The organism is Streptomyces sp. NPDC046881 (assembly GCF_040645015.1).
Lineage (GTDB): Bacteria > Actinomycetota > Actinomycetes > Streptomycetales > Streptomycetaceae > Streptomyces.
The window spans coordinates 1-86,461 of sequence record NZ_JBEYXJ010000024.1; the positions used below are offsets into that span (position 1 = coordinate 1).

The window sequence follows — 86,461 nt, forward strand, 5'->3', positions numbered from 1 at the left end:
CCGGCGCGCCCGGGCGTGGCAGCGGCACCGCGCAGGGCCAGCACGTCCGCCCGGGGGGGGGGGGCCCGCCCCGGCAGGGGTCCGCCCCCCCTTCGCGTGCCGGCCGGCCCCTCGTCACAGCCCCGGCGGTGTGCCCGCGACGCCGGGGCCGACCGGGTACGGCGCCGGTTCCGTCACCCAGCCCGCCGCCAGCACCAGCCGGGACTCGCGGTCGACGGCGAGGAAGGCGAAGGGGCGGTCGAAGGTGACCCGGACGACCGTCGTCTCGTAGCGGTACTGCGGGACCGCGCCGGCCGCCACCGGCATCATCGCCGTCACCGCCGCCGCCCGGAAGCCGAGCGCGCCGAACTGGGCCACGGCCGACTGGCGGGCCTCCCCGACGGCCAGCGGGTAGGGGCTCACCCCCGGGAAGTGGCCGGCCTCGGTGTCCGCCGCCGCCGTGAGGCCGAAGAGGCCCGGCAGCGCGAGCAGGTCGTGGTCGGCCCGCACCTCGTACGCCACCGTCGTCACGTCCAGCGTCCTCGGCTCCGGCGCGGTGGCCGGCTGCTGCTCCACGTGCAGTCCGGGTCCCACGTGCCCGTGCGGCAGCGCGCCGCCCCCGGTCAGCGGCAGGCCGCGCTCCACGATCCCCACGCCGGCCGCCAGCACCTGACCCGGTGTCATGCGCTCCTCACCGAGCAGGAGGTGGACGTCGACGCCGTTGTCCCCGGGCACCGTCAGCGCGGTGACGAAGCCGTCCGGGGTGCCCGTCACCCCCACCCGGTCCGGCCGCACGCTGCGCCGGTGCAGGCCGCGCAGGGTGCGGCCCTGCCAGGGACCGGAACCGGGCCGCAGCGGCCGCTCGGTGAAGGGCTGCCGCCAGTCCGTGCGCAGCGCGAGGGCGGTGGCCAGCACCATCCGCGCGTCCCGGGTCAGCGTCACCGGCATGCGCTCGACCAGCCCGCCGGTCCGCTCGGCCGCCCAGGCGTCCAGCCGCTCCTGCGCGGTGACGAGGTCGTCCCCGAAGACCCCGTGGGTGCCGGCGGGCAGCCCGGCCCGCCACTCCTCCCGCAGGGCCAGCCCGTGGTACGTCCACACGCCGAGCGCCGTGTCCAGGCCGGACACCGACGCCAGCCCCGCCAGCAGCTCCCGTGCGGCACCGGCCGCCCGCTCGGCCGGCACGCCCAGGGCGCCGGCCAGTTCCGCGCGCGCGGGCCCGGCCGCTCCGTCGGCCAGGAAGGCCAGCAGGGGCCACACGCCCGGCGCCGAGAACACCGTGCCCTCACGCAGTGCCTGCGCCCACCGCGCGGTGAGTCCGTTCACCGCGCGGACGGCCGTATCGCCCACCCGGCCGTCCGGCCCGGTCTCCACCCGCATTCCGCCCCCCGTTCATGTGCCGCTCACGCTGCGGCCGGTCGTACGTCGGTCGAGTCGACGGTACCGGTGTGCGTCCCCCGCCTCCCGGCCCCCGCCCGTCACTCCTGCCAACGGCCGGGCGGCCCTCGGGAGTTCCCGGGGTACCGGCCTCCGAGGTGTGAGGACCCCTATAAGGGGAGAAAGTGCCTGGGTAAAGCCCTCCCCGGCCTTTTGTCATCACATCGAGTGATTCTCTGGCCTTTGCTTGCACGGTACAACCCACGGTTGCCAGGCTGTTGCTGTCTGTACAACCTGATGGGAGCGGCCAGTGACTTTCGGTGAGCAGCCGGCGTACCTGCGTGTCGCGGGTGATCTCCGCAAGAAGATCGTCGACGGTTCACTCCCGCCCCACACCCGCCTGCCCTCGCAGGCCCGCATCCGCGAGGAGTACGGCGTCTCGGACACGGTCGCCCTGGAGGCCCGCAAGGTGCTGATGGCCGAGGGACTGGTCGAGGGCCGCTCCGGCTCGGGGACCTATGTGCGCGAGCGGCCCGTGCCCCGCCGGGTCGCCCGCTCCGGGTACCGGCCGGCGGGCGGCGCCACCCCGTTCCGGCAGGAGCAGTCCGACGCCTCGGTGCGCGGCACCTGGGAGTCCAGCAGCGAACAGACCGAGGCCGGGGCGGCCATCGCCGAGCGGCTCGCGATCCAGACCGGCGACCGGGTCATGCGCACCAAGTACCTCTTCCGGGAGGGCGGCGAGCCGATGATGCTCTCCACCTCCTGGGAGCCCCTCGCCGTCACCGGCCGCACCCCCGTGATGCTGCCCGAGGAGGGGCCGCTCGGCGGGATGGGCGTGGTCGAGCGCATGCGGGCCATCGACGTCATCGTGGACAACGTCACCGAGGAGGTCGGCGCCCGCCCCGGCCTCGCCGAGGAGCTGCACCTGCTCGGCGGCGTCCCCGGGCACGTGGTCCTGGTCGTCCACCGCACCTACTTCGCCTCCGGCCGCCCGGTGGAGACCGCCGACGTCGTCATCCCGGCCGACCGCTACCAGGTCGCCTACCACCTGCCCGTGAGGTAACCGCCCCCGCCCGGGCGGCCGGTGCCTCGCGCGCCCCCGTGCGTGAGGTAGCGCACACCCTGATGCGCCACCCGCCGCCGCCCGGCCCTGTCCGCTTCCTCCCCGGCCGCAGCAATCCGGCCGTTTTCCCAGGTGGTCCCGGGTGGCTCCGGCATGCCCCCGACCCCAGGCAACGAAGTTCGCGACGGCGCATTCGGCCCCGTGCGCCCCCGGCGTTCTGGCTGGTTGCGTACCTCTTTGTGAAAAGTCGTATTCGCAGCGTGAAGGTTGGGCGTACGCTCGGGCATATGCGGATTGCGGTTTCCTTAGGCGGGGCGCGGCGGGGGCCCCGGAGTGGGGGAGGGCGGGGCGGTGCGAGAAGGAACACGGGCGGTGGGGGCCATGAGTGAGGGCACGGTCTCCCTCCCCTGGATCGTGATACGGCAGGACGACAACGGCAATCGCTACCGGGTCGGCCGCTACGCGACCCGCGCGGAGGCGCAGAAGATCGCCGACAGCCTCGACGACCGGGGGCACAAGCAGCTCTACTGGGTCGAGCGCATCGGCCAGAACGGGGACGGCACCCAGAACTGAGCGTGCCCGGGCTCCCGTAGGCTCCGCTCCATGACGCGCACGACTCCCGAAGCGGACCCGATCGTGGTGGTGGGAGCCGCCCTGCTCGACGGCGGCCGGCTGCTCGCCGCGCGCCGCAGCGCCCCCGCCGACCTGGCCGGGCGCTGGGAGCTGCCCGGCGGCAAGGTCGAGGCGGGGGAGCGGCCCGAGGACGCCCTGGTGCGCGAACTGCGCGAGGAGCTGGGCGTCGACGCCGAACCGGTCGGACGGGTGCCGGGACAGTGGCCGCTGCGGACGCCGTACGTCCTCCAGGTGTGGACCGCCCGCCTGCGCCCCGGCTCACCCGCGCCGAGCCCCCTCCAGGACCACGACGAACTGCGCTGGCTGACCCCGGACCGGATCTGGGAGGTCGACTGGCTCGACCAGGACGTCCCGGCCGTGCGGGAGGTGTCCGCCCGATGGGGAGCGGCGCGCAACCCCGCCGACCCCTAGGTGCGCGGCCCCCGGACGGAGCGCGCCCGTTCGTGCCACAGTGCGCCCTCTCGCGCGGTACTGCCACCCGGATATCGGGTATGTGCCCATTAACCCCATGAAACCGGACATGGGTGGGCTCGCTGGCCTGGGAAGTGATCGGCGTGATCGACACCGATGGCGACTGCGCCGAGTGGTCCTTCCCCGCGGAACCGGACGCCGTGCGCAGCGCCCGCGCGGCGGTCCGGGGCCAGTTGCACGGCTGGGGCCTGGACTGCCTCGCCGATCTCGCCGCCCTGCTGGTGAGCGAGCTGGTCACCAACTCGCTGCGGCACGCCACCGGTCCCATCGGCGTACGCCTGGTCCGCCCCGCCGAGCCCGCCGACACCCTGCGGGTGGAGGTCTCCGACCCGCTCCCCGAGCTGCCGCGGGAGCGTGTCGCACAGCCCGAGGACGAGAGCGGACGCGGTCTCCAGCTGGTCGCGGGCTCCTCGCGGCGCTGGGGCACCCGGCCCGGCGCGGGCGGAAAGACCGTCTGGTTCGAACTGGCGCTGCCCGGGTGACGCCGCGGCAGTCGCAGGGGCACGGGGGTGTACGGCAGTCGGCGTCCCGTCCCCCGTGCGCGCCGGGGGCGCACGCGGTCCGGCGATGGGTGGTTCGGCGGTGTGTTCCCTGGTTAGAAGAGTGGAAGTGTTGTCACGGACCGGTCCGAAAACCACCTGGACCGAGCTGTGATCGTGAACACCGTGTCGTGCGGCGCCGTAGTGCTGGATACTGCGGGCAGCCGCCCCCGGTGACCGGTGCCGGGCGCGGTGAGCTGGAGGGGACGGTTCGCGTGAGCGAGATACCAGCGAAGGCCACGGAGTCCGAGGACCCGTCGGACGGCGCGAGGAGCCAGGCCGCGGAGGCTTCCGTGGCGCCCGGTGACGCGATGTGGCAGAGCAGTCCGCCCGGTTCGATCTACGACTACATCAAGGTCGCGTCCTTCTCCATCGGTCCCGGCGGGCTGGTCGAGCAGTGGAGCCTGCGCGCCGAGCAACTCTTCGGCATCCCCGCCGAACGCGCCGTCGGCATGGACCCGATAGAGGCTTTCATCGACCCCGACCTGCGCGAGAGCGGCCAGCGGAAGATGGCCGAAATCCTCGACGGGCGGGAGTGGACCGGAGTAGTGCCCTTCCGGATGCCGGACGGCCCGGACGGCAATCGCGGCGAGGAGGGCCTGGCCGAGGTCTACGTCATGCCGACGCGCACCGCCGAGGGCGAGAAGGCCGCCGTCTGCATCGTGGTGGACGTCCGCACGCTGCGCAGCATCGAGACCGACCTCGCCGCCTCGCAGGCGATTTTCGGTCAATCCCCCTTCGGTTTCCTGCTGATCGACGTCGACCTGCGGGTCCGCCGGGCGAACATGCGGTTCGCCTCCGTCTTCGGCGGATCCCCGGACGACCACCGGGGCAAGGGAGTTCACGACTACCTGCCGCGCGGCGAGGCCGAGCGGGTCTCGGCCACGCTGCGGCGGGTGCTGGAGTCCGGCGAGTCCATCACCGACATGCACGTCACCGGCTTCGTCCCGGGCTCCGAGGAACGCCGGCACTGGTCCGTCAACCTCTACCGCGTGCACAGCGGCAGCGGCCGGCCCATCGGCATCGCCTGGCTCGGCACCGACATCACCGCCCGCCGCGCCGCCGCCCGCGAGGCCGCCGCCGCCCGGCGCAACCTCGCCCTGCTCAACGAGGCCGGCGCCCGGATAGGGAACTCCCTGGACCTGGAGACCACGGCCCGCGAACTCCTCGACGTGGTCGTCCCCGGCTTCTGCGACCTGGCCACCGTCGACCTCTACCAGGGCCTGCTGGCCGGCGACGAGGCCCCGCCCGGCCTCGCCGACGGCAGCGCCGAACTGCGCCGCGTCGCCTTCGCCAGCGCCGTCTCCGGCGCCCCCTTCAGCAGCGCCGGCAAGCCCGTCGAGGTCGGCGCGGTCCACCACTTCCCGTTCAACTCGCCCTGCGCGGACGCCCTGCGCACCGCGCGGCCGCAGTACGTGCCCGCCGAGGAGGGCGGGCTCGTGCAGTCCACGCTGGCCGTGCCGATGGTCGCCCACGACACGGTGGTGGGACTCGCGCAGTTCGCCCGGACGAAGGGCAGCGAGCCGTTCGGCGAACGCGACCGGGAACTCGCGGTCGAACTGGCCGCGCGGGCCGCCGTCTGCATCGACAACGCGCGCCTGTACCGCCGGGAACACGAACGCGCCCTGATACTGCAGCGGTCCCTGCTGCCGCCCGGCGACCCCGAGGCCTCCGGCCTCGACATCGCCTGCCGCTATCTGCCGGGCAACGCGGCCACGGAGGTGGGCGGCGACTGGTTCGACGTCATCGAACTCCCCGGCCACCGCACCGCCCTGGTCGTCGGGGACGTCATGGGCCGGGGTCTGCGGGCCGCGGTGGCGATGGGTGAACTGCGCACCGCCGTCCGCACGCTGGCCCTGCTCGACCTGGAACCGGCGGAGGTCCTCTCGGCGTTGGATGAGATCGCGCGCGGACTCGGCACGCCCGGCGGGGTCCAGCAGGCCACCCGTACGGCCCGCCAGCCCCGGGACGCCGACCTCTCCGAGGTGTACCTGGCGACCTGTGTGTACGCCGTGTACGACTCCGTCACCCGACGCTGTACGTTCGCCAACGCCGGCCATCTGCCACCGGTCCTGGTGGAGCCCGGCGAGGCGGCGCTGATGCTCGACGTGCCGCCCGGCATGCCGCTCGGCGTGGGGGGCGAGCCGTTCGAGGAGGTGGAGGTCGAACTCCCCGAGGGCGCGCTGCTCGCGCTCTACACGGACGGCCTCGTCGAGTCCCGCGACCACCCGCTGGACGAGGGCCTGCAGGCCTTCGTGGGCGCGCTCACCGACCCCAGCCGGCCCCTGGAGGACGTCTGCGACCACGTCCTCAACACCCTCGACACCCACCACGGCGAGGACGACATCGCCCTGCTCATGGCCCGGGTGCAGGGGCTGCCCGCCGATTCCGTCGGCGACTGGACGCTGCCGCGCGAGCCGCGCAGTGTCGGGCGGGCCCGTGAGTACGCCCGCGGGCAGCTGCTCTCCTGGGACCTGGAACCACTGGTCGACACCACGGAACTGCTGGTCAGCGAGCTGGTGACGAACGCGCTGCGGTACGGCGAGGGGGACATCCGGCTCCGGCTGCTGCTGGACCGCACCCTGGTCTGCGAGGTCTGGGACGCCGGCCTCGTCCAGCCCCGGCGCCGCCGGGCCCGGGACACCGACGAGGGCGGCCGGGGCCTGCAACTGGTCGGCCTCCTCAGCGCGGCCTGGGGCTCCCGGCGCACCCCCCGGGGCAAGACGGTCTGGTTCGAACTGCCCCTGCCGGGCGGCGACGGCACCCTCACCGACCCGGCGGAAGCCCTGCTGAGCCTGTTCTGACCTGCCCGAGCGCGCCGCAGAGCTCAGGCGTGGTGGCGGGAGCGGGTCCGGGGGCCGCCGTAGGCCACCGGGGGGCCGGCGTCCGGGGTCTCGGTGAGGAGGATGCCGCCGAGGACGGCGCCCGCCAGGCCGGCCGTGGCCGCCTCGGTGCCGACGGACGGGGTGCCGTACGCCCGTACGTCCCGCTCGGCCAGCTCGCGTGCCTCCCCGGCCGCCGCGTCGGCCCGGGCGGTGTTCCCCGCGGCCAGCTCCCGTACCGCCTCCGCCAGCCGGGCCCGGGCCTGCGCGCCCACGGCCCCCCGGTGCACGGCGACGAACTCCTCCGCCCCGGCCACGGAACTCCGCGCCACGAGCAGCGCGGCGGTGTCCAGCACCCCCGAGCGCGCCCCGTCCAGCCGCTCGACCGCCCGGGTGATCCGGCGCAGCGCGTCCAGCGGATCGTACGGTCCGCCCGTCAGCTCCTCGCGGACCGCCGCCAGCACCATGTCGGCGTGCGCCGGCCGCGCGCGCGGATCGGCCGTGGTGGTCCGCTCCGGCCCGCCCCGCACCGCCGCCAGCTCCGCCTCGGCGCCGGTCAGCGCCGCCGGCACCAGTGCGGCCGCCTCCCGCAGCCGTGCCGCGAGCCGCTCCACCCCGTCCACCAGCACCCCCGCCTGGACCACCGCCCCCTCACCGGCCCGCAACCGCCGCACCGCCCGCCCCACGTCGCCCGCGTCGGCGGCCTGGCGGGCCTCGTTGAGCCGCGCGGTGGCGAACAGCAGCCGGTCCTTGGCCTGTTCGACGTTCCCGGCGACGGGCCGGCCGGCCGAGTGCGCGTACCGCTCCCGGAGCGTCGCCAGCGTCTCCTGCGCGGGCACCACCCGTCCCGCCAGCTCCCGGAACCGCTCCTCCGCCACCGTCAGCGCCGCCCCCACCCCCCGGTCGCCGCCCTCCGCCTCGTCCAGCCCGCGCAACCGGTCCAGCGCCGCCGCCTCCGCGTCCAGCCGGCGCCCGGCCTCCGCACAGCGGCCGATCACCCCGACCAGCGCCTGGCGCCGGGCACTCGGCTCCTCCGGTACGCCCTCCTCGTACCGCCGCCAGATCGCGAACGCCGCCGACAGCTCGGTCTCCGCGGCCCGCAGGGCGTGGGTGAACGGCTCGGTCTGCTTCTCCCCGAACAGCTCCCGGACGAGGGTCAGTTCCTCCCTGCTGGCCCGTACGCAGTCGTCGGCCAGCCGCAGTGCCGCCCGCGCCTGACGCTCGGAGTCGGCCGGGGTGGGCACGGGCGGCTGCGCCGAGACGGTCCCCGGAGTCGTGCGGGTCCGGGCCCGGCGGGTGCGCCGCAGGTAGCCGTATCCGGCCAGGGCCACGGCCGTCACCCCGGCGACGAGCGGCAGCACCAGGTCGGCGGCCGACGTCCCGTCCTCCTGCGGGGCGGCCGCACCCGGCACCGCGCCGGCCGAGGCCACGGGAACCGGATCATGGGCCTCTGCCGTCATCACCGGCAACACCAGCCACCCGGCTCCCGCCAGGGCACCCAGCACGGCATGCGTCACCCGCACCCGTATGTGCGCGGTGGCACGCCGGGGCCGGCCCCGGATCAGGGAGGACGTCACATTTCGGAGCGTATGGGCAGGTAGGCGGCTCCGCGAGCGGGACGGAGACGGGTGGGGGACCAGACGGACAGGGGGGCGGGATGGACGAGAACCCGACGGGCGAGCAGCGGGCGGAGGGAAGCCCGCCGGACGAACAGCGGTCCGACGGGCACCCGTCGGACGAGCAGACGGCTGACGAAAAGCCGACGGTCGAGGCTGACGAGAAGCCGGCGGTCGAGGCTGACGAAAAGCCGACGGTCGAGCAGGCGGTCGAGGCTGACGGGAAGCCGCCTGCCGAGCGGCCCGAGCCGTCCTCCCCCCGAGCCCCCACCCGCAAGCGCCGTGTCCTCCGCGTCGCCGCGCTCCTCCTCGCCCTCCTGCTGCTCCCGCTCCTCACCGCCGAGACGGCCCTCCGGCTGAACTACACCGGCGACCCGGCGCCCGGCACCCGTACCCGGCACCAGGACGCCCTCTGGCTGGGGCATGCCTGGGTGGACGGGCGGAAGGGCGACCGGGACGTCGCGGCCCTCGCCGACCGGCTGCGCGGTACCGGCATCCGTGACCTGTACGTGCACTCCGGCCCCCTGGAACACGACGGCACCCTGCCCGCGTCGGCGTACCCGAAGGCCCGTTGGCTGACGGCCGCCGTCCACCGGGAGCTGCCCGGCGTCCGCGTCCAGGCCTGGCTCGGCGACAAGCTGGCCGGCGAGGGCCCCGACGGCCTGCGGCTCGACCGCCCGGCCACCCGCGCGGCGATCCTCGACTCCACCCGCGCCGTCCTCGCCGTCGGCTTCCAGGGCGCCCACTTCGACCTCGAACCGCTGCACTCCGGCGACCGCGACTACCTGGGTCTCCTCGACGACCTGCGCGCGCTCACCCACGCCCGGGGCGCCGTCCTCTCCGTCGCCGCCCACCAGATCGACCCGGTGCCCGCCTTCCACTCCTTCTGGGGTGCCACCACCGGACACCCCAAGTGGTGGTCGCAGGCGTACTTCGGGCAGGTGGCCCGCCGCGTGGACCAGATCGCCGTCATGTCGTACGACACCATGCAGCCGCTGCAGAGCCTGTACGGCGGCTATGTGGCGCAGCAGACCAGCCTCGCCCTGGAGGTCACCCCGGACGGCACCGACCTCCTGATGGGCCTGCCCTTCTACCACGAGAACCGGTTCGGGCACTGGGCGCACGCCGAGACCGTCCCGGCGGCGGTGCGGGGCGTACGGCTGGGCCTGTCCCGCACGGACGCGGACCGGCGCGCCTTCGGCGTCGCCCTGTACGTCGACTTCGCCGCCACCGAGGACGACTGGGCCGCCTACCGGGAGGACTGGGTCCGTACGCCATGACACCCCGCCGACGCCCACTGCACCCGCGACGAACTCGTCCAGGAGTTCAGTCCTCGGCGGGCGCCTGGTCTGCCGCGGACCGCCTCCTGATCTTCGAGCCCAGCCACACCAGCGGGTCGTACTTGCGGTCGACCGCCCGTTCCTTCAGCGGGATCAGGGCGTTGTCGGTGATCCGGATGCCCTCGGGGCAGACCTCCGTGCAGCACTTGGTGATGTTGCAGTAGCCGAGGCCGTGGTCGTCCTGGGCGGTGCGCCCGCGGTCCAGGCCGGTGTCGGCCGCCGCGTCCAGCGGGTGCATGTCGAGTTCGGCGACCCGCATCAGGTACCGCGGCCCGGCGAACGCCCGCTTGTTCTCCTCGTGGTCGCGCACCACGTGGCAGGTGTTCTGGCACAGGAAGCACTCGATGCACTTGCGGAACTCCTGCGGACGGTCCACGTCCTCCTGGAACATGCGGTACTCGCCGGGACCCAGGCCGGCGGGCGGCACGAACGCGGGGACCTCGCGGGCCTTCTCGTAGTTGAAGCCGACGTCCGTCACCAGGTCGCGGATCACGGGGAAGGCGCGCAGCGGGGTGATCGTGATCGTCTCCGCCCGGTCGAAGACCGACATGCGGGTCATGCACATCAGCCGCGGGCGGCCGTTGATCTCCGCCGAGCACGAACCGCACTTGCCCGCCTTGCAGTTCCAGCGCACGGCCAGGTCGGGCACCTGGGTGGCCTGGAGGCGGTGGACGATGTCCAGGACCACCTCGCCGTCGTTCACCTCGACCGTGAAGTCCTCGAGGCCGCCGCCCTGTTCGTCGCCCCGCCACACCTGGAAGCGGGCTTCGTAGCTGCTCACTCGTACAGCTCCTCTTCGGCGAGGTACTTGACCAGCTCCTCCTTCTCGAAGAGGGCGAGCAGGTCCGGGCGGATGGGGTCGGTGGTCTCGCGGGCGAGGCGGATCTGCCCCCGGGCGGGGTCCGTCGCGGCGAGGCCACCGGAGGGGTCGGCGAGGGTGCACAGCAGGTTCACGTTGCGCCAGGCCCGGTCCATCGCCGGGTGGTCCTCGCGGGTGTGGCCGCCGCGCGACTCGGTGCGCTCCAGCGCGGCCCGGGCCACGCACTCGCTGACCAGCAGCATGTTCCTGAGGTCGAGGGCGAGGTGCCAGCCGGGGTTGAACTGGCGGTGGCCCTCGACACCGGCCCGCCGGGCCCGGGCCCGCAGCTCGGCCAGCTTGTGCAGGGCCTGCTCCATCTCGCCCTCGCGGCGGATGATGCCGACCAGGTCGTTCATGGCCTGCTGGAGTTCCTGGTGCAGGGTGTACGGGTTCTCCGGCGGGCCCGCCGCGCCGTCGCCCTCCGCCTCCGCGGAGAAGGGCCGCAGGGCCTCCGCCGCGGCCGTGTCGACCTGGGCGTCGTCCACCGGCGGTCGCCGGCCCGCCAGCCCCTGCGCGTACTCGGCGGCGTGCCAGCCGGCACGGCGGCCGAAGACCAGCAGGTCGGACAGGGAATTGCCGCCGAGCCGGTTCGAGCCGTGCATGCCGCCGGCCACCTCGCCGGCCGCGTACAACCCCGGCACCCCGCGGGCCGCCGCCGTGTCGGAGTCGACCGCGATGCCGCCCATGACGTAGTGGCAGGTCGGCCCGACCTCCATCGCCTCGGCCGTGATGTCGACGTCCGCCAGCTCCTTGAACTGGTGGTACATCGACGGCAGCCGGCGCCGGATCACCTCGGCGGGCATCCGGGTCGACACGTCCAGGAACACCCCGCCGTGCGGCGAGCCCCGGCCCGCCTTGACCTCGGCGTTGATCGCGCGGGCCACCTCGTCGCGGGGGAGCAGCTCCGGCGGGCGCCGGTTGTGCTCCGGGTCCTCGTACCACCGGTCGGCCTCCTCCTCCGACTCGGCGTACTTCTCCTTGAAGACGTCCGGGACGTAGTCGAACATGAACCGCTTGCCCTCGGAGTTGCGCAGCACCCCGCCGTCCCCGCGCACCGACTCGGTGACGAGGATGCCCTTGACCGACGGCGGCCAGACCATGCCGGTCGGGTGGAACTGCACGAACTCCATGTTCAGCAGCGGCGCGCCGGCCAGGAGCGCCAGCGCGTGTCCGTCGCCCGTGTACTCCCACGAGTTCGACGTGACCTTGAAGGACTTGCCGATGCCGCCGGTCGCGACCACGACCGCGGGAGCCTCCAGGACGAAGAAGCGGCCGGTCTCCCGCTCGTAGGCGAAGACGCCCGAGACCCGGTCGCCGTCCTTGAGGACCCTGGTGACCGTGCACTCCTGGAAGACCTTCAGCCGGGACTCGTAGTCCCCGGTCTCCTTGAAGTCCTCCTGCTGGAGCGCGACGATCTTCTGCTGGAGCGTGCGGATCAGCTCCAGGCCGGTGCGGTCGCCCACGTGGGCCAGCCGCGGGTACTCGTGGCCGCCGAAGTTGCGCTGCGAGATCCGGCCGTCCTTCGTACGGTCGAACAGCGCGCCCCAGGTCTCCAGCTCCCACACCCGCTCGGGTGCCTCCTGGGCGTGCAGCTCGGCCATCCGCCACTGGTTGAGGAACTTGCCGCCGCGCATGGTGTCGCGGAAGTGCACCTGCCAGTTGTCGTGCTCGTTGGCGTTGGCCATCGCGGCCGCGATGCCGCCCTCGGCCATCACGGTGTGCGCCTTGCCGAACAGCGACTTGCAGATCACCGCCGTACGGGCGCCCCGCTCGCGCGCCTCGATCGCAGCCCGCAGCCCGGCGCCGCCGGCACCGACCACGACGACGTCCCACTCCTGCCGGTCGACCACGGACATCAGAAGGCCTCACTCATCAGAAGAATCTCGGATCGTCGAAGACCCCGGACGCGACGAGGTAGACGTAGAAGTCGGCGAGCGCCACGCTCAGCAGCGACGCCCACGCCAGCTGCATGTGGCGGGCGTTGAGCCGGCCCACGAACTGCCACGCCCGGTACCGCAGCGGGTGCTTCGAGAAGTGCTTGAGCTTGCCGCCGACGATGTGCCGGCAGGAGTGGCAGGAGAGGGTGTACGCCCAGATCAGCACGATGTTGGCCAGGAAGACCAGGGTGCCGAGGCCCATGTGGCCCCAGCGGTAGTGCGGGTCCCGGAAGGCCAGCACGGTGTCGTACGTCAGCACCCCGGCCACCAGCAGGGCGGCGTAGAAGAAGTACCGGTGGACGTTCTGCAGGATCAGCGGGAAACGGGTCTCGCCGCTGTAGCTGCGGTGCGGCTCGGCCACCGCGCAGGCGGGCGGCGAGGCCCAGAAGGCGCGGTAGTACGCCTTGCGGTAGTAGTAGCAGGTCAGCCGGAAGCCGAGCGGGAAGATCAGGATGATGACGGCGGGGGAGATGCCCCACCAGCCCCCGAAGAGGTCGGCGTTCGGTCCTGCGCGCATGGTCCGGCAGTTCTCCGCCAGGCACGGCGAGTAGAACGGCGAGACGTACGGCGCCGCGTAGTAGTGGGCGTTGGCGAAGGCCCGCCAGGTCGAGTAGACGACGAACGCGAACAGACCGGCCGCGGTGACGGCGGGCGCCAGCCACCAGCGGTCGGTCCGCAGGTGCGGGGCGGCGATCGCGGCGCGCGTGCGGGCGTGCACGCCACCGCTGTTCTGTTGGGGTTCCGTACCAGTGGCCAAGTCAGGACTCCGGTCGGTAGGGGTGGGTCAGGGGGCGCGGCGGTCGCGGGCGCCCAGTCCCTCGTCGTCCGTGTCCGTCCACAGGCTGATGTCGTAGGGCGCGTCGGAGATGGTGACGAGGTCGGGCCGGTGCGACGCGATCGGGGCGGCGGCTGCCTCCCGCAGCAGTGCCACGCTCTCGCGCAGATGGTCGGCGTCCACTCGGACCCGGCGTATCTCCAGACCCGAGCTGCCGAGCTGGTGTTCCAGGCGGCCCAGCGACCGGTGGAGGTCGTCGAGGCAGCGCTGTACGGCGTTGATGTCGTCGTGCACGGACATGACTTGCCCTCGCTTCCGCGGGTCCGGCGGGTCATGGGCGGCAACGTGCATGCGCCTTGGAGTGTTGCGCCTCTCGCCTGCCGGTGTGAAGGGATGTGCAGCGATTGGCCGGGGCGTACGGGTGCATCGCCCGGTGTGTTGCGCCGCACGGGTGGGCTTACCGGCCGTCGCCGCCGTGTCGCCCGCTGTTGCCGGATCCTTTCCTCTTCAGTGGCCGCATAGATCTGATCAGCTCCATATACCGCCGAACGTGATCAGCTCCATATACCGACAAATGTGAGCATAAGGCCCGTGGCTTCCCGGAGGTAGCAGAGATGTCCTACGACGGTGTTGGGCAGCGCCCCGAAGGGGTGCGCGGCCGGCGGCACGTGCAGCGCACCCTCGCCTTCCTGAGCGCCGGCGCGCTGGCCGTACCGCTGCTCGCCGGGTGCGCCGACGAGGACGTGACCAGCACCCCGCTCGCTCCGCAGGACATCGCCCCGGTCGCCCGGGACCTGGTCGCCGACGGCGGCACCCTGAAGTGGGCCGTGGACGCCGTACCGCAGACCCTGAACACCTTCCAGGCCGACGCCGACGCCGGCACCGGCCGGATCGCCCAGGCCGTGCTGCCGTCCATGTTCCGGCTGGACGCGACCGGCCGGCCGGTGGCCAATCCGGCCTACCTGGAGTCGGCCGAGGTCATCGAGACCGAGCCGCGCCAGGTGGTGCTGTACAAGCTGAACCAGCAGGCCGTCTGGAGCGACGGCCGGGAGATCGGCGCCGCCGACTTCGTCGCCCAGTGGCGGGCCCTGTCCGGAAAGAACAGCGCCTACTGGACGGCCCGCAACGCCGGCTACGACCGGATCGCCAAGATCGAGCGCGGCGCCAACGACCTCCAGGTCCGCGTCACCTTCTCCCGCCCCTACGCCGACTGGCGGTCGCTGTTCTCCCCGCTGTACCCGAAGGACGTCATGGGCACCCCGGACGCCTTCAACGACGGCGCCCGCCGGAAGCTGCAGGTCACCGCCGGGCCCTTCAAGGTCGAGAAGGTCGACACCGCCACGAAGGACGTCGTCCTCACCCGCAATCCGCGCTGGTGGGGCAAGCCCGCCAAGCTGAACGAGATCGTGCTGCACGCCGTGTCCCGCGACAAGCGGGCCGCCGCGCTCGCCGACGGCAGCGTGCAGCTCGCCGACATCGACTCCGCCGACGCGCAGCGGATCGCCCTCGCGAACCGGACGAAGGGCACCGGGACCCCGCTCCAGGGCGCCGGGGGCAAGACCTCCGTGAAGAAGCTGCGCGACTGGGCCCTCGCCCACGGCTTCGACTCCGACCAGGTGCACGCCGGCCAGAAGAAGCTCCGCAAGGCCATCACCCGCTACCTGGAGCAGCAGCAGGCGCTGCGGGACGTCGAGGTCCGCAAGTCCCTGGAGCCCGCCTACACCCAGCTCGCCCTCAACGGCGCCACCGGCCCGCTCACCGACGAACGGGTCCGCCGGGCCGTCGCCCGCGCGCTGGACCGGACCGAGCTGGCCCGGCTGGTGCTCACCCCGCTGGGGCTGCCCGCCGTCCCGGTCGGCAGCCACCTCGCCCTGTCCGGGCAGGCCGCCTACGCCGACGGCAGCGGCGCGATCGGCGGCCAGGACGCCGTGGAGGCGCAGGCGCTGCTCGCCGACGCCGGCTGGGTGCGCGGCGGCCCGCTCAAGGAGCAGAAGAAGGCCGAGAAGGCGGCCGGCCCCGAGCACGGCACCGGGCACGACGGCGAGGACGTCTCGAACGGCGGCAAGGACGGCGAGTACATCGTCGGGGAGGAGGAGGACGACGACAAGGGCCACGGCGAGGAGCCGGCCGGGGACCAGGGCGGCACGGACGGCGACGGCAAGGGCAGGCAACACGAGCCGGCCGGCGACCAGCGCGAGCACGGCGACCAGCACCTCGCACAGGAGGGCAAGCACGGCGGCGCGCCCGGTGCCTACGCCCCGAAGGGCACGGCCGCCCCGGCCGCCGCGCCGGCCGGACCGCTCGCCAAGGACGGCAAGCCGCTCGCGCTGCGCTTCGTCCTGCCCTCCGGGCCCGGCTCGGAGACCCTGAACTCGGTCGCCGAGCGGATCTCGGCGATGCTGGAGCAGGTCGGCATGCGGACCACGATCACCAAGGTCTCGGACGAGAGCTACTTCAAGGACCACATCGCCGCCGGCGACTACGACCTCGCCCTGTACTCCTGGCCGTCCTCGGCCTTCCCGGCGACCGACGCCCGGCCGATCTACGCCAAGCCGGTCCCGGCGGCGGACGGCTCGGTGAACGTCGAGCAGAACTACACCCGGGTCGGTACCGACCAGGTCGACCAGCTCTTCGACCAGGCCGCCACCACGCTGGACGAGGACGAGGCACGGGACCTGATCCGGAAGGCCGATTCCCGCATCTGGGCGGCGGCCGGCTCCATCCCGCTGTACCAGCGGCCGCAGCTGGTGGGAGCGCGGAAGAACCTGGTCAACGCGGGTGCGTTCGGGTTCCAGACACCGGTCTACGAGGACATGGGATTCCTGAAGAAGGGGGCGAAGGTCTCGCCCGCTCCGCACAAGGGCTAGCGGCCCGGCGAGCCCCGGCTGAAAAGGCCACGTACCATGGGGTGAGGCCGTGGCGTGTCCAGCCCGGCAGGGCCCGCGCGACACGGACGTACGCGCAGGGCGATCCTCACCACTCCGGGAGTACGGCAGCTTATGGCCACGCGCCACGACATCCGCAACGTCGCCATCGTCGCTCACGTCGACCACGGCAAGACCACCATCGTCGACGGCATGCTCAAGCAGGCCGGCGCGTTCGCCGCCCACCAGCTCGACTCGGTCGACGACCGCATGATGGACTCGAACGACCTGGAGCGTGAGAAGGGCATCACGATCCTCGCCAAGAACACGGCGGTGAAGTACCACCCCAAGGACGGCGGGGACCCGATCACCATCAACATCATCGACACCCCCGGCCACGCCGACTTCGGTGGCGAGGTCGAGCGCGGTCTGTCGATGGTCGACGGTGTCGTGCTGCTGGTGGACGCCTCCGAGGGCCCGCTGCCGCAGACCCGCTTCGTGCTGCGCAAGGCGCTCCAGGCCCGGCTGCCCGTCATCCTGTGCATCAACAAGACGGACCGTCCCGACGCCCGCATCGACGAGGTCGTCAACGAGACCTACGACCTCTTCCTCGACCTGGACGCGGACGAGGAGCAGATCGAGTTCCCGATCGTCTACGCCTGCGGCCGTGACGGCATCGCCTCGCTGACCAAGCCGGACAACGGCACGGTCCCGGCCGACAGCGACAGCCTGGAGCCGTTCTTCTCCACGATCCTGGAGCACATCCCGGCCCCGACCTACGACGAGGACGCGCCGCTCCAGGCCCACGTCACCAACCTGGACGCCGACAACTTCCTCGGCCGTATCGCGCTGCTCCGCGTCGAGCAGGGCGAGCTGCGCAAGGGCCAGACGGTGGCCTGGATCAAGCGCGACGGCTCCGTCAGCAACGTCCGCATCTCCGAGCTGATGATGACCGAGGCGCTCACCCGCAAGCCGGCCGAGAAGGCGGGCCCGGGTGACATCTGCGCGGTCGCCGGTATCCCGGACATCATGATCGGCGAGACCCTGGCCGACACCGAGAACCCGATCCCGCTGCCGCTGATCACGGTGGACGAGCCGGCGATCTCCATGGTGATCGGTACGAACACCTCGCCGCTGGTCGGCCGGGGCGGCACCGGCAAGGGTGCGGACGCGAAGGCGGCCGTGAAGGACCGCAAGGTCACCGCCCGCCAGGTCAAGGACCGCCTGGACCGCGAGCTGATCGGCAACGTCTCGCTGCGGGTCCTCGACACCGAGCGCCCGGACGCCTGGGAGGTGCAGGGCCGTGGTGAGCTGGCGCTGGCCATCCTGGTCGAGCAGATGCGCCGCGAGGGCTACGAGCTGACCGTCGGCAAGCCGCAGGTCGTCACCAAGGAGATCGACGGCAAGGTCCACGAGCCGGTCGAGCGCATGACGATCGACGTGCCCGAGGAGCACATGGGTGCCGTCACGCAGCTCATGGGCGTCCGCAAGGGCCGCATGGACAACATGTCGAACCACGGCTCCGGCTGGGTGCGCATGGAGTTCGTGGTGCCCTCGCGCGGTCTGATCGGCTTCCGTACCGAGTTCCTGACCCAGACCCGTGGCACGGGCATCGGCCACTCCATCCACGAGGGCTTCGAGCCCTGGTTCGGCAACCTGACGACCCGGAACAACGGCTCCCTCGTCGCCGACCGCTCCGGCGCCGTCACCGCGTTCGCGATGACGAACCTCCAGGAGCGCGGTGTGCTGTTCGTGGAGCCGGGCACCGAGGTGTACGAGGGCATGATCGTCGGTGAGAACTCCCGCTCCGACGACATGGACGTCAACATCACCAAGGAGAAGAAGCTCACGAACATGCGGTCGTCGTCGGCCGACTCGTTCGAGGCGATCGTGCCGCCGCGCAAGCTGTCGCTGGAGCAGTCGCTGGAGTTCTGCCGCGACGACGAGTGCGTCGAGGTGACCCCGGAGGCCGTTCGCATCCGCAAGGTCGTGCTCGACCAGCGGGAGCGGGCCCGCTCCGCGAGCCGCGCCAAGCACAGCTGATCTCCCGGCCCCTGAGCCCGGGTGTCCCCATGGTGGGGACACCCGGGCTTTTTGCAACCCGTTTTCGGCGGCGCCATGTCCGACATGCGGAGATCGCTGCCCGATAGCCATGTAACAAGTCCGTTTCGCGCCTTCTTCTGACGAACAGTTTGTCCAGATTTTGGAAGGCGTACGGGCGAGCTGTGACTGAATTGAGATCTACGGGCAGTGGTCGGTAGTCGACCCATGGCAGATAGTTAGCCGCGTAGCGCTCGGGTCAATGGGTCTCGCACTGTGGGGACAGTGCCGACTCACGAGCACCAGGGGGTGTCTGACCCTCCGTCAGGGGTGTCGGAGGGTGGACGGAAACCCCCTCTCATTGGTGAACACGTGGAGTCATGAGGAGGGAACCCCAGTAACTACGCGCGTCCGACTGCGGTCACGCGCGTCCTCGGAGTACGCGGGCACCTCTCACACTCATACCTGTGAAACGGACGAACCGTGACAAGTCCTATCGACATAGAGGGCGGCGGGGCTTCGGTTGTCGTCGACGGCGCACCAGGGCCGCAGACGAAGACCGAAACCGTCACGCTCACGGGCCGGTCCCCCGGCCAGCTGATGTGGCTGCGCTTCAAACGCGACCGCACGGGCGTCATCTGCGCCGTGGTGGTGATCGGCTACTTCGTCGTCGCCCTGCTCGCGCCGCTGCTCGCGAAGCTGCCGGGCACCGATCCGTACACCCTGTACGGCCAGGATCCCACCTATGCCGACAAGCCCGTCCTCGATGAATTCGGGCTCCCGCTCGGCTACTTGGGGGGCGTCTCGGGCGACCACTGGTTCGGCGTCGAACCGCAGTACGGCCGCGACCTCTACGCCATGCTGCTCTACGGCATGCGGACCTCGCTGTACATGGCGCTCGGCATCACCGTCCTCATCATGGTCAGCGGTGTCGTGATCGGCCTGATCGGGGGCTACTTCGGCGGTCGTACGGACTACTGGATCGGCCGGGGCACCGACTTCTTCCTCTCCTTTCCGCAGCAGCTGTTCTTCATCGCCTTCATGCCCGTCGTGACGTCGTTCTTCGTGGATCCCCGGGAGGAGACGCCGACCTACTTCCGCGCCCTGGCCATGCTCATCGTGCTGTGGCTGCTGGGCTGGATGGGCATGGCCCGGCTGGTGCGCTCGACCGTACTCTCCCTGCGCGAACGGGAGTTCGTGGAGGCGGCCAAGGTATCGGGCGCCTCCCCGTGGCGGATCGTGCGCAAGGAGATCCTGCCCAACGTCGTCACCCCGATCCTCGTGCAGTTCACGTACCAACTGCCCAGCACCATCCTCAGCATCGCCTTCCTGTCCTTCGCGGGCGTCGGGTTCGTCGAGCCGACACCCGACTGGGGACGCCTCTTCGCCGCCGGCGCCCGGTACGCCGAGCAGGACCCGGCGTTCATGTTCTTCCCCGGGGTGGCGCTGGTGATCTTCGTCCTGTGCTTCAACCTCCTCGGGGACTCCGTACGGGACGCGTTCGACCCCAAGTCCGGGCGATAGCAAGTCCGTTGGGTGGGGGGTGACTGCCGCCCCCGCCGGCCCGCGCGGTCGGCGCCCGGCAGATCTCACGGATAACAACCGACAGGTAGGTGGATTCGCCACATGATGTCTCATCGCGCCCGCGGAGCGCGTGCCGTCGTGATCGCCATCGCGGCCGGCTCCCTGGCTCTCACGGCCTGCTCCAAGAACGAGGGCGGCAAGTCCGGCAAGGACTCCAAGAAGGACCAGCAGGAAGCGGCGGTCCAGTCGAAGGCGGTCACCTATGCCGACGCCGTGGGATCGACCGGCCCCGCCAAGGACGTGCCCGGCGCCAAACCCGGCGGCACGATCACGGTGTACCAGGAGCCGGGCCTGTCGCACCTGGACCCCGGCCAGATCTACGTCTCCGACGCCGGCCAGGTCGCCAACCTGCTCTTCCGCCGCCTGACCCAGTTCCAGGAGGACGACAAGGGCAACGTGTCCGTCGCCGGTGACCTCGCCACCGACTCCGGCAAGTCCTCCGACGGCGGCAAGACCTGGACCTTCACACTGAAGGACGGGATCAAGGACGAGAACGGCAACCCCATCACCTCGTCGGACGTCCGGCACAGCGTCGAGCGCCTCTACGCGAAGTTCATCTTCGACGGCCCGACCTACCTCCAGACCTGGCTGAGCGGCGCCGACTACCGCAAGGCCCTGCCCGGCGGCGGCTTCGACGGCAAGCACCTGCCGGCCTCGGTGCTGGACACCCCGGACGACAAGACGGTGGTCTTCCACTTCGACCAGCCGCGCCCGGACCTGCCGCAGACCCTCGCCATGGCCGGCTACGCCGTCGTCCCGGCGAAGGGCGACACCAAGGAGCGGTACGAGAAGAAGCCGGTCGCCACCGGCCCGTACAAGATCGCCGAGAACAAGGCCGGCAAGACCCTGAAGCTGGTGAAGAACACCAACTGGGACCCGAAGACCGACTCCGTGCGCCACCAGTACGTCGACGGCTTCACCATCCAGTTCGGCGTCACCGAGTCCACCCAGACCAAGCGCCTGATCGCCGACGAGGGCGACAACAAGAACGCCATCCAGCTCACCAACGGCGTCGAGGCCACCCAGATCCAGGACGTCATCAACAACCCCGAGGCCAGCAAGCGCACGGTCAAGGGCTACCAGCCCTACGTCATGACGCTGACCTTCAACCTCGACCGGGTCAAGAACAAGAAGGTCCGCGAGGCCGTCACCTACGCGGTCAACTCCAAGTCCCTCATCGCCGGCGAGGGCGGCGCCTACGGCGGTGACGTCGCGCCGAACTACTTCGCGCCGACGCTCCCCGGCTACGAGGCGGGCTACGACCCCTACGGCCGGCTGAAGACACCGCAGGGCAACATCGCCAAGGCCAAGGAGATCCTCGGCGCCGTCCCGGCCGGCGAGAAGAAGCTCGTCTTCGCCTACCCCAACAGCGAGGCCGGCCAGAAGCGCAAGGTCGCCATCGAGGACGCGCTGACCAAGGTCGGCATCGACGTCGTCGCCAAGGAGGTCGACGCGGCGAGCTACTACGAGCAGATCGGCAAGCTGAAGAACCCGTACGACATCTACATCACCGGCTGGGGCCAGGACTGGCCGTCCCCGGGCACGGTCGTCACGCCGATCTACGACGGCTCGCAGGTCTTCGACGGCTCCTCGAACTACTCGCACGTCAAGGACCCGACGGTCGACGCCCTCATCAAGAAGGCGCTGACCCAGGAGCCGGCCGAGGCCGCCAAGACCTGGAAGGAAGCCCAGCACTACCTGCTGGAGAACGTGATCCCGGCGGCTCCGCTCTGGTACACGAAGCAGTTCCAGATCTCCGGCTCCCACGTGGGCGGTGCCCGCTACGGCTCGGTGTCCAGCCTCATCGACATCAACAGGCTGTTCCTGAAGTCGTCGTGATCCGCGGCTGACGACGGGGGTGCGCTCGAAAGCGGGCGCGCCCCCGCTCCGAGCGCACCCCACCCACCGTCTGTCGCAGAGAGCAGCCAGCCCGCCATGCTTCAGTTCATCATCCGGCGCACGGTCGGCGCCTTCGTCACGCTCTTCCTCATCGGGGCGGCGACCTTCTTCCTCTTCGTGGCCGCACCCTCCGACTACGCCTCCCTGGCCTGCGGCAAGGACTGTTCGCCCCAGCGGCTGGCGGACATCCGGGAGGCCCTGGGCCTCAACCTGCCCCTCGCCCAGCAGTTCTGGGACTTCATGACCGGCATCGTGACGGGCCGTGACTTCCCGGCCGGGCACTGCTCGGCCCCCTGCCTGGGCGTGTCGTTCTACTCGGGGGACATGGTCTGGAGCACCATCCTGGACCGGTTCCCGCTGACCCTCACCCTGACCGCCGGCGGTGCGGTCGTCTTCCTCCTCGTCGGCGTCGGCGCCGGCATGATCGCCGCCTACCGGCGCGGCACGATGGTCGACAAGGTCGCCACCGGCGCGTCCATGGTGCTCAGTTCCTTCCAGATCTACTTCCTCGGCCCCATCGTGCTGACGATCCTCGTCTACAGCACCGGCTGGATGGAGGACCCGAAGTACGTGCCCCTCACCCAGGACCCGTTCGGCTGGTTCGTCGGGATGTCGATCCCGGTGTGCGTGATGGCCACGATCTTCACCGCGCAGTACACCCGTATGGCGCGCTCGTCGATGATCGAGCAGCTCGCCGAGGACCATGTGCGCACCGCCCGGGCCAAGGGCATGTCACGCAAGTACGTCTTCCTGCGCTACGCCTGGCGCGGCTCGCTCATCCCGATCGTCACCGTGCTCGGCATCGACGTCAGCTCCATGCTGGGCGGTGCCGTCGTCACCGAACTGACCTTCTCCCTCCAGGGGATCGGGCGGCTCGCCGTGGACGGCGCGGTCAACAAGGACCTGCCGCTGACGATGGGGGTCATGCTGTTCGGCGCCTTCTTCATCCTGATCATCAACATCCTGACCGACATCACCTACGCGTGGATCGACCCCCGCATCCGGCTCTCCTAGGAAGAACCAGCCATCGTGACCACAGTGACCAAGGCCGAGGGCGCACCGGCCCCGACCGGGCCGGACGGATTCCTCTCGGTGCGCGATCTCCAGGTGACGTTCTCCACCGAGGACGGCCCGGTCAGGGCCGTCGACGGCCTCTCCTTCGATCTGCACCGCGGGAAGACCCTCGGCATCGTGGGCGAGTCGGGCTCGGGCAAGTCGGTCACCAACCTGACCATCCTCGGGCTGCACGACCCGCTGTTCACGACGATCGACGGGGAGATCGTCCTCGACGGCAAGGAACTCATCACCGCCACCGAGAAGGAGATGGAGAAGCTCCGCGGCAACCGGGTGGCGATGATCTTCCAGGACCCGCTCACCGCGCTGTCGCCCTTCTACACCATCGGCCGGCAGATCGCCGAGCCGTACATGAAGCACACCGGCGCCTCGAAGAAGGCGGCCTGGGAACGGGCCGTGGACATGCTCGCCAAGGTCGGCATCCCCAACCCCAGGGAGCGCGCCCGGGACTACCCGCACCAGTTCTCCGGCGGTATGCGCCAGCGCGCGATGATCGCCATGGCGCTGGTCTGCGACCCGGACCTGCTGATCGCCGACGAACCGACCACGGCCCTGGACGTGACCGTCCAGGCCCAGATCCTGGACCTGCTCAAGGACCTCCAGCGGGAGTTCGGCACGGCGATCGTCTTCATCACCCACGATCTCGGGGTCATCGCCGACATGGCCGACGACATCATGGTGATGTACGCGGGCCGGGCGGTGGAACGCGGCACCGTGGACGAGGTTCTCCGCTCCCCGCAGCACCCGTACACCTGGGGCCTGCTGAACTCCATGCCCCGGCTGGACTCCGACCTCGGCACCCCGCTCTCGCCCATCCCCGGCGCCCCGCCGAGTCTGCTCACCCCGCCGTCCGGCTGCCGTTTCCACCCCCGGTGCACCTTCCGGGACCGGGTCGGCGGCAACCGCTGCACCACCGAGCGCCCCCTGCTGGCGCCGGACCGCTCCTCGGCGTGCCACCTGAGCGCGGAGCAGAAGCGAACCATCTTCGTCGAAGAGATCAGGCCCTCACTGGGCTAGGAGGACCCGTCATGAAAGAGGACCTCGTCCTCCCCACCACCCACGAGGCCGGCACCGACGCGGCCGCGGAGCCGCTGCTCACGGTCTCGGGGCTGGTCAAGCACTTCCCGGTGAAGGGCGGCTTCCCCATCCGCCGCACGGTCGGCCAGGTCCAGGCCGTCGACGGCCTCGACCTGACCGTGCACGCGGGGGAGAGCTTCGGCCTGGTCGGCGAGTCGGGCTGCGGCAAGTCGACCACGGGCCGGCTGATCACCCGCCTGATGGAACCGACCAGCGGCACGATCACCTACCGCGGGCAGGACATCAGCCACGCCACCCGCAAGCAGCTCGCGCCGATCCGCTCCGAGATCCAGATGATCTTCCAGGACCCGTACTCGTCGCTGAACCCGCGGCAGACGGTCGGCAAGATCATCTCCGGTCCGATGGAGATCAACGGGATCAACCCGCCCGGCGGCCGGGAGAAGCGGGTCCGCGAACTCCTGGAGACCGTGGGCCTGAACCCGGAGCACTACAACCGCTTCCCGCACGAGTTCTCCGGCGGCCAGCGCCAGCGCATCGGCGTGGCCCGCGCCCTCGCTCTGGAGCCGAAGCTGATCGTCGCCGACGAGCCGGTCTCCGCCCTGGACGTCTCCATCCAGGCCCAGGTCGTCAACCTGCTCCAGCAGGTGCAGCGGGAACTGGGCATCGCGTTCGTCTTCATCGCCCACGACCTGGCCGTCGTACGGCACTTCTCCCAGCGCGTCGCCGTCATGTACCTCGGCAAGATCATCGAGGTGGGCGACCGCGACTCCATCTACATCCGCCCGCGCCACCCCTACACCCACGCCCTGCTGTCCGCCGTCCCCGAGGTGACCCTCACGGAGGAAGACGCGCCCCCACGCGAGCGCATCCGCCTCGCCGGTGACGTACCGTCCCCCATCTCCCCGCCGTCCGGCTGCCGCTTCCGCACCCGCTGCTGGAAGGCCCAGGACAGGTGCGCGGCCGAGGAACCCCCGCTGCTCAGGATCTCCGGCAACCGGGACGGCCACCTGACGGCCTGCCACTTCCCGGAGGACCCGACGACGGAGGCCCGGGAGGAGGACATCGTGCTGGATCCGGCGCTGTCGGCGCTGGAGGAGGACCAGGCGGGTTAGTACTCCGGTCGGGAGAAAGGCACCGGTTCCGCCGGTGTCCGGCGAAAGCCCTCAGGCATTCAGGAGGTTGCGTCCCAGATCTCGGCAGTGGCGGCAAAGGAGCCGGTCGCCTTGTTGAAAGCTCCGACCTCGATGAAGGCGGTGCGCCCTGCTGCCGTCCTGACGCAATAGCGGTCCCCGCGGGCCACCGGCAGGGTTTCCGTGGCCTGCGTGGAGATCCGCTCGGAACACTGCTGCTGGTTCGGCCTGGCCGAATCGGTCCACTGTGCAATGGTCGCCTGTGTCGTGAAGAGGCCTCCTCCGAGGCCGTACAGGGTTGCTCCTTCGCCTTGCGCGTCACCTTGCGAGTCGAGCTCGTAGTCGACCCAGATGGTTGCACCACCGTTGTTGGACAGTGTTTTGGGGGGACGCGAGTCGAGGTCGACGAAGCTCAGATTGATGCTCCCTCTCCACGGGGTGGAAGTCGCCCGTGGGGCGGGGCTGCTTTCCGTGCTGCGCGTAACCTCGCCGGACGGTGAGTCCGGGTCGGAGGGGAGCAGTGGTTCGGCGGATCTGCCGATGGCGTTGCCCTTGTTGCCGTCCCCGCAGACCGCCCCTGACGAGCAATTATTGACTTTACTGTCAGTACAGCCTGTGAGGGATATGGCGAGTGCGAGAGATGCGACCAGAGCCAATATGCGACCTGCTTGGGCGCGCGTGGAATCCCCCTCAGGTCCCCGTCTATGGATGTGCGGTTTCATTCTTGCCGCCATTGACGGTGTTTCCAGAGTTGTGGTCACCGCAGACCGCACCCTGGCTGCATTCGGTGCGCTTTCCGTCGTCGCTCTGCAAGAGGCCGAAGAAGCCGGTGATTATGGCTGCGATGATGACAGCGGCCGCACCGATCCCGGCAATGACATATTGGGTAGTCCTGTTCAACCTGGCCATATCACTCCAAGTGATCAACCGATTGCAAACAGTGCTCAAGGCGGGTTTCCGCGCACCTGACAGTGACTTAGGTACCCGGGATCGTAGCGCAAGAGTCCTCAATGCGACGTCGATCAAATGATGTGCAGCACCCGGCGAGACACAGTCAGTCCCGCCGGGCCACCGTGATGATCTCCGGGGAGCCGGGGGTCAGCGGGGACCGGTCCCAGTCGCCGTACTGCTCGGTCACGGTCAGGCCCGCCTGCGTGAGGAAGGACCCCAGGGTGTCGGTGTCCAGGAAGCGGAGGACGCTGTGGTGGACCTGGGGGGCGGGCCAGGCAGGGCCGGCGTAGGTCTCCGTGAAGTGGACCCGGCCGTGGATCAGACCCGTGCCCTGCACCTCGTGCCACACCTGCACCGGTCTGCCGTCGGCGTCGGCGACCTCGTGCACCCGGTCCGGGGTCCAGCGCTCCCAGGCGCGGGCGGAGGGGTTGCGGGTCTCGAAGGCGAAGCGGCCGCCGTCGCGGAGGGCCGAGCGGACGGCGTGCAGACAGGTCCGGATCTCCTCGTCCGTCACCAGTTCCTGGAAGGCGTGGCCGGTCATGACGACCAGGTCGAACTCCGGCCGCCAGCAGCGCACCCGCACATCGCCGAGCACCCACTCGACGTCCGGCCGGGCCCGCCGCGCCTGGACCAGCATGGCGGCGGCCGGATCGAGGCCCGTCAGCCGACCCCGGTGCCCCTCGGCCCGGGCCCGCCGCAGCAGCTGCCCGGTGCCGCACCCGATGTCCAGCACGGAGCCGGCCTGCCGCAGCAGTCCGAGGTAGAAGTCGTCACCCGGTCCCCAGGGGTTGAGGCGGTCGTACAGCGCGGCCAGCGAGAGATCGGCATAGACGTGATCCACCACCGCGGCAGTCTGTCACAGGATGCTGAACGGTGTGTCAGGAACCGGGCAGTTCTTGAACTCTCCTGAACAATAAGGGCGTTGAGCGATCCGGAATCCCGGTCCGGAACCGCGAAGAGGGCCCGTGCCTGGGAAGGCGCGGGCCCTCGTCCCCTGGACCGGACGTTCATGGGCTCGGGTCAATGGGCCGGTGAAAGTCCGCTCCGCAAGGGGGCGGCTGACGGAAAGGGGTGTGTCAGGCCGCCGCCTCGGGGTCCTTGGAGAGGCGCGGGGCGGGCACGGTGTCCGCCGTCTCCGGGTAGTGGCACGCCGTCAGGTGACCGGGCTTGTTGCCCGCCGCCTCCACCAGCGGCGGGGCCTCCGTCGCGCACTTCTCGGTCGCCTTCCAGCACCGGGTGCGGAAGCGGCAGCCGGACGGCGGGTTGATCGGCGACGGCACATCCCCGGTCAGGCGGATGCGCTCACGCGGCTCCTCGTCCACCGTGGCCTCGGGCACGGCGGACAGCAGGGCCCGCGTGTAGGGGTGCCGCGGGTTGTTGTACAGGTCGTCGCGGTCGGCGATCTCGACGATCTTACCCAGGTACATGACGGCCACGCGCTGGGAGAAGTGCCGCACGATCGCCAGGTCGTGCGCGATGAACACGAACGCGATGCCGAGGTCCTTCTGGACCTGCTGGAGCAGGTTGACGACCTGCGCCTGGATCGAGACGTCCAGCGCCGAGACCGGCTCGTCCGCCACGATCAGCTTCGGCTCCAGGGCGAGGGCGCGGGCGACGCCGATGCGCTGGCGCTGGCCGCCGGAGAACTCGTGCGGGAAGCGGTTGTAGTGCTCCGGGTTGAGACCGACGATCTCCAGCAGCTCGCGCACGCGCTTCTCGTGGCCGCCGGGCGGGTTGATGCCGTTGATCTCCATCGGGCCGGAGATGATCTTGCCGACCGTCTGCCGCGGGTTCAGCGAGGCGTACGGGTCCTGGAAGATCATCTGGATCTCGGAGCGGATCGGCGCCAACTGCTTGCGGCCGGCGTGCGTGATGTCCTGCCCGCGGTAGGTGATCCGGCCGCCGGTCGGCTCCAGCAGGCGCGTGATCAGCCGGCCCGTGGTCGACTTGCCACAGCCCGACTCGCCGACCAGGCCCAGGCTCTCGCCCTCGGCCACCTGGAAGTCCAGGCCGTCGACGGCCTGCACGGCGCCGACCGTCCGCTTGATGGGGAAGCCGCCCTTGATCGGGAAGTGCTTGGTGAGCCCGGAGACGTCCAGGAGGGGGGTGGTGCTGCTCATGGTGGTGAAGTCCCGTCTGAAATCCGTCAGTGGGTGCGGGCGGCGGCGTAGTCGGTGAACAACTCGCGCTTCTGCTCCGGCGTCAGGTGGCAGGCCGCACCGCGCCCGTCCACGACGTCCAGCGCCGGCCGCTCGCTGGAGCACCGCCCGCCGGCCACCTTGTCGGCGAACGCACAGCGGGGGTGGAAGCGGCAGCCGGACGGCGGGTTGAGCAGGGAGGGCGGCGAACCGGGGATCGGCGACAGGGGGACGTCGACCGGCCCGTCCAGCGCCGGCATCGAACCGAGCAGCCCCAGCGTGTACGGGTGCTGCGGGTCCCGCAGCACTTCCTTCTTCGTCCCGCGCTCCACGCACCGGCCGCCGTACATCACCAGCACGTCGTCCGCGATGTCGGCGATGACACCGAGGTCGTGCGTGATGAAGATGATCGCGGTGCCGAACTCCTGCTGGAGGTCCTTGAGCAGGTCCATGATCTGCGCCTGGACCGTCACGTCGAGGGCCGTGGTCGGCTCGTCGGCGATGAGCAGCTCGGGGTCGCAGACCAGCGCCATGGCGATCATCGCGCGCTGGCGCATACCGCCGGAGAACTGGTGCGGGTAGTCGTCCACCCGGACGTCCGGCTGCGGGATGCCGACCCGGCGCAGCATCTCGATCGCGCGGACCCGGGCCTCGCGCTTGGTGCAGCCGGTGTGCTTCCGGTAGGTCTCGGCGATCTGCGCGCCGATGGTGTGGTACGGCGACAGCGAGGCCAGCGCGTCCTGGAAGATCATCGACATCTTGTTGCCGCGGAGCTGCTCCAGCTCCTTCTCGGAGGCGGTGATCAGCTCCTTGTCGTCGAGCAGGATCTCGCCGTCGAGGGCGGTGTTGCGCGGGTCGTGCAGGCCCAGGATCGCCATGTTGGTGACGGACTTGCCGGAGCCGGACTCGCCGACGATGCCGAGGGTCTTGCCCTTCTCCAGGTCGAAGGAGAGCCCGTCGACGGCCTTGACGATGCCGTCCTCGGTGGAGAAGTGCACCTTGAGGTCGCGGACGGAGAGGAAGGGGGTGCTCATGGTCTCTCCTTAAGCGAGGCGCACGCGCGGGTCGATCAGGGCGTAGACGGCGTCCACGATGATGTTGAAGACGACGATCGCGCCGGCGGCCACCAGGATGACGCCGAGCAGCACCGGCAGGTCGTTGTTCTGGACCGCCTTCACCGAGAGCATGCCGAGGCCCTGGAGGCTGAAGGTCGACTCGGTGATGATCGCGCCGCCGAGCAGCACACCGAGGTCGAGGCCGAAGATGGTGATGATCGGGCCCATGGCGCCGCGCCAGGCGAACCGGAAGAACACCGTGCGGCGGGACAGGCCCTTGGCGCGGGCGGTGCGGACGTAGTCCTGGGTGAGCGACTCGACCATCTGGGAGCGCGTCATACGCGTGTAGTTGGCGGTGAAGATCAGCGACAGCACCAGCCACGGCACCAGCAGGCCCGAGAACCACTTGCCGGGGTTGTCCGTGAACGGTGTGTAGCTCGCCCGGTCCAGCAGGTGCATCTGGTCGACCAGGAGGTAGGTGGCGAAGACACCGACGACGTAGATCTGCATCGAGGACGCGACCAGCGAGGCGGAGCTGGCGATCTTGTCCAGGGCCTTGCCCTGCTTGACGGCCGCCACCATGCCGGTGCCGACACCGAAGAACAGGAAGATGACGGCAGCACCCAGGGACAGGGACACCGTGGTGGGGAAGCGGTCCAGGATGGTGTCCAGCACCGGCTCGCGGCTCTGGAAGGAGAAGCCCAGGCAGGGAGCGTCGCAGTGTCCGAACGAGCTGTAGTCCCGCCCCACGAACAGGCCCTTGAGCCATTCCCAGTACTGCACGGGGAGCGGGTCGGAGATCGCCAGGTTCTTCCGCACCAGGGCCAGGGTCTCAGGGGTGCAGACCTTGCCGCACGCGATGCGGGCGGGGTCGCGCGGAGCGGCGTAGAACAGGACGAACACCAGGGCACTGATGATCAGCAGGATCACCGCGGCGCCGAGGATCCGGCGGACGAGGAAGCGGAACATGGCAGTTGGGATTTCCTGACGGATGCCGTAGGGGGGTCAAGACGGCGGGGCGGCACCGGGCCGCCCCGCCTAGGGGGCCGTACGTCAGGCCTTGACGAAGGTCTTGTACAGCAGGGTCGCGGAGAAGTTCGGGTCGAACTGGGCGCCGCCGACCTTGTTGCCGTAGACGTAGAAGCGACGCTGGTACGTCTCGGGGATCATCGGAGCGACCTCCTCCATGATCCGCTTGTCCAGCGCGGCCCAGGCCTTGCCGGCCTCCTGCTGGTCCGGGATGACGGCGTTCTTCTTGATGGCCTCGTTGATCCAGTCGACGTTGGTCTGCGAGACGTTGTTCTTGCCGTTGCCGATCGCGTCGCCGTCGAGCAGCGGCTGGATCATCGTGTAGGCGGTGGGCCAGTCCGGGGACCAGCCGCCCCACATCACGTCGTAGCTGTTGTCGATCTGCTGGACCTGGTCGTAGTACGCCGTGGACTCCAGCGGCTTGATGACCGGGGTGAAGCCGGCCGCCTTCAGTGCGTTCTCGATGACGACCTTCGTCTTGTTGTAGGTCGGGTCGTTCGGGAAGGCGTAGACGACCTTCTGGCCGAGCTTGCCGGCCTCCTTCAGCAGCTTCTTCGCGGCCTCCGGGTCGCCCTGCGGCTTCTTCAGCTTGTTGTACACATCGGTCTTCTGGTAGCCGATGATGTCGGGGCTGAGGACCGAGGTCGCGAAGTCACCGGCGGACGGGCCGCCGTAGATCTGCCGGATCTGCTGCAGCGGCCAGGCGTGGATGAGGGCCTGGCGGACCTTCAGGTCCGTGACGCGCTTGGTGTTGATCCAGTAGAAGTAGGTGCCGGTCAGCAGGCCGTTGAAGGTGCGCTTCTTCAGGTCCGGGTCGGTGAGGACCTTCTGGATGCGCTCGGCGGGCACGCCCTTGTAGATGGAGACGCCGTAGGCGTCGTTGCCCTGGGAGGAGATGAGGCGGTCGACACCGTCCAGCGTCTCGACGCCGAAGGTGAACTCGAAACCGTCCGGGTAGGCGTTGCGGATCGAGTCGGTCTTCGGGTCCCAGTGCTTGTTGCGGATCAGCACCATCGACTTGTCGGTGGTGTGGGCCTTGATCTTGTACGGGCCGCAGGCGACCGGCTTCTTGTCGTACTTCTCCTTGGTGTCCAGCTTCACCGGCACCGCGGCGTAGGAGTGCATGGCCAGGGTGAAGTTGAAGTCGGGCTTCGACTCGGCCAGCTTGAAGGTGATCGTCCGCTTGGCCTTGTCGGTGACGATCGAGTCGAGGTGCTTGCCCTTGTACGGGCCCTCGTACGCGTCACGCCACTTGCCGCCCTTGCCCGTCAGCGCACGCTGGGCGTAGTCGGCGCCCTCGGTGACGAACGGCGCCCAGGAGCGCTCGAAGCCGTGGCGGACGTCCTCGACGGTCAGCTCGCTGCCGTCCTCCCACTTCAGACCCTCCTTCAGCGTGAAGGTCCAGGTCTTGTTGTCGTCGGACGCCTTGCCGGTGTCGGTGGCCAGGTCGCCGACCAGCTTCTGCTTGCCCGAGGCGTCGATCTTGTAGCCGGTCAGGCAGCGGTGCAGCAGCAGCGCGACGGTGGAGTTGTACGCGTAGTAGATGCGCTGCGGGTCCAGGTGCGAGAAGTCGTCCGGGGCCAGGCCGTGGATCGTGCCGCCCGTCTTCGCGCCGGGGATCTCCGGGGCCGGGCCGGTGGAGTCGGCCGCGGTGCCGATGGTGACCTTGGCACCGGTGTACTCCGTGGCGCCGGCACTCGGGGTGCCGCCGCTGCCGCCCGCGTCACCGCTGCTGCACGCGGACAGCACCGTCGTGCCCGCGGCCGCGACAGAGGTGGCGATCAGGAAGTTTCTGCGGGAAAAGGACATGGCTGGCCTGTTCTGGTGGAGGAACGAAGTGGTGCTGGACCCCGGCCGGGCCCCGTCGCCGTGGCCGGGGATGACGCATCAGCGCTTGGTCTTGGGGTCCAGGGCGTCGCGGACCGAGTCACCGAGAAGGTTGAAGGCGACGACGAAGATCACCATCGTCAGGCCCGGGAAGAGCATGAAGGTGATGTCGTCCTGGTAGTACTTGGCACCGTTCTGGATCATCACGCCCCAGTCGGGGGTGGGGTCCGAGAGGCCGACGCCGACGAAGGCGAGGCCCGCTTCCGCCGTGACGTAGGTGGGAAGCAGCAGCGTGGACTGGATCAGGATCGGCGTCCACAGGTTGGGCAGCAGTTCCTTGAAGATGATGCGGGCCGGGGAGGCGCCGGTGACCTTGGCCGCCTCGACGAACTCCCGCTCGCGCAGGGCGAGGACCTCGCCGCGCAGCAGACGGGCGATGGAGGCCCAGCCGAAGGCCGTCATCACGAGGATGAGGCTGGTGACCGTCAGCCAGACCGGGGTGTTCTCCTCCGGCGAGACGAAGATCGCCATGACCACGGGCCAGAAGGCGATGAAGAACAGGGTCTGCGGGAACGCCAGCAGGATGTCGATCACGCGGCTGACGAGGTAGTCCGTCTTGCCGCCCAGGTAGCCCGCGGTGATGCCGATGACGACGCCGAGCAGGGTCGTCAGCAGGGCGGCCACCGCCGCGATCAGCAGCGAGTTGCGGATGCCGTAGAGCAGGAAGGTGAAGACGTCCCGGCCCAGCTGCGGTTCGATGCCGAACCAGAAGTCGGAGCTGATGCCGCCGTTGGGCTTGATCGGGAAGTTGAACTCGTTCAGCAGGCCCGGGGTGTTCATGCCGTAGGTGGTGTACGGGTCCTTGCCGTACACCTTGGCTATGAGCGGCGCGAGGATGCCGACGGCGAAGAAGAAGATCACCACGAAGGCGGATATGACGCCCGTCCGGTCCCGCTTGAAGCGGGTCCAGGCCAGCCGTCCCGGAGAGCGGCTTTCGCTGCCCTTGGGGGTGCCGGGCTTCGCCGATGCGGGGCTGTCTTCGTCGGTCACCTCAAGTGGGGCGGCCGGGGAAGGGGTTGCGGGGGTCATGATGCTCCGTGCCTTGTGGGTCAAGGCTCCGCAGGGCGCTCCCCTACGGGCTACGCCGGACTTTTTCAACGCAATTCATTCAAGGTCAATAAATTCTCGGCCGCCTTGGTTGTCTCTTTACCTTCTTTGCTCTTCCTTGATCATTCCGTAGCTACGCGGGTAGCGCGCCGTAATCAATCCGTGCTTCACATCGGACCAAATGGGCAATCCGGGCAAGGAGTTCGATATGCGGACGGTGGAGTGTCGAAATGCGTACATCCCCCCACCCCAATCCAACGTTTCGGCATCGTTACACGAAGATCTGTTGCGCGTGACGCACAAGATCATCGGGGCGGTGGACGAGGGGTGCCTGCATTCGGATGACGTGTCCCCCTAAAGACGGCCCAATCGGGCAGTGTGCAGGAGGTGTGCGCGGTATGTGTCGATGTGACCGATAGTCGGTCCCGGCCCAGGGAGGAGGCACGCCATGCGGGGCAGCGCGCACGCCCGATGGGCCGCCGGCGCGGTGGTCATGACGCTCGCGGCCACCGCCTGCGGGGGCGCGGGCTGGAGCGGGGGCGGCAACGGCGGCGCCGTGCTCTCCTCCTCCTGGGGGGATCCGCAGAACCCGCTGGAGCCGGCCAACACCAACGAGGTGCAGGGCGGCAAGGTCCTCGACATGATCTTCCGTGGGCTGAAGAAGTACGACCCGAAGACCGGCCGGGCCCAGGACTGGCTCGCCCGGTCCATCGAGACCCGGGACTCGCGGAACTTCACCATCCGGATCAAGCGGGGCTGGACCTTCTCCAACGGCGAGAAGGTGACCGCCCGGTCCTTCGTGGACGCCTGGAACTACGGGGCGAGCCTGCGCAACAACCAGAAGAACGCCTACTTCTTCGGCTACATCGAGGGGTACGACCAGGTCCACCCCGACAGCGGCGGGCAGCGCGCCGACACGCTCTCCGGACTGAAGGTCGTCGACGACCACACCTTCACCGTCCGGCTCAACCAGAAGTTCTCAGGCTTCCCCGACACCCTCGGCTACGCCGCCTTCGCCCCGCTGCCCCGGCTGTTCTTCACCGACCACGCGGCCTGGGTCGGCAAGCCGGTCGGCAACGGGCCGTACGCCATCGCGTCCTACACGAAGGGCGCCCAGATGTACCTGAGGAAGTGGGACGGCTACCCGGGCCCCGACAAGGCGCGCAACGACGGCGTGACCCTCCTGGTCTACACCGACAGCAACACCGCCTACACCGACCTCCTGGCCGGCAACCTCGACCTCGTGGACGACATCCCCGCCGCCCAGCTGAAGAACGTCAAAGGGGATCTCGGCGACCGCTACATCAACACCCCGGCCGGCATCATCCAGACCCTCGCCTTCCCCTTCTACGACAAGGCCTGGAACCGGCCGGGCATGGAGAAGGTCCGCACCGGTCTGTCCATGGCGATCAACCGCAGGCAGATCACCGAGACGATCTTCCGGAAGACGAGGACCCCGGCCACCGACTGGACCTCCCCGGTCCTCGGCGCGGCCGGCGGCTACCAGGCGGGGCTGTGCGGCACGGCCTGCGACTACGACCCCGTCCGGGCGAAGCAGCTGATCAAGGAGGGCGGCGGGATCCCCGGCGGCCGGCTCAGCATCACCTACAACGCGGACAGCGGCTCGCACAGGGAGTGGATCGACGCGGTGTGCAACTCCGTCAACAACGCGCTCGGCGACGACAAGGCGTGCGTCGGCAACCCCGTCGGCACCTTCGCCGACTTCCGCAACCAGCTCGGGCGGCACAAGATGACCGGTCCGTTCCGCGCGGGCTGGCAGATGGACTACCCGCTCATCCAGAACTTCCTCCAGCCGCTCTACTACACGGGCGCGTCCTCCAACGACGGCAAGTGGTCCGACCAGGACTTCGACCGGCTGGTGGACCGGGCCAACGCCGAGACGGACACCGCCAGGGCGGTCTCCCTCTTCCAGCAGGCCGAGAAGGTGGTGCGCGACCACATGGCCGCCATCCCGCTCTGGTACCAGAACGGCAGCGCGGGCTACTCCGACCGGCTGTCCCACGTGGCGCTCAACCCCTTCAGCGTGCCCGTCTACAACGAGATCAAGGTCGGCTGAGCCGCGATGGGACGCTATGTCGCCCGGCGGCTGCTCCAGATGGTCCCGGTGTTCGTCGGGGCCACGCTGCTGATCTTCCTGATGGTGAACGTGATGGGCGACCCCGTCGCCGGGCTGTGCGGGGAGCGGGCCTGCGACCCGGCGACGGCCGCCCAGCTCAGGAGGGAGTTCGGCCTCGACAAGCCGCTCTGGCAGCAGTACGTGACCTACATGGGGAACGTCTTCACCGGAGACTTCGGTACGGCGTTCAACGGTCAGCCGGTCACCGAGCTGATGGCGACGGCGTTCCCGGTCACCATCCGGCTGACGGTCGTGGCCGTCCTCTTCGAGATCGTCGTCGGCATCACGCTGGGCGTCGTGACCGGGCTCCGGCGCGGCCGGCCGGTCGACACCGGGGTGCTGCTGGCCACCCTGGTCGTGATCTCCGTCCCGACCTTCGTCACCGGTCTGCTGCTCCAGCTGCTGCTCGGCATCAGATGGCAGTGGATCAAGCCGTCGGTGCGCAGCGGCACCTTCGACGAGCTGATCGTGCCCGGCCTGGTCCTCGCCTCCGTCTCGCTCGCCTACGTCACCCGGCTGACCCGCACCTCCATCGCCGAGAACAAGCGGTCCGACTACGTCCGCACGGCGATCGCCAAGGGCCTGCCCCGGCGCCGGGTCATCACCCGGCACCTGCTGCGCAACTCCCTCATCCCCGTGGTCACCTTCATCGGCACCGACATCGGCGCGCTGATGGGCGGCGCGATCGTCACTGAGCGGATCTTCAACATCCACGGCGTCGGCTACCAGCTCTACCAGGGCATCCTGCGCCAGAACACCCAGACGGTCGTCGGCTTCGTGACCGTGCTCGTCCTCGTCTTCCTGGTCGCCAACCTGCTCGTGGACCTGCTGTACGCCGTACTCGACCCGAGGATCCGCTATGCCTGAGCAGCCGTACGAGCCCGAGCGCGCGATCGCCGGCACCGGCATGGGCGGCGCGATGGACCTCGCGGCGAGCGAGGCGACCACGCTGGAGGGGGGACCGGAGGGCACCGGGCCGGCGGGACTGCGTCCACCAGCCGCCTCCGGCGCACGGCCGCGCTCGCTGTGGTCCGACGCCTGGCGGGACCTGCGCCGCAACCCGGTCTTCCTCCTCTCCGCCCTGGTCATCCTCTTCCTCGTCCTCATCTCCCTGTGGCCCTCGGCGATCGCCTCCGGCAGCCCCCTGACGTGCGACCTGGCACGGTCCCAGAACGGCCCCGGCCCGGGCGCGCCCTTCGGGTACGACGGCCAGGGCTGCAACGTCTACACACGGACCGTCTACGGCGCCCGTACGTCCGTCACGGTGGGCCTGTGCGCCACGCTCGGGGTGACCCTGTTCGGGTCGGTGCTCGGCGGCCTCGCGGGCTACTTCGGCGGCGTCTGGGACGCGGTGCTCTCCCGGATCACCGACATCGTCTTCGCCATCCCGGTCGTCCTCGGCGGTCTCGTCCTCCTCTCCGTGGTGACCTCCAATACGGTCTGGCCGGTCATCGGGTTCATGGTGCTGCTCGGCTGGCCGCAGATCTCCCGGATCGCGCGCGGCTCGGTCATCACCGCCAAGCAGCACGACTACGTCCAGGCCGCCCGCGCCCTCGGCGCCTCCGACGCCCGCATCCTGCTGCGGCACATCACCCCGAACGCCGTGGCACCGGTGATCGTCGTCGCGACCATCGCGCTCGGCACCTACATCGCCCTGGAGGCGACCCTGTCCTACCTCGGCGTCGGCCTCAAACCGCCCAGCGTCTCCTGGGGCATCGACATCTCCGCCGCCTCCCCCTACATCCGCAACGCCCCCCACGCCCTCCTGTGGCCCTCGGGCGCCCTCGCGGTCACGGTCCTGGCCTTCATCATGCTCGGCGACGCGGTCCGCGACGCCCTCGACCCGAAGCTGAGGTGAGGGCGGCGTGCTGCTCGAAGTGCGGGACCTGTGGGTGCAGTTCCGGACCCGGGACGGGGTGGCGCATGCCGTCAACGGGGTGGGCTTCGGGGTGGACGCGGGGGAGACCCTCGCCGTGCTCGGGGAGTCCGGCTCCGGGAAGTCCGTCACCGCGCAGGCGGTCATGGGCATCCTCGACACGCCTCCGGCCCGGATCACCGGCGGCGAGATCCTCTTCGACGGCCGGGACCTGCTGACGCTGAAGGGGGAGGAGCGGCGCAGGATCCGGGGCGCCGGAATGGCGATGATCTTCCAGGACGCGCTGTCCGCCCTCAACCCCGTCATGACCGTGGGCGACCAGCTGGGGGAGATGTTCGTGGTCCACCGGGGGATGTCGAGGAAGGACGCGCGGGCCAGGGCCGTCGAGCTGATGGAGCGGGTGCGGATCCCGGGCGCCGCCCAGCGGGTGCGGGACTACCCCCACCAGTTCTCCGGCGGTATGCGCCAGCGCATCATGATCGCCATGGCGCTGGCCCTGGAACCGGCGCTGATCATCGCCGACGAGCCCACCACCGCCCTCGACGTCACGGTCCAGGCCCAGGTGATGGACCTGCTCGCGGAGTTGCAGCGCGAGTACCGCATGGGGCTCATCCTCATCACCCACGACCTCGGCGTGGTCGCGGACGTCGCCGACCGGATCGCCGTGATGTACGCCGGGAGGATCGTCGAGACCGCGCCCGTCCACGACCTCTACAAGGCGCCCGCCCACCCCTACACCCGGGGCCTGCTCGACTCCATCCCGCGCCTGGACCGGAAGGGCCGGCAGCTGTACGCCATCAAGGGCCTGCCGCCGAACCTCGCGCACATCCCGCCGGGCTGCTCCTTCCACCCGCGCTGCCCGATGGCCCGGGACGTGTGCCGCACCGACGAACCGCCGCTCCACCCGGTGTCCGCGAGCCGTGGCAGCGCCTGCCACTTCTGGAGGGAGTGCCTGGATGGCTGAGCCGATCCTGGAGGTGTGCGGCCTCGTCAAGCACTACCCCCTCACCCGGGGCATCCTCTTCAAGAAGCAGATCGGCGCGGTGAAGGCCGTCGACGGCGTCGACTTCACCCTCGGCAGGGGCGAGACCCTCGGCATCGTCGGGGAGTCCGGCTGCGGCAAGTCGACGGTCGCGAAGCTGCTGTGCAACCTGGAGCGCCCGACCGCCGGCACCATCAGGTTCAAGGGCGAGGACATCACCCGGCTGTCCGGCAAGGCCCTCAAAGCCGTGCGCCGGAACATCCAGATGGTCTTCCAGGACCCCTACACCTCGCTCAACCCCCGGATGACGGTGGGCGACATCATCGGGGAGCCCTACGACATCCACCCCGAGGTGGCCCCCAAGGGCGACCGCCGCCGCCGGGTGCAGGAACTGCTGGACGTGGTCGGCCTCGACCCGGAGTACGTCAACCGCTACCCGCACCAGTTCTCCGGCGGCCAGCGCCAGCGCATCGGCATCGCCCGGGGGCTGGCGCTGCGGCCCGAGATCATCGTCGCCGACGAACCGGTGTCCGCGCTGGACGTCTCGGTCCAGGCGCAGGTGATCAACCTGCTGGAGCGGCTCCAGGCGGAGTTCGACCTGTCGTACGTCTTCATCGCGCACGACCTGTCCATCGTCCGGCACATCTCGGACCGGATCGCGGTGATGTACCTGGGCCGGATCGTGGAGACCGGCCGCGACAGCGAGATCTACGACCACCCGACCCACCCCTACACCCAGGCCCTGCTCTCCGCCGTGCCCGTGCCCGACCCCGAGGCGCGCGAGCACCGTGAGCGGATCATCCTGAGCGGTGACGTGCCCTCGCCGACCGACATCCCCTCCGGCTGCCGCTTCCGCACCCGCTGCTGGAAGGCGCAGGAGCGCTGCGCCCGGGAGGTCCCGGCGCTCGCGGTGCCGGCCGCCTTCCGTGCCACCGCCGGCCCCGCGGCCCACGCCTCGGCGTGCCACTTCGCGGAGGACAGGCGGGTCGTACCGCCGTGAGGAGCCGCGGCCCGACGGCAGCGGGCCGGGATGACATGGTGCATCCCGGCCCGCTTACGGCACCCGCACGGCCGTACGCTGATCAGCCTCCCGTGTCCGTATATCGGTACCGCTTCCGCGAAGTTGCCTGCGTGTTAACGCAGTTCACCCCAGGCCGGCCGGCCCGGGGAGGGAACGCCGGAGGAAGTCCAGCTGGAGGAGGAGCAGGTTCTCGGCGACGGCCTCCTGCGGGGTCATGTGGGTCACCCCGGACAGCGGCAGCACCTCGTGCGGGCGGCCGGCGGCCAGCAGCGCGGAGGAGAGGCGCAGCGAGTGGGCGACGACCACGTTGTCGTCCGCCAGCCCGTGGATGACCATCATCGGGCGGTGCGGCTCGGCCGGGTCGACCAGGCCCGCGTCGTCGATCACCGAGTTGCGCCGGTAGACCTCCGGCTGCTCGTTCGGGTCGCCGAGGTAGCGCTCCTGGTAGTGGGTGTCGTACAGCCGCAGGTCGGTGACCGGGGCGCCGACCACCGCCGCGTGGAAGACGTCCGGGCGGCGCAGCACCGCCAGCGCCGCCAGGTAGCCGCCGAAGGACCAGCCGCGGATCGCCACCCGGTCCAGGTCCAGCGGGTACCGCTCGGCGAGCGCGTGCAGCGCGTCGACCTGGTCCTGGAGCACGACGGCCGCCACGTCGTCCCGGATGGACTTCTCCCAGGCCGGCGAGCGGCCCGGGGTGCCCCGGCCGTCGGCGACGATCACCGCGAAGCCCTGGTCGGCGAACCACTGGGAGGTGAGGTGGGCGTTGTGCGCGGCGGCCACACGCTGGCCGTGCGGACCGCCGTAGGGGTCCATGAGAACCGGCAGGAGACTGTCACCGTGGTAGTCCCGTGGCATAAGCACGGCGCACGGAATTCGGCGTGCGCCCCCTTCGGTGAGGGTCACCCGGGGGGACAAACCGGGATCCTCTGCGTACGACCGGACAGTGGCCGTCGGTTTTCCGTCACGCAGCACCTGGGCCCGGGTGCCCGGCCGGTCCAGCGCGGCGGACACCAGAACCGTGACGCCCCCGGAGCGCACCGCCGAGTGCACGCCGGGCTCCTGCGACACGCGTTCCACGCCCAGCTCGTTCACCCGGTACACATGGACTTCGCCAATTTCCGGCGCCTCGGCCTCAGGACCGGAAGAGGCGGAAACCAGTACGTCCTCCGCACCCACGTCCAGGACCGCCCGGATGTGCAACTGACCGCTGGTCAGAGGGCGTTCGCCGACGGTCAGCACCCGTGCGCCGGCCTCGTCCGCGACCCGGACAAGCTGCCCGGAAGGGCTCCAGCAGGGCACACCGGCGAACAGTTCCAGCCAAGTTGGATCTTCATCGGCGTGCACCATCCGCGTGGCCCCGGAATCCGGGTCCACCGCCAGGAACAGCTGGCTGCGCTGGTCCCGCGCCTGCACCAGCAGCAGCGGCGCACCCGCCTCTGACCAGTGCACACGCGCCAGATACGGATAGCGGGACCGGTCCCATGCGACCTCCGTGCGCTCCCCGCCGAGGCCGATGACGAACAGACGTACGTCCGCGTTCGGGGTGCCCGCCGCGGGGTACCTGACGTTATTTGGCTCACGCTCCGGGCGGGCCGGGTCCGCGATCCACCACCGCTGCACCGGCGTGTCGTCCACGCGCGCCACGAGCAGCCGGTCCGACCGCGGCGCCCACCAGAACCCGCGCGAGCGCGCCATCTCCTCGGCCGCGACGAACTCCGCGAGGCCGTAGGAGACGTCCGCCGCCTCCGGCTCGGCCAGTGCCCGGTCGCCGTCCCCCTCGGCCCCCACCACCCTGAGCGCGCCCTGGGCGACGTACGCGATGTGCCGTCCGTCGGGGGACGGACGCGGGTCGATCACCGGTCCCGGGACCGGGAGTTCGCGTGCCGTGCCGGCCCGCAGCTCCGCCGTGAAAAGCCGCCCTGACAAGGCGAAAGACGCCAACTCCAGGGCGCTGTCGGTGGCGTAGCCGACGATGCCGGCACCGCCCTCGCGGCTGCGCTCGCGGCGCGCCCGCTCCTCGGCCGACAGTTCCTCGGAGGCGCCGTGGAGGAGCGCGCGCGGGTCGGCCGCCGGCCGCTCGGTGCCTTCCGGAAGGTCCAGTACCCACAGGGAGTTGGCCCGGTCGGTGCCGGAGCCGGAACGCAGGAACGCGACACGCGAACCGTCGGGTGCCACGGTGAACGCACGCGGCGCGCCGAGCGTGAACCGCTGGGTCCGGGCGTGCCGACGGGGGAAGGAGTCAGCCTCGGTCGTCATACCCCGACCATATTGGCCATGCGCCCCCTTGTGCGGCTGTGCGCCGACCGATGCGCGAGTACGGATAGTTATGATCACTACCGCAGAGTGGGTATAAACCCCTGGCATCTGCATGGATTTGCTCAACTGATCTGGAACCCGCGTCCCTGGGATCTTTGGAGGTGAGCCGCCGTGGCACTCTCGATTTCGGCGGTGGTGCTGCTGGCGATCATCGTCTTCCTGCTGATCAAGAAGTCAGGGCTGAAGGGCGGCCACGCGGTCGTCTGCATGCTGCTCGGCTTCTACCTCGCCTCCTCGACGGTCGCCCCCACGATCAGCGAGCTGACGACCAACGTCGCCAGCATGATCGGCAGCATCAAGTTCTGACGGCCGCCGTGGTGGCGGCGACCGGGGCGCTGGCGATCCCGTCTGATCGCCAGCTGTCCGATTCCGCTGCCCGTAACCGCCCGACTCCGTAAGCTGTGCCGTCCTGGACGAGCGAGGCTGGGGGGCCGGAGGGTGGACGACAAGAGCGTGGACAAGCGGCTTCGGGAGCTGGCGAAGGCGTCCCCCAACTTCGGACGTCTGTACGGATACCAGCCGCTGCTCGCCATCTACGGCCCTGGCCGGCGCCCTCGCCCAGAACGAGCGGTACGCGGCGGGCGTGCTCAGGGTGCGCGCCATGGCCGTGTGGCGCCGCGATGAGCCCTTCGCGTTCCGCTACGCCACCACCGGCACCGAGACGTACTTCCTCAACCGTGTGGACCCGGACGCCCGCTCCCGCAAGGTCTTCACCTTCCACCGCCCGGACACCGTGCTCGCGTGGATGAGGTACGCCGACGAGCACCCGGACGCGCCGACCTTCCGAGCGACCCTGCGGACCCGCATGCCGCTGCTGGAGACCCACGGCCTGCGCATGGCCCAGGTAGAGGCCATCACGGGCCTGGAGGGCTCCCTGGCGGCCGACCGGCCGCGCCCCTCATACAGATGGCCGCAGGCGCCGGCAAGACGTTCACCGCCGTCACCGAGACCTACCGGCTGCTCCGGTACGCCGGTGCCCGCCGCGGCCGGGCGAGCCCCGCTCCTCCCGCGTCGAGTCCGAGGACGAGAACGGGCCCTTCAAGAAGTTCAGCTACGAGGACCTGATCGCCCGCGACAAGGCCAACCTCGACATCACGTGGATGAAGGACCCCGCCCTCGACGACGCCGACAGTGGCCTGCCCCCCCCCGAGATGATCGCCGAGGAGATCGTCCGCGACCTCCAGTCCGCCCTGACGGAGTTCACGGCCATCGCCCGCTCCCTGGGCGGCGACGTGGACGTACCGGAGGCCGAGATCGAGTAGAGGCCCGCTGGATCAGCCCTCGACCGCGTGCGGCACGAAACAGGCCCACGCGGCGGGGGCGAAGGCCAGCCGGGGACCCTCGACGTTCTTCGAGTCGCGGACGTGGACGGTGCCGGGCTCGGTGGCGACCTCGACGCAGGAGTCGCCTTCTGGCCCGCTGCTGTAGCTGCTCTTGAACCAGGCCAGGTCGGAGGTGTCCGTGGCGGAGCCCTTGCGGATCATGTTTCTCCCAGCATTCGCTCGATGAGGGCCAGTGTCTCCCCGGGCGGAAGAGCCTGCGCCCGGATCGTGCCATACCGCAGGTCGAGAATGCGTAGCTGCCTCGGATCAGAGGCAGGGCGGCCGTTGAACGCGCCGTCGGAACGCCCTACCGCTGTTCCGTCCTCGAACTTCAGCAGCTCGATCCGGCCGCTCATGCCTGGATGGGCAACGCTGTCCATCGGCATGACCTGGGGTGAGACGTTGTTCAACCGCCCAACTTCCAGCAGGCGTTCGAATTGCTGCTTGCGCACCATTGTGCCCCCAACGCGGCGACGAAGAGTCGCCTCCTCCAGGACGAAACTGAGGGAAGGGGCTGGCGAGCGATCGAACACTGACAGCCGAGCCATGCGGGCGGCCACCAGGCGCTCCACTTCCTCAGCCGGATAGGGCGGTTGGCGCACCTCGAAGAGAGCGCGTGCGTAGTCAGGCGTCTGCAGGAGGCCGGCGATGCTGCTGCACTCGTACACTCCGATCTCGACCGCCCGCGCCTCCAGCTGCGCCAGATCCCGCACCTTCTTCGGATACCGGACCTTCTTCACGTCCTCCCTCATCGCCGCGATGAGGCCCTTGGCACCCAGCACCTCGTCCGCCGTGTCCAGATACTCGGGCCGGGGGATGCGCTTCCCGGCCTCGATCTTGTAGACGAGATCCTCGCCGTACCCGACCGCCACCGCGAACTCGCCGACCCGCATGCCGGCCGCCTCCCGGCGGAGCCGCAACTGCCGTCCCACCGTGGCCACCACGGCGAGCGCCCAGTCGTCGTCCGGGTCCACCTCCCAGCCCGGCTCGTCGGTCTGCTCCGTCCTGGTCTCGACCCGCACCGCCTCACCGTTCACCGACATGCGTGCCCCTCCGTAGCGCTGCTCCGTACCGTCACGTCCTGCGCGCACGAGCCGCACCGACAGTCCGGACAGCACCGGACAAGCCTTGGACGATCACCGTACGCAACCCTGTGATTACTCCTCACGGTATGCCCGGTCGGCCACGCTGAGTGACGTGAATCAGGAATTCGCCGAGACCAGGACCCAACCCGACGGCAGGGTCCGCAACTTCAGCATGCTGCTGTCGTCCACCCCGCGCGGTGCCCGCCTCGCCCGGCTGCTCGCGGTGAACGCGCTGCGGAACTGGGGGCTCCCGCACGAGCGGGCGAGTCACGTCGTTGCCGAGCTGGCGGCCAACGCGGCTACCCACGGCCGCGTCCCCGGACGCAGCTTCCGCCTGACGCTCTACGTGGTCGGCGGCACGCTCCGCATCGAGGTCACCGACCCACGCGGTGACCGGCGGCCCGTGCTGCGGGAGCCCGGAGCCGGCGCCGAGTCGGGCCGGGGGCTGCTTCTCGTGGAGGCACTCGCCGACCGGTGGGGAACCAGCGAAGGGCGCTTCCCGCGCAAGACCGTCTGGGCGGAGATCGGCCTCATGCCACCGGAACCCGACCCCACGCGCTCCGGTGCCGTCGGCGACTGAAAGACAAAGAACGCTGGGGGAAAGCACCCCGCCAAACCCGACCCCTCCCGCCCGTGGTCGCACTCACTCGGGCGGGTGAACATCTCCGGTCCGACTGGATTTCGCAGCCGCCGAGGCCCGACGCTCGGCGCAGCGCACCGCCAACAACCGCAGACATGAGACGGCCCCCGCCGGGACGGCAATCCCAGTGCGAGGGCCTGACCACCGAGGAAGAAGAGAGCTTCCCGATGGGTACCGAGAACCCTAGCGTGCCCCCGCACGCCCAGGCCCGCCTTGCGGGCAACAAGCACCCGAACCGGCGGCCCGGCACGGCCCACCGCTCCGGCGGGCTCCAGCACGACAACTCCCGTCACACCACACGCTTCACGGTGGTCGGCAACCACCTGGCCCAGCACAGCGAACTGTCGCTCCTCGCGATCGGGCTCGGCGTGCACCTCCAGTCGCTGCCGCAGGGCGCCCCGGCCGACATCAAGACCCTCGCCGCCCGGTTCCCCGAGGGAGCCACCCGGATCGCCGCCGCGCTGCGCGAACTGGAGGCCCACGGCTACCTGCGGCGCGAGCGCCACCGCACGTCCACCGGCCGCATCGTCACCCGCACGATCTCCTGCAACCAGCCGGCCGCGGCCCGCCACCCCACCGTAGTCCTCGGCCGCCCGCGGACCCGGGCGGCGGAGACATCGCAGAGGCGGGAGGTTTGCGAGGACAGCACGCCGCGCGGGACGCGCGAGAAGCCGGCTCCCCGCAAACCGCTCCCCGCCGTGCCGAGCCCCGCGTTCGCCGCCCCCGCGCTCCTGGAAGCCGCCACCGGCCTCCTCGCGGACCTCCACCGCCACGACCCCCGGCTGCTCCTCTCCGCCCGCGACGCCGCTCATCTGGCCCCCGGGGTCGCCGCCTGGCTGGAGCGCGACGTCGCCCCCGCCGTCGTGTGCCGTGCCCTGACCGCTGACCTGCCACCGGAGGGCGTTCGCCGCCCCGTGGCGCTCCTTGCGCACCGCCTGGCAGCCCAGCTGCCGCCCCCGCCGCCGTTCCGGGCGCCGGCTGCCCCGCAGCCACCCCGGTACCCGATGCGGAACTGCGACGGCTGCGACCGCGGCTTCCGCTCACCCGATCCCGGAACCCGCTGCCGGGACTGCCGAACCGACCTCCAGGAGGCCGCCTAGCATGAACGTGACGATCCTTCCCCCTGGGCACAGACGACGAGGAGCGAGCGCCATGACCATCGCACCCGGCAACGCGCAGCAGGGCGCCTCCCACGTGTACCGGACCATGCGCGACTTCGTGCAGTCCATGGACGACACGCTGCCCGGCAAGTTCGAGATCACCAAGGAAGGGATCGTCCACGACATGATGTCGCCCGTGAAGCAGCACGAGCTCACCGTGCTGCGTCTCCGGAAGCGCCTGGAGAAGGTCATGCCGGAGGAGATCGTCGCGCACACGGGTGAACCGGATGTGGAGGGCGCTTCCGAGGGGATCATGCGCCGTCCCGACGTCATGGTGATCGCCGAAGAGGACATGGAAGGGGACGGGACCTTCGATCCTCGTACGCTTCTCGCGGCCGTCGAGATCGTCTCCCGCTCCAACCCGGACAACGACTGGGTCGGGAAGATGCGTGACTACCCGCTGCTCGGCATCCCCGTCTACGGGGTGTTCGACCCACGCACCGGTACCGGTGCCGTGTTCACGGACATCCACTCCACACCGGACGGCCCCCGATACGCCACCCGCAAGGACTTCGTCTACGGCGAGGACGTCACCATCGGGGAGTGGACCATCCCGACGAGCGGCCTGCCTCGCTACCAGGACGACGAAGCGGAAGAGACCGAGTCCTGAGGGAACCGATCCGGAAACGCGAGAGCTAATTTCGGTAACCTTCGGTCGTACCTGGCTCTCCGACTTGACCACCTCCCTGACGATTCCGGGATCGTGCTCAGAACCGAGATGCCGCACCAGTTGCGGATGTACGAACTGCCGCTGCACCGGGTCGAAGCGGTGCGGCGGGGGGAGGTCACCCTCTCCGAGGCCGTTGTGGAACACCTGCGCGAAAAGCTGGCCGTGCAGGCGCTCCAGCACCCCGGGAAGATTTCCGAAGTGCTCAAGCTGGTGACGGAGAAAAAGGTCTGGTTCGAGGCGGCGGGGTGCATCAATCAGCACTTCTTCCAGGGGCGGACCACGTTCAACGAGAAGAAGCTTCGCGGCCGGTACCTGGAAATCACCCAGCGCCGCAACAAAATCGCGCACGACGCCGACCTGATCGACGGCGACCTCAAACAGCGCCGCCCGATCGACGAGGCGGAGGTGACGGACGCCATCGACTGGATCGAGCGGATCGCCTTGGCCATCGCTCACGTACTCGACGACGAGGGATGACCGGCCGGAGTTCGGCGAACCGCCCGGCCGCCTCATAGGCTGGCCCCATGACGGAACTGCCCTCCCGGCGTCTTCTCCTGGTGCACGCGCACCCGGACGACGAGTCGATCAACAACGGCGCGACCATGGCCAGGTACGCGGCCGAGGGTGCCCACGTGACCCTGGTCACCTGCACCCTGGGGGAGCGGGGCGAGGTCATCCCGCCGGAGCTGCGGCACCTGACGGGCCCGGCGCTGGGCGCGCACCGGCGCGGGGAGCTGGCCGCGGCCGCGGCCGCGCTCGGGGTCCGGGACGTCCGGCTGCTCGGCGGCGCCGGGCGGTACGGCGACTCCGGGATGATGGGCCTGGCCGAGAACGCCGACCCCGGCTGCTTCTGGCAGGCCGACGTCGACGAGGCGGCCGGCCGGCTCGCCGAGGTGATCCTGGAGGTCCGCCCGCAGGTCCTCGTGACGTACGACGACAACGGCGGCTACGGGCACCCGGACCACATCCAGGCCCACCGCGTCGCCATGCGCGCGGTCGACCTCGCGGCCGAACGCGGCCACCGCGTCGCCAAGGTGTACTGGAACCGCGTCCCGCGCTCCGTCGCCGACGCCGCCTTCGCCCGCCTCCAGGACGAGCTGACCGCACTGCCGTTCGAGAAGAGCGCCTCCGTGGACGACGTGCCCGGCGTGGTGGACGACGAGCGGATCACCACCACGATCGACGGCACCGCGTACGCCGCCGCCAAGGCCGCCGCGATGCGCGCCCACGCCACCCAGATCGAGGTGGCCGGGCCCTGCTTCGCGCTCTCCAACGCACTCGCCCAGCCGCTGTTCACCACCGAGTACTACGAGTTGGTGCGCGGCCCCGGACAGCCCGGCGAGACCGACCTGTTCGCCGGCCTCGGCACCGGGGAGGCGTCATGAACGACGGCGGAAACGGCCCCCTGCTCGCCCAGCCGCTGCGCCCGCCCTCCGCCGGCCGGGCCGCCGCCCTCGTCGGCCTGTTCCTGCTCGGCGCGCTCGTGGGCCTCGCCGGTGCCCTGGTGCAGGCCGGCTGGTTCCCCGGCGGGCTGCTGCTCGCCCTGGCCGGCGCCACCGGGCTCTTCCTCGGCGGCGCGTACGCCACCGGGAGCCGGGGCGGGGCGGTCGCGCCGGCGGCGGGCTGGATCGTCGCCGTCGTCCTGCTCACCACCACGCGGCCCGAGGGCGACTTCCTGTTCGGCGCCGGCGGCGGTTCCTATCTCTTCCTGCTCGGCGGCATGGCCCTCGCTGTGATCTGCGCCACCGTCGGCGCCGGGCGGCAACCTCGCGGCGGCCCCGCCCGACTTGGGAAGTGACGTACCACTTCGCCGTGCGGCGCGCGTGCGAGTCCGGTGTGGGTTTACTCGGCGGTCATGGGATAAGCGCCAGAAGTGGCCAGTATGGTGGTGCGCGCCGCCGAGCCGCCCGCAGTGAGGTCGTCACGGGCGGTGGAGCCAACTGGGAGAACCTGCCTTGAGTCGTGAAACTGACACTCCGTCCTCCGGGCCCAACGGGCGCGGCGGAGCCGCATACCCCTCCGGCACGCCGCCGTACGGGACCCCCATGGTTTCCGACGACGGTGCGGGCGCGGGCCGTTCGGGCACGCGGCCGGAGGAGAAGAAGACCGAGACCACGCTGACGACCCGGATCCGGATCAACATCCCCGGCTCCCGGCCCATCCCGCCGGTCGTCATGCGCAAGCCCGTCGGAGACGGCGAGGCCTCCGGGGACGAGGCGCCCGCCGCCGAGCCGCGGCCCGCCGCCGACCGGACGCCCGCGGTCCCCGCCGCCGAGGCCCCGGCCGAGCCCGCGGCCCCGGCGGAGGAGAAGACCAGCGACTGGTTCGCGCCCCGCAAGTCCTCGGCCCCCAAGGGCGGTCCGGGCGGCGGCGGCACGAACGGCGCCGGGATCCCCGGCGGTTCCGCCGCACCCGCCGCCTCCACGAGTGCGCCAGGCGGCCGTACGGTTGGTCCGGCGGCGTCCGGCGCGTCCGGTACCACCGGCGCACGCCCCGGCGGCGGCCGTCCCGGCGGTGTGGTCGGCTCCATGAGCGTGCCGGGCGCCTCCCGCCCCGGCGGTACGAACGGCAAGGGCCTGCCCGGCGCCACCGGCGGCCCCGTCGCCCCGGGCCACGGCGGCGGCACCGGATCCTTCGACGTGACCGAGGCGCTGACCGCGGGCCCGCTGGGCGGCGGCTCCCGCCCCGGCTCCGCCGGCCCCGGCGAGTCCCGCCGGGACGACCTGCCGTACTTCTCGGACCAGGCGGACCGCACGGACGCGGACCCCGCAGGCAACGCCGGCCCGGACGGCTTCGGTGCCGGCCCGGCGACCGCGGGCGGCCAGGGCTTCGGCACGGCAGCGGCCCCCGGACGCGACGGCTACGGCGGAGCCGCGGGCGGTGTCCACGGGCACGGCGGCGCCAGCGGCTACAACGGACCCGGTGGCCACGGCGGGCCCGGCGGCCCGCAGGGCCCGGCCGGCCCCACCAGCGGCCCGGTCACCGGCGACGGCGCCCTCGCCCCGCGGGCCGCGGCCGGCCCCGGCGCGGGGCCGGGCGAGCCCTTCGACGGCCCCTCGGGCGCCGGTTACGGCACCCCGCCCGGTCGCAGCGCGCTCGCCGACATCGCCGACCTCGACGGCCCCGGCGGTCCGGCGGCCGGTCCCGCGGGCCGTGGTCCCGGCGGCGGGCTGAGCGACGACACCGCGATCCTCACCCCGCAGAAGCCGGCCCCGGAGCCGGGCACGCCCGGCTACCGCTCCCCGGCCGCCGACAACGTCTCCGGACACACCGTCACCAGCGGCATCCCGGTCGTCCCGAACGCAGGGAACGCCCCGTTCGGCACCCGCCCCGACGGTCCGGCGGCGCCCGCCGCGCCCAAGGCGCAGCAGCCGGCCGCGCCCAAGGCGGCGGGCAAGCCGAAGAAGAAGGGCCGCAGCAAGCTGATGCTGCTCGCCGTCGGCGTGGTCGTCGTCGCCGGCGGCGCCTACGGCGCCGGCCTGCTGATGAACCACACCGACGTGCCCAAGGGCACCACCGTGCTCGGCGTCGACATCGGCGGCGGCACCCGCGACGACGCCGTCAAGAAGCTGGACGACGCCTTCGGCAGCCGGGTGAACAAGCCGCTGAAGCTGTCCGTGGGCGGCACCACGGTCACCCTGACGCCCGAGAACGCGGGGCTGCAGTTCGACTACCAGGCCACCGTCAGCGAGGCCGCGAAGAGCGACTACAACCCGGTGAACGTCATCGGTTCCCTCTTCGGGCAGAAGCGCGTGGTCGAGCCGGTCATGCCGGTGGACGAGGAGAAGCTGCAGGCCGCGCTCCAGCAGGCCGGCGGCGGCTCGGGATCGGTCACGGACGGCACCATCAAGTTCGAGTCCGGCAAGGCCGTGCCCGTCTACGGCAAGGCGGGCAAGGCCATCGACGCCGGCCGCTCGACCAACGCGGTCGAACAGGCCTACCGCACGCTGGTGGAGCGGGGCGCCGCGCCCCCGGTGACCGTGCCGACCGCCACCAAGCAGCCGACGGTGTCGAACGCCGAGGTCGACCGGATGATGAAGGACTTCGCGAAGCCCGCGATGTCCGGCCTGGTCCGGGTGCAGACCGACGCGACGCACAGCATCCCGTTCGGTCCGGTCTCGCTGCCGAAGATCATCAGCTTCAAGGCCGTCGACGGCAAGCTCGTGGACACCTACGACCTCAAGGCGCTCAAGGACGCGTACGGCAGCACCTTCGACGGGGTGCAGATCCGGACCGCGACCGGGAAGCGGGGCGTGCTGCCGCAGGACGTCGTCGCCGCTCTGCGCAAGGCGCTGCGCGGCACGACGGCCGCGGAGCGGGTCGGGGTCATCGACACCAACCCCAGCTAGCCGGCCGTTCCCAGGGGCGCCCTTCCCGAAAGGGGCGCCCCTTCGGGCGCGTGTCATCCGTTCCGCATGACATCCGTCATCCGGTACCCGGGACCGCCGACACTGCCGGGGCTGCCGTCCTTCCCGCCAGCATGGGCGCATGACGACGACAGCGGCGCCCGCCACCACCCCGGTGGTCGGGTTCGACCAGGTGACCAAGACGTACGGGAGCGTGCGGGCCGTCGACGGCCTCTCGCTCCGGCTGTACCCGGGCGAGACCGTCGCCCTCCTCGGCCCGAACGGGGCCGGCAAGTCCACCACCCTGGACCTGCTCCTCGGGCTCAAGCACGCCGACAGCGGCACGGTCAGCCTGTTCGGCACCGGCCCGCGCGAGGCGATCGTCGCCGGCCGGGTCGGCGCCATGCTGCAGAGCGGCGGCCTGATGGACGGGGTCACCGTCACCGAACTGGTCCGGCTGGCCTGCTCGCTGCACCCGCGGCCGTACCCGGTGTCCGAGGTGCTGGCCCGCGCCGGCGTCACCCAGATCGCCGACCGCAAGGTCGACAAGCTCTCCGGCGGCCAGGCCCAGCGGGTCCGGTTCGCCCTCGCCACCGCCGGCGACAGCGACCTGATCATCCTGGACGAGCCGACCACCGGCATGGACGTCTCCGCCCGCCAGGCCTTCTGGGCCACCATGCGGGAACAGGCCGACCAGGGCCGTACGGTCCTCTTCGCCACCCACTACCTGGAAGAGGCCGACGCCATCGCCGACCGGGTGCTCGTGCTGCACCGGGGGCGGCTGCTCGCCGACGGCACCGCGGCCGAGATCAAGGCCAGGGCGGGCGCGCGGCGGATCTCCTTCGACCTGGAGGGCGAGATCGCGGACGGCGCCCTGCGCGGCCTGCCGTTCCTCACGTCGCTGGACGTGTCGGGCCAGACGGTCCGCATCCAGTCGTCCGACGCCGACGCGACCGTGCACGCCCTGTACGGCCTCGGTGTCTACCCCCGCAATCTCGAAGTCGCCGGGCTCGGTCTGGAGCAGGCCTTCGTCGCCATCACGGAGGCCGAGGAGGCCAAGCAGTCGTGAACGCCCTGATCAAGCTCGAAGTGGCCCGCGCCCTGCGGAACCGGAAATTCCTGTTCTTCTCGGTGCTCTACCCCTCGATCATCTACCTGATCTTCTCCAGCAGCGCCGGCTCGGCCGGGAAGGTCGACGGCAGCGACCTGACCGTCGCCACCTACCTGATGGTCTCCATGGCCTCCTTCGGCGCCCTGACCGCCGTCCTGATGGGCAACAGCGAGCGCATCGCCAAGGAACGCGAGAGCGGCTGGGTGCGGCAGCTGCGGCTGACCCCGCTGCCCGGGCGCGGCTACGTCCTCGCCAAGACCGCCGGCGCGGCCGTGGCGAGCCTGCCGGCCATCGTCGTCGTGTTCGCCGTCGCCGCCGCGATCAAGCACGTACGCCTGGACGCCTGGCAGTGGCTCGCGCTCACCGGGGTCGTCTGGGCCGGCAGCCTCGTCTTCGCCGCGCTCGGCGTCGCCATCGGCTACCTCGCCTCCGGGGACGCGGTCCGCCCGATCACGATGATCGTCTACTTCGGCCTGTCGATCCTCGGCGGCCTGTGGATGCCGTCCACCACCTTCCCGCAGATCCTGCAGGACATCGCCGAGTGGCTGCCCACGCACGCGTACGCTGCCCTGGGCCGGGCGATCGAGCAGAGCCAGGCCCCGCACACGGCGGACATCGCCGTCCTCGCCGGCTACTTCGTCCTCTTCGCGGGCGGCGCGGCCTGGCTGTACCGGAAGGACACGCTGAAGGCGTGAGCACGATGACGCAGGACCGGACCGGAACGCCGCAGCACACGCCCCTGGGCTGGCCGCCCCGCACCCGGCGCGAGCTGCTGGTGAAGACGCTGTGGATCGGGGTCTGGCTGGTCTTCCTCAGCTCGCCGGTCGAGGACCTCGTCGACGGCGGGCACGGCACCGGCGCGACCGTGGCCGGCTCGGTCGGCCTCGCCGTGTTCGTCGGGGTCTACCTGACCCTGGTCTTCCGCAACATGGGCCGGCCGTTCTCCCCGCGCGTCGTGCTCACGCTGGGCGGGATCCTCGGCGTCCTCGCCCCCGTACTGGCCTACACCCTCGGCAGCGCCTGGCTGGGCCTGTTCGTCTACCTGTCGGTCGCCTGGGGGGCCACCCTGCCGCTGCGGGCGGCCTACTGGGCCATCCCGGCCTCCGCCCTGGCGATGTACCTCGTCGGCCTGCACTCGGACGAGAAGGAGGCCCGCGGCCTGCTGTTCCTGGTGGTGCTGATCGGGTTCGCGATGACCGGTGTCGGCCAACTGGTCCGTACCACCATCGAGTTGCGCAAGGCGCGGGCCACCGTCGCCCAGCTCGCCGCCAACGAGGAGCGCCTGCGCCTCGCCCGCGACCTGCACGACCTGCTCGGCCACTCGCTGTCGCTGATCACGCTGAAGAGCGAGCTGGCCGGCCGGATGCTGCCCGACCACCCCGACAAGGCCGCCCAGCAGGTCGCCGACATCGAACAGGTCAGCCGGCAGGCCCTGGTCGACGTACGGGAGGCCGTCACCGGCTACCGGCGGCCCCGGCTCGCCGCCGAACTCGCCGGTGTCCAGGTCGCCCTGACCGCCGCCGGGGTCGCCGCCGAGGTGCCCGCCGAACCCGACCTCGCCGACGTCCCCGAGGAGGCCGAGTGCGCGCTCGCCTGGGCGCTGCGCGAGGCCGTCACCAACGTGGTCCGGCACAGCGGCGCCGACCGCTGCGCCGTCCGGCTGCTGCGCCGCCAGACCCTGGACGGGCCGGTGCTCGAACTCTGCGTCGAGGACGACGGATCCGGCGGCTCCGGCACGGGCCCCGGCAACGGTCTGACCGGGCTGACCGAGCGGCTGGAGAAGGCCGGCGGCACCCTGGAGGCGGGCCGGGTCAGGCACGGGTTCCGGCTGGTCGCCCGCGTGCCCACGGCCCCGGCGGCCGACGTAGGATCCGGGGCATGACGAGCACGATCAAGGTACTCCTCGCCGAGGACCAGTCGATGGTCCGCGAGGCGCTGGCCGCGCTGCTCGGCCTGGAGGACGACATCGAGGTCGTCGCCCAGGTCGCGCGCGGCGACGAGGTGCTCGCGGCCGTCGGCGCGCACGGCGTGGACGTCGCGCTGCTCGACATCGAGATGCCCGGCTGCACCGGCATCGAGGCCGCGGCCCGGGTGCACCGGGAGTACCCGCGGGTCAAGCTGGTCGTCCTCACCACCTTCGGCCGGCCCGGCTACCTGCGCAGCGCCATGGAGGCGGGCGCCGACGCCTTCCTGGTCAAGGACGCCCCGGCCGCCCAGCTCGCCGAGGCGATCCGCAAGGTGCTGGCCGGCGAGCGGGTCATCGACCCCACGCTGGCCGCCGCCGCGCTCGCCGAGGGCGCGAACCCGCTCACCGAGCGCGAACGCGAGGTGCTCCGCGCGGCGGCCGACGGCTCCACCAACGCCGAACTGGCCCGCACCCTGCACCTCTCCCAGGGCACGGTCCGCAACTACCTCTCCACCGCCATCCAGAAACTGGCGGCACGCAACCGGGCCGAGGCGGTACGCATCGCCCGCGACAAGGGATGGCTCTGAGCCGCCGGGCTCAGTTGAGCTTGGCCCGCGCCGTGCCCGCCTCCTGGCGCACCTTGCGCGCGGCCGACTCGTCCACCACCTCGATCAGGTCGGCGTAGTACTCCATCTCCTCCGCGCCGGCGACGAACTGCCCGCGCTGCACCAGCAGTTGCCCCCGCTCGTAGCGCAGCCGCGCCGGATGCGAGGGGATGAGCAGCGCCAGCTCCACGGCGCGCAGCGCGACATCGGACCGCTCCGGCCGCGCCGCCGCCCACGCCCGGATGTTGTTCAGGATGCGCTGGACGACGTCCAGGGGCGGCGCCGGCTCCAGCATCGAGGGGTGCAGCGGCGCACCCGTCGCACCCACCACCAGCAACTCGGCGTCCGTCCCGGTCAGCACCCGGCCCCCCTCGAACGGATCGGCCAGCACCTGCTCGGCCGCCGTGCCGAACCCGACCACGAAGTGCCCTGGCAGCGCGACCCCGTACACCGGGGCGCCCGCCCGGCGCGCGACCTCCAGCCACACCACCGACAGCAGGATCGGCAGCCCGCGCCGCCGCCGCAGCACCTCGTGCAGCAGGGAGGACTCCAGCCGCTGGTAGTCACCCGGCGTCCCGTGGAACCCGTAGCGGGCGCCGAGCAGCCGGCGTACGGCCTCCGCCCAGGCGCGCGGCCCGTCCGGCCGGTACGGCAGCTCGCCCGCCAGCCGGTCCAGCTCCACCTGCGCGGCGTCGATGCCGGTCTCGTCCAGCGAGCCGTCCGTCTCCGCGCCGATCAGCAGGCACAGCGCCGAGACGTCCGGCCGCTCGGCCCGGGCCTCCTCGGCGAACCGCTGCCGCAGCTCGGCGGAGCGCTCCGGCGGGGGCGGGTACGGGGGCGGCAGATACGGGTGACTCATGCCAGGCTCATGCCCTTCCACGGCGCGTTCTACGGGCGCCCGGGGCGGGCGGATGCCTCCGGCGCCCCGGACGGGTCGGTGCCTGTCTCCGCGTCCGCCTCCCGGCCGCCGGGCTCCTCGGGAGCCCGGTAGTGGTGGTAGGCGTGGTGCGGCAGGAAGCCGAGGGCCCGGTACAGGGCCCGGCCGCCCTCGTTGTCCGTCTCCACCTGGAGCCAGGCCGCCGAGGCGCCTTCGTCCAGCGCGCGCCGGGCCAGCGCGGCCATCACCTCGGTGGCCAGCCCCTGCCGCCGCCGCCCGGGGTCCACCTCGACCGCGGTGAACCCGGCCCACCGCCCGTCCACGACGCACCGGCCGATCGCCGCGGGCGGCTCACCCTCCCCGGCACCGGGCACCGAGGCGAACCACACCGAGGGCCCGCTGGACAGGACCCGCAGGGCCACCTCGCTCAGCCCCTTGCGCCGGTACCGCGCGAGCCACGCCTCGTCCGCCGTCCGGGACAGCACCACCCCCGCGCCCTCGGCCCGGTCCGCGACCGGCGCCAGCGCCCCGGTCCACAGCTCGGCGGTCACCTCGCGCACCCAGCCGCGCCGTTCCAGCTCCGCGCACAGCAGCTCCTGCGTGCCCTCGGCGCCGGTCGCGGTCTGCACGTAGGCGGGCAGGCCGCGCTCGCCGTACCAGCGGCGCACGACAGCCAGGGCCGCGTCGAGCGGCAGACCGGGATCACCGAGCGGCAGCACGCTGTTGGCCCGGCGGGTGAAGCCCGCCCGCCGCCCGGCCACCGCCCCGGCCGGACGCTCCCGCGGAGCCGCACCCCGGAGGGGATCCCCCTCGCGCGGCACCTCCTCGACGGCGGCCCGCAGCTCCCACTCGCCCAGCCGCTCGCTCTCCACCGGCCGCCACGCGCGCGCGGTGATGTGCGCGAGTTCCGGGTAGGTGGCGGCGGGCCCCCTGCGCCGCGCCGGCGCCGCGGGCACCACTTTGCCCGCGGCCAGCGTGTTCTCGGGGATCCGGACCGTTTCGCCGTCCCGCCGTGTGATCATGAGCACGCCGCCGTCCCATGATGTGAGAACACCCACCGTGTCAGTGAACTTCTCCGGTCCGGTACCGGGTTCGCCCAAGCGCCGTACGGAGACCCGTTTGCCCACGTCAGCCGGGGTGATTCGGACCTCCAGGCGTCCTTTCGCCGAGAATTCCACCGGTCAGTTCACCCCTCCTGTTCGGATCACGCTCCGGAACGGAGATACTAGGGGCGGGCATCGACGACGCCGCGCTCCCGCGCGCCAGGCGGCGGAGCCTGAGGAGGCCCGCCAGCGCCCTATCGAGGAGGAACGACAGCGTGACCTACGTCATCGCGCAGCCTTGTGTCGACGTGAAGGACAAGGCGTGCATCGAGGAGTGCCCGGTCGACTGCATCTACGAGGGCCAGCGGTCCTTGTACATCCACCCGGACGAATGCGTCGACTGTGGTGCCTGTGAGCCGGTCTGCCCGGTCGAGGCGATCTTCTACGAGGACGACGTCCCGGAGGAGTGGAAGGACTACTACAAGGCGAACGTCGAGTTCTTCGACGAGCTGGGCTCGCCCGGCGGTGCCAGCAAGCTGGGGCTGATCGAGCGCGACCACCCCTTCGTCGCCGCGCTGCCGCCGCAGGGCGAGTGACCGTCTGAGCGCCAAGCGGCCGCCCTAGCGCGCCGCCTCGGTCCCGTACGGCCCGATCGTCCCGATCACCGCCGTACGGGACCGAGGCGTTTGCCGCACCGTACGAAAGTGAGCCTGATTCCCGTGTCCGCAGTCTCCGACCGCCTGCCCGCCTTCCCGTGGGACAAGCTGGCCCCGTACAAGAAGACGGCCGAGGCCCACCCGGACGGCATCGTCGACCTGTCCGTCGGCACCCCGGTCGACCCGGTCCCCGAGCTGGTCCAGAAGGCCCTGATCGACGCCGCCGACTCACCGGGCTATCCGACCGTCTGGGGCACCCCCGCCCTGCGCGACGCGATCACCGGCTGGCTGGAGCGCCGCCTGGGCGCCCGCGGGGTCACCCACCGCCACGTGCTGCCGGTCGTCGGCTCCAAGGAACTGGTGGCCTGGCTGCCGACCCAGCTCGGCCTCGGCCCCGGCGACAGGGTCGCCTACCCCCGCCTGGCCTACCCCACCTACGAGGTCGGCGCCCGCCTCGCCCGCGCGGACCACGAGGTCTACGACGACCCGCGCGACCTGGACCCCGCCGGTCTGAAGCTGCTCTGGCTGAACACCCCGTCCAACCCGACGGGCAAGGTCCTCGGCAAGCAGGAGCTGACGGACATCGTCGCCTGGGCCCGCGCCCACGACGTCCTCGTCTTCTCCGACGAGTGCTACCTGGAGCTGGGCTGGGAGACCGACCCGGTCTCGGTCCTGCACCCGGACGTCAACGGCGGCTCCTACGACGGCGTCGTCGCCGTCCACTCCCTGTCCAAGCGGTCCAACCTGGCGGGCTACCGCGCGGCCTTCATCGCCGGCGACCCGGCCGTCCTGGGCCCGCTGCTGGAGATCCGCAAGCACGGCGGCATGATGACCTCCGCGCCGACCCAGGCCGCGGTCGTGGCCGCGCTCGGCGACGACGCCCACGTGCACGAGCAGCGCGAGCGCTACGCGGCCCGCCGCGAGGCCCTGCGCGCGGCCCTCCTCGCGAGCGGCTTCCGCATCGAGCACAGCGAGGCCAGCCTCTACCTCTGGGCCACCCGGGACGAGTCCTGCTGGACCACGGTCGCCGATCTGGCCGCCCGCGGCATCCTGGTGGCCCCGGGCGACTTCTACGGCGAGGCGGGCAGGAACCACATCCGCGTGGCCTTCACGGCGACGGACGAACGGGTCCGGGCGGCGGTCTCCCGCCTGTAACCACGCGGGCGGTCGTACCGGACGCACGAAGGCCGACGGGGCCCGGGAGGAGATCCCGGGCCCCGTCGGCGTCACGGCAGGGTTCAGCCGCCCAGCGGCAGGCCCTTGGTCGGCAGGGACGACGTCGGCAGCCCGCCCTTGGTGAGGGAGTCCGTCGGCAGCCCGCCCTTCGTCGCACCGGAGGCGGCGTCGCCCAGGACACCCCTCGCGGTCCCGGCCGCGGCCCCCGCGGCCGGCACCGCCTGCTTGACCGCCTTGCCGCCCGTGTCACCCGCGACCGAGGTGACGCCGTTCGCGGCGCCGTTGACGGTGTTGCCGACGTGCGCCCCGTCCAGCGCGGTCAGACCGCCCAGGTTCGGGGTGGCCGCCGGCAGGTTCGTGGCCGCTCCGGCGGAGCCGGCCGCACCGACCCCGGCAGCCGCTCCCGCTGCGACGAGCAGCGCGGCACGGGCGATCCGGCGGGTCAGAGGGAGGGTCATGATGCTCCATTCCACGGGAGAAAACGGTGGGTGCCCGAGTCCGTGTCCGGCTCGGACGCCGTGACTACCGCTCGAAGCCCGCGAAGGTTGCGGACGCCCCGGGTAAAGAATGGATAACGCATCGCATTATCAGGTGTGGATAAAAACGGGCAAAGGACGTCCGAGGAAATGGCGCGCAGAATCCTTCCGCCCCTTGTTGCCCAAGGGAATGCGCAACCGGTGCGCCACCCGCCCCCACCGGCGGCCGGCCCCGCACCGTACAACCCGCCGGAGTGATCGGCCGTACTACTGTCCGGCCACGATCCGGACCGCGCCCACCGACCTCTGCGCCCCGCCGGACCCGTGCGTGCCGGCCGTCCGCCACGTGTCGCTGTCGCTCCCCGCGGTCCACACCCGCCCCGCGTACGACACCCGCTCGATGTGCAGCGCCGAGGAGTTGGCCACCGCCCACTGTGCGAGCTGCCAGCCCCGCTCCCGCTCGCCGCGCCCGGTCGCGTCCCGCCGCGTGTCCTCCGGCACCGGAACCGTCACCGTCCGCCCGCGCGCGGTCGCGGTCACGCTCGGCGACGGCGACGGCGACGGCACGGGCGTCCCGCCCACCACCGCACCGGTCTCCTGGAGCGCGTCCCGCCCGAAGTCCCGTACCAGCGCCTGCCGCACCGCGTCCGGACCCGTCGCCGAGGCCGTGCGCCGCGGGCGCCCGTCGCAGGTCAGGGTGGCCGCCGCCCGCCCGGTCAGGGCCGCGGCGAGCAGCGCGGCGTCCGGCTCGTGCTTGGCGTACGCCTCCGGGTAGCCGCTGCGCTGCACCCGCTGCGCGGCCACCGTCAGCGGCAGGTCCGGGTAGTCCGGCACCTTCGCCAGGTGCGCGTAGAAGATGCCCGCCGCGTACGCCGGGTCCATGATCTGCCGCTTGGTGCCCCAGCCCTGCGAGGGCCGCTGCTGGAACAGGCCCAGCGAATCCCGGTCGCCGTGCCCGATGTTCCGCAGCCCCGACTCCTGCAGGGCGGTCGCCAGCGCGATCGTCACGGCCCGCTCGGGCATCCCGCGCCCGGTGCCGACGGCCGCGATGGTCGCCGCGTTCACCGCCTGCTCGGGCGTGAACTCGTACGACGCCCCGTCGCCGGAGGCGGAGACCACCGTGCAGCCGCGCGCCCCGCCGCCTCCGGTGACGTACTGCACCACGAGGTACGCGATGACGCCGCACAGGACCAACAGGGCCGCGGTGAAACGCAGGAGACGACCGCGGCGCTTGGGACGGGTGGGGGACGGCTCTGACACGCGTACAAGGTACTGGAGCCCCGTCGGCCCCTCGCCGGGGGTCCGCACAAGGCCGGCCACCCGACCCCTCCGGCCGCGCCGGGACGGCGCGCTAGGGTCGGGACCATGGCCGACACCTCGCTTGATCTCACGCTGGACGCCGCCGCGCTCACCGCGCAGCTCGTGGACTTCCCGTCCGAGAGCGGCACCGAGAAGCCCCTCGCGGACGCCGTCGAGACCGCCCTGCGCGCCCTGCCGCACCTGACGGTCGACCGCCACGGCAACAACGTGATCGCCCGCACGAACCTGGGCCGCGCCGAGCGCGTGATCCTGGCCGGTCACATCGACACCGTGCCGATCGCGGACAACGTGCCCTCACGGCTCGACGCGGACGGTGTGCTGTGGGGCTGCGGCACCTGCGACATGAAGTCGGGCGTGGCGGTGCAGCTGCGCATCGCGGCCACGGTCCCCGCCCCCAACCGCGACCTGACCTTCGTCTTCTACGACAACGAGGAGGTCGCCGCCCACCTCAACGGCCTCCGGCACGTCGCCGAGGCCCACCCGGACTGGCTCGCCGGTGACTTCGCGGTCCTGCTGGAGCCCTCCGACGGCGAGGTGGAGGGCGGCTGCCAGGGCACGCTGCGGGTGCTGCTGCGCACCAAGGGCGAGCGGGCCCACTCGGCGCGCGGCTGGATGGGCTCCAACGCCATCCACGCGGCGGCCCCGGTCCTGGCCCGCCTGGCCTCCTACGAGGCCCGCCGGCCGGTCATCGACGGCCTGGAGTACCGCGAGGGCCTGAACGCCGTGGGTATCAGCGGGGGAGTGGCCGGGAACGTCATCCCGGATGAGTGCGTGGTCACGGTCAACTTCCGGTACGCCCCCGACCGCACCGAGGAGGAGGCGATCGCGCACGTCCGCGAGGTGTTCGCGGACTGCGGCGTGGAGGAGTTCGTGGTCGACGACCACAGCCCCGGCGCGCTGCCCGGCCTCTCCCACCCGGCCGCCGTGGCCTTCATCGAGGCGGTGGGCGGCACGCCGAAGCCCAAGTACGGCTGGACGGACGTCTCCCGCTTCTCCGCGCTGGGCGTCCCCGCCGTCAACTACGGCCCCGGCAACCCGCACCTGGCCCACAAGCGCGACGAGCGGGTGGAGACGGCGAAGATCCTCGCGGGCGAGGAGCGGCTGCGGAACTGGCTCACCGCGTAGAGCCCGGGCGGCGCCGGTGCACGCCGGACACGCGCAGGTCCCCCCTCCGTAACGCGTGTGGATCTAGTCTGAGATCGAACTACCGGCAAGCGGAGGGAGCGCACATGGCTACCGGAAACCCCGAGGGGAAGAAGCAGCCGCCGGACGAGCAGCGGCTCGGACCGGTCCTCCGACGGCGCGGCCAGGTGACCGCCAGCACGACCGACCAGCGGCTGCTGGACGAGCGTGCCCCCACGGACTGGGTGCACACCGACCCCTGGCGGGTCCTGCGCATCCAGTCGGAGTTCATCGAGGGCTTCGGCACCCTCGCCGAACTCCCGCCCGCCATCAGCGTGTTCGGCTCGGCACGGACGCCGGTGGACTCACCGGAGTACGACGCCGGGGTGCGGCTCGGCCGCGGGCTGGTGCAGGCCGGCTGGGCGGTCATCACGGGCGGCGGCCCCGGAGCGATGGAGGCGGCCAACAAGGGGGCGTGCGAGGCGGGCGGCACCTCGGTCGGCCTCGGCATCGAGCTGCCCTTCGAGCAGGGGCTGAACCCCTACGTCGACATCGGGCTGAACTTCCGGTACTTCTTCGTCCGCAAGATGATGTTCGTGAAGTACGCGCAGGGCTTCGTGGTCCTGCCCGGCGGCCTCGGCACGCTCGACGAACTCTTCGAGGCCCTCACCCTGGTCCAGACCCAGAAGGTCACCCGCTTCCCGATCGTCCTGTTCGGCAGCGCGTACTGGGGAGGCCTGGTGGACTGGCTGAAGAACACGCTGGTGGCCCAGGGCAAGGCCGCGGAGAAGGACCTCCTGCTCTTCCACGTCACGGACGACGTGGACGAGGCGGTGGCCCTGGTCTCCAAGGAGGCGGCCCGCTAGGTCCGGCCCGGGACCGGGGGGAGTCCCCCCGGTCCCCGGGGCCCTTCGTCCTAGGCCAGACCCCGGCGAGCCACGGCGGGGACCCGGTGGCCGGCGATGGACGCGACCATCTCCAGCACCTGCCGGGTCTCGGCCACCTCGTGCACCCGGTACACCTGCGCCCCGAGCCACGCGGAGACCGCGGTCGTCGCCAGCGTACCGATCAGCCGTTCCTTCACCGGCCGGTCCAGCGTCTCGCCCACGAAGTCCTTGTTCGACAGCGACACCAGCACCGGCCACCCCGTGGCCACCATCTCGTCCAGCCGCCGCGTCGCCTCCAGACTGTGCCGCGTGTTCTTCCCGAAGTCGTGCCCGGGATCGATCAGCACGGACTCCCGCGGCACCCCGAGCGCCACCGCCCGCTCGGCCAGCCCGAGGGTCACGTCGAGGATGTCGGCCACGACGTCGTCGTACGTCACCCGGTGCGGACGCGTCCGCGGCTCCACACCGCCCGCGTGGGTGCACACCAGCCCCACCCCGTACCGCGCCGCGACCTCCGCGAGCCCCGGGTCCACGCCGCCCCACGCGTCGTTCAGCAGATCCGCGCCCGCCTCGCACACGGCCTCGCCGACCTCGGCCCGCCAGGTGTCCACGCTGATGACCACGTCGGGGAACCGGCGCCGTACCTCCGCCACGAACCCGACCGTGCGGCGCGCCTCCTCCGCCGCCGAGACCTCTTCGCCGGGCCCGGCCTTCACCCCGCCGATGTCGATGATCGCGGCGCCCTCGGCCACCGCCTGCTCCACGCGTGCGAGGGCCGGCTCGTCGCGGAAGGTGGCTCCTTGGTCGTAGAAGGAGTCCGGCGTCCGGTTCACGATCGCCATGATCACCGGCTCGTGCGGCCCGAATTCCCGCCTGCCCAGCCTGAGCATCCGCTGTGACCTCTCGTAGTACGTTCCGCAGTACGGCCGCCTGTGACCCTAACTGTCGGACTCGCATGGCACGATCGGAGCCTGACACATTCAGCTTCCGGCACAGCGGCCGGTAACGAGCGTGGGGACCCTAAGGCGATGGTGATGTTCTTGTTCCTGGTCGTCGCGCTGACCGTCGTGGTCGCCGCGGTGACCCTGGCCGTGGTGGGCGGCGGCGAGAGTGCCCCGCTGCCCGAGGTGGCGCCGGAGCGGCTCCAGGACCCGCTGCCCGCGGACCGCCCGGTGAGCGGCGCGGACGTGGAGAGCCTGCGCTTCCCGCTCGCCCCGCGCGGCTACCGCATGGCCGACGTCGACGACGCCCTCGGCCGGCTCGCCGCCGAACTGGCGGAGCGCGACGCCCGTATCGCCGACCTGGAGTCCGCGCTGGCCGGCGCGAGAGCCGCCGCCGCGCACGTCCACCACGTCCACCCGGACAAGGGCGAGGGCGCGGAGGGGCGGCGATGACCACCGGAGCGGCCGTCGCCGGGCCGGACGGCGCCCTGCGCTGCCCCTGGGCCCTGTCCACCGACGACTACGTGTCGTACCACGACGAGGAGTGGGGCCGCCCGGTCCACGGCGACGACGCCCTCTTCGAGCGGCTCAGCCTGGAGGCCTTCCAGTCGGGCCTGTCCTGGATCACGATCCTGCGCCGCCGCCCCGGCTTCCGCGCGGCCTTCGCCGGCTTCCGCATCGAGAAGGTCGCCGCCTTCACCGACACCGACCGCGAGCGCCTGCTGGCCGACCCGGGCATCATCCGCAACCGGGCCAAGATCGACGCGACCCTCGCCAACGCGCGCGTGCTCGCCGACTGGGCCGAGGGCGACCTGGACGACCTGATCTGGTCCCACGCCCCCGACCCGGCCGTCCGCCCGGCCCCGCAGACCCTCGCGGACGTCCCGGCGGTGACTCCGGAGTCGACGGCCCTCTCCAAGGCCCTGAAGAAGCGGGGCCTCAGGTTCGTCGGCCCGACGACCGCGTACGCGCTGATGCAGGCGTGCGGCCTGGTCGACGACCACCTGGCGGCCTGCGTGGCCCGCAGCGCCCCGTAGGGGGCGCGGGGGCCGTGCGGGCTCCGCCGCCCGGACTTCAGCGGCCCAGGTACTTGGGCTTCTCCTTGTTGACGAACGCCTGCACCGCGATCGCGTGGTCCTCGGACTGTCCCGCCCGGGTCTGGAGCTCGTCCTCCTTCTCCAGCGTCTCCTCCAGCGAGTGCGTCAGCCCGTAGGCCACCGCCTCCTTGATCGCCGCGTACGCCACCGTCGGCCCCTCGGCCAGCGCCCGCGCCACCTTCTCGGCCTCGGCGCGCAGCTCGGCCGCCGGTACGACCCGGTTGGCGATCCCCAGCTCCAGCGCGTCCTGCGCGCTGATGCTGCGCGGGAACAGCAGCAGGTCGGCGGCGCGGCTCGGGCCGATCACCCGGGGCAGCGTCCAGGAGATGCCGGAGTCGGCGGTGAGGGCCACGCCCGCGAACGACGTGTTGAAGGAGGCGGTGTCGGCCACGACGCGGTAGTCCGCGGTGAGCGCGAAACCGAACCCGGCCCCGGCCGCGACGCCGTTCACCGCCGCGACCACCGGCTTCGAGGCCCCGGCGAGCGCCCGTACGATCGGGTTGTAGTGCTCCTTGACCGTGTTCATCGTCTGCCTGGTCCCGGTCTCCCGGTCACTGACCAGCAGCCCGATGTGCTCCTTGAGGTCCTGGCCCACGCAGAACGCCCGGTCCCCGGCCGCCGTCAGCAGGATCGCCCGTACGGCCGTGTCCCCGGCCGCGGATTCCGCCGCCTCCCGGAGCGCGGCCTTGGTGGCGATGTTCAGCGCGTTCATCGCCTCGGGGCGGTTCAGCGTGATCGTCGCGAGTCCGTCGCTCACCTCGTAGAGCACGGTGTCGGCCATGGCGCATCCCCTCCGGTGTTCGCGGCTGGTGACGTACCGCTCAGTACGCCCCTGTCAGAGGACAGCATGGCGGAGATCGCCGCCCCGGAGCCGGACCGGACGTGTGACCTGCGTCAAAGAAAACGGGAGCGGATCCGTTCGGCCGATCTTCTCGCGGTGGCGAAGTATCGCAGTCACATCGCCGAATTGAGTGGTTTTGCTCGCGCGCGTTGCCCAAGCGATGCCGACCGATGTTGGTCATCGGGTCCTGCGATGCGGGATAATGGCTGGGAAGCAATGTGTTCGATGCCGGTGTCGCGTGTCCGTTATGGATGGCGGATGCCCTTGCGGGGCCGTCGGCAGACGATGAGCTGGTTTCAGGAAGGGGAACGAGCATGGCGGCCATGAAGCCGCGGACGGGCGATGGCCCGCTCGAGGTGACCAAGGAGGGGCGGGGCATCGTCATGCGCGTTCCGCTCGAAGGCGGCGGTCGGCTCGTCGTCGAGCTGACCCCTGACGAGGCAGAGGCGCTCGGCGACGCCCTCAAGAAGGTCGTCGTCTGACGTCCCAGTCATCCTGTCCTACCGGCTGCCCCGGCATCGTACGCGGTGTCGGGGCAGCCGCGTTTTCCCACCCCACCTGCGGGTTCAGCGCTTGACGGCGCACAGCAGGCCGTCGCCCACCGGCAGCAGCGAGGAGACCAGCTCCTGGCTCTCCCGGACGGTGCGCAGCAGCTCGCGCAGCCGCAGCACCTCGGTCGGCTGCGGCCCCGAGTCGACCGTGCGGCCGTTGGCGAAGACGCCCTCGAAGACCACCAGGCCGCCCGGCCGCAGCAGGCGCAACGATTCAGCGAGGTAGTCCGGGTACTCCAGCCGGTCACCGTCGCAGAAGACCAGGTCGTAGCCGGCGTCGGCGAGACGCGGCAGCACGTCCAGCGCGCGGCCGGGGATGAACCGGGCCCGGTTGCTGGCGAAGCCGCAGACACGGAAGGCCTGCCGGGCGAACTGCTGGTGGTCCGGCTCCGGGTCCACCGTGGTGAGCACCCCGTCCGGCCGCATCCCGTGCAGCAGGTGGATCCCGGAGACCCCGCAGCCCGTGCCGATCTCCGCGACCGCCTTCGCGTCCACGGAGGCGGCGAGCAGTCGCAGCGCGGCGCCCGTGCTGGGCGACACCGAGCGCAGCCCTGCCTCGCGGGCCCGCTCACGGGCCCAGCGCAGCGCTTCGTCCTCGGCGACAAAGGCGTCGGCGAACGCCCAGCTCGTCTGCCGGTTGCCGGTAATGACCCTCTCCTGTCCCCTGGTTGCCTGGGCGTGACTGTATCCGTTGGCGTCGGGAACCCGCAGATGGGACCAGGCGTTTAGAAGGATGAGCCGGTGGTCGGGGACGCGACGGGGGGCGAGAGGTGGATCAGGGCGCCGAGCAACTGCTGACGCAGCCGGATGAGCCGTATCAGCGTGTATCAAATTCTCGTAAAACCGCTTATCCGGAGCTAACGGGCGAGGTGGCTATGGTAGGGGCTCCACTGGACACCACCAGAGCCGACAGGGGAGGTGCGGCTGCGCCCGGGGATCGGGGTGGAGTGCTGCGGCGCTTCCTCGGGTCGGCGGGCAGGCCGAAATCCGTGACCGACACCGCTGACAGCCACGCCACCGGTCTCGCCGCCGGCGAGACCCAGACCGCGACCTTCGCCACCGACGCGGACGGGCAGGCGTGGACTCCGCCCACGTGGGACGAGATCGTCAGCACGCACAGCGGCCGGGTCTACCGTCTCGCCTACCGCCTGACGGGCAACCAGCACGACGCGGAGGACCTCACCCAGGAGGTCTTCGTCCGCGTCTTCCGCTCCCTGTCGACGTACTCGCCGGGCACCTTCGAGGGCTGGCTGCACCGCATCACCACGAACCTCTTCCTGGACATGGTCCGGCGCAAGCAGCGCATCCGCTTCGACGCCCTCGGCGAGGACGCGGCCGAGCGCCTGCCCAGCCGCGAGCCCACCCCGCAGCAGCTGTTCAACGACGCCCACTTCGACGCCGACGTCCAGCAGGCCCTCGACACCCTCGCGCCCGAGTTCCGCGCCGCCGTCGTCCTGTGCGACATCGAAGGACTGTCGTACGAGGAGATCGCCGCGACCCTCGGCGTGAAGCTCGGCACCGTCCGCTCCCGTATCCACCGCGGCCGGTCCCAGCTCCGCAAGGCCCTCGCGCACCGCTCCCCGGAGGCCCGCGCGGCCGAGCGGCGCTCCTTCCTGGCCCGGGTCCCCGCTCTGGGAGGAGGGGGCGCGACCGCGTGAGTGGAACACGGCCGAAACCTGTCGAGAAGGCACATCTCGCAGAACAGCACCTGGGAGACCGGCTCTCCGCCCTGGTGGACGGGGAGCTCGGTCATGAGACGCGTGAGCGCGTCCTCGCCCACCTGGCCACCTGCGCCCGGTGCAAGGCGGAGGCGGACGCCCAGCGCGCGCTGAAGAACGTGTTCGCGGAGGCGGCCCCGCCCCCGCCCTCGGCGAGCTTCCTGGCCCGTCTCCAGGGGCTCCCCGGAGGAGGTGACCCGGACGGCGGCGGCACGCCGTCTTCCGGGGGCGGACTCCTCGGCGGCGCCACCGGACCGGCCGGGACCTTCGGCGTGAGGCGCGGCGAGCGCCTCCCGTTCGGATACGTCCCCGCCCGCGCGCACGGCTACCTCCCGGACGGCGTCCCCGCCCCCGAGGACCGCGGCTTCCGCATCCACCCCGTCGGCCGCCCGGACGACGGCCGCTCCGCCTGGCGCGGGCTGCGGTTCGCGTTCGCCGCCGCCGGCGCGGTGTCGCTGGCCGCGATCGCCCTCGGCGGCGTGACCACCGCCATCCCCGGCGATCCGACCGCGGACGCCCGGGGCGGCACCGGCACCGGCAGCAACGTCACACCGGCCCGTTCCGCGGGCACCGGCCCGGCGGGCGGCGCGGCCACGCCGGACAGCCAGCGCCGCCGCCCGGTCGGACCGCTGCTCGCGCAGGACGGCCCGATGACCGGCCCGGCCCCGGTGGCGCCGACGACCCTGTCCGCGCCCCTGCTGCCCGGGGTGCCGGCCCCCGCCGCCGGGCAGACCCGCACCGAGGCGGTGCGCGGCCTGACCGCTCCGGTGCTGGCCGGTGCCGCCGCCGTCTCCCCGCTGATACGCCCGCTCGACGACACCGTGGCCCTGCCGCTCGCCGACTGGTCCGCCACCGCCGGAGTCACCGGCTCCGGCCTGCTGTCCGCCCCCGTCCCCGACACCGGCTCCGCTTCCCCCGCCGCCCCCACCCCCGCCGCCTCACCGGCCTCTCCGGCCGCGCCCCATCCGTCGCCCTGACCTGCCACTGCGCCACGGCCCGCGAACCTGGTTGAATCCGGTGAGGCCGTGCCCGCGGCGACGACCCGGGAGCGGCAGCCGATGTTCCACGACCGCGGCAGCGCGCGGTCGTGGCCCAGCCATGGGGAGAACATGAACGAGGGGAACCGTGTCCCGCCGGTGGACGGACCGGAGGGAGCGGAGGGGGCGACACCGGCCGACCGGACCGCGGGCACCGAGGCGGCCGTACCGGCGCAGACCGGGGCCGACGGCGACTTCGAGCTGGCCAAGCCGGCGCCGGTCCCGCCGGCCGGTACCGACGAGCGTGACGCCGTAGCGGCCGACGCGGGGCAGGCCGTGGCCGGAGCGGCCGGGGAGGCCGCCTGGGCGGCTCCCGCCGAGCGGCCCAAGCCGCTGCACGACCCCGATCCGTACGGCACCCCGCCGTACGGCGAACCCGGCCCCTGGGCCCCGGCGCCGCCGGTCCAGCACCCGGCGGCCACCCCGGCCCACGGGACGGCCGTCCCCGCGCCCGCGCGCCCGTCGGCGCCCCTGCCCGCGCCCGCCACCCATGTGCCGGGCGTGCCGGCGCCCGCGCCGGGAACCCCGCCCACCGACCCGGTGCCGGGGACCACCGAGCCCTGGGTCCGCTACGACCCCTGGGCGGCCGGCTCCGCCACGGAGCAGGCGCTCGCCCGGCAGCCGTTGCAGCAGACCGGCGTCGGGGTGCTCACGGAGCAGCAGAGCACCCGGCGCGCGAGGCGGATCCTGTTCGTGTGGACCGTGGTCGTCGCCCTCGTCGCCGCGGGTGTCGGCGGAGCCGTCGGCGCCTACGTCGAGCGTGACGGCCTCGGCGGCGAGGTACGGCTGCCGCAGGCCGGGAGCGTGCCGGCCGGCCGGGCGCCGGACAGCGTGGCCGGGATCGCCGCCCGCGCCCTGCCCAGCGTGGTGACGCTGCACGTCAGAGGGGCCGACGAGGCGGGCACCGGCACCGGCTTCGTGCTGGACACCGCCGGTCACATCCTCACCAACAACCACGTGGTCGAGCCCGCCGGGACGGGCGGCGAGATATCCGTGACGTTCAGCAGCGGCGACACCGTCAAGGCCAAGGTCGTCGGCCGGGACAGCGGCTACGACCTCGCCGTCGTCCAGGTGCACGGCGTCCGCGGCCTCACCCCGCTGCCCCTCGGCAACTCCGACGCCGTCAGGGTCGGCGACCCCGTCGTCGCCATCGGCGCCCCCTTCGACCTCGCCAACACGGTCACCTCCGGCATCATCAGCGCCAAGGAGCGGCCCATCACGGCCGGCGGGGAGAAGAGCGACGGCAGCGACGTGTCGTACGTCGACGCCCTCCAGACCGACGCCCCGATCAACCCGGGCAACTCCGGCGGTCCGCTGCTCGACTCCCGGGCCCAGGTCATCGGCATCAACTCCGCCATCCGCTCCGCCGGCAGCGGCACCGACTCCGACGGCGGCCAGGCCGGCTCCATCGGCCTCGGCTTCGCCATACCCGTCAACCAGGCCAAGCGGGTCGCCGAGGAACTGATCAACGACGGCCGGGCCACCCACCCGGTGATCGGCGTCACCCTGGACATGGGCTACACCGGCGACGGCGCCCGGATCGACGACAAGAGCGCCTCCGGCGGCCCCGCCGTCCTCAAGGGCGGACCCGGCGAGCGGGCCGGCCTCCGGGCGGGGGACGTCATCACCGAGGTCGGCGGGGAGCGCGTGCACACCGGCGAGGAGCTGATCGTCAAGATCCGCGCCCACCGGCCCGGCGACCGGCTGCCGCTCACGGTGGAACACGACGGGACCGAGCGGGAGGTGTCACTGGTACTGGGCGCCTCGGAGCGGAACTGACACAAGTCTCACCTATGGACGGTACCGGTCGGACAGGAACGCCGGGTACCGTTGAGCGACCGAGGACATCGCAAGGAGCGTCAGGTGTTCAATGACATAGGACCACTGGAGCTGGTGACCATCATCGTGCTCGCCGTGCTCGTCTTCGGTCCGGACAAGCTCCCGAAGGTCATCCAGGACGTGACGCGCACGATCCGGAAGATCCGCGAGTTCTCGGAGAGTGCGAAGCAGGACATCCGCAGCGAACTGGGCCCGGAGTTCAAGGACTTCGAGTTCGAGGACCTCAACCCCAAGACGTTCATCCGCAAGCAGCTGGACAACGACGACCTGGGGCTGAAGGAGATCCGCAACGGCTTCGACCTGAAGAAGGAGATGGCCGAGGTCACGGACGCCGTCCACAGCCGGGACACCGGAGCCTCCGCCCCGGGGACCTCCGGCGGCCGCGTGGACATGACCAAGAAGCCCGAGACCCCGGGCGACGACGACCGCCCGCCCTTCGACGCGGACGCCACGTAAGTCCTCCCCGGAAGCGCTCCGGCCGCCGACACGCGCACGCGGGCGTACGCCGCGCACGTGACGCGTTTCATAACGCACGCCCGTCGCACACGGCCTGAACAGGCCGTTCGTGCGACCCACGCATCCAGCGCCTGCCCTGCCGCTCTCAGCAGTGTGGATATGCTGCCGAGTTGTTGTGCGGACCGGACGCGTACGCCCGAAGGGGGGCGGGCGACCCCGGTCCGACGAGAGCGAGGAGGCGTCCGGGCAGATGGAGACGACGAGTCGGGTGGGCGCGCAGGCGCCGGCCGCGGAGGGCGGACAGCAACTCCCCTCCGCCCGGCGTACGGTCGACGGTTACCTGCGGGCGCCCTTCCCGTGGTACGGCCTCGACGAGGCGTTCACGGGGCCGCGCTGGCTGATGCAGGTCGGCACCACGGCCGACGGCGCCGTCGAACACGGTTCGATCGGGCACGGTGACGAGCCCTCGGTCCGCGGCGAGAGCGGCTCGGCCGGGGAACCGCGGGAGAAGTTCGCGGTCGTGGTGACCGTCGCCGCGCAGCCGTCCCGGCGCAGCGCCGACGGCACCGGTCTGCTGGAGGCGACCTCGGTGTCCTCGGCGGCCTGGCTGGCCGGCGTCGGGCTGCTCTCGTTCACCTGGCCCGGCCAGATGGACCACAGCCTGCGCGACGACTGGCTGGAGCAGCAGACCGAGACGGCCTGGGCACTGGCCGACGACCTCGACGGCCCCGAGTGGTCCAGACTCTCCCTCCCGGTGGACGGCGTGGCCGCCTCGTTCCACTACCGGGAGTCCGAGTACGGCTGGGTCCTGGCCGGCACCACGGAGGCGGGGGTCCACCTGGGCGCGTACGGCCGGGGAATGAGCGCGTACGGCCTCGGCTTCGCGGCGATCAAGGACATCACCGAGTACGCCTGACGTGCCGGGCCCGGGTGCGATGCCTCCCGGGCCTGCCGGCCGTCCGCTCAATGTCTTGTCAGGTTGACGAAGATCGTCACGACGGCCCCCACCTGGGCCAGGATCCAGGTGATCTGACCGGAGAGGCCGCGCAGCTGGTAGATGGACAGCAGCAGGGCGAAGCGGCTGGGCCAGTACTGCCGTTCCTGCCGGAACGTGGCCATGTCCATCCAGATGCTGGTCAGCGTCAGGACGACGAGCAGGAGCGCGGCATACAGCAGGAGCGGAAGAGGATCGGTGTCCATGACCTTGACGAGCGCGGCGGCCAGCACCATGGGCAGGCCGTAGGCAGCGGCGAGGATCCAGGCCCGCGCCTGACTCCGGCGTCCGGGCAGCAGACGCCACAGCGCCCCGAGCGTGAAGCCGGCGACCGCCCACGCCATCTGATAAAGGATCAGGTTGGCGGCGAACTCCGGAAGGCCGGTGGGGGAGTCCAGGACGTGCTGACGCCCATAGGGGTCCTGTGTCTGGTAGTAGAGAAGTAGCGCGGTGGCCGGTGTGCCGAACCAGAATGCGAGACGCCCCGCACGAGCCGCGTTGGACCACCATCGTCCCTCCGGTCCCCAGGCCAGGGCGACGTCCAGCACCGAAATATGCTCCGGCGGGTCGACTCCCTCACATGCGGTGACCAGCCACTGGTGCAGTTGGCGCAGTTTTTCTTCCAATTGGTCGCAGGTCACCCCCTCGGCATGACCGCGATCCAACAAGTGCATCTGGTGGTTGGCATTACGGTATCGGTGGGCTTTCTCCAGTAGCTCGCTTCGGTGCTGATCGGTGCCCAGCCTCACTGCGCAGAAACGCTCACCCATCTGACTGAACACGGACCACCGGCGCCCCAGGGCGAGAGCGACGTACACCGCGACGATGTTCAGTACCAGCCAGACGACGGACAGTCCGCTGGCGCCCGCGAATTTCGCGGCCCGGACTCCGACGAAGAAGGCGAACAAGGAGACGGTCAGCAGGATGTCCGGCTTGCTCGGTCCCAGGGGGAACCGCTCGTATCTGGGGCGGTCATGTGCTCGGGGTGGCCTGTTGCGGAAACGTAGCAGGGCCAGCAGGGCCACTCCTGTCAGCACCCAACTGTAGGCGAAAGTCCATCTCAGGTCGGTGTAGGAGAATCTCTCCAACAGCTTGTTCAGGGAATCGTTGTAACCAGAAGGGTCACGTTGCTCGACGAGCCAGTTGACGCGTGTCCACCGTCGTTTGTTGAACCACCAGGCGCATGCGAGCAAGGCCATGGCGACGTTGGCCAGCAGGCATCCGACGATGATCACACACTGAACGGGGGCCTCGTCCCACCGTCCGGTCCAGCTTTTACGCTTCTGTGTGGGCTGGCGGAGCAGTCCTCCTTCGCGCGCGAAGCGCCAGGCCCAGGCGACCATCGCGGCCAGCCACAACCACACGGTCACCAAGCCCAGCAGGGCGAGCCCGATACGGCCCCGGCGGTTCGTTGTCTTCACTTCCAGGCTCCACGGAAGCCCGAAGAGGTCGTGGGCCGGGATCACCAGCAGGCCGATGCCCGCCACCGCGCACGTGGTGACCACGACGGCGAGGGCCTGACGGCGTTGGGTGTCTGCGGGCCGGGCCGGCTCGTCAAGGGCGGTGCCGGGCGCGGTCGGTGAAACGCCCGGGCTCCAGGGGCGGGCGGCGAGGATCAGACCCATGCCCGCAGGAATGTAGAGAAGGGCACCCATCAGCGGGCGAAATGGCTTCTGCGGAGACAGGAGCAGTGCCAGGGCGACTCCCGCGCTGAGCCCGGCCCACTCCAGCATCGTGCGCGTCAGGCGCGAGCCGTGCCCGGTGTCCGGGTCCGAGCCCCCCGCCGACGGCCGCGGGGTCACCTCCGCATCCGGCCGTGCCGCCTCCCGGGCGGCGGCTGCGTCGGCCCGTTTGGCGCGCATCGCGGTCCAGGCCATCAGGATCGAGGCGCACACCCACCATGATGCAAGGCCTGCTTTGACCAAGACCGACTTACCGAGCCTCACCGGCAGCCAGCGCTGCCAGGGCGGATCGACCTCCACCTGGACCTCTTCGGGCAGCTTGTTGATCCACACCAGTTTGTTCCCGGTGGACTCCGACGCCCGTTCCGCGAGGTCGTTGAAATCGAGGCCGCCTAGATCGACCGTGATGCGCTCCCACCGGATGGTCCGAAGCGTCCGTGGCCACAGCTCGATCATCCATGTTTTTCCTGCGGGGATGATTTCCCAGGGACCCACGACGACCGGACTTTCCGCGGTGATCCAGTCGTATGCGACGTAGCGCACGGTGACCTCCGAGTCGCGTGCGGTCACCACGGGGTTCCTGGGGTGCCACTCGTTCCGTGACCCGGGGGCCTCGTCCCCGAGTAACAGGCATCGCATTGCCATCTGGTACTGCTTGGACTTCTCGCCGAAGGTCAGCTGCTTGGCGAGCGGCCACTGTCTCGGCACTTTGACCGTCATCTCGGAAACGAGCCAGGGAACTGAGCGCTTGTGCTGCTCCAGCTTCAGTGTGGCGCGGACGGTACTGCCCTTGAGGCCGTCCGGCATGCAGCCGGTACCGGCGCCCTGATCCCGCGCATGAGCCGTCCCGCCCTCCCACGCGCATGCCACCAGCACCAGGAGTGACAGCAGTCGCCACCACCGAGCCATCGCCATAGGCCGACACCTCTCCCTGTCCCTGGCGAATCTAGACAAAGCGGTGAATATGTCATGCACAGACACACGATGGGTCGCCGACACATACCTGCTTGGCTGTGCCGGCGGCATTTGCAGGGGCAGTTTCGGCGGCCGATGATGGAGATCGGTGACCGTCACTCGATTGACGGGAGGACCCATGCCCGACACCACAACGGGCGTCCCGCGGAATGCGCTTCCCCCCTTCGAAGAGGCCGAAGCGCTGGGTCCCCAGGACGCGGAATTCGTCCGGGACCTGGTGGGGGTGCTGGCCAGGCACGGGAATCTGAACCGTTTCGGCCTCTGTCTGCTGCACGACCACTTCCCGCTCGCCGCGGACGAGGTGCTGGTGGAGACGAACGACCCCCGGGACCGCACCCTGCATGTGCACGTCGAGAAGGTGGGCCGGACGCGGCACCTCAAGGCATCACAGTGGCGGTTCGTGCCGCATGCCGACCGCGAGCCGGGCGAGCAGTCCCCAGGAGCCTCCTGTCAGGAGATCCTGCTGTGCACCACGCTCGACCTATGCCCGGGGCGCGCGGACACACACGACGACCGTTGAGGGCGGCGAAAGGGCGCCGTCCCCGAAGAAGACGGCGCCCCTCGCTGAAAAAGACCTCAGAACTTGTTCTTCGGGGTGATGCCCAGCGACAGGCCGGACAGGCCCCGCTGCCGCCCGCCCAGCTTCCCCGCGATCGCGCGCAGGGCCGAGCCCGCCGGGGAGTCGGGGTCGGTCAGGACCACCGGCTTGCCCTCGTCGCCGCCCTCGCGGAGGCGGACGTCGATCGGGATGTTGCCGAGGACCGGGACCGTCGTACCCGTGGTGCGGGTCAGGCCGTCGGCGACCAGCTGGCCGCCGCCCGTGCCGAAGACGTCGACCATCTCGCCGCAGTGCGGGCAGGGCAGGCCGGACATGTTCTCGACCACGCCGACGATCTTCTGGTGGGTCTGCACGGCGATCGAGCCCGCGCGCTCGGCCACCTCGGCCGCCGCCTGCTGCGGGGTCGTCACGACCAGGATCTCCGCGTTCGGGACCAGCTGGGCCACGGAGATCGCGATGTCACCGGTGCCGGGCGGGAGGTCCAGGAGCAGGACGTCAAGGTCGCCCCAGTAGACGTCCGCGAGGAACTGCTGGAGCGCGCGGTGCAGCATCGGGCCGCGCCAGACGACCGGGGCGTTGCCCGGGGTGAACATGCCGATGGAGATGACCTTCACACCGTTCGCGGACGGCGGCATGATCATGTTCTCGACCTGGGTGGGCCGGCCGTCGGCGCCCAGCATGCGCGGCACGCTGTGGCCGTAGATGTCGGCGTCCACGACACCGACCTTCAGGCCGTCGGCGGCCATCGCCGCCGCCAGGTTCACCGTCACCGAGGACTTGCCGACGCCGCCCTTGCCGGACGCGACCGCGTAGACCCGGGTGAGGTTGCCGGGCTTGGCGAAGGGGACCTCGCGCTCGGCCTGGCCGCCGCGCAGGGCCGACGCCAGCTCCTTGCGCTGCTCGTCGCTCATCACGTCCAGGGTGACGTCGACGCGGGTGACGCCCTCGACCCGGGAGACCGCCTCGGTGACGCGCTGCGTGATGGTGTCGCGCATCGGGCAGCCGGACACCGTCAGGTACACGGTGACCGCGACCGCTCCGTCCGCGCCGATCTCCACCGATTTGACCATCCCGAGTTCGGTGATCGGGCGGTTGATCTCGGGGTCGTTCACCGTCGCCAGTGCCTCGCGCACCGCGTCTTCCGTAGCCATAAGGACGATGGTACGGCGCGCCGAGGGGCCTGAGGGATGCCTCTCAGCGGTCGTCTGTGTCACGTCCGGGCGGGCGTTCCGTCCGTTCCGCCGGGAATACGACGTGGCCGGGGTGTCCGTCGTGCCGGCGGCGTTCCTCCAGTTCCTTCATCAGGTCCTGCAGTTCCGAGCGGATCCAGTCCCGGGTGGCGACCTCGCCCAGGCCCATGCGCAGCGCGGCGACCTCCCGGGTCAGGTACTCGGTGTCGGCGATGGACCGCTCGTTCTGCTTGCGGTCCTGCTCCAGGTTGACCCGGTCGCGGTCGTCCTGCCGGTTCTGCGCGAGCAGGATCAGCGGGGCCGCGTAGGACGCCTGCAGCGACAGCATCAGGGTGAGGAAGATGAACGGGTACTCGTCGAAGCGCAGATGGCGGGGCGCGGCGACGTTCCACACCACCCACATGATGATGACGACCGTCATCCACACGATGAAGCGTCCGGTCCCCAGGAACCGGGCGATCTTCTCCGACAGCCGGCCGAAGGCCTCCGGGTCCCACTCGGGCAGGATCCGGCGGCGCGGCGGACGCGGCTGGTCCAGCCGGGCCGCCCGGGGCCGTCCGGCGGCCGTGGCGCCCGCCGGGTGGCGCTCGCGGGTCGCGGTCTCGCGCTCAGGAGCCATGTGCGGGCGCCTCCTCTCCCTCGTCCAGGTGGAACTCGGTCTCCCGCCAGTCGTCGGGCAGCATGTGGTCCAGTACGTCGTCCACGGTCACCGCGCCGAGCAGCGATCCGGACTCGTCCACGACGGGCGCGGCCACCATGTCGTACGTGGCGAAGAAACCGGCGACGACCGGCAGCGCGGCGTCCGGGTCCAGCGGTTGCAGATCGTCGTCCACGAGCGAGCTGACCAGGGTGTACGGCGGGTCCCGCAGCAGCCGCTGGAAGTGCACGGTGCCCAGGTACTTGCCGGTCGGGGTCTCGTCGGGCGGGCGGCAGACGTAGACCTGGGCGGCCAGGGCCGGGGACAGGTCCTGGTTGCGGACCCGGGCGAGCGCGTCGGCGACGGTGGCGTCCGGCCGCAGCACGATCGGCTCCGTCGTCATCAGACCGCCGGCCGTGTGCTCCTCGTACGACATCAGGCGGCGCATGTCGGCCGCGTCGGAGGGCTGCATCAGGCTCAGCAGCCGCTCCTTGTCCTCCTCGGGGAGTTCGGAGAGCAGGTCGGCCGCGTCGTCCGGGTCCATCGCTTCCAGCACGTCCGCCGCGCGCTCCTCCTTCAGCTTGCCGAGGATCTCGATCTGGTCGTCCTCCGGCAGCTCCTCCAGGACGTCGGCGAGCCGGTCGTCGTCCAGGGCGGCGGCGACCTCGGCCCGCCGCTTCGGGGACAGGTGGTGCAGCACGTTGGCGAGGTCGGCGGGGCGCAGCTGCTCGAAGGTGGCGAGCAGGCTCTCGGCGCCCTGCCCGTGCTCCTCCAGGGAGAACCCGGTGACGGCCGACCACTCGGCGGTCAGCGTCTCGCCCTTCGCCCGCCGGAAGGCACCGCCCTTGCGGCCCTTGCGCAGGAAGACCCGGTCGACCTCCCAGTCGCGGCGGGCGGGCAGCTGCTGCACGGACACGTCGAGGACGGTGACCTCCTCGCCGGTCTCCACCAGGGTCACCCGCCGGTCCAGCAGCTCGCCGAAGACGAGCCGCTCGGTGGGCCGCTGCTCGAAGCGGCGGACGTTGACCACGCCGGTGGTGATGACCTGGCCGGACTCGATGCCCGTGACCCGGGTCATGGGCAGGAAGATACGGCGCCTGGTGGACAGTTCGACCACCAGCCCGAGAACGCGCGGGGGCCGTCGCCGGACGCGCAGCATGACGACCATGTCGCGTACGCGGCCCACCTGGTCGCCGGTCGGATCGAAGACGGGGACCCCGGCGAGGTGCGAGACGAAGATCCGGGGGGCGCCGGCTGCCATGGCTCTGCTTCCTTTGCCTGGGAGACGCTGGGGACTGCGGTGTGGGATTTGCTCGGATTTGCCCGCTCGGGTGCGCTTCAGGCTAGCCCGTACCGGTCGGATACGCCCTGGTGGGGGGTCCGGACGGACTGGCTCCGCCGGGTGGACGGGGCGACGGTACGCTGCGGTACGCCGCTCAGGAACCGTCAGAAAGGCGACCCCACCTGTGACTGCGATTCCCCAGGGCCGTACCCGCCGGTCCGTGCTGGTGACCGCGAGCTGCGCACTGGCCGTGACGGGAGCGATGGTGCTGTCGGGGTGCGGCGGTGACGATCCGGACGCGGGGACCAACGGGGTGGGCAAGCTGCCCCCGGCGAAGATCCAGGCGAAGACGCGGGCCGCGGCGGACGCGGCCCCCGCCGTACGGCTGTCCGGGACCGTGGTCACCAGCGGCCGCACGTACCGCCTCGACATGCAGCTCAAGGCCGACGGCGGCACCGGCTCGGTGACCTCGCAGGGGGCCACCTTCAAGCTGCTGCGGGTCGGGCGGGAGCTGTACCTCAAGGCGGACGCGGGCTTCTGGAGCCACGCCGACGGCAGCGACGGCAGCACGGGCAAGCTGGACGGCAAGTACGTGAAGGTCCCGCAGCGCGATCCCGCGTACAAGAAGTTCAGCGGCTTCACGGACAAGGACGTCCTCCTCGACGGTCTGCTGACTCTGCACGGCGCGCTGGCGACGGACGGCCACCACGCCGATCAGTCGGGTACCCGCACGATCCGCATCACCGGCGACGACGGCGCGGGCGGCACACTGGACGTCTCCCTCCAGGGCACCCCCTATCCCCTCCGCCTGGTCCGCGCCGGCGACGCGGGGACGCTCCGCTTCTCCGACTGGGGCAAGAACTTCACCGTCGAGGAACCGGCCAAGTCGGAGACGGTGGACTACGGCAGGCAGCTGCCGACGTCGTAGGACGGCCGCCGGGGCGGGCGGCCGGAGCGGCGCCGCCGGGCCACGCCGTCGTGACGGCTCACCGTGCGGCGGTGGGGCGGGGGCGGCCGGCGTACGGGCCGCCGCCGCTCATTTCCTCTTGCGGCGCCTGAGCAGCAGCTTGGGCAGGCCCGCCGGGACCGGTCTGCGGGTGGTGGCCGGGGTCGGGACGGGGCGTTCGGCCAGGTCGCCGGAGGGCAGCGGGGCCACGGAACCCGCCGGCACCAGGCGCAGCACCCGGCACTCGCGGGCCCAGCGGGCCGGCATCTCCTCGCCGTCGGGGGCGTTCAGCCGCTTGCCCTTCAGTTCGGCGACGGCCGCCTCCCACTCCGCGGAGCCGGACGCCGCCTCGGACACGGTCACCGGGAACGTCACCAGCCGGCCGCCCTTGTCCTTGCTGCGCACGCTCACCTCGGCGGAGCCGCCGTCGGCCAGCCCCTCCAGCGGCTGCTCACCGGGGCCGTCGCCGACCACGCACAGCGCGCCCTCGTGCCACACGTGCCACAGCGCACGCGCGGCCGGGGCGCCGGCGCCCCTGACCCAGATCAGGCCGGACTTCTTCGCGGCCTCCTCGATGAGGGCCCGGTCGAGCAGCTCGCTTGTCATGTGCCCCAGCCTAACCAGGCCGTACCGGCCCGCTCACAGCCAGCCGTTGCGCTTGAGCGTGCGGTGGATGCCCAGGCACAGGGCGACCGTGATGCCCATGATCACCGGGTAGCCGTACTTCCAGTGCAGCTCCGGCATGTACTTGAAGTTCATCCCGTACACCCCGCACACCATCGTCGGTACGGCGATGATCGCGGCCCAGGCGGTGATCTTGCGCATGTCCTCGTTCTGCGCGACGGACGCCTGCGCGAGGTTGGCCTGGAGGATGGAGTTGAGCAGTTCGTCGAAGCCCAGCACCTGCTCCTGGACCCGGGCGAGGTGGTCGGCGACGTCCCGGAAGTACTTCTGGATGTCGGGGTCGACCAGCCGCATGGGCCGCTCGCTCAGCAGCTGCATGGGTCGCAGCAGCGGCGCCACCGCCCGCTTGAACTCCAGCACCTCGCGCTTGAGTTGGTAGATCCGCGCCGAGTCCACACCGCGCGAGACCCCGCCCTTGCGGCCGGGCGAGAAGACCTCGGTCTCCACCTCGTCGATGTCGTCCTGCACGGCGTCGGCGACCGCGATGTAGCCGTCCACGACGTGGTCGGCGATGGCGTGCAGCACGGCCGAGGGGCCCTTGGCGAGCAGCTCCGGGTCGTCCTGGAGCCGGTGGCGCAGGGCGCGCAGCGAGCCCTGGCCGCCGTGCCGGACGGTGATGAAGAAGTCCCGGCCGGTGAAGCACATGACCTCGCCGGTCTCCACGACCTCGCTGTTGGCGGTGAGCCGGTCGTGCTCGACGTAGTGGATGGTCTTGAAGACGGTGAACAGCGAGTCGTCGTACCGCTCCAGCTTGGGCCGCTGGTGGGCCTGCACCGCGTCCTCGACGGCCAGCGGGTGCAGCCCGAACTCGCTGGCGATACCGGCGAATTCGGCCTCGGTGGGCTCGTGCAGCCCGATCCAGACGAAGCCGCCGTCGCGGCGCACCAGCCGCATCGCCTCCTGCGGGGTGAGCGGGCCCGCGCTCTGCACGCGGGCACCGTCGCGGTAGACGGCGCAGTCGACGACGGCCGAGGAGGTGCCGGGGGCGCGCGTGGTGTCGTACGAGGGGCTCGTGTCCTTGCGCAGCGAGACGCGGGAGGACGGGCGGACCACGGCGCGCAGGTCGCGGATCATCGACATGGGCAGGCTCCTTCGCAGGCGGGCAGCGAGGGCGCGCGGCAACGGGTGGAACTACCCGGAATGGGGACGTCCTGACTGTGCATGTTTGGCACGTCCACAAAGCGGGGAGCACCGCACCGTCGCGGTGGCGACATCACTGCTGATGCAGAACTGATTCAGATCAGACAGATCAGGCAAAGCGAGACGAAGTGCTCTTCCGAACGACGAAGCGCAAGGGAAGGCGGCGGCCAGCCGGGAACTACATCAGCAGCCGGAAGAGCGAGTGGTACTGCACGGTCGACTTCGATCCATGACAGCCCCACCTCCTCCGGCCGGTCCCTCGTAAGGGAGTCTCGTCGGCGTCGGGGACCCGATAGCCACGCTTGGCGTGCTGCCCCGAACCACCGGCTCAGAGTACCAGCCGCCCGTACTGTCAAGGCGCCGCTTTGCCCGCTACTGACGAGTTCTATGCTCGGTGCATGGCTGATGTTCTTCCTCTGGTCGAGGCCCGGTTGACCACCGCGCTGGGCCAACCGGACGCCCGGGCCGCGGTCACCTTCCTCGGCACGGAGCGTATCGAGGTGCTCCGCTTCCAGGAGGGGGACGTCCTCCGGTACGCCACCCTCGGCATGTCCCGGAACCCCATGACGGATCCCGCGGCGATGCTCGCCGACCCGGTCGAGGGCCCCCGCGCCGAACTGGTCCTGTCCGTCCGCGCGGGCCTCGCCGACACCGACAAGGTGCTCCGCCCGCTCGCCGTGCTGGCGGCGACGCCGCAGGTGGAGGGCCTGGTGGTGACCCCGGGCGCCTCGCTCGACGTGGGCGAGCCGCTGTGGCCCGGCGCCCCCTTCACCTCCGTCCTGGTGGGCGAGCCCGGCGGACTGGTGGAGGACCTGGAGCTGGACGCCCCGATGGACCCCGTACGGTTCCTGCCGCTGCTGCCGATGACCCCGAACGAGGCCGCCTGGAAGCGGGTGCACGGCGCCCAGGCCCTCCAGGAGCGCTGGCTCGCGGGCGGGACGGACCTGAGGGACCCCGCTCGCAGATCCGTCCCGCTGGACTGACGCGCGCCCCTGAGCGGGGTGACCGAACTCACCAACACAAGGCCGGATTTGGTCAGTTGACGAAGGCGCCGACCCCGTTCTCGGCGGCGTGCACCGGCTCGGGTTCCCCGGCCGCGTACGAGGTGAAGAGCAGGGCCGCCTGGCCGGCGGTGGCGTCGAGGCCCCGGGGCGATGGACGGCTGCGCGCCCCTCACAGGTTAGCTCTGCTAATTAGTGCTGATTGCATCGAGTTTGGCGGACGGGTGATCGTCCTTGACGTGGGCGGGCCGGGGTAGGACCGTGGAGCCCTATGAGGGGCGAACCCAGTTGCCCGAGGTGCGGTGGCCGGGTCAGGGCTCCCGGCCTCTTCGCCGATGCGTGGCAGTGCGACGTGCATGGTCCGGTGTATCCGCTGCAGCCCGTGATCCCGCCCAGCGTCGAGGCGCTCAACGTCGTGGTGCACCGCACCCAGGTGCCGGTGTGGATGCCGTGGCCGCTGCCGGTCGGCTGGCTGTTCACGGGTGTGGCGTACGCCGGCGACGACCGCAGCGGCGGCCGGGCTACCGCGGTGGCCTGCTCGGGCCCCGGCCCGCTCGGCGGCCCGGGCGAGATGATCCTGATCGCCGAGGAGCTGGGCGTCGGCCTCGGCGCGCACTACGCCGGCATCGACGGCCCCGATCCCGGGTCGTACATGAACGTCGAGAAGCCCCCGCAGGCCAAGGTGCTCGCCGCGGGGCGCCCGACACCCCTGTGGCACGTCTACCGCGCCCCCGACGACCGGGCCGTCTTCGCCGGCGAGGCGCTCGGGATGTGGCTGTGGGCGGTGATGTGGCCCGAGCAGTCCGGTCTGCTCATGTACGACGAGCTGGTGCTGACCGATCTGCGGGACGCGGGGCCGGAGATAGAGCTGGTGCCCTGCGGAGCGTTGTCGCCGCGCTTGCTTCGGCCGTAGCGCCCACCGGGGCCCGGTGTGCTGTCCGAGGGCGGCTGCGGATGATGCGTGGTTGCTCGCGCAGTTCCCCGCGGCCCTTGGTCGGCTGCCGTAGGGGGTGCTCCCGGGGTGCGGGTGTGACAGTGAGGGTGGAAAACACCGCTATCCTTAGGTGTCCCCTTCTTCCGTCGCCCTGCCTGGAGCTCGCGTGCGTATCGATCTGCACTGTCACTCCACGGCGTCCGACGGTACGGACACCCCTGCCGAGCTGGTGCGCAAGGCCTCTGCTGCGGGGCTGGACGTCGTCGCGCTGACCGACCACGACACCACCCGGGGGTACGGCGAGGCGATCGCCGCGTTGCCCGAGGGGCTGACGCTGGTCACCGGGGCCGAGCTGTCCTGCCGGATCGACGGCGTCTCGATGCACCTGCTGGCCTACCTCTTCGACCCCGAGGAGCCGGCCCTGCTGGCCGAGCGCGAGCTGGTCCGCGACGACCGGGTGCCGCGGGCCAAGGGCATGGTCGCCAAGCTGAACGCGCTGGGCGTGCCGGTCACCTGGGAGCAGGTCGAGCGGATCGCCGCCGGCGGCTCGGTGGGCCGCCCGCACGTGGCCTCCGCGCTGGTCGAGCTGGGTGTCGTACCGACGGTGAGCGACGCGTTCACCGAGGAGTGGCTGGCCGACGGCGGGCGGGCCTTCGTGGAGAAGCACGAGACCGACCCCTTCGAGGCGATCCGGCTGGTCAAGGCCGCGGGCGGGGTCTGCGTGTTCGCGCACCCGGCCGCCGCCAAGCGCGGCCGTACCGTGCCGGAGTCCCGGATCGCGGAGCTGGCCGAGGCCGGTCTGGACGGCATCGAGGTCGACCACATGGACCACGACGCCGACGCCCGGGACCGGCTGCGGGGCCTGGCGAAGGAGCTGGGGCTGCTGGTCACCGGCTCCTCGGACTACCACGGCAGCCGCAAGACCGTGGCGCTGGGCGCGTACGCGACCGACCCCGAGGTGTACGGGGAGATCACCCGGCGGGCGACGGGCGCGTTCCCGGTGCCGGGCACCGGCGGAGCCTGAGGCCCCCAGGGGCCGGTCCGCCGTACACACCTCACGCCCGTTCTTCCTCTTCCCGCAAGGCCTGTACTTCCCCCATGTTCGACATCGCCGTCTTCGGCTCCCTGTTCCTGACCCTTTTTGTCATCATGGATCCCCCCGGGATCACCCCGATCTTCCTCGCCCTGACCGCCGGCCGGCCGGCCAAGGTGCAGAAGCGGATGGCCTTCCAGGCCGTCTGCGTGGCGGGCGGTGTGATCGCCGTCTTCGGTGTCCTGGGCCACCAGATCCTGAACTACCTGCACGTGTCCGTGCCCGCGCTGATGATCGCGGGCGGGCTGCTGCTCCTGCTGATCGCGCTGGACCTGCTCACCGGCAAGACCGACGAGCCGAAGCAGACCAAGGACGTCAACGTGGCGCTCGTACCGCTGGGCATGCCGCTGCTCGCGGGGCCCGGTGCGATCGTGTCGGTGATCCTGGCCGTGCAGAAGGCCGGCAGTGTGTCCACGCAGATCTCGGTGTGGTCCGCGATCCTCGCCATCCACGTGGTGCTGTGGCTGGTGATGCGTTACTCGCTGCTGATCATCCGGGTCATCAAGGACGGCGGTGTCGTCCTGGTGACGCGGCTCGCGGGCATGATGCTCTCCGCGATCGCCGTGCAGCAGATCATCAACGGGGTCACTCAGGTGATCCGGGGGAGCTGAGCCGTCGTCGGCTCGGCTCCCCCGGAAAGCTTGAGTGGCCGAGAAGCCCGTGCGGGTTACGAGGCCGGGGTGTCGGCCGGGCGGATCCACAGGCGCTGTCCGGTGGCGGCGGCCTGCTGAACGATCCGGTTGACGGAGGCGGCGTCCACGACGGTGCTGTCCACGGCGGTGCCGTCGACCTCGTCGAGTCGCATGATTTCGAAGCGCATGGGCTTCTCCCTTCGTCTGGTCATCCTCCTGCGGAGAACTACTTGGTGTGACGTCCGGTGTATCCAGCGTCGTACGTAGTCAACGCGATGTTTGTTACAAACATTCCCTACGCTAAAGAAATTTTTCGAACGGCTAATTACTGACCGGTAAGCCGAAGTCGAGGAACCCACCGGGACCGGTTGTGTTCGCAGTGTGACCACCGGGACAATGAGGGTGATGAACGACGACCTGGCCGCCCTGGGCGCCCGTATCGAGCGCACGAACGAGCTGCTGGAACGCATGCTCGCCGAGGTGGCGAAGACACCCTCGACCCACGCGATCTTCGTCGACGCGGGCTATCTGTACGCAGCCGCCGGCCGGCTCGTCGCCGGGACCGAGGACCGCCGCGCCTTCGACATCGACGCCGAGGGCCTGATCGACGCGCTCATCGACAAGGCCCGCCAGATCTTCGCGGACAGCCGGCTGCTGCGCGTGTACTGGTACGACGGCGCCCGCCGCCGCATCCACACCGCCGAGCAGCAGTCCATCGCCGAACTGCCCGACGTCAAGGTCCGCCTCGGCAACCTCAACGCCAACAACCAGCAGAAGGGCGTCGACTCCCTGATCCGGACCGACCTGGAGTCACTGGCCCGGCACCGCGCGATCAGCGACGCGGCCCTCCTCGGCGGCGACGAGGACCTCGTCTCGGCGGTCGAGGCGGCCCAGGGCTACGGCGCCCGCGTCCATCTCTGGGGCATCGAGGCGTCCGAGGGCCGCAACCAGGCCGAGCCGCTGCTCTGGGAGGTCGACAGCCAGCGCACCTTCGACCTGGAGTTCTTCAAGCCGTACGTCTCCCGGCGCACGGCCGCCGCGTACGAGGCCGCCGCCGGCGCCCGCCCCACCCGCGAGGACGTCCGCTTCGTCGGCGCCCAGATCGCGGCCCGGTGGCTCTCCTCCCGGGGCCGCGAAGCGCTGGTCGAGCTGTTCCCGGGCCACCCCTACCTGCCCGGCCCCGTCGACCAGGACCTGCTGGTCGAAGCCGAGGAACTGCTCCAGTACTCCCTGCGCGGCCAGGCGGACCTGCGGCGGGCACTCCGGGACGGCTTCTGGGAGCACCTGCACGCGCAGTACTAGGTCTGCCGGGGTGCGCCGAGGGTGTCGTCCCAGAAGTCGGCGAGCGCGCGGGCCGTCTCCAGGGGGCGGTCGGTGTTCGGGGAGTGCTCGGCGCCCTCGACGACCGTCCGGCGCGCCCCCAGCCGTATCGCCATGTCGTCGAGCAGCGGCAACGGCCAGGTGTCGTCCCGCGCGCCCGACAGCACGTGGAACGGCAGCGGTACCTCCGCCAGTTCGGCGACCCGGTCCGGTTCCGTGCACAACTGGCGCCCGGTGGCGAGGAGTTGCGCCGGCTTGGTGCCCAGCCAGCGGCGCCGCAGGTCGTTGCGGTCGTCCAGCCCGGCGTCGAGCGCGGGCGTGTCCGTCTCCTCCGGCGGCTCCATCGCCTGGATCGCCTCCCACACCTCCGCCATGCTCAGCACGGCGAGCGCGTCCCGGAGCAGCTTCACGCGCTCCTGCTGGGACGTCGAGATCTGCGCCGGGCCGGAGGCCATCAGGGTGAACGACAGGAACGGCGTGTGGTCCAGCAGCACGGCCGCACGCGCGATCTGGCCGCCGAGGGAGTGTCCCAGCAGGTGCACCGGACCACCGACCGCCGCCGCCTGCGCGAGCACGTCCCGCGCCAATTCCTCCTGCGCGTAGGCCGACTCGTCCGTTGCGGGTCCGTCCGACTCGAACTGGCCCCGGCCGTCCACGGCGACGGTCCGGTACCCGCGCTCGGCCAGCGGTACGTGCAGCGGGTTGAAGTCCTCCTTGCTGCCGGTGAACCCCGGCAGCAGCAGGACGACGCCCTTGGGTTCCACCCCGGCGGCCACGGGGGCGTCGACCACGGCGAACTCCCCCCGAGCCGTGCGCAGCGCGTACGCGCGCGCACCGGGAGGCGGGACGAAGGTGGCGGGCCTGCTCATGGGGGAGAGGCTATCGGGCCGGGTTGAGCAGTGCTTTCGAGGGGCGGGGGTGGGACGGGCGGGGAAATGCCGACGGCCGGGTCCACTTGTGTGAACCCGGCCGTCGGACCCGTCGTCGTCTCCGCCGTGCGGGCGGAGCCCGGTCAGGCCTCGGGGGCCACGACG

Annotated in this window: 82 protein-coding genes; 51 read left to right on the forward strand and 31 right to left on the reverse strand. The window is 71.3% G+C overall.

The features are described 5' to 3' along the window. Nucleotides 1-114: 114 nt before the first annotated feature. Nucleotides 115-1,356 (reverse strand): serpin family protein, encoded by a 1,242-nt coding sequence (locus tag ABZ923_RS14535; protein WP_361470852.1) that lies wholly within the window; start codon nt 1,354-1,356, stop codon nt 115-117. Between the two features lie 307 nt (nt 1,357-1,663). On the opposite strand from ABZ923_RS14535, the gene ABZ923_RS14540 reads away from it, so the two are divergent. The 5 genes from ABZ923_RS14540 (at nt 1,664) to ABZ923_RS14560 (ending at nt 6,863) form a co-directional block, all read left to right on the forward strand. Then, nucleotides 1,664-2,416, forward strand: a complete 753-nt coding sequence (locus ABZ923_RS14540; RefSeq protein WP_361470853.1) for a GntR family transcriptional regulator — start codon at nt 1,664-1,666, stop codon at nt 2,414-2,416. A 381-nt stretch (nt 2,417-2,797) separates the two neighbouring features. Then, complete coding sequence (locus ABZ923_RS14545) at nt 2,798-2,989, forward strand: SPOR domain-containing protein (RefSeq protein WP_030649874.1); 192 nt, start codon at nt 2,798-2,800, stop codon at nt 2,987-2,989. A 30-nt stretch (nt 2,990-3,019) separates the two neighbouring features. Next, nucleotides 3,020-3,460 carry a (deoxy)nucleoside triphosphate pyrophosphohydrolase gene (locus ABZ923_RS14550; protein ID WP_361470856.1) on the forward strand — a complete coding sequence of 147 codons (441 nt, stop codon included), beginning with the start codon at nt 3,020-3,022 and terminating at the stop codon, nt 3,458-3,460. A 113-nt stretch (nt 3,461-3,573) separates the two neighbouring features. Then, on the forward strand, nt 3,574-4,002 hold the full coding sequence (locus tag ABZ923_RS14555) for an ATP-binding protein (RefSeq protein ID WP_361470857.1): 429 nt from the start codon (nt 3,574-3,576) through the stop codon (nt 4,000-4,002). A 272-nt stretch (nt 4,003-4,274) separates the two neighbouring features. Beyond that, nucleotides 4,275-6,863: a SpoIIE family protein phosphatase gene (locus ABZ923_RS14560; protein WP_361470859.1), complete on the forward strand. Its 2,589-nt coding sequence runs from the start codon at nt 4,275-4,277 to the stop codon at nt 6,861-6,863. 23 nt (nt 6,864-6,886) lie between these two features. Here the strand turns inward: ABZ923_RS14560 and ABZ923_RS14565 are convergent, their stop codons facing one another. Next, the gene (locus ABZ923_RS14565; protein WP_361470861.1) at nt 6,887-8,458 is read right to left on the reverse strand and encodes a hypothetical protein; all 1,572 of its coding nucleotides are present in this window, start codon (nt 8,456-8,458) and stop codon (nt 6,887-6,889) included. 80 nt (nt 8,459-8,538) lie between these two features. Here ABZ923_RS14565 and ABZ923_RS14570 point away from each other — a divergent pair, with 80 nt between their 5' ends. Continuing rightward, nucleotides 8,539-9,777, forward strand: a complete 1,239-nt coding sequence (locus ABZ923_RS14570) for a hypothetical protein (RefSeq protein WP_361470862.1) — start codon at nt 8,539-8,541, stop codon at nt 9,775-9,777. A 46-nt stretch (nt 9,778-9,823) separates the two neighbouring features. On the opposite strand, the gene ABZ923_RS14575 is transcribed toward ABZ923_RS14570, so the two are convergent. Genes ABZ923_RS14575 through ABZ923_RS14590 form a run of 4 tightly spaced genes read right to left on the reverse strand, consistent with a single transcriptional unit; the run spans nt 9,824 to nt 13,708 of the window. Next, nucleotides 9,824-10,618 carry a succinate dehydrogenase/fumarate reductase iron-sulfur subunit gene (locus ABZ923_RS14575; protein WP_361470864.1) on the reverse strand — a complete coding sequence of 265 codons (795 nt, stop codon included), beginning with the start codon at nt 10,616-10,618 and terminating at the stop codon, nt 9,824-9,826. Beyond that, the gene (locus tag ABZ923_RS14580; protein ID WP_361470865.1) at nt 10,615-12,552 is read right to left on the reverse strand and encodes a fumarate reductase/succinate dehydrogenase flavoprotein subunit; all 1,938 of its coding nucleotides are present in this window, start codon (nt 12,550-12,552) and stop codon (nt 10,615-10,617) included. Before ABZ923_RS14580 ends, ABZ923_RS14575 begins: the two co-directional genes overlap by 4 nt. 16 nt (nt 12,553-12,568) lie before the next feature. After that, the gene (locus tag ABZ923_RS14585; protein ID WP_361470867.1) at nt 12,569-13,390 is read right to left on the reverse strand and encodes a hypothetical protein; all 822 of its coding nucleotides are present in this window, start codon (nt 13,388-13,390) and stop codon (nt 12,569-12,571) included. A gap of 27 nt (nt 13,391-13,417) precedes the next feature. Further along, complete coding sequence (locus ABZ923_RS14590) at nt 13,418-13,708, reverse strand: hypothetical protein (RefSeq protein ID WP_361470868.1); 291 nt, start codon at nt 13,706-13,708, stop codon at nt 13,418-13,420. 314 nt (nt 13,709-14,022) lie between these two features. On the opposite strand from ABZ923_RS14590, the gene ABZ923_RS14595 reads away from it, so the two are divergent. From ABZ923_RS14595 to ABZ923_RS14625, 7 genes are all read left to right on the forward strand, one after another. Beyond that, nucleotides 14,023-16,275, forward strand: a complete 2,253-nt coding sequence (locus ABZ923_RS14595) for an ABC transporter family substrate-binding protein (RefSeq protein WP_361470870.1) — start codon at nt 14,023-14,025, stop codon at nt 16,273-16,275. A 132-nt stretch (nt 16,276-16,407) separates the two neighbouring features. Further along, nucleotides 16,408-18,315 carry a translational GTPase TypA gene (gene typA, locus ABZ923_RS14600; RefSeq protein ID WP_361470872.1) on the forward strand — a complete coding sequence of 636 codons (1,908 nt, stop codon included), beginning with the start codon at nt 16,408-16,410 and terminating at the stop codon, nt 18,313-18,315. A 480-nt stretch (nt 18,316-18,795) separates the two neighbouring features. Continuing rightward, nucleotides 18,796-19,836, forward strand: a complete 1,041-nt coding sequence (locus tag ABZ923_RS14605; protein ID WP_361470873.1) for an ABC transporter permease — start codon at nt 18,796-18,798, stop codon at nt 19,834-19,836. A 102-nt stretch (nt 19,837-19,938) separates the two neighbouring features. Then, complete coding sequence (locus tag ABZ923_RS14610; RefSeq protein ID WP_361470875.1) at nt 19,939-21,735, forward strand: ABC transporter substrate-binding protein; 1,797 nt, start codon at nt 19,939-19,941, stop codon at nt 21,733-21,735. Nucleotides 21,736-21,831: 96 nt separating this feature from the next. Next, a complete protein-coding gene (locus ABZ923_RS14615) occupies nt 21,832-22,809 on the forward strand; it encodes an ABC transporter permease (RefSeq protein ID WP_361470877.1) in 978 nt (325 codons plus the stop codon). Between the two features lie 15 nt (nt 22,810-22,824). Then, the gene (locus ABZ923_RS14620; RefSeq protein ID WP_361470879.1) at nt 22,825-23,886 is read left to right on the forward strand and encodes an ABC transporter ATP-binding protein; all 1,062 of its coding nucleotides are present in this window, start codon (nt 22,825-22,827) and stop codon (nt 23,884-23,886) included. 11 nt (nt 23,887-23,897) lie between these two features. Then, nucleotides 23,898-25,019 carry a dipeptide ABC transporter ATP-binding protein gene (locus tag ABZ923_RS14625; protein ID WP_361470881.1) on the forward strand — a complete coding sequence of 374 codons (1,122 nt, stop codon included), beginning with the start codon at nt 23,898-23,900 and terminating at the stop codon, nt 25,017-25,019. A 59-nt stretch (nt 25,020-25,078) separates the two neighbouring features. On the opposite strand, the gene ABZ923_RS14630 is transcribed toward ABZ923_RS14625, so the two are convergent. After that, nucleotides 25,079-25,693, reverse strand: coding sequence for a hypothetical protein (locus ABZ923_RS14630; protein ID WP_361470882.1), 615 nt, complete (start codon nt 25,691-25,693; stop codon nt 25,079-25,081). A gap of 52 nt (nt 25,694-25,745) precedes the next feature. On the opposite strand from ABZ923_RS14630, the gene ABZ923_RS14635 reads away from it, so the two are divergent. Beyond that, nucleotides 25,746-26,006 carry a hypothetical protein gene (locus ABZ923_RS14635; RefSeq protein WP_361470884.1) on the forward strand — a complete coding sequence of 87 codons (261 nt, stop codon included), beginning with the start codon at nt 25,746-25,748 and terminating at the stop codon, nt 26,004-26,006. 85 nt (nt 26,007-26,091) lie between these two features. Here ABZ923_RS14635 and ABZ923_RS14640 read toward each other — a convergent pair whose 3' ends face one another. The 6 genes from ABZ923_RS14640 to ABZ923_RS14665 all read right to left on the reverse strand — a co-directional run bounded on the left by ABZ923_RS14640 (nt 26,092) and on the right by ABZ923_RS14665 (nt 33,126). Beyond that, nucleotides 26,092-26,832, reverse strand: a complete 741-nt coding sequence (locus tag ABZ923_RS14640) for a class I SAM-dependent methyltransferase (RefSeq protein ID WP_361470886.1) — start codon at nt 26,830-26,832, stop codon at nt 26,092-26,094. Nucleotides 26,833-27,064: 232 nt separating this feature from the next. Continuing rightward, nucleotides 27,065-28,108: a dipeptide ABC transporter ATP-binding protein gene (locus ABZ923_RS14645; RefSeq protein WP_361470887.1), complete on the reverse strand. Its 1,044-nt coding sequence runs from the start codon at nt 28,106-28,108 to the stop codon at nt 27,065-27,067. Between the two features lie 26 nt (nt 28,109-28,134). Further along, nucleotides 28,135-29,160: an ABC transporter ATP-binding protein gene (locus tag ABZ923_RS14650; protein WP_361470888.1), complete on the reverse strand. Its 1,026-nt coding sequence runs from the start codon at nt 29,158-29,160 to the stop codon at nt 28,135-28,137. Nucleotides 29,161-29,169: 9 nt separating this feature from the next. Then, entirely contained in the window at nt 29,170-30,150 is a 981-nt protein-coding gene (locus tag ABZ923_RS14655; protein ID WP_361470890.1) for an ABC transporter permease, read from the reverse strand. 84 nt (nt 30,151-30,234) lie between these two features. Continuing rightward, nucleotides 30,235-32,019 (reverse strand): ABC transporter substrate-binding protein, encoded by a 1,785-nt coding sequence (locus tag ABZ923_RS14660; RefSeq protein ID WP_361470892.1) that lies wholly within the window; start codon nt 32,017-32,019, stop codon nt 30,235-30,237. A gap of 78 nt (nt 32,020-32,097) precedes the next feature. After that, on the reverse strand, nt 32,098-33,126 hold the full coding sequence (locus ABZ923_RS14665) for an ABC transporter permease (protein WP_361470894.1): 1,029 nt from the start codon (nt 33,124-33,126) through the stop codon (nt 32,098-32,100). A gap of 466 nt (nt 33,127-33,592) precedes the next feature. Here ABZ923_RS14665 and ABZ923_RS14670 point away from each other — a divergent pair, with 466 nt between their 5' ends. The 5 genes from ABZ923_RS14670 to ABZ923_RS14690 are packed head-to-tail and all read left to right on the forward strand — an operon-like array spanning nt 33,593 to nt 39,139. Next, nucleotides 33,593-35,221: an ABC transporter substrate-binding protein gene (locus tag ABZ923_RS14670; protein WP_361470896.1), complete on the forward strand. Its 1,629-nt coding sequence runs from the start codon at nt 33,593-33,595 to the stop codon at nt 35,219-35,221. Nucleotides 35,222-35,227: 6 nt separating this feature from the next. Then, a complete protein-coding gene (locus ABZ923_RS14675) occupies nt 35,228-36,148 on the forward strand; it encodes an ABC transporter permease (RefSeq protein ID WP_361470898.1) in 921 nt (306 codons plus the stop codon). Then, nucleotides 36,141-37,139: an ABC transporter permease gene (locus tag ABZ923_RS14680; protein WP_361470900.1), complete on the forward strand. Its 999-nt coding sequence runs from the start codon at nt 36,141-36,143 to the stop codon at nt 37,137-37,139. Before ABZ923_RS14675 ends, ABZ923_RS14680 begins: the two co-directional genes overlap by 8 nt. Nucleotides 37,140-37,146: 7 nt before the next feature. Further along, nucleotides 37,147-38,121, forward strand: a complete 975-nt coding sequence (locus ABZ923_RS14685) for an ABC transporter ATP-binding protein (RefSeq protein WP_361470902.1) — start codon at nt 37,147-37,149, stop codon at nt 38,119-38,121. Then, nucleotides 38,114-39,139: a dipeptide ABC transporter ATP-binding protein gene (locus tag ABZ923_RS14690; protein WP_361470903.1), complete on the forward strand. Its 1,026-nt coding sequence runs from the start codon at nt 38,114-38,116 to the stop codon at nt 39,137-39,139. The genes ABZ923_RS14685 and ABZ923_RS14690 overlap by 8 nt, the downstream gene beginning before the upstream one ends. Nucleotides 39,140-39,283: 144 nt before the next feature. On the opposite strand, the gene ABZ923_RS14695 is transcribed toward ABZ923_RS14690, so the two are convergent. Beyond that, the gene (locus ABZ923_RS14695) at nt 39,284-41,416 is read right to left on the reverse strand and encodes a prolyl oligopeptidase family serine peptidase (protein WP_361470905.1); all 2,133 of its coding nucleotides are present in this window, start codon (nt 41,414-41,416) and stop codon (nt 39,284-39,286) included. 171 nt (nt 41,417-41,587) lie between these two features. Here ABZ923_RS14695 and ABZ923_RS14700 point away from each other — a divergent pair, with 171 nt between their 5' ends. Both ABZ923_RS14700 and ABZ923_RS14705 read left to right on the forward strand, forming a co-directional pair. Further along, nucleotides 41,588-41,782: a hypothetical protein gene (locus ABZ923_RS14700; RefSeq protein ID WP_030346161.1), complete on the forward strand. Its 195-nt coding sequence runs from the start codon at nt 41,588-41,590 to the stop codon at nt 41,780-41,782. 794 nt (nt 41,783-42,576) lie between these two features. Continuing rightward, nucleotides 42,577-42,738 (forward strand): hypothetical protein, encoded by a 162-nt coding sequence (locus ABZ923_RS14705; RefSeq protein WP_361470906.1) that lies wholly within the window; start codon nt 42,577-42,579, stop codon nt 42,736-42,738. 12 nt (nt 42,739-42,750) lie between these two features. On the opposite strand, the gene ABZ923_RS14710 is transcribed toward ABZ923_RS14705, so the two are convergent. Together ABZ923_RS14710 and ABZ923_RS14715 are read right to left on the reverse strand one after the other, a co-directional pair. Beyond that, nucleotides 42,751-42,960 (reverse strand): DUF397 domain-containing protein, encoded by a 210-nt coding sequence (locus tag ABZ923_RS14710; RefSeq protein ID WP_361470908.1) that lies wholly within the window; start codon nt 42,958-42,960, stop codon nt 42,751-42,753. Next, on the reverse strand, nt 42,957-43,841 hold the full coding sequence (locus ABZ923_RS14715) for a helix-turn-helix transcriptional regulator (RefSeq protein ID WP_361470978.1): 885 nt from the start codon (nt 43,839-43,841) through the stop codon (nt 42,957-42,959). Before ABZ923_RS14715 ends, ABZ923_RS14710 begins: the two co-directional genes overlap by 4 nt. A gap of 214 nt (nt 43,842-44,055) precedes the next feature. Between ABZ923_RS14715 and ABZ923_RS14720 the strand changes: the two genes are divergently transcribed. From ABZ923_RS14720 to ABZ923_RS14770, 11 genes are all read left to right on the forward strand, one after another. Continuing rightward, nucleotides 44,056-44,463: an ATP-binding protein gene (locus ABZ923_RS14720; RefSeq protein ID WP_361470980.1), complete on the forward strand. Its 408-nt coding sequence runs from the start codon at nt 44,056-44,058 to the stop codon at nt 44,461-44,463. Between the two features lie 227 nt (nt 44,464-44,690). Continuing rightward, the gene (locus tag ABZ923_RS14725; protein WP_361470909.1) at nt 44,691-45,623 is read left to right on the forward strand and encodes a helix-turn-helix domain-containing protein; all 933 of its coding nucleotides are present in this window, start codon (nt 44,691-44,693) and stop codon (nt 45,621-45,623) included. Between the two features lie 52 nt (nt 45,624-45,675). After that, nucleotides 45,676-46,293, forward strand: coding sequence for a Uma2 family endonuclease (locus ABZ923_RS14730; protein WP_361470911.1), 618 nt, complete (start codon nt 45,676-45,678; stop codon nt 46,291-46,293). Nucleotides 46,294-46,386: 93 nt separating this feature from the next. Next, complete coding sequence (locus ABZ923_RS14735; RefSeq protein WP_361470913.1) at nt 46,387-46,830, forward strand: hypothetical protein; 444 nt, start codon at nt 46,387-46,389, stop codon at nt 46,828-46,830. Nucleotides 46,831-46,877: 47 nt separating this feature from the next. Continuing rightward, nucleotides 46,878-47,738 (forward strand): N-acetyl-1-D-myo-inositol-2-amino-2-deoxy-alpha-D-glucopyranoside deacetylase, encoded by an 861-nt coding sequence (mshB, locus tag ABZ923_RS14740; RefSeq protein ID WP_361470914.1) that lies wholly within the window; start codon nt 46,878-46,880, stop codon nt 47,736-47,738. Then, nucleotides 47,735-48,151, forward strand: coding sequence for a DUF6113 family protein (locus ABZ923_RS14745; RefSeq protein ID WP_361470916.1), 417 nt, complete (start codon nt 47,735-47,737; stop codon nt 48,149-48,151). The genes mshB and ABZ923_RS14745 overlap by 4 nt, the downstream gene beginning before the upstream one ends. A gap of 157 nt (nt 48,152-48,308) precedes the next feature. Further along, on the forward strand, nt 48,309-50,702 hold the full coding sequence (locus ABZ923_RS14750) for a hypothetical protein (RefSeq protein ID WP_361470917.1): 2,394 nt from the start codon (nt 48,309-48,311) through the stop codon (nt 50,700-50,702). 139 nt (nt 50,703-50,841) lie between these two features. After that, a complete protein-coding gene (locus ABZ923_RS14755; protein ID WP_361470919.1) occupies nt 50,842-51,768 on the forward strand; it encodes an ABC transporter ATP-binding protein in 927 nt (308 codons plus the stop codon). Beyond that, nucleotides 51,765-52,505 (forward strand): ABC transporter permease, encoded by a 741-nt coding sequence (locus ABZ923_RS14760; protein WP_361470921.1) that lies wholly within the window; start codon nt 51,765-51,767, stop codon nt 52,503-52,505. The genes ABZ923_RS14755 and ABZ923_RS14760 overlap by 4 nt, the downstream gene beginning before the upstream one ends. A gap of 5 nt (nt 52,506-52,510) precedes the next feature. Continuing rightward, nucleotides 52,511-53,692, forward strand: a complete 1,182-nt coding sequence (locus ABZ923_RS14765; protein ID WP_361470982.1) for a histidine kinase — start codon at nt 52,511-52,513, stop codon at nt 53,690-53,692. Next, nucleotides 53,689-54,303 carry a response regulator transcription factor gene (locus ABZ923_RS14770; RefSeq protein WP_361470923.1) on the forward strand — a complete coding sequence of 205 codons (615 nt, stop codon included), beginning with the start codon at nt 53,689-53,691 and terminating at the stop codon, nt 54,301-54,303. Before ABZ923_RS14765 ends, ABZ923_RS14770 begins: the two co-directional genes overlap by 4 nt. Before the next feature lie 10 nt (nt 54,304-54,313). On the opposite strand, the gene ABZ923_RS14775 is transcribed toward ABZ923_RS14770, so the two are convergent. Next, nucleotides 54,314-55,180: a transglutaminase-like domain-containing protein gene (locus ABZ923_RS14775; protein ID WP_361470924.1), complete on the reverse strand. Its 867-nt coding sequence runs from the start codon at nt 55,178-55,180 to the stop codon at nt 54,314-54,316. Between the two features lie 29 nt (nt 55,181-55,209). Continuing rightward, the gene (locus ABZ923_RS14780) at nt 55,210-56,376 is read right to left on the reverse strand and encodes a GNAT family N-acetyltransferase (RefSeq protein ID WP_361470926.1); all 1,167 of its coding nucleotides are present in this window, start codon (nt 56,374-56,376) and stop codon (nt 55,210-55,212) included. A 140-nt stretch (nt 56,377-56,516) separates the two neighbouring features. Between ABZ923_RS14780 and fdxA the strand changes: the two genes are divergently transcribed. Next, the gene (gene fdxA / locus ABZ923_RS14785; RefSeq protein ID WP_014674796.1) at nt 56,517-56,837 is read left to right on the forward strand and encodes a ferredoxin; all 321 of its coding nucleotides are present in this window, start codon (nt 56,517-56,519) and stop codon (nt 56,835-56,837) included. A 123-nt stretch (nt 56,838-56,960) separates the two neighbouring features. After that, the gene (locus ABZ923_RS14790) at nt 56,961-58,052 is read left to right on the forward strand and encodes a bifunctional succinyldiaminopimelate transaminase/glutamate-prephenate aminotransferase (RefSeq protein ID WP_361470928.1); all 1,092 of its coding nucleotides are present in this window, start codon (nt 56,961-56,963) and stop codon (nt 58,050-58,052) included. A gap of 83 nt (nt 58,053-58,135) precedes the next feature. Here ABZ923_RS14790 and ABZ923_RS14795 read toward each other — a convergent pair whose 3' ends face one another. Further along, complete coding sequence (locus ABZ923_RS14795; protein WP_361470930.1) at nt 58,136-58,531, reverse strand: ATP-binding protein; 396 nt, start codon at nt 58,529-58,531, stop codon at nt 58,136-58,138. Between the two features lie 285 nt (nt 58,532-58,816). Beyond that, the gene (locus tag ABZ923_RS14800; RefSeq protein ID WP_361470931.1) at nt 58,817-59,809 is read right to left on the reverse strand and encodes a heavy metal transporter; all 993 of its coding nucleotides are present in this window, start codon (nt 59,807-59,809) and stop codon (nt 58,817-58,819) included. 105 nt (nt 59,810-59,914) lie between these two features. On the opposite strand from ABZ923_RS14800, the gene dapE reads away from it, so the two are divergent. Together dapE and ABZ923_RS14810 are read left to right on the forward strand one after the other, a co-directional pair. Continuing rightward, nucleotides 59,915-60,994, forward strand: a complete 1,080-nt coding sequence (dapE, locus tag ABZ923_RS14805) for a succinyl-diaminopimelate desuccinylase (RefSeq protein WP_361470933.1) — start codon at nt 59,915-59,917, stop codon at nt 60,992-60,994. 104 nt (nt 60,995-61,098) lie between these two features. Then, complete coding sequence (locus ABZ923_RS14810; RefSeq protein WP_361470935.1) at nt 61,099-61,857, forward strand: TIGR00730 family Rossman fold protein; 759 nt, start codon at nt 61,099-61,101, stop codon at nt 61,855-61,857. A gap of 50 nt (nt 61,858-61,907) precedes the next feature. On the opposite strand, the gene folP is transcribed toward ABZ923_RS14810, so the two are convergent. Continuing rightward, nucleotides 61,908-62,768: a dihydropteroate synthase gene (folP, locus tag ABZ923_RS14815; RefSeq protein WP_361470936.1), complete on the reverse strand. Its 861-nt coding sequence runs from the start codon at nt 62,766-62,768 to the stop codon at nt 61,908-61,910. A gap of 138 nt (nt 62,769-62,906) precedes the next feature. Here folP and ABZ923_RS14820 point away from each other — a divergent pair, with 138 nt between their 5' ends. Then, nucleotides 62,907-63,272, forward strand: a complete 366-nt coding sequence (locus tag ABZ923_RS14820; RefSeq protein WP_361470938.1) for a DivIVA domain-containing protein — start codon at nt 62,907-62,909, stop codon at nt 63,270-63,272. Then, nucleotides 63,269-63,856, forward strand: coding sequence for a DNA-3-methyladenine glycosylase I (locus tag ABZ923_RS14825; RefSeq protein WP_361470940.1), 588 nt, complete (start codon nt 63,269-63,271; stop codon nt 63,854-63,856). The genes ABZ923_RS14820 and ABZ923_RS14825 overlap by 4 nt, the downstream gene beginning before the upstream one ends. Before the next feature lie 37 nt (nt 63,857-63,893). Here the strand turns inward: ABZ923_RS14825 and ABZ923_RS14830 are convergent, their stop codons facing one another. Beyond that, the gene (locus ABZ923_RS14830; protein ID WP_361470941.1) at nt 63,894-64,697 is read right to left on the reverse strand and encodes an enoyl-CoA hydratase-related protein; all 804 of its coding nucleotides are present in this window, start codon (nt 64,695-64,697) and stop codon (nt 63,894-63,896) included. A gap of 374 nt (nt 64,698-65,071) precedes the next feature. On the opposite strand from ABZ923_RS14830, the gene ABZ923_RS14835 reads away from it, so the two are divergent. Beyond that, nucleotides 65,072-65,239 (forward strand): DUF3117 domain-containing protein, encoded by a 168-nt coding sequence (locus tag ABZ923_RS14835; RefSeq protein WP_018544333.1) that lies wholly within the window; start codon nt 65,072-65,074, stop codon nt 65,237-65,239. A gap of 84 nt (nt 65,240-65,323) precedes the next feature. On the opposite strand, the gene ABZ923_RS14840 is transcribed toward ABZ923_RS14835, so the two are convergent. Continuing rightward, nucleotides 65,324-66,019: an O-methyltransferase gene (locus ABZ923_RS14840; protein WP_361470984.1), complete on the reverse strand. Its 696-nt coding sequence runs from the start codon at nt 66,017-66,019 to the stop codon at nt 65,324-65,326. 236 nt (nt 66,020-66,255) lie between these two features. Between ABZ923_RS14840 and sigE the strand changes: the two genes are divergently transcribed. From sigE to ABZ923_RS14865, 5 genes are all read left to right on the forward strand, one after another. Further along, a complete protein-coding gene (sigE, locus tag ABZ923_RS14845; protein WP_208034090.1) occupies nt 66,256-66,966 on the forward strand; it encodes an RNA polymerase sigma factor SigE in 711 nt (236 codons plus the stop codon). Further along, nucleotides 66,963-68,003, forward strand: a complete 1,041-nt coding sequence (locus ABZ923_RS14850) for a zf-HC2 domain-containing protein (protein WP_361470943.1) — start codon at nt 66,963-66,965, stop codon at nt 68,001-68,003. Before sigE ends, ABZ923_RS14850 begins: the two co-directional genes overlap by 4 nt. Before the next feature lie 132 nt (nt 68,004-68,135). Then, nucleotides 68,136-69,842 carry a trypsin-like peptidase domain-containing protein gene (locus ABZ923_RS14855; protein ID WP_361470986.1) on the forward strand — a complete coding sequence of 569 codons (1,707 nt, stop codon included), beginning with the start codon at nt 68,136-68,138 and terminating at the stop codon, nt 69,840-69,842. Nucleotides 69,843-69,926: 84 nt separating this feature from the next. Next, nucleotides 69,927-70,358, forward strand: coding sequence for a sec-independent translocase (locus ABZ923_RS14860; RefSeq protein ID WP_361470945.1), 432 nt, complete (start codon nt 69,927-69,929; stop codon nt 70,356-70,358). 250 nt (nt 70,359-70,608) lie between these two features. Continuing rightward, nucleotides 70,609-71,274, forward strand: a complete 666-nt coding sequence (locus tag ABZ923_RS14865; protein ID WP_361470947.1) for a hypothetical protein — start codon at nt 70,609-70,611, stop codon at nt 71,272-71,274. Nucleotides 71,275-71,321: 47 nt separating this feature from the next. On the opposite strand, the gene ABZ923_RS14870 is transcribed toward ABZ923_RS14865, so the two are convergent. Continuing rightward, entirely contained in the window at nt 71,322-73,949 is a 2,628-nt protein-coding gene (locus ABZ923_RS14870) for a DUF6185 family protein (RefSeq protein WP_361470949.1), read from the reverse strand. A gap of 178 nt (nt 73,950-74,127) precedes the next feature. On the opposite strand from ABZ923_RS14870, the gene ABZ923_RS14875 reads away from it, so the two are divergent. After that, complete coding sequence (locus ABZ923_RS14875; protein WP_361470951.1) at nt 74,128-74,529, forward strand: hypothetical protein; 402 nt, start codon at nt 74,128-74,130, stop codon at nt 74,527-74,529. A gap of 56 nt (nt 74,530-74,585) precedes the next feature. On the opposite strand, the gene ABZ923_RS14880 is transcribed toward ABZ923_RS14875, so the two are convergent. Genes ABZ923_RS14880 through ABZ923_RS14890 form a run of 3 tightly spaced genes read right to left on the reverse strand, consistent with a single transcriptional unit; the run spans nt 74,586 to nt 77,656 of the window. Then, complete coding sequence (locus ABZ923_RS14880) at nt 74,586-75,719, reverse strand: Mrp/NBP35 family ATP-binding protein (RefSeq protein WP_361470953.1); 1,134 nt, start codon at nt 75,717-75,719, stop codon at nt 74,586-74,588. 43 nt (nt 75,720-75,762) lie between these two features. After that, on the reverse strand, nt 75,763-76,377 hold the full coding sequence (locus ABZ923_RS14885; RefSeq protein ID WP_361470955.1) for a DUF1003 domain-containing protein: 615 nt from the start codon (nt 76,375-76,377) through the stop codon (nt 75,763-75,765). Then, a complete protein-coding gene (locus ABZ923_RS14890) occupies nt 76,367-77,656 on the reverse strand; it encodes a CBS domain-containing protein (protein ID WP_361470956.1) in 1,290 nt (429 codons plus the stop codon). Before ABZ923_RS14890 ends, ABZ923_RS14885 begins: the two co-directional genes overlap by 11 nt. Nucleotides 77,657-77,861: 205 nt before the next feature. Here ABZ923_RS14890 and ABZ923_RS14895 point away from each other — a divergent pair, with 205 nt between their 5' ends. Beyond that, the gene (locus tag ABZ923_RS14895; protein WP_361470958.1) at nt 77,862-78,605 is read left to right on the forward strand and encodes a hypothetical protein; all 744 of its coding nucleotides are present in this window, start codon (nt 77,862-77,864) and stop codon (nt 78,603-78,605) included. Nucleotides 78,606-78,713: 108 nt separating this feature from the next. Here the strand turns inward: ABZ923_RS14895 and ABZ923_RS14900 are convergent, their stop codons facing one another. Then, nucleotides 78,714-79,229: a hypothetical protein gene (locus ABZ923_RS14900; protein WP_361470960.1), complete on the reverse strand. Its 516-nt coding sequence runs from the start codon at nt 79,227-79,229 to the stop codon at nt 78,714-78,716. A gap of 33 nt (nt 79,230-79,262) precedes the next feature. Continuing rightward, on the reverse strand, nt 79,263-80,387 hold the full coding sequence (locus tag ABZ923_RS14905; protein ID WP_361470962.1) for a magnesium and cobalt transport protein CorA: 1,125 nt from the start codon (nt 80,385-80,387) through the stop codon (nt 79,263-79,265). Between the two features lie 458 nt (nt 80,388-80,845). Between ABZ923_RS14905 and ABZ923_RS14910 the strand changes: the two genes are divergently transcribed. The 4 genes from ABZ923_RS14910 to ABZ923_RS14925 all read left to right on the forward strand — a co-directional run bounded on the left by ABZ923_RS14910 (nt 80,846) and on the right by ABZ923_RS14925 (nt 84,086). Then, complete coding sequence (locus tag ABZ923_RS14910) at nt 80,846-81,430, forward strand: suppressor of fused domain protein (protein WP_361470964.1); 585 nt, start codon at nt 80,846-80,848, stop codon at nt 81,428-81,430. A gap of 289 nt (nt 81,431-81,719) precedes the next feature. Next, a complete protein-coding gene (locus ABZ923_RS14915; protein ID WP_361470966.1) occupies nt 81,720-82,361 on the forward strand; it encodes a DUF6758 family protein in 642 nt (213 codons plus the stop codon). Between the two features lie 187 nt (nt 82,362-82,548). After that, nucleotides 82,549-83,406 carry a PHP domain-containing protein gene (locus ABZ923_RS14920; RefSeq protein ID WP_361470968.1) on the forward strand — a complete coding sequence of 286 codons (858 nt, stop codon included), beginning with the start codon at nt 82,549-82,551 and terminating at the stop codon, nt 83,404-83,406. Between the two features lie 74 nt (nt 83,407-83,480). Continuing rightward, nucleotides 83,481-84,086 carry a MarC family protein gene (locus ABZ923_RS14925; protein WP_361470970.1) on the forward strand — a complete coding sequence of 202 codons (606 nt, stop codon included), beginning with the start codon at nt 83,481-83,483 and terminating at the stop codon, nt 84,084-84,086. 56 nt (nt 84,087-84,142) lie between these two features. On the opposite strand, the gene ABZ923_RS14930 is transcribed toward ABZ923_RS14925, so the two are convergent. Further along, nucleotides 84,143-84,295, reverse strand: coding sequence for a hypothetical protein (locus ABZ923_RS14930; protein WP_361470972.1), 153 nt, complete (start codon nt 84,293-84,295; stop codon nt 84,143-84,145). Between the two features lie 217 nt (nt 84,296-84,512). On the opposite strand from ABZ923_RS14930, the gene ABZ923_RS14935 reads away from it, so the two are divergent. Further along, a complete protein-coding gene (locus tag ABZ923_RS14935) occupies nt 84,513-85,409 on the forward strand; it encodes an NYN domain-containing protein (protein ID WP_361470974.1) in 897 nt (298 codons plus the stop codon). Here the strand turns inward: ABZ923_RS14935 and ABZ923_RS14940 are convergent. After that, entirely contained in the window at nt 85,406-86,296 is an 891-nt protein-coding gene (locus ABZ923_RS14940) for an alpha/beta hydrolase (RefSeq protein ID WP_361470976.1), read from the reverse strand. The two genes, ABZ923_RS14935 and ABZ923_RS14940, sit on opposite strands and share 4 nt — an antisense overlap. Nucleotides 86,297-86,461 lie beyond the last annotated feature (165 nt).

What these genes read in the sequence shown, in the direction of transcription:
- ABZ923_RS14535 (WP_361470852.1), bottom strand. Translation starts at nt 1,356, where the DNA reads ATGCGGGTGGAGACCGGGCCGGACGGCCGGGTGGGCGATACGGCCGTC.
- ABZ923_RS14545 (WP_030649874.1), top strand. Translation starts at nt 2,798, where the DNA reads ATGAGTGAGGGCACGGTCTCCCTCCCCTGGATCGTGATACGGCAGGAC.
- ABZ923_RS14550 (WP_361470856.1), top strand. Translation starts at nt 3,020, where the DNA reads ATGACGCGCACGACTCCCGAAGCGGACCCGATCGTGGTGGTGGGAGCC.
- ABZ923_RS14570 (WP_361470862.1), top strand. Translation starts at nt 8,539, where the DNA reads ATGGACGAGAACCCGACGGGCGAGCAGCGGGCGGAGGGAAGCCCGCCG.
- ABZ923_RS14580 (WP_361470865.1), bottom strand. Translation starts at nt 12,552, where the DNA reads ATGTCCGTGGTCGACCGGCAGGAGTGGGACGTCGTCGTGGTCGGTGCC.
- ABZ923_RS14590 (WP_361470868.1), bottom strand. Translation starts at nt 13,708, where the DNA reads ATGTCCGTGCACGACGACATCAACGCCGTACAGCGCTGCCTCGACGAC.
- ABZ923_RS14595 (WP_361470870.1), top strand. Translation starts at nt 14,023, where the DNA reads ATGTCCTACGACGGTGTTGGGCAGCGCCCCGAAGGGGTGCGCGGCCGG.
- typA (WP_361470872.1), top strand. Translation starts at nt 16,408, where the DNA reads ATGGCCACGCGCCACGACATCCGCAACGTCGCCATCGTCGCTCACGTC.
- ABZ923_RS14610 (WP_361470875.1), top strand. Translation starts at nt 19,939, where the DNA reads ATGATGTCTCATCGCGCCCGCGGAGCGCGTGCCGTCGTGATCGCCATC.
- ABZ923_RS14615 (WP_361470877.1), top strand. Translation starts at nt 21,832, where the DNA reads ATGCTTCAGTTCATCATCCGGCGCACGGTCGGCGCCTTCGTCACGCTC.
- ABZ923_RS14625 (WP_361470881.1), top strand. Translation starts at nt 23,898, where the DNA reads ATGAAAGAGGACCTCGTCCTCCCCACCACCCACGAGGCCGGCACCGAC.
- ABZ923_RS14635 (WP_361470884.1), top strand. Translation starts at nt 25,746, where the DNA reads ATGTGCGGTTTCATTCTTGCCGCCATTGACGGTGTTTCCAGAGTTGTG.
- ABZ923_RS14645 (WP_361470887.1), bottom strand. Translation starts at nt 28,108, where the DNA reads ATGAGCAGCACCACCCCCCTCCTGGACGTCTCCGGGCTCACCAAGCAC.
- ABZ923_RS14650 (WP_361470888.1), bottom strand. Translation starts at nt 29,160, where the DNA reads ATGAGCACCCCCTTCCTCTCCGTCCGCGACCTCAAGGTGCACTTCTCC.
- ABZ923_RS14655 (WP_361470890.1), bottom strand. Translation starts at nt 30,150, where the DNA reads ATGTTCCGCTTCCTCGTCCGCCGGATCCTCGGCGCCGCGGTGATCCTG.
- ABZ923_RS14660 (WP_361470892.1), bottom strand. Translation starts at nt 32,019, where the DNA reads ATGTCCTTTTCCCGCAGAAACTTCCTGATCGCCACCTCTGTCGCGGCC.
- ABZ923_RS14665 (WP_361470894.1), bottom strand. Translation starts at nt 33,126, where the DNA reads ATGACCCCCGCAACCCCTTCCCCGGCCGCCCCACTTGAGGTGACCGAC.
- ABZ923_RS14670 (WP_361470896.1), top strand. Translation starts at nt 33,593, where the DNA reads ATGCGGGGCAGCGCGCACGCCCGATGGGCCGCCGGCGCGGTGGTCATG.
- ABZ923_RS14675 (WP_361470898.1), top strand. Translation starts at nt 35,228, where the DNA reads ATGGGACGCTATGTCGCCCGGCGGCTGCTCCAGATGGTCCCGGTGTTC.
- ABZ923_RS14680 (WP_361470900.1), top strand. Translation starts at nt 36,141, where the DNA reads ATGCCTGAGCAGCCGTACGAGCCCGAGCGCGCGATCGCCGGCACCGGC.
- ABZ923_RS14690 (WP_361470903.1), top strand. Translation starts at nt 38,114, where the DNA reads ATGGCTGAGCCGATCCTGGAGGTGTGCGGCCTCGTCAAGCACTACCCC.
- ABZ923_RS14695 (WP_361470905.1), bottom strand. Translation starts at nt 41,416, where the DNA reads ATGACGACCGAGGCTGACTCCTTCCCCCGTCGGCACGCCCGGACCCAG.
- ABZ923_RS14705 (WP_361470906.1), top strand. Translation starts at nt 42,577, where the DNA reads ATGAAGGACCCCGCCCTCGACGACGCCGACAGTGGCCTGCCCCCCCCC.
- ABZ923_RS14710 (WP_361470908.1), bottom strand. Translation starts at nt 42,960, where the DNA reads ATGATCCGCAAGGGCTCCGCCACGGACACCTCCGACCTGGCCTGGTTC.
- ABZ923_RS14715 (WP_361470978.1), bottom strand. Translation starts at nt 43,841, where the DNA reads ATGTCGGTGAACGGTGAGGCGGTGCGGGTCGAGACCAGGACGGAGCAG.
- ABZ923_RS14720 (WP_361470980.1), top strand. Translation starts at nt 44,056, where the DNA reads ATGCTGCTGTCGTCCACCCCGCGCGGTGCCCGCCTCGCCCGGCTGCTC.
- ABZ923_RS14725 (WP_361470909.1), top strand. Translation starts at nt 44,691, where the DNA reads ATGGGTACCGAGAACCCTAGCGTGCCCCCGCACGCCCAGGCCCGCCTT.
- ABZ923_RS14730 (WP_361470911.1), top strand. Translation starts at nt 45,676, where the DNA reads ATGACCATCGCACCCGGCAACGCGCAGCAGGGCGCCTCCCACGTGTAC.
- mshB (WP_361470914.1), top strand. Translation starts at nt 46,878, where the DNA reads ATGACGGAACTGCCCTCCCGGCGTCTTCTCCTGGTGCACGCGCACCCG.
- ABZ923_RS14745 (WP_361470916.1), top strand. Translation starts at nt 47,735, where the DNA reads ATGAACGACGGCGGAAACGGCCCCCTGCTCGCCCAGCCGCTGCGCCCG.
- ABZ923_RS14755 (WP_361470919.1), top strand. Translation starts at nt 50,842, where the DNA reads ATGACGACGACAGCGGCGCCCGCCACCACCCCGGTGGTCGGGTTCGAC.
- ABZ923_RS14765 (WP_361470982.1), top strand. Translation starts at nt 52,511, where the DNA reads ATGACGCAGGACCGGACCGGAACGCCGCAGCACACGCCCCTGGGCTGG.
- ABZ923_RS14770 (WP_361470923.1), top strand. Translation starts at nt 53,689, where the DNA reads ATGACGAGCACGATCAAGGTACTCCTCGCCGAGGACCAGTCGATGGTC.
- ABZ923_RS14775 (WP_361470924.1), bottom strand. Translation starts at nt 55,180, where the DNA reads ATGAGTCACCCGTATCTGCCGCCCCCGTACCCGCCCCCGCCGGAGCGC.
- ABZ923_RS14795 (WP_361470930.1), bottom strand. Translation starts at nt 58,531, where the DNA reads ATGACCCTCCCTCTGACCCGCCGGATCGCCCGTGCCGCGCTGCTCGTC.
- dapE (WP_361470933.1), top strand. Translation starts at nt 59,915, where the DNA reads ATGGCCGACACCTCGCTTGATCTCACGCTGGACGCCGCCGCGCTCACC.
- ABZ923_RS14810 (WP_361470935.1), top strand. Translation starts at nt 61,099, where the DNA reads ATGGCTACCGGAAACCCCGAGGGGAAGAAGCAGCCGCCGGACGAGCAG.
- folP (WP_361470936.1), bottom strand. Translation starts at nt 62,768, where the DNA reads ATGCTCAGGCTGGGCAGGCGGGAATTCGGGCCGCACGAGCCGGTGATC.
- ABZ923_RS14820 (WP_361470938.1), top strand. Translation starts at nt 62,907, where the DNA reads ATGGTGATGTTCTTGTTCCTGGTCGTCGCGCTGACCGTCGTGGTCGCC.
- ABZ923_RS14825 (WP_361470940.1), top strand. Translation starts at nt 63,269, where the DNA reads ATGACCACCGGAGCGGCCGTCGCCGGGCCGGACGGCGCCCTGCGCTGC.
- ABZ923_RS14830 (WP_361470941.1), bottom strand. Translation starts at nt 64,697, where the DNA reads ATGGCCGACACCGTGCTCTACGAGGTGAGCGACGGACTCGCGACGATC.
- ABZ923_RS14835 (WP_018544333.1), top strand. Translation starts at nt 65,072, where the DNA reads ATGGCGGCCATGAAGCCGCGGACGGGCGATGGCCCGCTCGAGGTGACC.
- ABZ923_RS14855 (WP_361470986.1), top strand. Translation starts at nt 68,136, where the DNA reads ATGAACGAGGGGAACCGTGTCCCGCCGGTGGACGGACCGGAGGGAGCG.
- ABZ923_RS14865 (WP_361470947.1), top strand. Translation starts at nt 70,609, where the DNA reads ATGGAGACGACGAGTCGGGTGGGCGCGCAGGCGCCGGCCGCGGAGGGC.
- ABZ923_RS14870 (WP_361470949.1), bottom strand. Translation starts at nt 73,949, where the DNA reads ATGGCGATGGCTCGGTGGTGGCGACTGCTGTCACTCCTGGTGCTGGTG.
- ABZ923_RS14875 (WP_361470951.1), top strand. Translation starts at nt 74,128, where the DNA reads ATGCCCGACACCACAACGGGCGTCCCGCGGAATGCGCTTCCCCCCTTC.
- ABZ923_RS14880 (WP_361470953.1), bottom strand. Translation starts at nt 75,719, where the DNA reads ATGGCTACGGAAGACGCGGTGCGCGAGGCACTGGCGACGGTGAACGAC.
- ABZ923_RS14885 (WP_361470955.1), bottom strand. Translation starts at nt 76,377, where the DNA reads ATGGCTCCTGAGCGCGAGACCGCGACCCGCGAGCGCCACCCGGCGGGC.
- ABZ923_RS14890 (WP_361470956.1), bottom strand. Translation starts at nt 77,656, where the DNA reads ATGGCAGCCGGCGCCCCCCGGATCTTCGTCTCGCACCTCGCCGGGGTC.
- ABZ923_RS14900 (WP_361470960.1), bottom strand. Translation starts at nt 79,229, where the DNA reads ATGACAAGCGAGCTGCTCGACCGGGCCCTCATCGAGGAGGCCGCGAAG.
- ABZ923_RS14905 (WP_361470962.1), bottom strand. Translation starts at nt 80,387, where the DNA reads ATGTCGATGATCCGCGACCTGCGCGCCGTGGTCCGCCCGTCCTCCCGC.
- ABZ923_RS14910 (WP_361470964.1), top strand. Translation starts at nt 80,846, where the DNA reads ATGGCTGATGTTCTTCCTCTGGTCGAGGCCCGGTTGACCACCGCGCTG.
- ABZ923_RS14915 (WP_361470966.1), top strand. Translation starts at nt 81,720, where the DNA reads ATGAGGGGCGAACCCAGTTGCCCGAGGTGCGGTGGCCGGGTCAGGGCT.
- ABZ923_RS14925 (WP_361470970.1), top strand. Translation starts at nt 83,481, where the DNA reads ATGTTCGACATCGCCGTCTTCGGCTCCCTGTTCCTGACCCTTTTTGTC.
- ABZ923_RS14930 (WP_361470972.1), bottom strand. Translation starts at nt 84,295, where the DNA reads ATGCGCTTCGAAATCATGCGACTCGACGAGGTCGACGGCACCGCCGTG.
- ABZ923_RS14935 (WP_361470974.1), top strand. Translation starts at nt 84,513, where the DNA reads ATGAACGACGACCTGGCCGCCCTGGGCGCCCGTATCGAGCGCACGAAC.
- ABZ923_RS14940 (WP_361470976.1), bottom strand. Translation starts at nt 86,296, where the DNA reads ATGAGCAGGCCCGCCACCTTCGTCCCGCCTCCCGGTGCGCGCGCGTAC.